Annotated in this window: 108 protein-coding genes, 7 tRNA genes and 1 pseudogene (1 of these 116 cut by a window edge); 71 read left to right on the top strand and 45 right to left on the bottom strand. The window is 33.7% G+C overall.

What is annotated here, in order from left to right; translation table 11 throughout:
- Positions 1-296 precede the first annotated feature (296 nt).
- From AMQ68_RS08785 to AMQ68_RS08670, 24 genes are all read left to right on the top strand, one after another.
- Positions 297-1,151 carry an energy transducer TonB gene (locus AMQ68_RS08785; protein ID WP_054510264.1) on the top strand — a complete coding sequence of 285 codons (855 nt, stop codon included), beginning with the start codon at positions 297-299 and terminating at the stop codon, positions 1,149-1,151.
- A gap of 163 nt (positions 1,152-1,314) precedes the next feature.
- Entirely contained in the window at positions 1,315-2,088 is a 774-nt protein-coding gene (locus tag AMQ68_RS08780) for a ParA family protein (protein ID WP_054510263.1), read from the top strand.
- A 99-nt stretch (positions 2,089-2,187) separates the two neighbouring features.
- On the top strand, positions 2,188-3,078 hold the full coding sequence (locus tag AMQ68_RS08775; RefSeq protein ID WP_054510262.1) for a ParB/RepB/Spo0J family partition protein: 891 nt from the start codon (positions 2,188-2,190) through the stop codon (positions 3,076-3,078).
- Positions 3,079-3,717 (top strand): DUF5683 domain-containing protein, encoded by a 639-nt coding sequence (locus AMQ68_RS08770; RefSeq protein ID WP_054510261.1) that lies wholly within the window; start codon positions 3,079-3,081, stop codon positions 3,715-3,717.
- Between the two features lie 47 nt (positions 3,718-3,764).
- Positions 3,765-4,466, top strand: a complete 702-nt coding sequence (dapB, locus tag AMQ68_RS08765) for a 4-hydroxy-tetrahydrodipicolinate reductase (RefSeq protein ID WP_054510260.1) — start codon at positions 3,765-3,767, stop codon at positions 4,464-4,466.
- Positions 4,467-4,579: 113 nt separating this feature from the next.
- Positions 4,580-6,235 carry a signal peptidase I gene (lepB, locus tag AMQ68_RS08760; RefSeq protein WP_054510259.1) on the top strand — a complete coding sequence of 552 codons (1,656 nt, stop codon included), beginning with the start codon at positions 4,580-4,582 and terminating at the stop codon, positions 6,233-6,235.
- Complete coding sequence (gene lepB, locus AMQ68_RS08755; RefSeq protein WP_054510258.1) at positions 6,181-6,909, top strand: signal peptidase I; 729 nt, start codon at positions 6,181-6,183, stop codon at positions 6,907-6,909. Before lepB (AMQ68_RS08760) ends, lepB (AMQ68_RS08755) begins: the two co-directional genes overlap by 55 nt.
- 7 nt (positions 6,910-6,916) lie before the next feature.
- On the top strand, positions 6,917-7,531 hold the full coding sequence (locus tag AMQ68_RS08750; RefSeq protein WP_054510577.1) for a WbqC family protein: 615 nt from the start codon (positions 6,917-6,919) through the stop codon (positions 7,529-7,531).
- Positions 7,532-7,619: 88 nt separating this feature from the next.
- Positions 7,620-9,302 (top strand): S8 family serine peptidase, encoded by a 1,683-nt coding sequence (locus AMQ68_RS08745; protein WP_054510257.1) that lies wholly within the window; start codon positions 7,620-7,622, stop codon positions 9,300-9,302.
- A gap of 126 nt (positions 9,303-9,428) precedes the next feature.
- Positions 9,429-9,923 carry a lipocalin family protein gene (locus AMQ68_RS08740; RefSeq protein ID WP_054510256.1) on the top strand — a complete coding sequence of 165 codons (495 nt, stop codon included), beginning with the start codon at positions 9,429-9,431 and terminating at the stop codon, positions 9,921-9,923.
- A gap of 25 nt (positions 9,924-9,948) precedes the next feature.
- Entirely contained in the window at positions 9,949-10,638 is a 690-nt protein-coding gene (locus AMQ68_RS08735; RefSeq protein WP_054510255.1) for an OmpA family protein, read from the top strand.
- A 116-nt stretch (positions 10,639-10,754) separates the two neighbouring features.
- Positions 10,755-11,642: a decaprenyl-phosphate phosphoribosyltransferase gene (locus AMQ68_RS08730; protein ID WP_054510254.1), complete on the top strand. Its 888-nt coding sequence runs from the start codon at positions 10,755-10,757 to the stop codon at positions 11,640-11,642.
- Complete coding sequence (locus tag AMQ68_RS08725) at positions 11,639-12,958, top strand: FAD-binding protein (protein ID WP_054510253.1); 1,320 nt, start codon at positions 11,639-11,641, stop codon at positions 12,956-12,958. Before AMQ68_RS08730 ends, AMQ68_RS08725 begins: the two co-directional genes overlap by 4 nt.
- Entirely contained in the window at positions 12,959-13,684 is a 726-nt protein-coding gene (locus tag AMQ68_RS08720) for an SDR family NAD(P)-dependent oxidoreductase (protein WP_054510252.1), read from the top strand.
- A gap of 156 nt (positions 13,685-13,840) precedes the next feature.
- Complete coding sequence (locus AMQ68_RS08715) at positions 13,841-14,428, top strand: HAD-IB family hydrolase (RefSeq protein WP_054510251.1); 588 nt, start codon at positions 13,841-13,843, stop codon at positions 14,426-14,428.
- Between the two features lie 24 nt (positions 14,429-14,452).
- A complete protein-coding gene (locus AMQ68_RS08710) occupies positions 14,453-14,941 on the top strand; it encodes a hypothetical protein (protein WP_054510250.1) in 489 nt (162 codons plus the stop codon).
- Positions 14,942-14,943: 2 nt separating this feature from the next.
- A complete protein-coding gene (locus tag AMQ68_RS08705) occupies positions 14,944-16,119 on the top strand; it encodes a cysteine desulfurase family protein (RefSeq protein ID WP_054510249.1) in 1,176 nt (391 codons plus the stop codon).
- Positions 16,120-16,203: 84 nt separating this feature from the next.
- Positions 16,204-16,524, top strand: coding sequence for a thioredoxin (trxA, locus tag AMQ68_RS08700; protein ID WP_054510248.1), 321 nt, complete (start codon positions 16,204-16,206; stop codon positions 16,522-16,524).
- A 136-nt stretch (positions 16,525-16,660) separates the two neighbouring features.
- Positions 16,661-16,734: transfer RNA gene (locus AMQ68_RS08695), tRNA-Asp, on the top strand.
- Between the two features lie 33 nt (positions 16,735-16,767).
- A tRNA-Asp gene (locus AMQ68_RS08690) sits at positions 16,768-16,841 on the top strand.
- Positions 16,842-16,873: 32 nt separating this feature from the next.
- Positions 16,874-16,947: transfer RNA gene (locus AMQ68_RS08685), tRNA-Asp, on the top strand.
- Between the two features lie 33 nt (positions 16,948-16,980).
- A tRNA-Asp gene (locus AMQ68_RS08680) sits at positions 16,981-17,054 on the top strand.
- Positions 17,055-17,087: 33 nt separating this feature from the next.
- A tRNA-Asp gene (locus AMQ68_RS08675) sits at positions 17,088-17,161 on the top strand.
- A 144-nt stretch (positions 17,162-17,305) separates the two neighbouring features.
- Positions 17,306-17,803 carry a DinB family protein gene (locus tag AMQ68_RS08670; protein ID WP_054510247.1) on the top strand — a complete coding sequence of 166 codons (498 nt, stop codon included), beginning with the start codon at positions 17,306-17,308 and terminating at the stop codon, positions 17,801-17,803.
- Positions 17,804-17,864: 61 nt separating this feature from the next.
- Here AMQ68_RS08670 and AMQ68_RS08665 read toward each other — a convergent pair whose 3' ends face one another.
- Complete coding sequence (locus AMQ68_RS08665) at positions 17,865-18,977, bottom strand: LytTR family transcriptional regulator DNA-binding domain-containing protein (protein WP_054510246.1); 1,113 nt, start codon at positions 18,975-18,977, stop codon at positions 17,865-17,867.
- A 168-nt stretch (positions 18,978-19,145) separates the two neighbouring features.
- Here AMQ68_RS08665 and AMQ68_RS08660 point away from each other — a divergent pair, with 168 nt between their 5' ends.
- The 3 genes from AMQ68_RS08660 (at position 19,146) to AMQ68_RS08650 (ending at position 21,731) form a co-directional block, all read left to right on the top strand.
- On the top strand, positions 19,146-20,117 hold the full coding sequence (locus AMQ68_RS08660; RefSeq protein ID WP_054510245.1) for a heme-binding domain-containing protein: 972 nt from the start codon (positions 19,146-19,148) through the stop codon (positions 20,115-20,117).
- Positions 20,114-20,590 (top strand): hypothetical protein, encoded by a 477-nt coding sequence (locus AMQ68_RS08655; protein ID WP_054510244.1) that lies wholly within the window; start codon positions 20,114-20,116, stop codon positions 20,588-20,590. Before AMQ68_RS08660 ends, AMQ68_RS08655 begins: the two co-directional genes overlap by 4 nt.
- Before the next feature lie 205 nt (positions 20,591-20,795).
- Complete coding sequence (locus AMQ68_RS08650) at positions 20,796-21,731, top strand: L,D-transpeptidase (RefSeq protein ID WP_241775091.1); 936 nt, start codon at positions 20,796-20,798, stop codon at positions 21,729-21,731.
- Here AMQ68_RS08650 and AMQ68_RS08645 read toward each other — a convergent pair.
- The 3 genes from AMQ68_RS08645 to AMQ68_RS08635 form a co-directional block, all read right to left on the bottom strand.
- On the bottom strand, positions 21,728-22,258 hold the full coding sequence (locus tag AMQ68_RS08645) for a hypothetical protein (protein WP_054510242.1): 531 nt from the start codon (positions 22,256-22,258) through the stop codon (positions 21,728-21,730). The genes AMQ68_RS08650 and AMQ68_RS08645 overlap by 4 nt on opposite strands.
- Before the next feature lie 5 nt (positions 22,259-22,263).
- Complete coding sequence (locus AMQ68_RS08640; protein ID WP_054510241.1) at positions 22,264-23,589, bottom strand: PDZ domain-containing protein; 1,326 nt, start codon at positions 23,587-23,589, stop codon at positions 22,264-22,266.
- Between the two features lie 114 nt (positions 23,590-23,703).
- A complete protein-coding gene (locus AMQ68_RS08635) occupies positions 23,704-24,342 on the bottom strand; it encodes an alpha/beta hydrolase (protein WP_054510240.1) in 639 nt (212 codons plus the stop codon).
- A 271-nt stretch (positions 24,343-24,613) separates the two neighbouring features.
- Between AMQ68_RS08635 and AMQ68_RS08630 the strand changes: the two genes are divergently transcribed.
- Positions 24,614-25,057 carry a hypothetical protein gene (locus AMQ68_RS08630; RefSeq protein WP_054510576.1) on the top strand — a complete coding sequence of 148 codons (444 nt, stop codon included), beginning with the start codon at positions 24,614-24,616 and terminating at the stop codon, positions 25,055-25,057.
- 395 nt (positions 25,058-25,452) lie between these two features.
- Positions 25,453-26,499: a fatty acid desaturase gene (locus tag AMQ68_RS08625; protein ID WP_054510239.1), complete on the top strand. Its 1,047-nt coding sequence runs from the start codon at positions 25,453-25,455 to the stop codon at positions 26,497-26,499.
- Between the two features lie 65 nt (positions 26,500-26,564).
- Here the strand turns inward: AMQ68_RS08625 and tyrS are convergent, their stop codons facing one another.
- A complete protein-coding gene (gene tyrS / locus AMQ68_RS08620) occupies positions 26,565-27,860 on the bottom strand; it encodes a tyrosine--tRNA ligase (protein WP_054510238.1) in 1,296 nt (431 codons plus the stop codon).
- A gap of 591 nt (positions 27,861-28,451) precedes the next feature.
- Between tyrS and AMQ68_RS08615 the strand changes: the two genes are divergently transcribed.
- Positions 28,452-29,012, top strand: coding sequence for an RNA polymerase sigma factor (locus AMQ68_RS08615; protein WP_054510237.1), 561 nt, complete (start codon positions 28,452-28,454; stop codon positions 29,010-29,012).
- A 127-nt stretch (positions 29,013-29,139) separates the two neighbouring features.
- Here the strand turns inward: AMQ68_RS08615 and AMQ68_RS08610 are convergent, their stop codons facing one another.
- Entirely contained in the window at positions 29,140-29,772 is a 633-nt protein-coding gene (locus tag AMQ68_RS08610) for a hypothetical protein (protein ID WP_054510236.1), read from the bottom strand.
- Between the two features lie 108 nt (positions 29,773-29,880).
- Between AMQ68_RS08610 and lipA the strand changes: the two genes are divergently transcribed.
- Entirely contained in the window at positions 29,881-30,747 is an 867-nt protein-coding gene (gene lipA, locus AMQ68_RS08605; RefSeq protein WP_054510235.1) for a lipoyl synthase, read from the top strand.
- Positions 30,748-30,945: 198 nt separating this feature from the next.
- Here lipA and AMQ68_RS08600 read toward each other — a convergent pair whose 3' ends face one another.
- Positions 30,946-31,806 carry an AraC family transcriptional regulator gene (locus tag AMQ68_RS08600; protein ID WP_054510234.1) on the bottom strand — a complete coding sequence of 287 codons (861 nt, stop codon included), beginning with the start codon at positions 31,804-31,806 and terminating at the stop codon, positions 30,946-30,948.
- Positions 31,807-31,944: 138 nt separating this feature from the next.
- Between AMQ68_RS08600 and AMQ68_RS08595 the strand changes: the two genes are divergently transcribed.
- Positions 31,945-33,138, top strand: coding sequence for an MFS transporter (locus AMQ68_RS08595; protein ID WP_198408880.1), 1,194 nt, complete (start codon positions 31,945-31,947; stop codon positions 33,136-33,138).
- A 40-nt stretch (positions 33,139-33,178) separates the two neighbouring features.
- On the opposite strand, the gene AMQ68_RS08590 is transcribed toward AMQ68_RS08595, so the two are convergent.
- A complete protein-coding gene (locus tag AMQ68_RS08590; protein WP_054510233.1) occupies positions 33,179-33,655 on the bottom strand; it encodes a Dps family protein in 477 nt (158 codons plus the stop codon).
- Positions 33,656-33,704: 49 nt separating this feature from the next.
- On the bottom strand, positions 33,705-34,085 hold the full coding sequence (locus AMQ68_RS08585) for an STAS/SEC14 domain-containing protein (protein WP_054510232.1): 381 nt from the start codon (positions 34,083-34,085) through the stop codon (positions 33,705-33,707).
- Between the two features lie 115 nt (positions 34,086-34,200).
- Here AMQ68_RS08585 and AMQ68_RS08580 point away from each other — a divergent pair, with 115 nt between their 5' ends.
- Positions 34,201-35,406 carry an FAD-binding oxidoreductase gene (locus AMQ68_RS08580; RefSeq protein WP_054510231.1) on the top strand — a complete coding sequence of 402 codons (1,206 nt, stop codon included), beginning with the start codon at positions 34,201-34,203 and terminating at the stop codon, positions 35,404-35,406.
- A 46-nt stretch (positions 35,407-35,452) separates the two neighbouring features.
- On the opposite strand, the gene AMQ68_RS08575 is transcribed toward AMQ68_RS08580, so the two are convergent.
- From AMQ68_RS08575 to AMQ68_RS08560, 4 genes are all read right to left on the bottom strand, one after another.
- On the bottom strand, positions 35,453-37,048 hold the full coding sequence (locus AMQ68_RS08575; RefSeq protein ID WP_054510230.1) for a DUF4139 domain-containing protein: 1,596 nt from the start codon (positions 37,046-37,048) through the stop codon (positions 35,453-35,455).
- 159 nt (positions 37,049-37,207) lie between these two features.
- A complete protein-coding gene (locus tag AMQ68_RS08570; RefSeq protein WP_054510229.1) occupies positions 37,208-37,882 on the bottom strand; it encodes an SIMPL domain-containing protein in 675 nt (224 codons plus the stop codon).
- 110 nt (positions 37,883-37,992) lie between these two features.
- Positions 37,993-38,922: an SIMPL domain-containing protein gene (locus tag AMQ68_RS08565; RefSeq protein WP_054510228.1), complete on the bottom strand. Its 930-nt coding sequence runs from the start codon at positions 38,920-38,922 to the stop codon at positions 37,993-37,995.
- 123 nt (positions 38,923-39,045) lie between these two features.
- Positions 39,046-39,399, bottom strand: a complete 354-nt coding sequence (locus AMQ68_RS08560; protein WP_054510227.1) for a hypothetical protein — start codon at positions 39,397-39,399, stop codon at positions 39,046-39,048.
- 178 nt (positions 39,400-39,577) lie between these two features.
- Here AMQ68_RS08560 and AMQ68_RS08555 point away from each other — a divergent pair, with 178 nt between their 5' ends.
- The 3 genes from AMQ68_RS08555 to AMQ68_RS08545 all read left to right on the top strand — a co-directional run bounded on the left by AMQ68_RS08555 (position 39,578) and on the right by AMQ68_RS08545 (position 42,875).
- Positions 39,578-41,356, top strand: coding sequence for a histidine kinase (locus AMQ68_RS08555; protein ID WP_054510226.1), 1,779 nt, complete (start codon positions 39,578-39,580; stop codon positions 41,354-41,356).
- 53 nt (positions 41,357-41,409) lie between these two features.
- Entirely contained in the window at positions 41,410-42,144 is a 735-nt protein-coding gene (locus AMQ68_RS08550; protein ID WP_054510225.1) for a LytTR family DNA-binding domain-containing protein, read from the top strand.
- Positions 42,145-42,335: 191 nt separating this feature from the next.
- Positions 42,336-42,875, top strand: coding sequence for a lipocalin family protein (locus AMQ68_RS08545; protein ID WP_054510224.1), 540 nt, complete (start codon positions 42,336-42,338; stop codon positions 42,873-42,875).
- A 236-nt stretch (positions 42,876-43,111) separates the two neighbouring features.
- On the opposite strand, the gene AMQ68_RS08540 is transcribed toward AMQ68_RS08545, so the two are convergent.
- Positions 43,112-43,582, bottom strand: coding sequence for a hypothetical protein (locus AMQ68_RS08540; RefSeq protein ID WP_054510223.1), 471 nt, complete (start codon positions 43,580-43,582; stop codon positions 43,112-43,114).
- Between the two features lie 116 nt (positions 43,583-43,698).
- On the opposite strand from AMQ68_RS08540, the gene AMQ68_RS08535 reads away from it, so the two are divergent.
- The 3 genes from AMQ68_RS08535 to AMQ68_RS08525 all read left to right on the top strand — a co-directional run bounded on the left by AMQ68_RS08535 (position 43,699) and on the right by AMQ68_RS08525 (position 50,578).
- Complete coding sequence (locus AMQ68_RS08535) at positions 43,699-44,949, top strand: CinA family nicotinamide mononucleotide deamidase-related protein (protein WP_054510222.1); 1,251 nt, start codon at positions 43,699-43,701, stop codon at positions 44,947-44,949.
- A 97-nt stretch (positions 44,950-45,046) separates the two neighbouring features.
- Positions 45,047-48,445: a polysaccharide deacetylase family protein gene (locus AMQ68_RS08530; RefSeq protein ID WP_054510221.1), complete on the top strand. Its 3,399-nt coding sequence runs from the start codon at positions 45,047-45,049 to the stop codon at positions 48,443-48,445.
- A gap of 75 nt (positions 48,446-48,520) precedes the next feature.
- Positions 48,521-50,578, top strand: coding sequence for a M13 family metallopeptidase (locus AMQ68_RS08525; RefSeq protein WP_054510220.1), 2,058 nt, complete (start codon positions 48,521-48,523; stop codon positions 50,576-50,578).
- Between the two features lie 3 nt (positions 50,579-50,581).
- Here AMQ68_RS08525 and AMQ68_RS08520 read toward each other — a convergent pair whose 3' ends face one another.
- Positions 50,582-50,842, bottom strand: coding sequence for a hypothetical protein (locus AMQ68_RS08520; RefSeq protein ID WP_054510219.1), 261 nt, complete (start codon positions 50,840-50,842; stop codon positions 50,582-50,584).
- Between the two features lie 142 nt (positions 50,843-50,984).
- On the opposite strand from AMQ68_RS08520, the gene AMQ68_RS08515 reads away from it, so the two are divergent.
- The 11 genes from AMQ68_RS08515 (at position 50,985) to AMQ68_RS08465 (ending at position 62,668) form a co-directional block, all read left to right on the top strand.
- Positions 50,985-53,081 carry a M13 family metallopeptidase gene (locus tag AMQ68_RS08515; RefSeq protein WP_054510218.1) on the top strand — a complete coding sequence of 699 codons (2,097 nt, stop codon included), beginning with the start codon at positions 50,985-50,987 and terminating at the stop codon, positions 53,079-53,081.
- A gap of 156 nt (positions 53,082-53,237) precedes the next feature.
- Positions 53,238-53,786 carry a type VI secretion system contractile sheath small subunit gene (locus AMQ68_RS08510; protein ID WP_054510217.1) on the top strand — a complete coding sequence of 183 codons (549 nt, stop codon included), beginning with the start codon at positions 53,238-53,240 and terminating at the stop codon, positions 53,784-53,786.
- A 24-nt stretch (positions 53,787-53,810) separates the two neighbouring features.
- Entirely contained in the window at positions 53,811-55,175 is a 1,365-nt protein-coding gene (locus AMQ68_RS08505; protein ID WP_054510216.1) for a DUF5458 family protein, read from the top strand.
- Between the two features lie 81 nt (positions 55,176-55,256).
- Positions 55,257-55,715, top strand: coding sequence for a hypothetical protein (locus tag AMQ68_RS08500; protein ID WP_241775090.1), 459 nt, complete (start codon positions 55,257-55,259; stop codon positions 55,713-55,715).
- A 160-nt stretch (positions 55,716-55,875) separates the two neighbouring features.
- Positions 55,876-56,919 (top strand): A/G-specific adenine glycosylase, encoded by a 1,044-nt coding sequence (mutY, locus tag AMQ68_RS08495; RefSeq protein WP_054510214.1) that lies wholly within the window; start codon positions 55,876-55,878, stop codon positions 56,917-56,919.
- 303 nt (positions 56,920-57,222) lie between these two features.
- A complete protein-coding gene (gene gldD, locus AMQ68_RS08490) occupies positions 57,223-57,780 on the top strand; it encodes a gliding motility lipoprotein GldD (protein WP_054510213.1) in 558 nt (185 codons plus the stop codon).
- Positions 57,781-57,808: 28 nt separating this feature from the next.
- The gene (locus AMQ68_RS08485; RefSeq protein WP_054510212.1) at positions 57,809-58,732 is read left to right on the top strand and encodes a PfkB family carbohydrate kinase; all 924 of its coding nucleotides are present in this window, start codon (positions 57,809-57,811) and stop codon (positions 58,730-58,732) included.
- A gap of 87 nt (positions 58,733-58,819) precedes the next feature.
- The gene (locus AMQ68_RS08480; RefSeq protein ID WP_054510211.1) at positions 58,820-60,190 is read left to right on the top strand and encodes a peptidylprolyl isomerase; all 1,371 of its coding nucleotides are present in this window, start codon (positions 58,820-58,822) and stop codon (positions 60,188-60,190) included.
- A gap of 83 nt (positions 60,191-60,273) precedes the next feature.
- Complete coding sequence (locus AMQ68_RS08475; protein ID WP_123905648.1) at positions 60,274-60,771, top strand: hypothetical protein; 498 nt, start codon at positions 60,274-60,276, stop codon at positions 60,769-60,771.
- 109 nt (positions 60,772-60,880) lie between these two features.
- On the top strand, positions 60,881-61,870 hold the full coding sequence (locus AMQ68_RS08470; RefSeq protein ID WP_241775089.1) for a nitronate monooxygenase family protein: 990 nt from the start codon (positions 60,881-60,883) through the stop codon (positions 61,868-61,870).
- Positions 61,871-61,885: 15 nt separating this feature from the next.
- The gene (locus AMQ68_RS08465; protein WP_054510209.1) at positions 61,886-62,668 is read left to right on the top strand and encodes an alpha/beta fold hydrolase; all 783 of its coding nucleotides are present in this window, start codon (positions 61,886-61,888) and stop codon (positions 62,666-62,668) included.
- Positions 62,669-62,747: 79 nt separating this feature from the next.
- Here the strand turns inward: AMQ68_RS08465 and AMQ68_RS08460 are convergent, their stop codons facing one another.
- From AMQ68_RS08460 to AMQ68_RS08450, 3 genes are all read right to left on the bottom strand, one after another.
- Entirely contained in the window at positions 62,748-63,365 is a 618-nt protein-coding gene (locus tag AMQ68_RS08460) for a hypothetical protein (RefSeq protein ID WP_054510208.1), read from the bottom strand.
- 29 nt (positions 63,366-63,394) lie between these two features.
- Entirely contained in the window at positions 63,395-63,694 is a 300-nt protein-coding gene (locus tag AMQ68_RS08455) for a rhodanese-like domain-containing protein (protein WP_054510573.1), read from the bottom strand.
- An 89-nt stretch (positions 63,695-63,783) separates the two neighbouring features.
- Complete coding sequence (locus AMQ68_RS08450) at positions 63,784-64,995, bottom strand: outer membrane beta-barrel protein (RefSeq protein WP_054510207.1); 1,212 nt, start codon at positions 64,993-64,995, stop codon at positions 63,784-63,786.
- Between the two features lie 97 nt (positions 64,996-65,092).
- Between AMQ68_RS08450 and queG the strand changes: the two genes are divergently transcribed.
- Both queG and AMQ68_RS08440 read left to right on the top strand, forming a co-directional pair.
- Complete coding sequence (queG, locus tag AMQ68_RS08445; protein ID WP_054510206.1) at positions 65,093-66,037, top strand: tRNA epoxyqueuosine(34) reductase QueG; 945 nt, start codon at positions 65,093-65,095, stop codon at positions 66,035-66,037.
- 354 nt (positions 66,038-66,391) lie between these two features.
- Positions 66,392-67,075, top strand: coding sequence for a TIGR02117 family protein (locus AMQ68_RS08440; protein WP_082384005.1), 684 nt, complete (start codon positions 66,392-66,394; stop codon positions 67,073-67,075).
- A 306-nt stretch (positions 67,076-67,381) separates the two neighbouring features.
- On the opposite strand, the gene AMQ68_RS08435 is transcribed toward AMQ68_RS08440, so the two are convergent.
- From AMQ68_RS08435 to AMQ68_RS08420, 4 genes are all read right to left on the bottom strand, one after another.
- Entirely contained in the window at positions 67,382-67,864 is a 483-nt protein-coding gene (locus tag AMQ68_RS08435) for a GNAT family N-acetyltransferase (RefSeq protein ID WP_054510205.1), read from the bottom strand.
- 193 nt (positions 67,865-68,057) lie between these two features.
- Positions 68,058-69,335 (bottom strand): PLP-dependent aminotransferase family protein, encoded by a 1,278-nt coding sequence (locus AMQ68_RS08430; RefSeq protein ID WP_241775088.1) that lies wholly within the window; start codon positions 69,333-69,335, stop codon positions 68,058-68,060.
- Positions 69,336-69,384: 49 nt separating this feature from the next.
- Positions 69,385-69,750, bottom strand: a complete 366-nt coding sequence (locus tag AMQ68_RS08425) for a hypothetical protein (RefSeq protein ID WP_054510204.1) — start codon at positions 69,748-69,750, stop codon at positions 69,385-69,387.
- Between the two features lie 864 nt (positions 69,751-70,614).
- Positions 70,615-71,130: a hypothetical protein gene (locus tag AMQ68_RS08420; protein WP_054510203.1), complete on the bottom strand. Its 516-nt coding sequence runs from the start codon at positions 71,128-71,130 to the stop codon at positions 70,615-70,617.
- Positions 71,131-71,253: 123 nt separating this feature from the next.
- Here AMQ68_RS08420 and AMQ68_RS08415 point away from each other — a divergent pair.
- The 4 genes and pseudogenes from AMQ68_RS08415 to AMQ68_RS08400 all read left to right on the top strand — a co-directional run bounded on the left by AMQ68_RS08415 (position 71,254) and on the right by AMQ68_RS08400 (position 76,939).
- A pseudogene (locus AMQ68_RS08415) lies at positions 71,254-72,677 on the top strand (PLP-dependent aminotransferase family protein).
- Between the two features lie 629 nt (positions 72,678-73,306).
- Positions 73,307-74,689, top strand: coding sequence for a hypothetical protein (locus AMQ68_RS08410; RefSeq protein WP_054510202.1), 1,383 nt, complete (start codon positions 73,307-73,309; stop codon positions 74,687-74,689).
- Between the two features lie 342 nt (positions 74,690-75,031).
- Positions 75,032-75,940, top strand: coding sequence for an AraC family transcriptional regulator (locus AMQ68_RS08405; RefSeq protein WP_054510201.1), 909 nt, complete (start codon positions 75,032-75,034; stop codon positions 75,938-75,940).
- Positions 75,941-76,021: 81 nt separating this feature from the next.
- Positions 76,022-76,939 carry an oxidoreductase gene (locus AMQ68_RS08400; RefSeq protein ID WP_054510200.1) on the top strand — a complete coding sequence of 306 codons (918 nt, stop codon included), beginning with the start codon at positions 76,022-76,024 and terminating at the stop codon, positions 76,937-76,939.
- Positions 76,940-77,311: 372 nt separating this feature from the next.
- Here AMQ68_RS08400 and AMQ68_RS08395 read toward each other — a convergent pair whose 3' ends face one another.
- The 3 genes from AMQ68_RS08395 to AMQ68_RS08385 form a co-directional block, all read right to left on the bottom strand.
- On the bottom strand, positions 77,312-77,881 hold the full coding sequence (locus tag AMQ68_RS08395) for a hypothetical protein (protein WP_054510199.1): 570 nt from the start codon (positions 77,879-77,881) through the stop codon (positions 77,312-77,314).
- Between the two features lie 381 nt (positions 77,882-78,262).
- Positions 78,263-78,344: transfer RNA gene (locus AMQ68_RS08390), tRNA-Leu, on the bottom strand.
- A gap of 74 nt (positions 78,345-78,418) precedes the next feature.
- Positions 78,419-79,186, bottom strand: a complete 768-nt coding sequence (locus tag AMQ68_RS08385; protein ID WP_054510198.1) for an MBL fold metallo-hydrolase — start codon at positions 79,184-79,186, stop codon at positions 78,419-78,421.
- A 54-nt stretch (positions 79,187-79,240) separates the two neighbouring features.
- On the opposite strand from AMQ68_RS08385, the gene AMQ68_RS08380 reads away from it, so the two are divergent.
- Both AMQ68_RS08380 and AMQ68_RS08375 read left to right on the top strand, forming a co-directional pair.
- Positions 79,241-80,668 (top strand): nicotinate-nucleotide adenylyltransferase, encoded by a 1,428-nt coding sequence (locus AMQ68_RS08380; RefSeq protein WP_054510197.1) that lies wholly within the window; start codon positions 79,241-79,243, stop codon positions 80,666-80,668.
- 12 nt (positions 80,669-80,680) lie between these two features.
- Positions 80,681-81,130: a GAF domain-containing protein gene (locus AMQ68_RS08375; protein WP_054510196.1), complete on the top strand. Its 450-nt coding sequence runs from the start codon at positions 80,681-80,683 to the stop codon at positions 81,128-81,130.
- A 253-nt stretch (positions 81,131-81,383) separates the two neighbouring features.
- Here AMQ68_RS08375 and AMQ68_RS08370 read toward each other — a convergent pair whose 3' ends face one another.
- From AMQ68_RS08370 to AMQ68_RS08360, 3 genes are all read right to left on the bottom strand, one after another.
- Positions 81,384-82,115, bottom strand: coding sequence for an ABC transporter substrate-binding protein (locus AMQ68_RS08370; RefSeq protein WP_054510195.1), 732 nt, complete (start codon positions 82,113-82,115; stop codon positions 81,384-81,386).
- Between the two features lie 26 nt (positions 82,116-82,141).
- Positions 82,142-83,464: a magnesium transporter gene (mgtE, locus tag AMQ68_RS08365; RefSeq protein ID WP_054510194.1), complete on the bottom strand. Its 1,323-nt coding sequence runs from the start codon at positions 83,462-83,464 to the stop codon at positions 82,142-82,144.
- Positions 83,465-83,917: 453 nt separating this feature from the next.
- A complete protein-coding gene (locus AMQ68_RS08360; RefSeq protein WP_054510193.1) occupies positions 83,918-84,475 on the bottom strand; it encodes a hypothetical protein in 558 nt (185 codons plus the stop codon).
- A 173-nt stretch (positions 84,476-84,648) separates the two neighbouring features.
- Between AMQ68_RS08360 and rpsO the strand changes: the two genes are divergently transcribed.
- On the top strand, positions 84,649-84,918 hold the full coding sequence (gene rpsO / locus AMQ68_RS08355) for a 30S ribosomal protein S15 (protein ID WP_054510192.1): 270 nt from the start codon (positions 84,649-84,651) through the stop codon (positions 84,916-84,918).
- A gap of 266 nt (positions 84,919-85,184) precedes the next feature.
- Here rpsO and AMQ68_RS08350 read toward each other — a convergent pair whose 3' ends face one another.
- On the bottom strand, positions 85,185-85,547 hold the full coding sequence (locus AMQ68_RS08350) for a DUF4260 domain-containing protein (RefSeq protein WP_054510191.1): 363 nt from the start codon (positions 85,545-85,547) through the stop codon (positions 85,185-85,187).
- A 108-nt stretch (positions 85,548-85,655) separates the two neighbouring features.
- Complete coding sequence (locus tag AMQ68_RS08345; protein ID WP_054510190.1) at positions 85,656-87,080, bottom strand: sugar MFS transporter; 1,425 nt, start codon at positions 87,078-87,080, stop codon at positions 85,656-85,658.
- A 449-nt stretch (positions 87,081-87,529) separates the two neighbouring features.
- Between AMQ68_RS08345 and AMQ68_RS08340 the strand changes: the two genes are divergently transcribed.
- Positions 87,530-89,806, top strand: a complete 2,277-nt coding sequence (locus tag AMQ68_RS08340; protein ID WP_054510189.1) for a polyribonucleotide nucleotidyltransferase — start codon at positions 87,530-87,532, stop codon at positions 89,804-89,806.
- A 217-nt stretch (positions 89,807-90,023) separates the two neighbouring features.
- Here AMQ68_RS08340 and AMQ68_RS08335 read toward each other — a convergent pair whose 3' ends face one another.
- From AMQ68_RS08335 to AMQ68_RS08295, 9 genes are all read right to left on the bottom strand, one after another.
- A complete protein-coding gene (locus tag AMQ68_RS08335; protein ID WP_054510188.1) occupies positions 90,024-91,220 on the bottom strand; it encodes a hypothetical protein in 1,197 nt (398 codons plus the stop codon).
- 52 nt (positions 91,221-91,272) lie between these two features.
- Positions 91,273-92,076, bottom strand: coding sequence for an AraC family transcriptional regulator (locus AMQ68_RS08330; protein ID WP_054510187.1), 804 nt, complete (start codon positions 92,074-92,076; stop codon positions 91,273-91,275).
- 101 nt (positions 92,077-92,177) lie between these two features.
- Positions 92,178-92,837, bottom strand: a complete 660-nt coding sequence (locus tag AMQ68_RS08325) for a hypothetical protein (protein ID WP_054510571.1) — start codon at positions 92,835-92,837, stop codon at positions 92,178-92,180.
- A 1,140-nt stretch (positions 92,838-93,977) separates the two neighbouring features.
- Entirely contained in the window at positions 93,978-95,036 is a 1,059-nt protein-coding gene (locus AMQ68_RS08320) for a nucleotidyltransferase domain-containing protein (protein WP_054510186.1), read from the bottom strand.
- Positions 95,033-95,779, bottom strand: a complete 747-nt coding sequence (locus AMQ68_RS08315; RefSeq protein ID WP_054510185.1) for a hypothetical protein — start codon at positions 95,777-95,779, stop codon at positions 95,033-95,035. The genes AMQ68_RS08320 and AMQ68_RS08315 overlap by 4 nt, the downstream gene beginning before the upstream one ends.
- Entirely contained in the window at positions 95,779-96,486 is a 708-nt protein-coding gene (locus tag AMQ68_RS08310; RefSeq protein ID WP_054510184.1) for a hypothetical protein, read from the bottom strand. The genes AMQ68_RS08315 and AMQ68_RS08310 overlap by 1 nt, the downstream gene beginning before the upstream one ends.
- Before the next feature lie 74 nt (positions 96,487-96,560).
- Positions 96,561-97,292 (bottom strand): ATP-grasp domain-containing protein, encoded by a 732-nt coding sequence (locus tag AMQ68_RS08305; protein WP_054510183.1) that lies wholly within the window; start codon positions 97,290-97,292, stop codon positions 96,561-96,563.
- Positions 97,289-97,936, bottom strand: coding sequence for a hypothetical protein (locus AMQ68_RS08300; RefSeq protein ID WP_054510182.1), 648 nt, complete (start codon positions 97,934-97,936; stop codon positions 97,289-97,291). The genes AMQ68_RS08305 and AMQ68_RS08300 overlap by 4 nt, the downstream gene beginning before the upstream one ends.
- 24 nt (positions 97,937-97,960) lie before the next feature.
- Positions 97,961-98,707 carry a nucleotidyltransferase domain-containing protein gene (locus AMQ68_RS08295; RefSeq protein ID WP_054510181.1) on the bottom strand — a complete coding sequence of 249 codons (747 nt, stop codon included), beginning with the start codon at positions 98,705-98,707 and terminating at the stop codon, positions 97,961-97,963.
- A 470-nt stretch (positions 98,708-99,177) separates the two neighbouring features.
- Between AMQ68_RS08295 and cobT the strand changes: the two genes are divergently transcribed.
- The 3 genes from cobT to cobC are packed head-to-tail and all read left to right on the top strand — an operon-like array spanning position 99,178 to position 101,504.
- Positions 99,178-100,182 (top strand): nicotinate-nucleotide--dimethylbenzimidazole phosphoribosyltransferase, encoded by a 1,005-nt coding sequence (cobT, locus tag AMQ68_RS08290; protein ID WP_054510180.1) that lies wholly within the window; start codon positions 99,178-99,180, stop codon positions 100,180-100,182.
- Positions 100,183-100,965: an adenosylcobinamide-GDP ribazoletransferase gene (locus tag AMQ68_RS08285; RefSeq protein WP_241775086.1), complete on the top strand. Its 783-nt coding sequence runs from the start codon at positions 100,183-100,185 to the stop codon at positions 100,963-100,965. It begins immediately after the preceding gene.
- The gene (gene cobC / locus AMQ68_RS08280) at positions 100,950-101,504 is read left to right on the top strand and encodes an alpha-ribazole phosphatase family protein (RefSeq protein ID WP_054510179.1); all 555 of its coding nucleotides are present in this window, start codon (positions 100,950-100,952) and stop codon (positions 101,502-101,504) included. The genes AMQ68_RS08285 and cobC overlap by 16 nt, the downstream gene beginning before the upstream one ends.
- Before the next feature lie 499 nt (positions 101,505-102,003).
- Here cobC and AMQ68_RS08275 read toward each other — a convergent pair whose 3' ends face one another.
- From AMQ68_RS08275 to AMQ68_RS08270, 3 genes are all read right to left on the bottom strand, one after another.
- Positions 102,004-103,755 carry a hypothetical protein gene (locus tag AMQ68_RS08275; RefSeq protein WP_054510178.1) on the bottom strand — a complete coding sequence of 584 codons (1,752 nt, stop codon included), beginning with the start codon at positions 103,753-103,755 and terminating at the stop codon, positions 102,004-102,006.
- A gap of 241 nt (positions 103,756-103,996) precedes the next feature.
- Positions 103,997-104,106 (bottom strand) — tRNA-OTHER (locus AMQ68_RS25190).
- A gap of 83 nt (positions 104,107-104,189) precedes the next feature.
- Positions 104,190-105,572, bottom strand: a complete 1,383-nt coding sequence (locus tag AMQ68_RS08270; RefSeq protein WP_054510177.1) for an RtcB family protein — start codon at positions 105,570-105,572, stop codon at positions 104,190-104,192.
- A gap of 98 nt (positions 105,573-105,670) precedes the next feature.
- Here AMQ68_RS08270 and AMQ68_RS08265 point away from each other — a divergent pair, with 98 nt between their 5' ends.
- Both AMQ68_RS08265 and AMQ68_RS08260 read left to right on the top strand, forming a co-directional pair.
- Positions 105,671-106,012 (top strand): HopJ type III effector protein, encoded by a 342-nt coding sequence (locus AMQ68_RS08265; RefSeq protein WP_054510176.1) that lies wholly within the window; start codon positions 105,671-105,673, stop codon positions 106,010-106,012.
- 187 nt (positions 106,013-106,199) lie between these two features.
- Positions 106,200-107,222 (top strand): YafY family protein, encoded by a 1,023-nt coding sequence (locus AMQ68_RS08260; protein WP_054510175.1) that lies wholly within the window; start codon positions 106,200-106,202, stop codon positions 107,220-107,222.
- A gap of 261 nt (positions 107,223-107,483) precedes the next feature.
- Here the strand turns inward: AMQ68_RS08260 and AMQ68_RS08255 are convergent, their stop codons facing one another.
- From AMQ68_RS08255 to AMQ68_RS08250, 3 genes are all read right to left on the bottom strand, one after another.
- A complete protein-coding gene (locus AMQ68_RS08255; protein WP_054510174.1) occupies positions 107,484-108,668 on the bottom strand; it encodes a DUF1501 domain-containing protein in 1,185 nt (394 codons plus the stop codon).
- Between the two features lie 85 nt (positions 108,669-108,753).
- Entirely contained in the window at positions 108,754-109,203 is a 450-nt protein-coding gene (locus tag AMQ68_RS25815; RefSeq protein ID WP_262483897.1) for a DUF1800 domain-containing protein, read from the bottom strand.
- A 26-nt stretch (positions 109,204-109,229) separates the two neighbouring features.
- Positions 109,230-110,132, bottom strand: a complete 903-nt coding sequence (locus AMQ68_RS08250; protein ID WP_262483896.1) for a DUF1800 family protein — start codon at positions 110,130-110,132, stop codon at positions 109,230-109,232.
- Positions 110,133-110,367: 235 nt separating this feature from the next.
- Between AMQ68_RS08250 and AMQ68_RS08245 the strand changes: the two genes are divergently transcribed.
- The 6 genes from AMQ68_RS08245 to AMQ68_RS08220 all read left to right on the top strand — a co-directional run.
- A complete protein-coding gene (locus AMQ68_RS08245) occupies positions 110,368-110,931 on the top strand; it encodes a hypothetical protein (protein ID WP_054510173.1) in 564 nt (187 codons plus the stop codon).
- 115 nt (positions 110,932-111,046) lie between these two features.
- A complete protein-coding gene (locus AMQ68_RS08240) occupies positions 111,047-112,096 on the top strand; it encodes a glucokinase (protein ID WP_054510172.1) in 1,050 nt (349 codons plus the stop codon).
- 149 nt (positions 112,097-112,245) lie between these two features.
- Positions 112,246-112,812, top strand: coding sequence for a YceI family protein (locus tag AMQ68_RS08235; RefSeq protein ID WP_054510171.1), 567 nt, complete (start codon positions 112,246-112,248; stop codon positions 112,810-112,812).
- Positions 112,813-112,890: 78 nt separating this feature from the next.
- Positions 112,891-113,517 (top strand): YceI family protein, encoded by a 627-nt coding sequence (locus tag AMQ68_RS08230; RefSeq protein WP_054510170.1) that lies wholly within the window; start codon positions 112,891-112,893, stop codon positions 113,515-113,517.
- A gap of 68 nt (positions 113,518-113,585) precedes the next feature.
- Complete coding sequence (locus AMQ68_RS08225) at positions 113,586-114,224, top strand: alpha/beta hydrolase (protein WP_054510169.1); 639 nt, start codon at positions 113,586-113,588, stop codon at positions 114,222-114,224.
- A 111-nt stretch (positions 114,225-114,335) separates the two neighbouring features.
- Positions 114,336-115,343, top strand: partial view of an ammonium transporter gene (locus AMQ68_RS08220; protein WP_054510168.1) — the 5' portion only. The gene runs 339 nt beyond the window's last position; 1,008 of the gene's 1,347 nt are visible here — the first part of the coding sequence; its start codon is at positions 114,336-114,338; its stop codon lies off the right edge, out of view.

Raw genomic sequence — 115,343 nt, 5'->3', positions numbered from 1 at the left:
GTAACGATCTCAATAATTATTTGTTTTTGTAGTGTAATTTTCATTGTTTAATGTTTTTAATTGAATATTTTATTTTTAAATTAAAATATCATTGAAAAATAAAAATTCTATGTCCCTTATTTTTAAGTTGTTATTATTTTTAGCATAGTTAAATTTTTAAATTATCATATAAGTTTTTGAAAATTTAACTATTTAATAATTTTTTGGCAAATTTTTTGATATTGAAACAATGCTTATCGATAAGAACTACTAAAACTAATAATCACCTTATATTAACAGTTTAAATATTTTAAGTGATGAAACACCTAAACACTAATCAGGAATTTCGTTTTAATGAAATCCTATTCGAGCACCGTAACAAAGAATATGGTGCTTATGCTTTAAGAAATGAGTCGGACAGAATACTAACAAAAGCACTTTTTATAGGAGTGAGCTTGTTGGCTGCTATTTCAATTACCCCACTAATAATTTCTGCGTTTAATAATGAACCTTCTACTGTGCATGTACCTACAGATGGTCCACCAGTAGTTATCAAATTAAAAAAAATTGATCCGGTAGATACTCCACCTGTGCAGATTATAAAGCCTGTTGAACATGTGGCACCTCCTAATCAAAAACAATTTGACAGTTCTGTTCCTACACCTAAAAGGGATGCAGTAGAACCGATTAAACAAGAGAAACCTAAAGATGCAACGGCAGGTTTGATAGACAATTTTAAAGGTGAACCAGTAAAACCTGATACATATGTCCCTCCTGTTCCAGTCATTGGAAATGGACCTGTTACTGCACCACCTATTCAAGTGAAAGTTGAACCAAAAGTTCCAGATAATCATATTGCAGGACAAGGTGAACTTGCTGTTGAAGCAAGTTATGACGGAGGAATTAATTCTTTCAGAAATAAAGTAATGAACAATTTCGATGGTTCAGGATTTGATACTGAAGGGATCATGAAAACTACTGTTACTTTCATCGTTGAAACTAACGGCACGATCTCAGGCTTGAAAGCAGATGGTAAGGATGCAGATTTCAACAGTGAAGCGATCAGAACGATTAAATCAATCAAAGGAAAATGGGTTCCTGGAAAAAATAAACAAGGCGAAGCCGTAAGAAGTTATTTCAAATTTCCAATCTCAATGAAGTTTGACAATTAATAGTTATAACATATCTTGACAGTTATCCACAAAAAGCTAATTTTTGTGGATAATTTTTTTTATACTTAAAAAGCTTATTAACAGTATTTTAACTCAATTTTCATTTTCATCATTCATTAATAGCAAAGAAAAATGTGTATTTTTGAAACTTAAAGTTCTAATAATGGCAAAAATCATAGGTATCGCTAATCAAAAAGGAGGAGTTGGAAAAACGACAACAGCTGTAAACTTAGCGGCAGCATTAGGGGTATTAGAAAAGAAAATATTAATCATTGATGCTGATCCTCAAGCGAATGCAACATCCGGTTTAGGAGTTGAAGGCGTTCAGTATTCTACATATAACCTGTTAGAGCACAGTGTTGATACAAGAAGTTGTATCAAGCAAACCTCTACACCCAACTTGGATATCGTTCCATCTCATATAGATTTGGTTGCGGCAGAAATTGAATTGGTAGATAAAGAAAATCGTGAGTACATGCTTAAAAAAGCATTGGCATCTGTAAGAGATGATTATGATTATATTATTATTGATTGTGCTCCGAGTTTAGGTTTGATTACCATCAATGCACTTACAGCGGCAGATTCTGTAATTATCCCGATTCAATGTGAGTATTTCGCATTGGAAGGATTGGGGAAATTATTGAACACAATTAAAAATGTTCAAAAAATTCACAATAAAGACCTGGATATTGAAGGGTTGCTGTTAACAATGTATGACAGCAGATTAAGATTGTCTAATCAGGTGGTGGAAGAGGTAAACTCACATTTCCCTGAAATGGTTTTCGAAACGATCATCAGTAGAAACGTAAGATTAAGTGAAGCACCAAGTTTTGGTGAAAGTATCTTAAATTATGATGCCGAAAGTAAAGGAGCAATCCAATACATTCAATTGGCGGAAGAGGTTTTATTGAAGAACGAGAATTTAGTTAAGAATTAAATATAGAAAATGATCAATAAATGAATGATGAACAGTCAATAAATGCATTGTTATTAACTCATTTATGACACATCAACTATCATTTATCAAGAATATTATATGAAGGACAAAAAAAGAGCTATGGGACGTGGTTTAGGAGCGATTTTAAGTGCTGAATCAAAAGCGACTGTTAATTCTGCCACTGATGAGGGAGCGGATAAGTTTGTAGGGAATATCGTAGAAGTGGCACTTGAAGATATTTATCCGAATCCGACGCAACCAAGAAGTTATTTTGATGAAAAGGCATTAAACGAACTTGCCCTGTCTATTAAAAACTTAGGCGTAATTCAACCAATTACGGTAAGAAAAGATGGTGAAAAGTTTGAAATTATATCTGGGGAAAGACGTTTCAGAGCGAGTAAACTTGCTGGGTTAACTTCTATTCCGTCTTATATCCGTTTGGTAAATGATCAGGAGCTTCTTGAGATGGCTCTTGTAGAAAATATCCAAAGAGAAGATCTTGATGCGATAGAAATTGCATTAACCTATCAAAGATTGATGGATGAGATCGGTTTAACTCAGGAAAACTTAAGCCAGAGAGTTGGGAAAGACAGAAGTACGATTACCAATACAATCAGATTACTAAGATTAAATCCGGATATTCAAAACGCAATTAGAAGCGGTGAGATTTCTGCGGGACATGGTAGAGCAATCATCAGTCTTGAAAATGAAGAAGATCAGCAGGTTTTATTTGATTTAATTATTAAAGAAAAACTAAATGTTCGTCAGACAGAACAAGCTGCTGCAGCATTAAAAACACCAAAGTCACCAGCGGCTAAAAAAGCAAAGATTGAACTTTCAAATAACTATAAGAGAGTACAAAAAACAATTGCTGATATTTTAGAAGTTAAAGTGGAGATTAAATCCTCCGGAAATGGTAAAAAAGGTAAAATTGTTCTGGATTTCAAAAATGAAGACGAGCTGGAATATATTTTATCTCATATTAAATAAATGAAGAAATTATTTTTCACTTTTTTCTTGTGTCTGTTTGCTGTTGCATATTCACAAGTAAACCGTAACGATACTATTCGGGTAGAACACCATCCGAAAGACAGTATTTCTGCGGCAAAACCAACAAAATCTGAAGCTAAAATAGTGGCAGATCTTGAAGGTGCGAATGGACTTACCAGAAAAACACTGAAACTTAATCCTACAAGAGCAGGATTATATTCTGCTGTTTTACCGGGATTGGGACAGTTTTACAATAAGAAATATTGGAAAGTTCCTATCGTTTGGGGAGCTGTTGGAGCGGGTGTAGGTATCGCAATGTGGAATGACAAGCAATACAAAAAGTACAGAGAATACTACATTGCCAAGCTGAATGGTACTCCTAATGAATTTGTTGATAGCCATCCTTGGCTGGATAAAGTAGCATTCGGAAATGCACAGGACAGATCAAAAAGACAGAGAGATTATGCCATCGCAATCACGGGATTAATTTATATTCTGAATATTGTAGATGCTGTGGTAGATGCGCATCTTTACGAAAGCCGTCATGACCCGGATCTATCTTTCAGTCCTGCGGTTATTCAGGATCAATACGGGATCAGTCCTCCCAAAACAGGGTTAAGTTTAAGTTATAGATTTTAATAATTAATATATTAGCTGTTTAAACAAGAACAGATAAATAATAAAATATGAAAATAGCATTAGTTGGATATGGTAAAATGGGTAAAATCATTGATGAGATTGCCACAAAAAGAGGTCATGAAGTAGTTGCCAGATTAAAAGAAACTCCGACTGCTGAAAATCTTAATAATCCAGATGTTGTTATTGAATTTTCTTTACCGGAAGTAGCATATAATAACATTAAAGCTTGTCTTGAAAACCAAATTCCTGTTATCAGCGGAACAACAGGTTGGTTAGATAAAAAAGAAGAAATTGAAAAAATAGCGGTTGAAAATAATACCGCATTTCTATATGGTTCAAATTTTAGTTTAGGAGTCAATTTATTTTTTGCTCTAAACGAAAAATTGGCTGATCTAATGAAAAATGTTGATGAATATTCTTGTCAGTTAGAAGAGATTCATCACGTTCATAAACTGGATGCACCAAGTGGAACTGCGATTTCCATTGCTGAAGGTATTTTTAAACATAATCCAAAGTTTAACGCATGGAAGTTGGAAGAAACTCAGGGAGATCAACTGGGGATTTTTGCAGTGCGTGAAGATGAAGTTCCGGGAACTCACAGTGTTTTTTACAGAAGTGAGGTAGATGAAATTGAAATCAAGCACACGGCGTTCAACAGAAACGGTTTTGCATTAGGCGCTGTAGTGGCTGCAGAATGGATAAAAGATAAAAAAGGAAATTTCACAATGAAAGATGTTTTAGGTCTTTAATTTTGTAACAAACTCCTTATATCATCAACTAATAATAAAGAATGATCAAAAAGGTTTTTATTACCTATGGTACATTACGCATTACTTATATTATAGATTAGGCACAAAAATTTATGAATTATTTTTTAACTTATACAGTATACGTCCTCATTTTATCTGTACTAATGGGACTTTCCACTTGGAAACTGTTCAAAAAATTAGGATATAGTCCGCTATTTGCGTTTATCCCTTTTTACAATTATTTCATTATTTTAAAAGAAACAAAGCACCCGAAATGGTGGGCTCTTTTATCGTATTTACCGATTATTGGGCCGATTATGATGTCTGTTTTCCATGTTTATTTAATGAAGAAATTTGGGAAAAGTCTTTTCCAACATCAGTTGCTTACGGTGATCCTTCCATTTATTTATATGGCAAGTGTGAACTACTCCAAAGAGGTAGAGTTAGAAGATGAAAACGAATTATTCTTAACTGATGAAGAGAAAAACGCTAAGAAGAAAGACTCTTTTATTGGTTCTATTACTTTCGCAGTTGTATTTGCAACAATTATTCACACTTTTATAACACAGCCTTTCGGGATTCCTACAGGATCTATGGAAAGAACATTGCTAGTAGGTGATTTCCTTTTTGTAAATAAATGGAGCTACGGGTACAGACTTCCGATGCGTCCTTTAGCAATACCTTTCTTACAGGGAACTATTTTTGATGCTGGAGAAAAAGGTAACCCTAAAGATGATCCTAAATCTTATGTAGATGGAGTAAAGCTTCCTTACGAGAGATTACTTCAGTTCAATAAACCTCAGAGAAATGATATCGTTGTTTTCAATTATCCTCAAGATTCTGTGCACACAGCAATCGATAGAAAAGATCCTTATGTAAAAAGATGTGTGGCTGCTGCTGGTGATGTTTTTGAAATGAGAGCGGGAAGGCTTTTTGTTAATAACAAGCCGGAAGTTGTTCTCGGAGATCAGGAAGTTCAGCATGCTTATACTGTAAATACAGGATCTCAGTTAGATATTCCATCATTATATAACAGGTTGGGTTTTTTACCTGTACACGAAGAGCAAACTGATAAAGGGTTTAAATATACTTTTCAGGGTTTGACAGATAAAACAGCTGCTGATATTAAGGTATTGCCAAACGTTATTGATATGACTGAAAGTGTTTTACCTAAAGGCGTTGCCTCTATTCAATATAAGGTAAATGCTGATAAAACAGCCTACACAAAGAGTATTGATACGACACAATCTATCTTTCCGGTTAATAAACCATGGAATCCAGATTGGTATGGTCCATTAAGAATACCTAAGAAAGGGGACGTTGTAGCCATCAACAAAGAAACGTTACCTATGTATCAGTGGATTATTTCTGAATATGAACATAACAGTTTAGAAAAGAAAAACGATAAAATTTTTATCAACGGAAAAGAAGCGAGTCAATATACGATCAAACAAGATTATTTTATGATGGTGGGAGACAATAGAGATGCTTCTTTGGATGCTAGATTCTTTGGTTTCGTTCCTGAAGAAAATATTGTTGGTAAACCGATGTTTACTTGGATGAGTGTTCAGGGAGCTTTTGCGGATGCTAGCTCTACGTACCAGGCTCCTAAAAAGATTCGTTGGGAAAGAATGTTTAAAGCGACAAACACTGGTGAAGCCAACAAAACTTCATATTGGTGGATTGCAGCGATGATTCTTATTTTATTCTTTGGATGGGAATACTTTATGAAGCTATTCGGGAAAAAGAAAAAAACAGAAGAAGATTAATGATTAAAAACAAAATATTTAATAGGCTTCTCCTTACGGGAAGCTTTATTGTAACTCTTTTTATTATTGCAAAACTCTCTGGGGTTTTGCAATATGCTTTTGTACCCACAGCTGGGAATGAACCAACTATTAAAAAGAATTCATTTGTTTTTATGAGCAATATTTTACCCTATAAAAAGTATACGATACTTACTTATAATCAAAATAATATAGCTTATGAAAAAGGTGTGTATATACAAAGATTAATAGGAATAGAGACTGATAAAATTTATATTAAAGAAGGAAATCTCTATGTTAACGACAGTTTAATTGATGGAATTAATGTAAAACGATCTTATAAAATAGATAGAGCATTTGTAAATGATTTAATGATGACAAAAGGCGTTAATGCAAATGATTTTTTTCAAATTGATGAAAATTATTTTGTAACTCAATTAACTCAGACAGATCTTAAAAAAGATTTTTTCCATGAAAGATTTATAAGTAATAATGATCCTGATATCTTTAAAATGTATAATAAAAATTGGAGTGGAGATAATTTTGGGCCAATTGTAGTTCCTAAGAATAAACTTTTTTTTCTTGGTGATAATCGGAATGCTAGCTTAGATTCACGATATTTAGGATTTGTGGATAAGAAAGATATAGTTGGGAGAATATTTTATCCTAAAAATTAATAGTACAATGCAAAATATTTTATTACCGGTATTTTATTTACCACCAATTTCCTGGTTTTCGGTTTTTTTAGATGCTGAGAATGAAGTTTTATTTGAACAGTTTGAAAGTTTTCCCAAACAAACTTACAGAAGCAGAACCAATATTTTTGGAGCAAACGGAAAATTGACATTAATAATCCCAATCAGTCACAATGGGAATAGAGAGTTTAAGGATACGGAAATCTCTTATAGGGAAGATTGGCGAAGCCTTCACTGGAAGTCTATTAAAACAGCTTACCAAGGATCTCCTTATTTTGAGTTTTACGAAGATAAATTGAAGAAGATATATGAATTAGAGGAAAAATATTTGCTTAATTTTAATTTAAAGGTGATTGAAATTCTTCAAAATATTTTAAAAACAGAAAAGGCACACTCTTTGAATGTAGAATACATCAAAAATCCTGAACAGATAAATTTCAGAGAAAAGTTTTCTGCAAAATCATCTTCTGAGTTTGAAATGGGAGAATATTATCAGACCTTCTCGGATAAATTTGGGTTTTTAAAAGACTTAACGATTTTAGACCTTATTTGTAACAAAGGACCTGAATCTTTGACTTATCTTAAAAATATTAAACAATCATAGGAGTATGAAATCGCCTTGTTCTGGAAGATTAATCATTCTTTGCCAAAGCGATTCCATATGACCTCTAAAAATAAATAAATAACGACATATGAAAAAGGTATTATTAGCAGCTGTTTTTTTAGCAGGTTTTAGTTTCACTTTTGCTCAGGAAACACAAGGAGTTAAAGCTGATCCTAGTCAGGATAAAGATCTAATGACTTGGTATCACAAAGACTTTGCTACCTCAAAAGTATATGGTGTAAATACAGAAAATGCGTATAAATATTTAGAATCTAAAGGTCTTAAACCTACAACTGTTGTTGTTGGAGTTTTAGATAGTGGTGTTCAGGTTGATCATCCAGGTTTGGTGAAAAATGTTTGGTCAAATCCTAATGAAATTCCAAATAACGGGAAAGATGATGATGGAAACGGATATATTGACGACGTTCACGGATGGAATTTCATTGGTGGAAAGAACGGCGATATTGATGTTGATAATATGGAAGTAACCAGAGTTGTTGCTAAATATAAGCCTGTTTTCGAAGGAGATGATTCTACAAAAAATAAAGCAAATCAAGCTAAAATGCCGGAAGACTTCGCAATGTATATGAAAGCTAAAGAGCTTTTTACTAAAAACAGTGTTGAAGGAAGACAAGGGGTACAAACATATACAATGATTAATGATCTTATTCCTAATATGGTAAGATTATTAGCTGGGAAATCAATAAGTGCTGAAAATATTGCAGCAATTAAAGCGCCTGGTGACCAAAAAGATGCAATTGCCCTTAATGTGTTAGGACAGGTTGCGCAAAATCCTGAATTTCAAGGGAAATCTCCTGCAGATTTTGAAAAAGCAATGAAAGAAGAAATGAAGGAAATGCTTGATCATTTTACTCCTCAAGCTCAGCAGTATGATTTAAGCTATGATCCAAGAAAAGCAATCGTAGGAGATAACTATGATGACTATTCTGAAAGAATCTACGGAAATAATCATTACGAAGGTCCTGATGCTACTCACGGAACACACGTTGCCGGTATTATCGCAGGGTTGCCTCAGGGAAAAGAAGTTCAGTATGGAGTAGCTTCTAAGGTTGCAAAAATCATGTCTGTAAGAACGGTTCCAAATGGAGATGAAAGAGATAAAGATGTTGCAAACGCTATCAGATATGCTGTAGATAATGGGGCTAAAGTGCTAAATATGAGCTTTGGTAAGCCGGTATCACCAGGTAAAAGTGTTGTTTGGGATGCTTTCAAGTATGCTGAGGATAAAGGTGTTCTTTTGGTAAAAGCTGCAGGGAATGAAAATGAAGATGTTACTGAGCACGTAGCTTATCCTACCAACTATAAAAACGTTACAGACGAAAAACCGCTTGTAAATAACGTTATTGTAGTAGGTGCAAGTACCAATAAAAATGATGCTTTGAGAGCTAGTTTCTCAAATTTCAATAAAAATAAAGTAAATGTATTTGCTCCGGGTGAGCAGATTTATTCTACCGTTACAAAAAGCGGATACAAATACCTTCAGGGAACTTCAATGGCTTCTCCTGTTGTAGCTGGAGCTGCTGCAGTTTTATTGGCATACATGCCAAATCTAAAGCCAGACCAGATAATTGAAGCGTTGGTGAAATCTAGTAATCCAAGTACTGTAAATGGTTTTAGTGATTTTTCACAGGCTGGAGGAGTTATAGACGTGAAAAGAGCTGCTGAATACGCTTACACGAATTTCTACAATGGAAAATCGTCTGAGGTGAAAAAAGCTACGAAATCCGTAAAAAAGACTGTTAAAAAATAACATATCTGCCTGTATTTAAGGTTGAAGTGAATAGAGTCCGAATTTTTCGGACTTTTTTTATTTTTATTTTGCAATTTTGGCACGGTTTTTTATAACTTTATAGTAACAAAAATAATAAACAACAAAATGAAAAAGTTACTACTTGCAGGGATGTTAGGAATATCACTTTTTGCAGTGTCTTGTTCCGCAGTAAAGAAAGCTGAAACATCACAGAGTCAAAGATCAGAATTTCTAAAATTAAAAGGAGATTGGCAAATTGTGAGTGTGAATTATGAGAAAGGATTTAAAATCAAACCTTTTGATGAGGGAATAGATGCACAATGCTTTGTAGGAAGCCATTGGAGATTTATTCCGAATAACTATACGGGAGCTATTACTGTAAACGGTGGTGGAAACTGTGGCTCTGGATTTACGCAGCCTATTAAATTTGAAGTAAAAGACGGAAGTACTTTTATGTTCAAAAAAATTGCTGATGGAACTAAAGCTAAGCAAAACACAGCAGGGTATACTTTGAGTGTGATTAATCAATCAACAGATCAATTTTCACTAGAACAAAATGTTTCGTTTGAAGGAAGTAATGTAAGAGTAGTTTACAACTTCGAGAGAGCGGGAATGAAATAATTAATAAACATAAAAGATTAAAAAGATGAAATTTAATAAATCATATATCGGAGGTCTATTCTTATCATCAGCATTGTTGTTGACAAGTTGTGAGGCTGTACAGAATTCTAATCACCAACAGAGAGGTACTGCAGTGGGAGTTGCTTCAGGAGCAGTATTGGGTGGTATTTTAGGGAATAATGTAGGAAGTGGTAAAAACTCAGCATTAGGAGCTGTATTAGGAGGTATTATTGGTGGTGTTGCCGGTAATGTTATCGGTAATAAAATGGATAAGCAGGCTAAAGATATTAAAGAAACTTTACCGGGAGCTGAAGTAGAAAGAGTAGGAGATGGTATTAAAATTACAATGAACGAAAGTATTGTAAATTTTGCCTTTGATTCTTCAAACCTTACCTCTGCAGCCCAAACTAACTTAGATAAATTAGCTCAGGTTCTTGTGAATAATCCGGATACTAATATTAATATCTACGGACACACAGATAGCAAAGGAGCAGATGATTACAACATGAAGCTTTCACAAAGAAGAGCAGATGCTGTAAAAGCGTATTTATCTGGAAAAGGTATTGCTTCAAGCAGAATGTTTGCGAAAGGAGAAGGTGAAACAATGCCTGTAGCTTCAAACGATACAGATGCAGGAAGAGCTAAAAACAGAAGAGTAGAATTTGCAATTACTGCAAATGAAAAAATGATTAATGATGCTAAGCAAGGGCAGTAATTAATTTAATATATAAATATTTTCGTAAAGACCGCTTCGGCGGTTTTTTTTTGTATTTTTAAGACGTTATTTTTTTTAATTAGAATTTCGTTATTTTTGCAATTGAATTAACATAAATGAAGAAATATTTAAAACTACTCCGTGTAGAACAATGGGTGAAAAACCTATTTGTATTTGTTCCCCTTTTTTTTTCAGGTAATATTAAGAATGTAGATTTACTTAGTAAAAGTATTTTTGCTTTCATTATTTTTTCATTGGCTGCAAGTGTGGTTTATATTCTGAATGATTATAATGATATTGAAGCAGACAGGCAACATCCTGAAAAACGAAGAAGACCTTTGGCAAGCGGTGCCATATCAAAATCACAGGCAATAATAATCCTTATTGGGATCATGATTTTAGATATCGTGCTTGTATTCCTGGCGCAAAGTTATTTTCATGAACATCTTTGGAAATTTGCGGTTATTATTGGGTTCTACTTTGTGATGAATCTGGCCTACACCTTCAAATTAAAACACGTACCGATTATTGATATTTTCATCATTGCTACAGGATTCGTTTTAAGAGTTCTGGCAGGAGGTTATATTACGGGAATTAACATTTCACAATGGGCCATCTTGTTAACATTTGTGTTGGCATTGGTATTGGCTATTGGAAAAAGAAGAGGAGAGCTTATCAATGCTCAGGTTTCAGGAAAAACAAGAAAGGCATTAGATGGATACAACGTACAGTTTGCAGATATTGCCCTTTCAATCTCAGTAACATTAGCGATTCTATGCTACTTAATGTTTACGTTGTCCCCTGAAGTGCAGGCGAGATTTCATGAAAGAGTTTTTTATACCGTGATTTTTGTTGTATTTGCATTTCTAAGATATTTACAGCAGACGTTGGTGTACAACAGAACAGAATCTCCTACCAAAATTGTTTACAGAGATAGATATATACAGGTTACCTTAATATTGTGGGTTGCTGCATTTTTAATCCAAATTTACTTTAAAAAATGAAGCCGAATTTTATACAAAAAGTTACAAACTGGGGTAATTTTCCCATAGTGGAAAAAGAAATGAAGTCTGAAGACAGCTTCAAAAAAATAAAAGAATTTGTACTCAATCATAATGAGGTTATCGCAAGAGGTAACGGCAGATGTTATGGAGATGCTTCATTAGGAGAACATATATTTTCTACAAAAAAATTAAATAAATTTATAAGTTTTGACCGCTTAAACGGTATATTAGAATGTGAATCAGGAGTTTTACTGTCTGATGTTCTTGAAATTTCTGTTCCTCAGGGTTATTTTCTATACGTAACACCGGGAACTAAATTTGTATCGATTGGTGGTGCGATTGCTTCTGATGTTCATGGTAAAAATCATCATGCAGAAGGCTGTTTTTCAGAATATGTAATTGAGTTTACATTAATGACAGAAAATGGCGATATCCTAACATGCTCAAGAGAACAGAATTCAGAGAAATTTTGGGCTACCATTGGAGGAATGGGGCTTACGGGAATTATTTTAACAGCAAAATTCAAGCTTAAAAATATAGAATCTGCATATATCCGTCAGGAAAGTATTAAAGCAGAGAACCTTGATGAAATTTTTAGATTGTTTGAAGAAAGCGAAAGCTGGACGTACACCGTTGCCTGGATCGACTGCCTTCAAAAAGGTAAAGATATAGGACGAAGTATTTTAATGAGAGGAGAACATGCTTTTCAACATGAGCTTCCACAAAATCTCACCAAAAATGCTTTAAGATTAAAAAAGAAATTTCAACCGACTGTTCCTTTTTACTTTCCAAATTTTGCATTGAATTCATTAACAGTAAAGATCTTCAATCTGTTGTATTACAAAAAGCAGTCTAAAAAAGAGGTGAAAAGTTTTATAGATTATGAAACATTTTTCTACCCTTTAGATGCTGTGAATGATTGGAACAAAATTTATGGTAAATCCGGTTTTATCCAATACCAAATGGTGATTCCAAAAGAGACCGGTAAAGAAGGAATGAAAAAGATTCTTGAAACCATTGCAAATAGTGGGAATGGCTCTTTTCTGGCGGTGTTAAAGCTTTTCGGGGAGAACAATCCTGAGGCTTATAATTCTTTTCCATTTGAAGGGTACACATTAGCGTTGGATTTTAAAGTTAATTCAAAACTTAAAAAATTGGTGGAACAACTGGATAATATTGTTCAGGAGTTTGGAGGAAGAATTTATCTTACGAAAGACAGTATGAGTAAATCTTCTCTCACCAATTATCTTAAAAATGTTAGAAGTCCTAAATTTGTGTCTCTACAGCACAAAAGAATCCTAAATAATAATTCATAAATGATAGTTCTAGGAAGTACGTCTGAGGTAGCTCAGGCTTTTGTTGAAAAAGCTTTACAGGAAGGAGAGAAGTATGAAAGAATATACCTTTTTACCTCAAGTAAAGAAACTACAGAAAGATTTGCAAGACATATTGATGTGATGTTTCTACAGCAATCTGAGATTATAGAGTTGGATCTGATGAAAGAAATTGATTATACTCAATTTGATCATGTGAACTCTCATGTTTTATTTTGTGCAACAGGATATTTAGGCGAAGGAACAGAAGAATCACTGTTTGATAATAAGAATACAGAGAGAATTATAGATATTAATTACTCAAAGTTAGTTCCTGTAATGAATTATTTTGCCCATAAATTTGAAAACAGAAGATCCGGAACCATTATCGGATTATCATCTGTAGCAGGAGACAGGGGAAGACAGAGTAATTTCATTTACGGAAGTGCAAAAGCAGCTTTTACAGCGTATTTAAGCGGTTTAAGAAATTATTTGTTTGATAAAAAGATTCATGTCATGACGGTGAAACCAGGTTTTATGGCAACCAAAATGACAGAAGGTTTACCACTGAATCCTAAATTAACAGCAACCCCAAAACAGGCGGCAGCTTGTATTTATAAAGCTTTTAAAAAGCAGAAAAATGTGGTGTACGTTTTACCGATTTGGGGTATTATCATGATGATCATTAGAAATATTCCTGAATTTATATTTAAAAAATTAAAGCTTTAAAAATAAATATTTTAAATTCGCAAAGACGTTTTACCAAGTAAGGGCTTTTGTTCATTACTAAGTAAAACGCCTTTGCTGGCTTAAGAGAGTGAGCTTTGAAAAAAAAGTTGTGCTCTTTACATTAAAATAAAATTAGATAAGAAAAACAAAGAACCAATGAAAAAATTGTATTGTTTTGATTTTGACGGAACGCTTACCTACAAGGATACCATGTTTATGTATCTGAAATTCTACGATTCTATAAAGTTTCGTATGCAATTTATCCGTCATATTCCTCTTTTTATTTTATTGAAATTAAAACTGGCCGACACTGAAAAAGTGAAGAAAAGTTTTATAGGATCTATTTTAAAAGGGCAGACTCAGGAAAAAATAGAAAAAAAATCAAAACAGTTTTTTGAACATCATTATCCAAAGATCGTTCGCGAAAATGCGATGGATTTCATTAATAATATCGATAGGAATAATACACAAAGTTTATTGGTAACTGCCTCGCTAGATATTTGGACAAAGCCATTTGCTGAAGCTTTACAAATGCAGCTTGTTTCCACACGGGCAGAGTTCAAAGGCGGTGTTTTTACAGGAAATTTTGTTGGCAAAAATTGTAATGGAATTGAGAAATTAATGAGAATAAAAGAAGAAATTAATAATTCTAAGTACGATAAAATCATTGCTTTCGGAGATACTTCGGGAGATAAGCAAATGCTTAAATGGGCAAATGAAGGACATTACCAATTTTTTCACTAATTTTGGGTAAGTAAAAATGTATAAATGAATAAACTACTTATTGGGCTTCTGGCCCTCTCTATGAGCTGCACAACTGCGGTTTCTCAGACAGGTCAATCGTCCAAAAAATCAGAACAAATGCAGAAAAAAGCAGAAATTCTTGTATCAGAATCTCAAGGCGGGACAGATCAGCCTGGGTTTACAATTATTAAAAACGAGCAAGAACTTCAAAAATCTGTAAAAGGTGGTAATTCAAATCTTATAGGAGAAGTTGGAAAAGAGCCAACAATCAATTATCCTAAATTTCCAAAAGATAAAAAGGTAGTTTTATATAATTTGGGAATGTTCAGATCAGGAGATCATAGAATTGCAGAAATAAAAAGTGTTTCTGTGAAAGATAATATTCTGTATGTTGAGGTTCCGTTTGTAGAATCAGGCGGAATGGAAATACAGGTAATCTCAAATCCTTGGGTAATCTTTACCGTTCCTTCAGACTATCAATTCAATTCTGTAGAATTAAAATATTCAAAATAATAATGAATAAAATATATTTAGATAATGCTGCAACAACGCCTCTTTCAGAAGAAGTTATTGATGCAATGGTAGGCACCATGAAGATGAATTTCGGAAATCCGTCTTCAACTCATAGCTTTGGACAGGAAGCCAAAATTCTTATTGAAAATGTAAGAAGACAGGTAGCAGATTATCTTCACGTTAGCCCGGCAGAGATTATTTTTACCTCTTGCGGAACAGAATCTAACAATATGATCATCAAATCAAGCGTTGAAAACCTTGGCGTTGAAAGAATCATAAGCTCTCCTTTGGAACACAAGTGTGTTTCTGAGAGTATTTTAGATATGAAAAGCAGAAAAGGAGTAGAGGTAGTGTATATTCGTCCAAATGAAAAAGGAGATATTGACCTTAATAAATTGGAAGAATTATTAAAATCTTCTGATAAAAAGACCTTAGTAAGCTTAATGCATGTTAACAATGAGGTTGGAAACATTACAGATATTAAGAAAATTGCAACATTATGCAAAGCGAATAATGTACTTTTCCATTCAGATACAGTGCAGACGATGGCTCATATGCCGTTAGATTTTTCTGATATTGCAGTAGATTTTGCATCTTGCAGTGCACATAAATTTCATGGGCCAAAAGGAGCTGGTTTTGCTTTCATCAGAAAAGCATCTGGATTGAAGGGAATTATCACAGGCGGACCTCAGGAAAGAAGCCTAAGAGCAGGAACTGAAAATGTTGCTGGGATTGTTGGTTTAGGGAAAGCATTAGAAATTTCTATTAATAATATGGATGCTTATGCAACCCATATGCAGGAAATTAAAGACTATGCGATTGAAAGACTATCTGCAGAGGTTTCTGGGATTAAATTCAATGGAAGAAGTGCAGAGAAGGAAAACAGTCTTTATACCGTATTAAGCGCGTTATTACCATATAAAAACCCTTTGATCGGACTTCAGTTAGATATGAAAGGTATTGCCATTTCTCAGGGAAGCGCATGTTCTTCAGGAGCCTCAAAACCTTCAATGGTGATGATGATGGTTTTATCTGAAGATGAAATGGATAATTGCACACCTTTACGTATTTCTTTTAGTCACTTAACAACTAAAACTGAGATTGATGCGTTGGTTGATGCCTTGAAAGAAATTTCAAGTGACTATGCTATAGAAAAAACAAATGTTGAGCATAGATAGTCTTATTGCTTAAAAGTAGTAATTTTGACTATCGAATTAAGGATAAAAAAAGAATTAATATTAATTAAATAAAAGAAATAAAAAATGGCTTTAGAAATTACAGATAGCTCATTCGCGGAAATACTTTCAAAATCAAACGAGCAACCGGTATTGGTTGACTTTTGGGCAGTATGGTGTGGACCATGTAGAACATTAGGACCAATCATCGAAGAAGTTGCATCAGATTTTGAAGGAAAAGCAATCGTAGGAAAAGTTGATGTAGACAACAATCAGGAGATTTCAATGAAGTATGGGATTAGAAATATCCCTACAGTTCTAATTTTTAAGGACGGTGAAGTAGTTGATAAAATCGTTGGAGTATCTCCAAAAGAGGTGATCGCTGAAAAATTAAGTGCTCATTTATAAAAAAATCACTTTGATATTGAATGCTTTCCGTATTGGGAAGCATTTTTTTTAGGTAAAACATTTGCGAGTTAACTTAAAAGTTGTATTTTTGCAACCACAATAAACGAGGTAGTTTCACTGAGTTGTTGTGAAAAAAGATCCGGTAGTTCAGCTGGTTAGAATGCCGCCCTGTCACGGCGGAGGTCGCGGGTTCGAGTCCCGTCCGGATCGCAAGAAGTTTTCTCAATTTACTTTAAAAAAATTGATCCGGTAGTTCAGCTGGTTAGAATGCCGCCCTGTCACGGCGGAGGTCGCGGGTTCGAGTCCCGTCCGGATCGCAGAAGTTTTCTCAATTTACTTTAAAAAAATTGATCCGGTAGTTCAGCTGGTTAGAATGCCGCCCTGTCACGGCGGAGGTCGCGGGTTCGAGTCCCGTCCGGATCGCAAGAAGTTTTCTCAATTTACTTTAAAAAAATTGATCCGGTAGTTCAGCTGGTTAGAATGCCGCCCTGTCACGGCGGAGGTCGCGGGTTCGAGTCCCGTCCGGATCGCAGAAAGTTTTCTCAATTTACTTTAAAAAAATTGATCCGGTAGTTCAGCTGGTTAGAATGCCGCCCTGTCACGGCGGAGGTCGCGGGTTCGAGTCCCGTCCGGATCGCAAGATCTATTTAAACTCTTCAATGTATTTTGAAGAGTTTTTTTGTTTATAACATTTCCAATAAACAAAACTATATTTACAAACAGATTCTGGATCAGTCTCAAAACTTGGGAGAAAATAAAAAATAATAGTTTTAGATAAAAAATGGAAAATTCAACATCAATAGGAGAGTCAATTTGGACCCAATTAGGTGCAAGCCTTGATATGCTTGAAAATGCAATAGTGATGTGTCCGGAAGAACATTGGGACACGGAAAGGGAATTTTGGTATACTTCCTACCATTGTATTTTTTGGACAGACTATTACTTAACAACCGATCCAAGCAAATTTGTGCCGCCAGCACCTTTTACATTTTCAAAATTTGACCCAATTGGTAAGCAGCCAGATAGGACATACACAAAAACTGAAGTAATTACCTATTTAGAATATTGCCGACAAAAGGCTTACTTACTAACATTAGCGTTGACAATAGAAAAATTAAACGAACGATGGATCAACGAATACAAAAACTATTCGTTACTTGAAATTTTGATTTATAACATAAGACATATTCAACATCATTCGGCGCAGCTCAACTTGTTTTTAAGACAGACAATTAATAATGCGCCAGGTTGGGTAGGCCAAGCTAAGAAACCTATTTAGGATTGATATAAAAACGATTAAACGAAATGCAGATTTTATATCTGTTCCGAGAAAAAGCACCTTACTGTTCCAGCCATTTCTTAAATTCTGCCACTTTATTTTTACTGATGAGTATTACTTCATCACTTTCAGGTTTTACCACCAATTTCAATTGATTTTTACCAAACACAAGAATGTTGTTAATGGCTTTTACATTAATAATACATTGACGATTGGCTCTGTAAAATAGTTGTGGGTCTAAAGTTTTGATCAATTCATCAAGACTCGAGTTGATTGAATATTGATTTCCTGAGCATGTTTTGATGTAGACAATATTGTTTTCAAGAAAGAAATAAGCAATTTCTGAAGTTTCTAAAGAGATTAATTCATCTTTATGATAAGTAATAATTCTTTTCTTTGAATTTTCTGTTGACTCATCACTTGTGAAATTATTACTACCTTCTTTATGCTTTTCATGAATTAAATGAAGCTGTGTGTTGATTGCTGTTAAAACATTAACCTCATCATTAAGGGTTTTAATTTCATCATTTTTCTGATTTTCATATTTCTTATAAATCATTCGAATGAGAAAGAAACTTATTCCTAAAATTGATAAAGTAGCAAGTAAGAATACAATTAAAAATGTTAAATATAAATCAGAAATTTGTTTTTCGATGACCTCAATATTAGCATGTGAAGCTACCATCCAGTTGCTGCCTTCTACGGGATAAAAGCTTACAATTTCAGAGGTGCGGTTTGAGTTTTTATTAAAATTATGTACTCCGGTACTCGCTTTTCCTGAATTAAGTATCTCTAGAAAATCAAATGGTTTATCGTTATCTACAATAAATTCCGAACTGTTTTTATCTACCTTACGTCCGATTAAAGCGGGATTGGGATGGCAAAGTTCAATACCACTTTGATTATACATACAAATGAATCCGCTTTGTGTATCTGTATTAACAATGCTACTCTGAAGATTCTGAATAACGGTTTCTTTTGGAATACCTTGTTTAAGTTGTAGCTCTAATAATTTTCCAATTTCGCGCGACTCTCTTTTTCCCGCTTCAAAAGTTGTATTGAAAACATCTTTTTTGGAAGATGAATATAAATATCTGAACGAAAAAAAGCTGATAAGTAAAATCACAATACTTACGGCGAAAAAAGTAATGGTATAAAGATTGATCTTTTTCATTAATGAGAGGGGAATTTCTAATTCGTTTCAAAATTACTCATTTATTCCCAAGAAAATATTCGCTTTTAAGGTTTGATTTCTCCCTTTCGGTCATGAATTTATAATGTAAGGTGTTGGTTTCGTATAACTTTGGTTTCAGAATTTAAATGAACTATAAATGATTATCTCATGAAAAATAAGAATAAACTGATCTTGATTTTGCTCGTCGGGTTTGTTGGTTTACAGTTTTTTCGACCTGAAAGAATTGACCATGGAACCAAAGCGCAAAACCTTACCAACGTTCCAAAAGAAGTTAATGCGATTTTGAGAAGCTCGTGTTTTGATTGCCATTCTTCAGAAGCTAATTTAAGATGGTATGATAAAATTACGCCTGCCAATTTTTTGGTGACCTCTCACATTAAGGAAGCTCGGGAAGCATTAAATTTTTCAAAATGGGATTCTTGGCCCAAAGCACAACAAAATTCAACGATTTATTATGCGATCAATAAAGTATTGTCTGGTGAGATGCCTCTTCCAAGCTATGCGGCAGTTCATTCGTCTGCAAAATTGAATAAGGCACAGATTCAAACGTTGAAAAATTATGCTTTATCACTCACTCCCCGTAAAGTTTCGGATGATTCTCAAATAAAAGAAGCGGAGAAACAATATAATTCTTGGGTAAATGGAGAATTGAAAAAATCTCATGTAAATGATGCTCCAAATGGAATACATTATTTTCCTGATTATCGAAATTGGAAAGCGATTAGTACAACAGATCGATTTGATAACGGAACAATGCGGATTATTTTTGGAAATGAGATAGCAGTAAAAGCCATTCAGGAACATAATGTGAATCCTTGGCCGGATGGAACGGTCTTCGCAAAAACAGCTTGGAAAGAGCAGATGCAGACTGATGGAACTGTGTCTTCAGGTGAGTTTTTAGCGGTAGAATTTATGGTGAAAGATGCTAAAAAGTATTCAAAAACGAAAGGCTGGGGATGGGCAAGATGGAAAGGAAGTGATTTAAAACCTTATGGAGGTGATATTCCCAACTTTGAACAAGAATGCATTGAATGTCATAAGCCTGTGGCAGATCGGGATTATGTTTTTACTCCACCGTTATATTTGATTTCTCAACTTAAAAAAATAAATACAAAATGAAAAACTATAGCATATATTTAATTTTGGCTTTGATGCTGATTGTTTCTTGTCAACAGAAATCTCAAAAGGTTCTTAACGTAGAAGCTTCTATTCAGCAAAGTGATGAATTGAAAGAAAATCCACTTTTGATGAGTCCCATCACCTCTTCTATTCAGCCAAAGGAAAAAACAATGTCGACATTGTATGGAAATGATGTTGCATTTAATTATGCAAAGACTAATTTTAACTCTAATTATCCCCAAAATTCAGCCCTTTATGAAGTGACTTGGGTACAGAAACCTGACGAATTATGGTTTGGTGCCAATATTCCCAAAGAGGTTCTCTCTGTGGAGAAAATTACTTTTCTAGACAAAGGTATTATTGCCTACGAAATGTTCCAAGGAAAGACTTTAAAGAAGATAAAAATGGATGAGCTAAAGGAGAATTTAAGACGAGATGCGATACTCTCTCAAAAAATGGCTGTATCACCCTAGTGCCTAACTCCCGTATTTTCACGGTATTTTCATTAACGATCATTATTATTCCATTTTTAGGTCTGATATTTGTATTGAGTAGAAAAACTGAAATACCAATTTATTTATAATGAACATATTTGTGAAAAAATCATTCCTATACAGCTGTATATTTGCTTTGTTTTTAGTTTCATGTAAAAAGGAAATTGAAAAAATTAGCGACACTTTGAAAGACAGCTCAAGCTCCACAACAGAAGCTCCTGCTGTAAAACAAGATTCCATAAAAAAAGACTCTGTAGTAATGAAAGAATCTGTGCCTCCTACTATGCAGGAAACAGGCTTTTATAATGCATTTATCCTTCCAAAGGATAAGAAAATGAGAGATTCTATTTACTCTCAATTCAGCAAAAAATATAGCGAGAAAGAACGTTATGCTATTTTAGCGTTAAACAGGTTAGATTCGAAAAATAAATGGAATGCCGATACGTTGGTAGTTCCCGCAAAAATTGATACAACATTGATGGCTTATTCACCTTTTCCAATGCAGATGGATGTTTTGAGTGGCGTGAAAAAGTTTGTTATTTTCTCTTACCCGATTCAGGCTTACGGAGTGTATTCTAACGGAAGTTTGGTAAAATGGGGCCCAACAAGTATGGGAAAAAAAGCAGCACAGACAACACGAGGTCTTACGTTTGCTAACTGGAAGAAAAAATTATCCATTTCTTCGGTAAGCACCGAATGGAAATTACCATATAACTTCAATATTTTTAATACAGGTGGTATCGGATGGCACCAATATGATCTTCCCGGATATCCGGCATCACATTCATGCTTAAGATTATTAATGAAAGATGCACAATGGCTATATTCTTATGCTGATACATGGGTTCTGAATCCTGGAGGGGCTACTACAAAAGCGAAAGGAACTGCCGTTATGGTATTTGGAGATTATAAATGGGGCGCAAGAAAACCATGGAAAAAGCTATTGGATGATCCTAATTCTAATAATATTTCGGTGGAAGAAATGAGCAAGCTTATTGAACCCAATATTGAGAAGATTCTAAAAGAGCAGGCTAACAGAGAGAAAGTAGTAGATTCTATGAAAGCGGCAAAAGCACAAATAGAGCAAATGCCGGAGAATCCTAAAACTTTAGCTCCTTAAATATTCTGAATTTTTTCAAACTGCAATGTAGATTCTTCAGCAAATCGTCTGAGTTTCTGCATTTCTTCTTTGCCTTTGATTTGTCCGAACCTTGCGGCAACATAGGTTAAAATAATAAAAAGAATCATTACAAATGAGGCATTCAATGCCCATGGATATTCAAAACTTTTGATTTGTTTTTCTACATAATACATCGTGAAGAAAACCATCCAAAAAATTGAAAAAGAGAAATATAAAAACATAAAAAATGTCCAAACTGCTGAACTGGGGCCAAAGACACCTCGGATAGCAGTTTGGTCATCTTCTATTTCTATTCTTAAAGATAATCTGGGTTTCCAATAGTTATCATATTTAGTTTCTACGCAGATGGTGGCGACTTCTTTATTGATATTCCCGGAAAATTCTTCTTTATGATCTGCCAAGTATTTTTTTAAACTTTCGGCATATTCTTCCTTAGTCAAATGGGTAAACATTTTGAATCTTGGACGGGTTCTTATTTTATCTAATGTAGTTTCTTCAGTTTGCATAATTCTTATTCTTGATAGGGGATAGGGTCTTCCAGTTCAAAGCTTAAGGTCAACTTTTCTGTTTTTCTCTGTATCCCAATATTAATAGTTCTGCCTTCGTATGATTTCATCAACTCATTGATCTTTTCTAAAGTCATTTCTGACGTTTTATTTCCGTTGATGGTCAATACTTGATCCTCTTTTTTTAATCCTGCTTTATCGGCTGGTGAATCTTTTCTTACCCCGGAAATTAAGAATATTGGTTTTAAGGCAAATTTATATTGAAATTTATCACTAGCAGCAGTAACTTCAGTGAATGAGGTGTTAAATTTAGTCGTTTCTATTTTTACCAGATCTTCCTGCCATTGAAGACCATCTTGCTTAAAATCAAGTCCACTCATATTAAAATGGAAAGGATCATTGAAGTTTTTATTTTTTCTTAGGTACAATTTCTGATTGGGATAGTCAAAAGCAACTGCGAAGCGGCGCATGATTTCACCTCCGACAGACCCTTTTCTATCTTCTACTAAATGCACATGCTGAATGGAAAATTCGTCAGGCATGGCCGTAAGTGGTTTTTCAAACCTAAAATCACCAAGATAGAAATTATGGATTCTGCTTCTTTTACCGTAAATATCTCCGTTAAACCCTCTTCCTAAGAAATCTTCAATATTCGGTCTGTTATAAACAAAGTCTTTAATAAGAGCAGGGAAAAGCCAAATAGGATCACTATTTCCAAGATCTATCAACAGTTTTGAACTTTTCTTTTCGCGGGTCATTTCTATATCAGCATAGATGTAAGGCTTGCTTTTTTCAATCGTTATAGGAAGTTCTTCAAATTTTCTACGCTTTTTTTGGAAAAGATTACGGTCGTTATAAATGGTTATTTTTTTGGTAATATAGTCTATTGAAATAGGATGGTCTTTAAATAAATGATATCCAATAACTCCATTGACAGGAATTCCTACATGTGAAGAAATATTAAATTCCTGATCTACAATAATGAAAATAGTCATTGATTTATTAATACAATCTTTACCAATTGTTCCTACATTGTTTTCAGACTTTAATCCATCAATACTTAGGTCTCCACCTAGCCCGGAAAATTTTATTTTTTCTACATTGCTCAGTTGTATATCTTTGTTTTCTAAGCTAAAAAGGATGGTTTCTGCAACGCCGGTATCGAGTAGAAAATTAAGTTCAACACCGTTTACAGTAACCGGAATAAATATTAGATTATTAATAAACTTAAAGGGAACCACCGTTTTTTTAGCATCTTTTATTTCAAAAGAATTTTGGGCATTTACAAAAATACTTAAGAATAAAATGATAATAAAATAGAGTGTTTTCATTTACTGAATTTAGTGAAATTATTCCTATTGGAATAAAAAAAACATTCTCATTTGAGAATGTTTGAATATTTTATAATGAATCTTGTTAAAATGTTTGTTTTCAATAAAAGTGATTTACTTTGAGAAAAATTCCATTAGATCCATATAATTTTTTTGATTGACACCATGTCCGCTCATATACTCTCTGAAAGTAAAGTAACAACTCAGATCGTATAATAGATCAGCGGCTTTTCTTCCCCATTCTAAAGGAATAACGGCATCATCGCTTCCGTGAGAAACAAAAAATCTAAGGTGTTCTAATTTCTTTTTGTCTTTTATAATATGATCAAGCAATTTTTCTTCAGGAAAACTGCTTAAACATGCTACATAGTTGAACATTTCAGGATATTTTAACGCTAAAGCATAACAAAGAATACCTCCTTGGCTAAAACCACAAAGGTGAGTCTTGCTTTCCGTTAAACCATAATTATTTACAATTTTAAGAATGTTTTCTAATACAGCATTTAGAGATTCCTTTGCCTGATCTGTATCTATGAAATTTTCAGGATTATTAAAATCTATATCAAACCAAGAATATCCCTCAAACTGAGTGTCTCTGGGCGCTCTGAAGCTTACAATGATCCAGTCATTCGGAAGAGTTTCTCTAAAACTGAAAAGGTCTTGTTCGTTGCTTCCATACCCGTGAAGCATAAAGAGAATAGGCGTATTTGATGAAATATTTTCAGGTTCTCTTACGATGTAATCTAAATTCATACAACAAAGATAAAGAATAAATTATATTACAAAATCGTATATTTTCACTAATTTAATTTAAAATAATAAGCCAATTAAAATAGTGTTTAACGATTGATATATAGTTGTTTGAGCCTTGTTTAAAAGGGAATAAGTATAATAATAGGATGCTGATAGCGTATTTTATTAATTTGATATTGATTAGAATTTTTTGTTAGAAAATTTTCATAAAAGTTATTTTTATATTGATAAAAAACCTATATTTGGAACATTAAAAAATCTATTCGGAGAAATGAAGCAATTTTACAACCTAAAGAGTTTACTTAGACTTTCCTTTTTATTTATCATATTATTTTCTACAATTTCTGTAGTGAATTCTTGTAAAGATAAAGATGAAGACGAATTCACAGATCATGTTGTTCAGTTTGAAGCAAAAATAGTTCATGGCGGTACTACTGCACCTCCTCCTATTAGTTATTTCAAGACCGTTGTTACTCAGGTAGGAACTAGTCAGCAGAACACTTTTAATCCTACAGGTTTAGTTTGGACAAGCGGTGAGTTTTTTGTAAACTCAAGCCAGGCGCAACTAAATTTAGGAGCTAATGCAGAACTTCTAAATACTGATTCTAAACTTATTATCAATATTTGGGTAGACGGAGAAATTGCAAAGACAGATACTATCGTAGGGAAGGGAACAAAAAGCCTTGCTCTTGCATATAGTTTCTTAGAATTATAAGAAGTAAATATATTGATTCGTCCTGAAAATCGGATACTGATTAAAGGACAAAATAAATAATTAAACCAAAGCAAAGTTATTTTGCTTTGGTTTTTTGTTTTCATACATTTTCAGTTTGATTTCCTTTTGTTTATACATTTGATTCTGAGCGAAGTTTCTATTTCATAGTAATTGATATCAAATTCTTGTTTTTAAAATATCATTCATTCTCTCTGGTATTGTATACGGATCAGAATTCTGTGTCATACAGCATTTTATTGATAAATTTTGGTTATTGTTTTTGAATAAATAGGATATGTAAATAGAACTATCATATTTTGCTATTTCGTATTATTGTATTGATTTATAATGTATTATTTGTGTAAGTGTTATATTTGTTAATAAATCAATACATCATGAAATATCAAGAGAAATCAAGAGAAATTAGAAAGGAGATCAATCAATCCTATCAACAGCTTAAAGAACAATATCCTCTATTAAAAAATCAAGACTTTATTGGGTTTTCAATATTTTTAGTTTCAGTTATAATAATTATTGCTACATCCGTTGGTTGGTATAAAGCTATTGTGCCAACTTGGTTAATGATTATTGTGAATGCTTTTTTTATGGGAATTCTCCATGAAATCGAGCATGATCTCATTCATTGGCTCTATTTTAAGAAAAAAAAGACAATGCATCACTTTATGCTTTTCGGTGTTTGGATACTACGTCCATTGACCATAAATCCTTGGATAAGACGAAAATTGCATTATCATCATCATAAATTTTCAGGAACATTACATGATGTGGAAGAAGGTGGTGTGGCTAATGGTGAAAAATGGTCTATAAAGCGTTTATTGATGACCGCTGATGTTGTTTTGGGTGGGATGCTTCGTATTCAACGTCTATTCAGCGATATGGATGGTGAAGTGAAGAACGGAAACCTTAAGAAGGAAACTTCTACAGAATTAAAACGGTTTGCACTTTTAAGTTTGTTACCCTTAACCATCTTAGCGCATGTAATATTGTATCTCTTTTTTGCAGATCAGTTATTGAAATGGTTAAATATACAGTTTATGACAGATTTAAGTTTACCATCTTATATTGAAAATATAGTAAAAAGCTTACATGTAGTTATTTATACGATTCTTCTTCCCAATCTGTTACGCCAATTCTGTTTACACTTTATAACCTCTAATATGCACTATTTTGGAGATGTAGAAGAAGGGAATGTTATTGAACAAACACAGGTGCTTAATGTTTGGTGGACTTTCCCCATGCAGTTATTTTGTTTCTTTTTTGGCTGGACGCACAGTATCCATCACTTTGTGGTAAATGAGACATTTTATGTTCGCCATATCGGAAGAAAGCAGGCATTGGAAGTGTTGAGAAAATATGGTGTTCGGTTTAATGATTTGGGGACTTTCAAAAGAGCAAATCGTTTTCGAGAATACTCTAAATAGTCTATAATAGGAGAAAAAAATAGCAGCATGAGAATTTATCCTGATGCTGCTATTTTGTATTATGATTAAATAACTTTTACAATAAAGTAACTTTTCTTTCCTTTCTGAAGCAGTAAAAATTTACCGTCAATAAGGTCAGCTTCGTTAGCGGTGTAAGTGTCACTTACTTTTTCTTTGTTAATAGAAATTGCATTTCCTTTCAATTCTCTTGTCGCTTCACTTTTAGATTTTAGGAAACCTGATTTTTCAGAAAGTAAATCAACGATATTGATTCCTATAACATCAGCTTTTGCCACTTCTTTTTGTGGAACTCCGTCAAAAACTTCCAAGAAAGTTTCTTCATCAAGACTTACCAAGTCTTCAGCCGTAGAACGTCCGAAAAGAATTTCAGAAGCTTTTAAAGCTTTTTCATATTCCTCTCTTCCATGAACCCAAACCGTAACTTCTTCCGCTAATCTCTTTTGAAGTTTTCTTTCATGTGGCGCCGTTTTGTGTTCTTCAATTAAAGCATCAATCTCTTCTTTGCTTAAGAACGTATAGAATTTAATGAATCTTTCAGCATCATCATCCGTAGCATTCAGCCAGAATTGGTAGAATTTATACGGAGAAGTTTTCTTTTTGTCTAACCAGTAATTTTCACCACTTTCAGATTTTCCAAATTTAGAACCATCGGCTTTTGTGATCAAAGGAACGGTTAATGCAAACGCTTCACCTTGTGCTTTTCTACGGATCAATTCTGTTCCTGTTGTGATATTTCCCCACTGGTCAGAACCTCCCATTTGAAGTTTCACATTATTGTTTTGGTATAAATGAAGGAAATCATATCCCTGAATCAATTGATATGTAAATTCTGTGAAACTCATTCCGTCAACACCAGCGTCTCCGGAAAGTCTTTTCTTTACAGAATCTTTCGCCATCATGTAATTTACCGTGATGTTTTTTCCAACATTTTTAGCGAAATCTAGGAACGAAATATTTTTCATCCAATCGTAGTTATTCACTAATTCAGCTTGGTTAGGCTCGTTTCCATCAAAGTTCAAAAATCTTGAAAGTTGGTTTTTCAAACAATCAACATAATGTAAAAGGGTTGCTTCGTCCAAAAGATTTCTCTCAGCAGATTTTCCTGAAGGATCTCCAATCATTCCTGTAGCGCCACCTACCAAAGCAATTGGTTTGTGGCCGTGCTGTTGAAAATGTGCTAAAATTTTTATCTGAATAAGACTTCCAATATGCAAAGAATCAGCAGTTGGATCAAAACCAATATATGCAGTAGTTACCTCTTTATTCAGTTGTTCATCGGTTCCGGGCATCATATCGGCAAAAAGACCACGCCATTTTAGTTCTTCTATAAAGGAATTCATTGATTTTTTTCTTTAAAATTTAATGTGCAAAGATAATAAATTCGATGGTAAATAGATAACCGTTCATTTTTCATAACTCATCATTTAAAATTTAAAATTTTTAGGAGCAATTTCCAGCTTTCCGTTACAATCTTTTTTTTCAAAAAAGGATTTTCTCTGCAATCTGGGCTAGGATTGTGGTCGTTCTTATGAAGTTATCATGTTCGATACAAAGTTTGTCGCGGACTATGTTGGCAAATCTAAACCTCACAGGTTTTGAAAACCTGTGAGGTTTGAATAAATAAAACTATTTTTTTATGAATAAATAGATTCTACAAAATGTAATGGGGGGATTCGACTCCGCTCCTTTAGATTTGCATATAGAAAAATAATATCTTTAGAAAAAGAGAAAGCATTTAATTAAACTAAGACTCGCTCTGAATAAAATTCATACGCTGATAAAGAATTAAATGCTCTTTCAGCTTGATATTTCTAATACTAAACATCCAATTTGTAGCGATGTCATGGAGCGGAGTCGAAGCCTTTTCTTCACAAATTAAATCAAATTCACACATTTGCCTTTTTACCTAAAATAAATTATATTTGTTAGTAATGAACGACGAACAATTATTCCTGCTCATCAACAAAGCCAAGGAAAAAGATCAGAAAGCTCAAACCAAACTCATTAATGTTTTTTGGGTGGATGTTTTCTCTTTTGTGATGAAGAAAGTAGGGGATGAAAATGATGCAGATGAAATTACGGTAAATGTTTTCTCCAAAGTACTATCGAAACTAGATCTGTTTGATCCACATTTTCAGTTTAAAACTTGGATTTTAACGATAGCGCAAAACACAATCATCGATTTCTGGAGGAAAAAAAGCAGAGAAAACCAAGATCCAACCGAAAATCTGGATGAGGTAAAAAATCAATATGCAAAATCTCCCGAAGAGCTGATGATCTCCAATGAAGAGCAAAAAAAGATCATCAAAACCATTGAATCTTTAGATGCCAATTATCAGGATATTATCAAGCTAAGATTCTTTGAAGAAAAAAGTATCAAAGAAATTGCAGAAGAATTGGGTATTTCTGTTGCCAATACGAAAGTTAGAGTAATGCGTGCTAAAAAAGTTCTTGCTGAATTATTGAAAAATAATGAGTTTGAAGATATTTAAGTACATTTTTAAGATCTAGTTTGTCATTCAGAGCGAAACGAAGTGAAGCGTGGAATCTAAGCAGCTTAACAATAAAAGATATGTCTAGATTCCTATGGAATGCTGAACTTAATGTGTATTTTCCAGATTAGAAATAAACAGTCTCCTTCGTTTTAGGAAGTATAATTTTTCTTTGTTTTTCCTGATTTCTATTTTGAAGAGTAATTTTCACTCCTTTTTTTATATACGTTTCCTTTTTAGATTTTCCGTATTCTGCGGTATTATGAACTTCTTGTTTGTAATCAAGTTGTCCGGTGGAAAGATTAAAATCAACATCCGTTAAATAATCTCCGGGTCTGCCACTTGATGAAGAATAGCCAATTAATTCAAAATGTCCGTTTTGAAATCTGTATTTATCTGTATTCCCCCATTTCCAACTGCTGCCTCCATAATGCTCAATAATTAAAATACCATTTTTAATGGTTGTACTTTGATAAGGATCACCCATCATTCCTCCTGCGCTACTTTCTAAAATGGCATTTTTAGACTTTTCTAAAACGGTCCATTTTCCATTCACTTTTTTCAGAATTTGAATTTCTCTTACATTTCCAAGTTCTCCACCATCCTTCAGGTTATAAACAATCACTTTTTCAGGAATTTTGTCGCCATCCAAATCGCCATCTACAGTTTCAATAGCTACAGAACCTTTAGGCTGAAATTCTTTTTGAGCAAAGCAAAGCGTACTGAAAATAAGAGATAGAACACAAAATGTAATCTTCATAAGAAATATTTGAAGTTTAAAATTACGAAATTATCTGTTCTATCAATGTCGGTCTTTGATTGTTTCGATAAAAAAATCCTTAACTTTGAACCTCAATTTGAGGAATAAATGGAAAATTTAGTTCAAGATACTACCGTTCAAAAACCAAAATGGATTCGTGTAAAACTTCCTACTGGAAAGAATTACAGAGAATTGAGAACTTTGGTTGATAAATATAAATTAAATACGATTTGCCAGAGTGGAAGTTGCCCAAATATGGGCGAATGTTGGGGAGAAGGAACAGCAACTTTCATGATCTTAGGAAACATCTGTACAAGAAGTTGTGGATTTTGTGGGGTAAAAACCGGAAAACCAATGGATGTAAACTGGGATGAACCTGAAAAAGTAGCTCGTTCAATCAAATTAATGAAGATCAAACATGCCGTTCTTACGTCTGTAGATCGTGATGATTTGAAAGATATGGGTTCTATTCTTTGGGGCGAAACCGTAAATGCTGTAAGAAGAATTTCTCCTGGAACTACCATGGAGACTCTGATTCCTGATTTTCAAGGGCTAACAAAACACATTGACAGATTAGTGTATGTAGCTCCGGAAGTGATCTCTCACAACATGGAAACCGTAAAACGTCTGACAAGAGAAGTGAGAATTCAGGCCAAATATGAAAGAAGCCTTGAGGTTTTAAGATACTTGAAAGAAGCAGGACAAAAAAGAACAAAAACTGGGATGATGCTTGGTCTAGGTGAAACGAAAGCCGAGGTGTTTCAAACAATTGAAGACATCAGAAATGCAAATGTAGATGTGATCACTTTAGGTCAATATTTACAGCCTACTAAAAAACATTTACCTGTTAAACAGTTTGTTACGCCTGAAGAGTTTGACGAATACGGAGATTTTGCAAGAAGTTTAGGTTTCAGACATGTTGAAAGTTCGCCTCTTGTAAGAAGTTCTTACCACGCAGAAAAACATATTCACTAAAAAATATAAATCGCTTCGTTTTCGGAGCGATTTTTTTATTGTCATTGCGAGGAGTGAAACGACGAAGCAATCTCAAACACAATTTTTATCACCCAGTTTGTCATTCCAGAGGAATCTCAACAAAGTAAAGTAAAAGTCTAGATTCTTCCGAAATGACAAACTTGATGTATAAAGACTCCATTAGTAATGAAGTCAAAATTAAATAATCCCTTCAATTTTATTCAAATGTTTCTTTTTAAATGCAGAAGGTGTTTCTCCCACATGTTGTTTAAATAGTTTATTGAAATAAGAAAGACTTTCAAAACCCACCTGAAAGCAAACCTCAGTAACAGAATAATCTTTCAGTAAAAACATTTTAGCCTGATTGATTCTGTAATTATTCACAAAATCGGTGAAAGTCATATTCGTTTGTTTCTTGAAATACCGACAGAAAGCTGGAGTGCTTAAACTTACAATCTTTGCAATTTCGTTCACGTTAGGCTTTTTATCATAATTTTCATCGATATAATCATAGATTGTTCCCATTCTGATCTTATCATTCAAAAACCATTTGATTCGGGTATCTTCACTGTTGAGTTCCTTCACTTCGGTTGAGTTGGCTAATATTTGTAAAATTTCAATGAAACCAATCAGAGATTCAAAAGAATTTTTATCCTTAATGAAGTGTAGTTTTTCAACCACAATTTTCTTCGTTTCTCCTGAGAAAGAAAGACCAAGATAAGATCTTTCAAGAAGACGTTTTATGTTTTCAAATTCGGGAATGGGAAGAATAAGATCTTTTAGAAAGGTCTCTTTCATTTGTAAAACCAACTGTTTGCATTCGGTTTGGATACCGTAATCAAAATTAAGATGCGGAACATTGGAACCAATTAATAACAAATCACTTTCTGTAAAACCTGAAATATCTTTCCCCACATGCCGAATTCCATTGGATGCTTCTACATAAACCAATTCTATTTCAGGATGATAATGCCAGAAAAAACAGTTTTTCAGGGAAGGGGAAAAGAGTTTGAAAGATCGCTCTTTTTCAAATTCAATAATTTCTTTCTGAATTTTCATTTGGTTCTGTTTTGATTATTTATAGATTTAAATTTAAACAAAAAGGTTAATACGGAGCAAATTTTAATCATTCACGTGGAAGTAAAAACGAATATTTCTTTCGAATTTTGCACTTTCAAAATATTAAATAATATCGGGATGATTGATAAAAGGATAATTCCACTTGCAATAGGTGGATTGGGGATCGGAACTACAGAGTTTACGGTGATGGGGTTGTTGCCTGATATTGCAAAAAGTTTACAAATTACAATTCCGGAAACAGGGCATTTAATTTCTGCTTATGCATTGGGAGTGGTGATCGGAGCACCTATATTAATTGGATATTCTGTGAAATTTCCGCCTAAAAAAGTATTGATTGCATTGATGGTTATTTTTACAATATTCAATGCGTTATCGGCTATAGCACCAGATTATACTTCGATGTTGATCATCAGATTCTTGTCTGGTTTACCGCACGGGGCATTTTTCGGAGTAGGAACTGTTGTTGCCTCAAGGCTGGCAGGAAAAGGGAAAGAAGCATTTTATATATCCCTGATGTTTACGGGGCTTACGGTTGCTAATCTTGCGATGGTTCCTTTGGTAACTTATATAGGGCATACCTTCAACTGGAGATGGTATTTTGCCATTGTGGCTGTGATTGGTTTAGTGGCTTTGTTGGCATTAAAACTATGGCTTCCGGCGATGGATAAAAATGAAGATACCCATTTCCTGGAAGAATTGAAATTTCTTAAAGGGAAACAAGCGTGGTTGGTATTAATGATTACGGCGATTGGTTTTGGTGGGCTATTTACTTGGTTTAGTTATATTACTCCTTTAATGACTGTGGTTGCGGGAATTCAAAGTAGCCAGATGGCATATGTAATGGTTCTTGCAGGAGCCGGAATGGTTGTTGGGAATTTAGCGGGAGGATTTTTATCCGATAAATTAGGCCCGGAAAAAACCTGTTCATTATTGCTTTTCTTAATGATGACTTCATTGGCTGGTGTATTTTTCCTTTCTGAATATCAAAGTGTAGCGTTAGGATTAACGTTCATCTGTGGTGCTTTATCAATGTCTGTGGCGGCGCCTATTAACATTATGATGATGAAAGCAGCGCCAAAAAGCGAAATGATGGCAGCAGCTTTTATGCAGGCAGCTTTTAATATTGCGAATGCAATGGGGGCTTTCTTTGGAGGAATTCCTTTGGAGCATGGTCTTTCATTCAATTACCCTTCATTGGTAGGAGTAGGAATGACGTTTATAGGATTAATAGTAAGTATCCGATATATGTATTTGTATCGATCATCAAAACCTGAACAACTCAATGTGGAATGCGTTCCATGTGATAAATAACGAAAAAGAGAAGCAATTGCTTCTCTTTTTTATTTTAGATTTAATCTTTGAAATATTTTCTGAGCTTCCAAGCCATTTTTTCATGCTCCTGCATCAGTTCTGTTAAGAAATCGGAGGTGCCGGCGTCTTTGTATTTTTCATCCGTGTCATCTACAAATTTTCTTAAAGCTCTTACAATTGTTTCATGATCGCTTACCAATTCTTTCAGCATTTCTTGGTTGGTAGGAACTTTTCCCGGAGTTTCTTTTAATTGAGATTGGCTTGCAAATTCAGAAGTTGTTCCTATGGCAATTCCTCCTAATGTACTGATTCTTTCGGCAACATCATCAATACTTTGGGCAACAGCAGTATATTGTTCTTCAAAGAGAAGATGAAGTTCCATAAAATTATCTCCGGATAAATTCCAGTGGAATTTTCTGAGTTTGATATAAAGGATGTTTCCGTCCGCAAGAACGTTGTTTAAAATACCATGAACAGCTTTCAGATTTTTGTCTGTAATACCTAAATTGGGTTTCATATTATTTAATTTTTTAGTGAGTGTTGATGATTAGGTGAAATATTTGAAATTAAACTTCGACTTCATTTCCGTTTTTACACCAATACAAAGCATTGTACAGATTTTCTTTTGGGAAAGATTTGAATTCACCAGGCATCAAAACGCTGAAAATATCGGTGAAGTTTTGTACACCTTCTTTATCCGTTACAATGGCGGCTCTGTTCCATTTCGTTAGATTTTTTAGCCCTAACAGCATATCTTGCAGCCATGCTCCGGGAGTGAAATTACCCAGATCTGTATCGAGATAGAGTAGATAATTAAGCTCTCCAAACTCTTCAACTTTCTTTTTTACATGAGGAATTACAAGATTTTCAAAATTTTCTCTTGTTACTTCGCCGGTGGCACTAAAAGCCGCAACATTTTCCGGAGCTTCTGGAATGATCGTTATCATAATATTAATTTTAGTGTGGTTTTGGATTATAGTAAGCAACAATAATTAAACCATAAATAATGGTAAATAGTTAAAAAAGTCATAATTATTGCTATAACTGATTTAAAATATTAATATGGATTTAAAATCTAACGAACCATTTTGGCTTTTGAAAAACGGATTGATGACCTCGTATCCTTCCTTGAAATCTGATGAAGAATGTGATGTTTTAATTATCGGAGGCGGTATTACGGGAAGCTTAATTGCCCATCAGATGATTGAAGATGGCTACAACACAATACTTATTGATAAACGGGAAATCTGTAACGGAAGTACTTCAGCCACAACATCCATGTTGCAATACGAAATAGATGTTCCTTTGTATGAATTGATAAAGAAAATAGGAGAGAAAGGAGCGGTAGAAAGCTATAAAGCCTGTTCAGATTCCATTGATAAGATGGAAAAATTGACTCAGAAAATTAAGTCAAAAGCAGGTTTTAAACGTAAAAAGTCTTTGTATTTTGCCTCAAAAAAGAAAGATGTAGTTGGCTTGAAAAAGGAATTTGAAGCCAGAAAAAAAGCAGGTTTTGAGGTGAAATGGTTGGAATCTAAAGAAGTGCTCGATACATTCGGTTTTGAAAATACTTTCGGAGGTATTGTTTCAAAGCAGGGAGCGAGTATTGATGCTTTTAAATTTGCCCATGAATTATTTGATTTAAATGTAAAAAAAGGATTGAAAATTTTTGATAAAACAGAAATGAAATCTGTTAAATATTTGAAGGGGTATAATTTGGTTTCGACAACAAACGGACCTCAGATAAAAGCAAAGAAAATCATCTATTGTATTGGATATGAAAGCAAAAATTTAATCAAAGAAAACTTTGTTGATTTAAAAAGCACTTTCGCAATGGTCTCTGAAATAGACCACGATAAATTCAAGAACATAACAAGCACATTGGTTTGGAATACCGATGATCCATATATTTATATGAGAACAACCGATGACGGCAGACTATTGATTGGTGGCGGAGATGAAGATTTCCAAGATCCCAAAAAGCGTGATGCTTTACTCGACAAAAAAGAAAAAGAAATTCTAAAAGTGCTAAATAAAATAAAACCCGATTATCATTTTTATACCGATTTTGTCTGGGCCGGAACTTTCGGAGAAACAAAAGATGGACTTCCGTATATTGGGGAACATCCTAAATTTAAAAATTCATATTTCGTTCTTGGTTTCGGAGGAAACGGAATCACTTTTTCTGTCACAGGAATGGAAATGGCTTCTCAATTTATGAAAAATAAAAAACACCTTTTGTCAAGGTATTTTAAGTTTGGAAGATAAAAAAACTTGGTAGCTGAGGTTCTTGAAGCTACCAAGTTTTATACAGTTATCTGCTGTAATATTGAATTTGCAAGTCTTTCGGATATTTCACTTCGTAGGAGAAATTAATTTTATCAGAACCTCCGCTGCCGATTTTTCTATTCCAAAGAATACTTCCGGTTTTCTCGTCAAGGTTTCCATCACCGATTTCTAAAGTTTTTACTGAAATTTTAGAATTTTCACTGATAGGAAGCTGATCAAGGATCTCCAGTTCTATATTGTCTTTGGTATTATTTCGGATGCTTATTTGGTGAGATTCTGTCTCCCATTTATTGGTATTGAAGTTCTTTTGAGAGGTTTTATCTTCCAGTTTTATTCTTTTTACATTAATTCTTTCATCTACACCAAGAGAAATTGGGAACTCGTCTTTCACGTAATAGGTTGTTATATTGGTTTTGCCAATATAGTTATCTTCAAAATAAATATTGGCTTCCCCGGAAATAAGATTGAGGTTTTGCCAGTTTTTAATAAAAGCCATCAGAAAAACCTGGTTATTCAGCTTAGGAACAGTGTGATATTTATAAGTTGCATCCACTTGTTTTTTATCAAGAATTACATATTGTTCTTTCTCCTGACTTACGATGGTTTGATTGTATTTCAATTCATAAATTACATTCATTTGGCTGTCAGAAACAGTCGCCACAGGAATTTGGCTCGGTTTTGCCGCATCTTCTCTCATTTGATAGGAATTAACTTCCGCCGAAACCTTTTTCATTTTGTAATCAGCAACTTCCGTTTGCGGATCATAAGCTTTGTATTCTGTAACATAAAGCGAAGATAAAATAGGTCTGTTTTGGTTATACGATGGTCTGTACGTAGAGACAAAAAGTTTTACATTGTTCCAGTCTTGTCCGGTTTTCTGATAAATTTTTCCTTTGTAAACCATTTCCAGCGGTTTCTTTGTAGATTCGGCTCTCAGATCATAAGAAGGAATCCAGCCTGCGTTGGAAACAATATAGCTTATTCCTAAATCCAGGTTTATATCGTTATCTGCTAAAATCTCAAGTAAAAGTTCTTTTTTATTGGTGTTTTTATGAGTCTGTTCTTCCGCAAATTGTTTGTTGATCTTAGCTATACTTTCGTCTAAAACACTTTTCTCTTCATTGAGAAGAAACACCTTATTATCAATCTCAAGCATTCTTTTTCTATAGAACTCGGTGAGCTTAATCAGTTGTTCCTGTGGAGTCACTTTATTACTGTCTGATATTTTTAAATGATCATTAATAATATTCTGTTCACCAGATAAGTTGTTGATCTGAATCATTAAAAGACTAACCTGTCTCTGCAGTTTTTTTCTTTCAACCTCCAGTTTTTTTTCACCTTCAGACAATTCATCATTTTTTAAGAAATTGCTTTGTGGCGTGATCGAAAGAAGCGTTGTGTTTTTTTCGAGATTTACTTTATACGTATTTTCATCAAGATCATTGGGAAGGTTGATGATCTTTACGATGTTTTGTCCTTTCTTTAAATTTACATTCGTACTTCCGAACACCTTTGCTCCTTGCAAAAATAGGGTAGCCTGTTTCACATCAATTTCCTTTTTAATTTCCTGAGCGTTGAAAAAGGAGATTGAAAAAATGAGTAGTATTAAATATTGTTTCATAGGGTATTGCTTTAAATTCTTATCGTAAAATTATTTACTTTAAAGCCCGAAAATGGGAAGACTTGGTGAAATGGGATGTTGGCTTGGTGAAATACGCAGCTAACTAAAAAAAGAAAGACAGCCCTTTCGAACTGTCTCTTAAACTCTTAAATCTGTTAATTAAAGAATCTCATATCTGGTTTTGATGCTGAATTTCAGCTTGATGTTTTCAATGTTATCGAAAGAATAATCTACCGCAGCATCGGCAGCTTCCATCTGCATATTGCTTCTCATACTTTTGTAAGCAGTAGGAGCAACAGAATCGCTCATGTAATCCTCAATTTCTACAATCTCAAGCGGTGTTCCTGTCTTTTTACCCATACTTTCCAATAGATAATCTGCTTTTTCTTTGGCAGCTTTCAATGCATTTATTTTAACGATCTTTCTAAAATCTGCAATTTTTGTATTCTTGATTTCTGCGATATTCAAATTGCTTACCCATTTTTGGTTCAGATCTTCAAAAAGCTTACTCACATTGGTTTTTGTATTTACTTTAAACTGAAAACTCTTTGTGAACTTCGTCGTTTTAGAGTAAAGATTCTGATACATTGATTTAAATTTAATGTCTTCATTTTTTACTCCATCTTTTTTTAATGTTTCAAATAATAACTTTTCATTGTCTGCGAGTTGATTTTTGTTATCAGCTTTAATGCCGATGTCAAAGATGATCTCATCCGGTTCTACTTCCATTTCAGCAACTCCTGTTACTTCAATTGCATTTTTCTTAATTTCTTGTGCATTGATCAGACTTCCAAATGTTAATAATCCGATCATTAAAAAATGTCCTAATTTCATAATTTCTTGTTTTAAATTGTAAACTTCTAGAGTAAAATTAGCCACATTTAAAGTTTGAAATCGGAAGACTTGGTGAAATTGGGTTTTCACTTGGTGAAGTTTTGACTCAGCTATTTCTTGTTTTTCTTTACATCATATTTTGCCGAAATATTCATAATGTATTGTATTCCTACTTCAGGATTCTCATCATTGATGATCTTATCAAAATCTGAATAATCTACTCCTTCATAGTAAAAGGTTTTCCCTTTTCTAAGCTCTTTTTTATAGAAAGATTCATTACTTGTTCTGATATAATCTACATCTGAAGACTCATAAGCGGTATAATTTTGATACTGACCTTTGGGAAAAACATAGGAAAAATTAGAGGAAACGGTTGGCAGACCAATGATTTCTTTTTTTACTAAGGCAAAGTAGTTGTCTTTCTTTTTGTCTAAAACAGAATAGGCTTCTCTTAAAAGATCCTTTTGGATTTTTTCAATATCGGTATTGATATAATCTACTTTTATAACATCATAAATTTGAAAATCGGAAGCTTCGTAAATGAGTTTTTCAATTTTTGAATATTGATCTACCGTGATGATGACGTTTTTTTTAATTTCAAAACCATTATTTTTCTGGGTAGCCATATTCTGATTTTTTGAGATCTCGTAGTCATAAATTTTTGTCTGTGAAATAAAATCAACAAATACCTCATTCTTTTTTACTCCGATTACGGCTATTTTATTGATGAAATCATTAATCCTTTTGTTAATATTTTCAATTGACTTTTTTGGAGTTGCGGCTTCTTCATTTACACCAAGCGTAATTTTATATTTATCCGCCACTTTATTCAATAACACTGTTGCCTGAATTACCACGGTAGAATCAGTCACAGAATAATCAAAAAGATCATTAAAGGTTTTATTGACTCGTTGTTCGTTGTAGCTTCTGCTTTTGTAAACCTGATTTCCACCTACCTGAGCTTTAGTATTCAGGAAAGCAAAAGCTGTAATAATTACTAAGAATAATCGTTTTTGGTTTAAAATAAAAATGTTTTTCATAATGATTAAGTTTAAATTATGGCACAAACTTAATGACGTAATCATTTGAAAAAGCTGAAAAAATGGTGAACAGAAGGTTTCACTTGGTGAGCATTTCTGTTCAATTACAAATGCGGATCTATTTTATCTATTCGTCAAAATAATAGACTTTCCGTTTCGGGTAATTAATTTTTTTTCTTTAGAAAATAATTGATTGGTTATAATGATCTCATCTTGACTTTGTGAAATGGTATAAGGGTTTGAACTGAATACGGCGTCTTTTATAAAATGCTCAAACAATTTTGTAGAATCGGATTGATGCACAGAATAAAAATCAACCTTATAATTGTTAATTCCCGTATGGTAAAATTTGTAGATGATTTGCTCGTTGAGGTCGCTTGAAATTACTTTTGTTTCAATGAATTTATTTTGTTCAAGAAATGAGCAACTTTGGAGCAATAAAACAGACAAAAAAGAGAACGTAAATATTTTTTTCATAATAATTGGGTGTGTTACAAATGTAAGGAAAGCTGGTTCTGTGAATGTTAACGCAGTTTCAATTTTGTTTTACTAAATGGCTTTATATCAGTTTTTTAATGTATGAAACTTGGTGAACAGCCAATTTCACTTGGTGAATAGTCTTTGAGTAAACTATATATATGTATATCTTTGTTTTATGAAAAGACTTCAGCTTTTTACCCTCCTTTTTTTGCTCTGTTTTGGGAATACAGTCTATTCTCAAACCACGAATGTGGCACAGGAAGTTGTGACTCAAACTAAAAAGCTTAAAAAAGCAGTGGATAGTAAAGACCTCCCTGCACAAGCAGATTCCTACTATAATATTGGGGACTCCTTTTTCAATAATGGTAATTTTCCAAAAAGTGAAGAGTATTTTATCAAGTCTAAAAATATCTATGAACAACTTAACGATAAACCCAATATCGAAAAAGTAACCCGAAAACTGGCGCAGTCGCAGGAAAAGCAAAATAAAATCACTCCGGCAATCAATAATTATAGCAGGGCTGCGGAACTTAATTATTCATCAAAAAGTAAAGCCGTTAATTCTAACGATGCGGCAAGACTATCTGCTCCTTCGCAGGACATGAAGGCAGAAGCCATTCAAAATAATATTGATATTAACCAAAAGGAGAGTGAAAAAGAAGATCTAGCAGCGAGCTACAGCCAAATGGCAGACGTAAATATTCAGCAAAAAGATATTCCAAGAGCTGAAGAAAATTTGAATAATGCCTATCAGGTTTCTAAAAAAGGAGCACCTCAACAAGCATTGGAAATCAATCAGAAATTGACCAACTTTTATGTCGAAAATAAAAACTTTGATAAAGCAATTGAGGCTAAAAAGAAAGTCTTGAAAGAAGATTTTGTTAAAGATAACTCTCAGGAAAAAGTCAACCAAATTCAGGAATTAGCAGATATTTATATTAAAAAAAATGATGCTGAAGGAGCGATTGGTCTTTTAAAGAACGCCTATGGAATTGCATTGGAAAAAGGCCATACGTTGGAAGCTCAAAAAAGTGTAAAGAGATTAGACAGTCTTTATAATATTTCAAATAATACAAATGCTTCCGTTCAATTGTACAGAGATTTTCTCGGGAAATTGCCTGATTTGGTTTCTAAAGACCGAAGTTTGGTTGATAACAAAATTCTGGAAGATACCGAGCAGAGAATTTCACAATTAGAAAAAGAGCGAGAATTAAAAGATGAGTTAATTCGAAAGAAAAATCTCTTTAATTATAGCTTAATTGGAGTTTTGATTGTGTTGACGGTTTTAATTGTTTTTATTTTCAGAACATTAAAAAAAGTTCAGATTAAAAATAAGAAAATTGCCTTACAGTCGCTTAGACGTGAGATGAATCCCCATTTTATTTTTAATAGTTTAAATAGTGTGAATCATTTTATTGCCACCAATAATGAATTGGAAGCCAATCAATATTTAACCAAATTTTCAAAACTAATGCGTGGGGTGATGGAAAACTCTACAGAAGATTTTATTCCGTTTCAGCAGGAATTAGATTTGCTCCAAAATTATCTCGCGCTAGAAAAAACTCGTTTTTCAGATAAGTTTGATTATGAAATTGAGTTTGATGAAAATCTGAATATGCACAGTCTGCAAGTTCCAGGAATGCTGGTTCAGCCATTTTTAGAAAATGCAATTTGGCACGGATTACGATATAGAACGACAAAAGGATTTTTGAAACTAAGTTTTGAAAAGGACGATCAAAATCTAAAAATTAGTATAGAAGACAACGGAATCGGAATTGAAGAAAGTAAAAAGCAAAAGACAGAACATCAAAAAAACAGAGAAGGCCGCGGAATGAAAAATACACTGGAAAGAATTACGTTGTTGAATGATTTATACAATCGTGATATTCAATGTAAAATCACCGATAAAAAAGCTGAGCCAGGAGTTTTGGTAGAAGTGAGTTATAAATTGTGAAAAAGTGAATAATCAATTCTGAATTTCAATATCTGTAATCTAACATCAAAAACATGAAAATAAAAGCCATCATCGTAGACGACGAGCTTATCGCAAGAGAAGTTTTGAGGAACTACATTACAAAATATTGTCCACAAGTTGAAATTTTAGGTGAAGCTGAAAACATAAAAGAAGCGGTTCCTTTGATTGCTGAAAAACAACCTCAGCTGGTTTTCTTAGATGTAGAAATGCCTTTCGGAAATGCTTTTGATGTGTTGGAAGCAACCAAAGAATTTTCCTACGAAACGATCTTTATTACAGCGTTTTCACAATATTCTTTGCAGGCATTGAACAAATCTGCGAGTTACTATATTTTAAAGCCAATAGACATTCAGGAGCTTATTGTGGCGGTAAATAAAGTCGCAGAAAATATTGAAAATAAAGATGAACTTAACCGTAATAAGATCCTTTTAGAGAATTTAAAGTTGAAACCTGAAAAACAGCAATTGATCCTTCCCACGTTACAAGGTTTTGATGTCGTGAAAACAGAGGATATTGTAAGGCTTCAGGCAGATGGAAATTTCACACAGGTTTATCTTACAGACGGTTCCAAAAAGATGGTCTGCAGATTTTTAAAGCATTTTGACGACTTGCTGGAAAATCCTTTTGTAAGAGTTCACCGTTCTCATATTATCAATACCAATTTTGTGAAATCTTACCATAAAAGTGGAACGGCAACGCTTTCTGATAGTACGGAAATTGAGGTTTCCGGAAGTTTTAAAGATAACTTTTTGAAGGTTTTTTCTTAACTAATAATTATTCAAAATTTTTATGATCTTCGCTTAGTGAAACGCCTTTGCGAACGAAAAACATTCTCAATCAATTAAAAAAAACTTTGCGCTCTTTGCGTTAAAATTAATCCCATTTTACAAATTAAGTCTTGAAATTTTTCAGGCATTATTTTTGAAGCTTTCATCATAACCACGAAATTTATATTATTATGAAAAATATTCAGAAAATTGCCATTCCCGTCTCGTTGGGAATTTTGGGTTTAATTATTCTTAATTCATGTTCAGCAGGAATTCCTAAAGGCGCAACAGCAGTTACTCATTTTAATGCAGATAAATATTTAGGAAAGTGGTACGAGATCGCCCGTTTCGATTATAGATTCGAGAAAAACATGGATAACGTGACGGCAACTTATTCTCAAAATCCAAACGGTACGATTCGAGTAGATAATAAAGGATACGATTACATCAAAAAAGAATGGAAAGAATCAATTGGTGAAGCCAAATTTGTAAAAGATAAAACCGAAGCCCGATTGAAAGTTTCATTTTTTAAACCCATTTGGGCTGGATATAATGTGATTGATATTGATGAAAATTACCAGTATGCACTGATTGCCGGAAGCAACTTAAAATATATCTGGATTCTATCCCGAACCAAAGAAATTCCCGAGAGCATCAAACAACGTTTTCTCGAAAAAGCTAAAAGAATAGGTTACAATACAGATGAATTAATCTGGGTAAAACATGATTAAGATTCATTGCGAGGAGCGTAGCGACGAAGCAATCTAAAATAAAATTATTAATAAAGTTTGTCATTCCGTAGGAATCTAAACCAAGTTTTATCTTGAGTCGTAGAGATTCTTTCAGAATGACAAACTTTGTGTTTACTTACACCCAATAAATTTTTATCGAAGATAAAAACCCTTGCGCCTTAAAACGTGTTTCTGATAACAATTTGCGCCTTTGCGTTTAAACCAACAAGTCAACACTAAGCCTTATATTCCTTCCATTCCTCAAAACGATGATCAATGGCAAGCTTCATAAGATCATAATTTTCATAGGTATCTTCAATGTGATAGAATGTTTCGTATTCGTAATCACTTTCTTCGGCTTTGCTGTCAAAAATATTGATATAATCTGTGGCGAAAGAGCTGAATTTATCAGAAAAATCTGTTTCATCCACGTAATAATCTTTTGCAAAGCTATTGCCAAGATCATTAAGCTCGTGCTCGGTGAATTTTCCATCACATACTTCAAGGAGAAATTCAGCTCCTGTAATCTCTCTTCTTTTTAAACTTTCAATTTCATCTTTGAAATCTTCTTTCATTTCTTCAGAATGCAAATCATTGTGAATGCACCAGTTCAGAAACATTCCTGTATGCGTGGCCCCGTTCTTTGAAGGAAGTCCTTCAGGGAAATCTCCTCCATAATGCCATGAAGCATCATCATATTTAGACATAGTTTTTAATTATAGTTTTAAACAGTTCAAACCAAAGATATAAAAAATCGTTTTCTTTTGTTCACTACACAGAATTTTCCGTCATTTGTAGCAGAATTTTTTTCAAGAATTATAATATGGAAAAAGCTGTTCTTATTACTATTGGAGACGAGATCCTTTCGGGAAATACCGTTGATACCAATTCTAATTTTATTGCTACTGAACTTAAAAATATAGGCGTACAAGTCTCACAAATTTTCACTATTTCGGATGAAATTGAAACCATTAAAAATACCTTAAAAGAGGCTTTTAAAATAGGCGATTTGATTATTACAACGGGTGGTTTGGGGCCAACCAGAGATGATAAAACCAAAAAGGCACTTGCCGAATTTTTCAATGATGAAATTGCGCTGGATGAGGTTACTTTTGACCATTTGAGAGCGTATATGGAAAAACGTGGTCGATTGGAAATTTTAGAAAGAAACCGCGAACAGGCCTTTGTTCCTACAAAATCTACCGTTTTTCAAAATAATTTCGGAACGGCACCTTGTATGATGATGGAGCAGGATGGGAAATTATGTTTCAGCCTTCCTGGCGTTCCTTATGAAGTAAAACCGTTGATTAAAGATCAGATTGTTCCTTACTTGAAGGAAAAATATAGCCTTAATTATATCACCACAAGAATTATTTCCGTAGTTGGAATTCCTGAAAGTATTCTGGCTGATATGATTGAAGATTGGGAACTTGCGTTGCCCGAAAATTTGGCATTGTCTTATCTTCCCATCGGAACTCGCGTAAAATTGAGACTCACTGCCACAGGAGAAAATGAAGGCTACTTACAGCAACAATTAGAAGAAGAAATTCAAAAACTGCTTCCTTTAATTAAAGATCATGTGATCGCAACCACTGAAGATAAGATTGAAAAAATTCTTGGTGAACTTTTAATGGAAAGAAAATTAACGATTTCAATGGCTGAAAGCTGCACTGGAGGAGAATTGGCAAAAATGATCACTTCAAACTCGGGAAGTTCAAAATACTTCCTGGGAGGGATTATTCCGTATGCTACCGAAAAGAAAATTGAAATTTTAAAAGTTTCAAAAGAAACGGTTGACGAATTCACGGTGGTGAGTGAGGAAGTGGCTCGGGAAATGACAAAAGGCTGTCAACAGTTATTTGGCACCCATATTTCTTTGTCTACAACGGGAGTTGCAGGCCCTGGAAAAGGGGAGGATGGAAAAGATATTGGAACCGTTTTTTATTCCATCAGGGTGAATGATACAGAGCAAAGTTCAAAATTATACATGCCACATTTAGAAAGGCAAGATTTTATGAATTTTGTATCACAGAAAATTCTTCAGGATCTGGTGAGTATCCTTATAAATGCTTAAATTAGAGAGGAATAATTTTAATGTAATTTTAATTTATTTAGAATAGTTTTTCATACTTTTTGAAAGGGTTGTGTATGACAATTAACAATTACATATAGTGGAAAAATCAAACCAAATTTTTCAAACCAACAACAAGAAACGCTGGAGAAATGTACAGTGGGGATCTCGTATTTTTATCTTCGTCGCCGTCCTGCTATTTTTAGCATTAGGAGTGATGATGACATTGGATCGAAGCCCGAAAATTCCTTTCAAAGAAGATTATAAATCTATTATTACGGCAGCTAAGCCTTATCTTCAGGAAAATAAGATATCGAAAGAATATAAAGGATTCAGAAGCTTTATTTCAGAAAAAACAATTCATACCAGTCTTTCTAAAATTGAAAAGGCAAGAGCCGAAAGACTTAAAAACCAAAACAGAAGCTGGTCACAATTTCCCGGAGGCATTCGTTCTGCGTTCTATGTAGCGTGGGATCCACAGTCTTTGATGTCTTTGAAACGGAATATTAAACACATCAATTTAGTTTTTCCGGAATGGTTTTTCTTAGATCCTAAAACAGGAGATCTGAAAACGAATGTAGACCCTGAAGGATATAAGATCATTAAAAGAACAGGTGTGGCTGCAATGCCAATCTTAAGTAATAACTCTGATCGGGAATTCCGTTCTGAAGGATTGGGAAAAGTACTGAAAAGTCCACAACTGAGAACAAAACTTATTCAGAAGCTGGCGCAGCAATGTGCTAAACTTCATTTCAAAGGAATCAATATTGACTTTGAAGATATGAATCTGGATTCTGATGAATACCTTATTGATTTTATGAAAGAACTTTCATTGACCTTCAAACAGAATAATCTGTTGGTGGCAATGGATGTAATGACGGATAATGATGATTATAATATCGAAAAACTAAATCCTTACGTAGATTATTTCGTATTGATGGCTTATGATGAATATTCAGCGGACAGCGATGCAGGGCCTATTTCTTCTCAAAAATGGATTGAAGCACAAACCGGCAAAATTTTAAAGAAAACAACACCTAACAAAATTATTTTAGGGTTAGGAGCATATGGATATGACTGGAGTACCAACAAAGAAGACAATGTTTCTGTTACGTATATGCAGGCCATTACTAAAGCGCATGCCAGCAAATCATATATCAATTTTAATGATAATACTTTTAACCTAAATTATTCTTATACCGATTCTAAGAAAAACGTACACACCGTATTTTTTAATGATGCGACTTCAATTTTCAATACCATGCGTTTTTCTTCTGAATATCCGTTGGCCGGAACCGCGATATGGAGACTGGGAAGTGAAGACAGCAGAATTTGGAATTTCTATGATAAAGATCTGACGTTAACAGGAATGCAGAAGTTTAACTTTAAAACTCTGGAAAATGTTAAAGGACAAACGATGGTCGATTATATTGGTGATGGTGAAGTTCTGGATGTTTTAAATACGCCGCATGACGGGAAAATTTCATTGGAGATTGATCCCAAAGAAAAGATTATTACTGATGAAAATTATGTGACCTACCCGAGTTCTTATGAGGTTAAGAAATATGGAAGTGCACCGCAGAAAGAATTGGTTCTAACATTTGATGATGGCCCCGACGAAACCTACACGCCCCAAGTTTTAGATATCTTATCAAAATACCACGTGCCTGCCGCTTTCTTTTTAATAGGATTGAATGCGGAAAGAAACCTTCCTCTGGTAAAAAGAATTTACAGAGAAGGTCACGAAATAGGAAATCACACCTTCACGCACGAAAATGTCGCAAAAGTAAGTCCTGAAAGAGCCTTGTTGGAATTAAAATTAACAAGACTGTTGATAGAATGTATTACGGGGCACAGTACTATTTTATTTAGAGCGCCTTATAATGCCGATTCAGAGCCTACAACTTCTGAAGAGATTATTCCTGTAGCGTTGGCAAGACAGCAGAATTATTTGGATATCGGGGAAAGTATAGACCCTGAAGACTGGCAGCCGGGCGTAAAAGCAGATCAGATTGTACAGCGTGTGTTGGCGGGAATTAAACAGGGAAGAGGAAATATTATCTTACTTCATGATGCAGGTGGAGATACAAGAGAAGAAACAATTAAAGCGCTAAAAATTCTGATCCCGATGCTTCAGAAACAAGGATATCATTTCACCAATCTTGCAAGCATTTTACATAAAAGTAAAAGTGAATTGATGCCTGAAATTCCTAAAACCAGATCATACTATGTCATGCAACTTAACTTAGTATTGGCAACCGTGATCTATGGAATAAGTCATTTTCTGGTAGCCCTTTTTACTATTTTTATAGGATTGGGATTGATCAGATTACTGTTAATGGCATATTGGGCGATTAAAGAAAGAAAAAAAGAGAAAAAATTAGGGAATTTCCCTGTGTTAGAATCTTATCCAAAGGTTTCAATTATAGTTCCTGCTTATAATGAAGAGGTGAATATAGTATCTTCATTAAAAAACTTACTACAGCAAACCTATCCCAATTTTGATATCATCATGGTGGATGATGGAAGTAAAGATCTGACGTATGAAAAAGCAAATACAGCCTTTTCTAATCATCCGAAACTGAAAATTTTCAGCAAGTCCAATGGTGGAAAAGCAACGGCTTTAAATTTCGGAATTTCTCATACCGATGCTGAATATGTTGTCTGTATTGATGCGGATACAAAACTGGAACAAGACGCTGTGAAACATTTGATCGCAAGATTTTTAAATGCATCCCCAGAAGAGAAAATTGCTGCGGTAGCCGGAAATGTGAAAGTGGGAAATCAGGTGAACTGGTTAACAAAATGGCAGGCTATAGAATACACAACCAGTCAGAATTTTGATAGACTGGCCTATGCTAATATTAATGCAATTACTGTAATTCCTGGAGCAATCGGAGCATTTAGAAAAGCGGTGATTCATGAAGTGGGAGGGTATTCATCAGATACTTTGGCAGAAGATTGCGATATAACGGTGAAGATTTTAAGAGAAGGATATACCGTGGCTAATGAAAACAGAGCCGTTGCCGTAACAGAAGCTCCGGAAACCGTAAAACAGTTTTTAAAACAACGTTTTCGCTGGACTTACGGAATTATGCAGATGTTCTGGAAACAAAAACAGACATTTTTAAATCCAAGATACAAAGGTTTAGGACTTTGGGCAATGCCGAATATTTTATTGTTTCAGTATATTATTCCGTTTTTCTCGCCACTTGCCGATGTTATTATGTTTTTTGGAATCTTATCTGGAAACGGAGAAAAAATATTCAGTTATTATTTACTGTTTCTTTTGGTAGATGCATCTTTGGCCATCATTGCTTTTATGATGCAGAGAGAGAAATTGGTGAATTTACTGTATGTTATTCCGCAAAGATTCGGGTACCGATGGCTGATGTATATTGTGTTATTCAGAAGCTTAAGAAGAGCATTGAAGGGCGAAATGCAGTCTTGGGGATTCCTTAAAAGAACAGGTAACGTAAAAGAAATTACAACTTCCTAATATTTGTTTAAATTTGTTCGCATAAAAGTAACAAATAATTAAAAGAACATACATATTGTATAAATTGTTATCATAATGAAAAAATTAACGCTTTCTTTGTTTTTACTAGCGGGAGTTTGCTCACTAAATACAGTGAGTGCTCAGAATAAAGCTACTAAAACAGCAGTAAATACAACAGATAAAGGTTTAGACCTTAGTTTGATGGATAAATCTGTACGTCCACAAGACGATTTCTATAACTACGTAAGTGGAACTTGGATGAAAACTGCCAAGATCCCTTCTGATAAACCTACTTGGGGTAGTTTCAATAAATTGGCTGATGATACTGATAATCATTCGATGACGATTTTGAACTCTCTTTTAAAAGACAAATTTGCTGACGGAAGCGAAGGTAAAAAAATCCAGGACTTGTATGCAACATACATGAACATGGAGAAGAGAAATGCAGACGGAATTAAGCCTATTCAGGAAAACATCAACAAAATTGATGCAATTAAAAATCTTGCAGACCTTCAAAACTACTTTATTTCTGTAACGAAAGACGGAGAAAACACATTGTACGGATGGGGAATTGATGCAGATTTGAAAGATTCTAAAATGAATGCTGTTTACTTAGGAGATGCTTCTTTAGGATTAGGAAGAGATTATTACCAAAAAGTAAACGAAAAAAATACAGAAGCTTTAGCTGAGTATACAAAGTATGTATCTTCAATGTTGAAAGAATTGGGATACAAAAATGCTGATGTTGCTGCAAAAGGAATCGTTGATTACGAAAAAAGCATTGCAAAAACATATTTAACGAACGAGCAAAGCCGTGATAACACGCTTCAGTACAACCCAAGAACAATGGCTGAGCTTTCAACATTGGTAAAAGGGGTTGATATTCCTGCTTACCTTAAAAAAGTTGGGGTAACTACAGATAAAGTAATTATCGGAGAAATCGGATATTACAAAAACTTCGATCAGTTAGTGAATGCTAAAAATCTTCCTGTAATTAAGGATTATTTGAAGTTCCACATGATCCATGGAAGTGCTTCTTACCTAAGTGAAAAATTAGGAGATACAAGATTTGCTTTCTATGGTAAATATTTAAGAGGTCAACAAGAGCAAAGAGCGCTTAACAAAAGAGGATATGAGCTAATCAACGGTTCTCTAGGTGAAGCTTTCGGTAAATTATATGTTGAGAAATATTTCCCTGCTGAAGCTAAAGCTCAGATGGTAGAATTGATCGATTACTTAAAGAAAAGTTTTGCGGTTCACATCAACAACCTAGCTTGGATGTCTGCTACAACGAAAGTTAAAGCAACAGAGAAATTAAATAAGTTTACCGTAAAAGTTGCTTATCCGGACAAATGGAAAGATTATTCTAAATTAGAAATCATTCCTGAATCTAAAGGAGGTTCATTATACAAGAATCTTCAGAATATTTCAGAATGGCAGTACAATAAAGATTTAGCTAAAATCGGAAAACCGGTAGACAAATCAGAATGGGGAATGACTCCACAAACGGTGAATGCTTACTACAACCCGGTAAACAACGAGATTGTATTCCCTGCAGCTATTCTTCAGCCTCCATTCTTCAACCCACAAGCTGATGCTGCTGTAAACTTCGGTGGAATTGGTGCAGTTATCGGTCACGAAATGAGCCATGGATTTGATGATTCAGGAGCGCAGTTCGATGCAGATGGTAACTTGGTAGACTGGTGGACTCCAGAAGACAAAGCAAACTTCGAAAAAGCGACTAAAGCGCTTGCTGCTCAATACGACAAGTATGAGCCGGTAAAAGGAACTTTCGTTAACGGTACTTTCACAAACGGTGAAAACATCGCAGATTTAGGTGGAGTGAACATCGCTTATGATGCATTACAAATGTATCTGAAAGATAAAGGAAACCCTGGATCAATCAGTGGATTTACACAAGATCAGAGATTCTTCTTAAGCTGGGCAACCGTTTGGAGAACATTATCAAGTGAGAAATACATGGTGAACCAAGTGAAAACAGATCCTCACTCTCCTGGATATTTCAGAAGTTTTGGTCCGCTTATCAACGTTGATGCATTCTACAAAGCATTCGATGTGAAAGCTGGAGATAAACTATACAAAAAACCAGAAGAAAGAATTAAAATCTGGTAATAATCAGATAAATAATATTACAAACCGTTCAGAAATGAGCGGTTTTTTGTTTTTAAGGAGCTTTATCCCGCTTTCTGCTATATCTTTTTGGTTACGGCTCCGCTTCGCTCCGCCGCAACCAAAAAGGATGCCGCGCCAATCGGGGCTAGGGTTTTGGTCTTTTATTTCAACTTCAGGAAAAATATAAAGCTGGTGACTTTCATCGATAGAAACGGGCTTTAGCCCGTTTAAATAAATCAAGACATTCAAATTGGCTTTAGCCAAAACTTAAATTTACACACACTTTTTTACTCATAATCATAACTTATGACTAATAACCCACCATCATTTATCAATTATGATTTATTATTTATAACATAATTTCGTATATTTGGTAAGTTTGTGTAAAATCAAAAAATTATCTTTAATGAAAAAGCTAAATATTGGAATACTTGCTCTTTCGGGTATTGTATTTTTAAATTCATGTGGTGCGACAAAAACTGCGGAAACAAGTAAGAAAACTGAACCGGCAGTCGTAGTGGTGGAACCTGTGAAAGTTCAGGTAAAAGAAGAGGGAATCAATTTATCTTATATGGATAAAAGCGTTCGTCCACAAGATGATTTTTTTAGCTACGTTAACGGAAATTGGGTGAAAACTACTCAGATTCCTTCTGATAAAGCGAGCTGGGGATCTTTCAATGCGTTGAGAGAAAATGTGGATGATGCTTCTTTGGATATTTTAAATAAAATTTTATCTGAAAAATATACTGAAGGTTCAGAAGGACAAAAAATTCAGAATCTATATGCATCTTTTATGGATGTCAGCAAAAGAGATGCTGAAGGTCTTGCGCCGATCAAAGGAGATCTGGCAAAGATTGATGCCATCAAAAATATTAATGATCTTCAGAAATATTTATTAGATGCTACAAAATTAAGCGACAATTCTTTCTACGGATGGAGAGTGGGCGCAGATATGAAGAATTCTACGATGAATGCTGTATATCTTGGCGGTCCGGATCTTGGGTTGGGAAGAGATTATTATCAAAAAGTAAATGAAGCAAACACTAAAACATTAGCTGAATACCAAACGTATGTTGGAAAGCTATTTGGTGTTTTAGGATATAAAAATTCTGACGCTGCGGCAAAAAATGTAGTTGATTTCGAAAAGCAATTGGCAAATTATCTATTAACTCTTGAGCAAAACAGAGACGCCAATTTAAGATATAATCCTAAAAATGTATCTGAATTATCAGGGTTGGTTAAGAATGTGAATCTGGCTAAATATTTAACGGATGCTGGAGTAAAGACAGATAAAGTGATCATTGGTGAGTTGAAATACTACCAAAATATGGATCAGTTTCTGACGCAAAAGAATCTTCCATTATTAAAGGATTATTTAAAATACCATATCATTAATGGAAATGCTTCTAATTTAGATTCCAGTTTAGAGCAGATTCGTTTTGATTTCTATTCAAAATATCTTCAGGGTCAGAAAGAGCAGCGTCCAATGAACAAAAGAGGTCTTTCTCTTGTAAATAGTGTTCTAGGTGAAGCTTTTGGTAAATTATATGTTGAAAAATACTTCACTCCGGAAGCAAAAGCACAGATGGAGACCTATATTCAATATATCTTAAGATCATTTAAAACGCATATTAATGATATGGATTGGATGTCTCCTGAAACAAAAGTAAAAGCTCAGGAAAAATTATCAAAATTCACAGTAAAAATTGCCTATCCTGATAAATGGAAAGATTATACTTTGCTAAAAGTAGGATCTCCGACGCAAGGTGCAAATTTATATTCTAACCTTCAAAATGTTGCTGAATGGCAATATCAGAAAAGTTTAGACAAAGTAGGAAAGCCTGTTGACAAGACAGAATGGGGAATGACACCGCAAACTGTAAATGCATATTATAGCGGTTCAAACAACGAGATTGTTTTCCCTGCGGCGATTCTTCAACCTCCTTTCTATAATCCTAATGCAGATGCAGCAGTAAACTTTGGGGGAATTGGTGCGGTAATTGGTCACGAGATTTCTCACGGTTTTGATGACAGTGGCTCTCGTTTCGATGGTGATGGAAACCTTAATAACTGGTGGACAGATGCTGACCGTAAAAACTTTGATGCTAAAGTAGGACAGCTGGCTGCTCAATACAGCGCTTACGAACCTGTAAAAGGAAGTTTTGTGAACGGAAAATTCACAAGTGGAGAGAATATTGGGGATTTAGGTGGGGTAGCAGTGGCTTACGATGCGCTTCAAATGTATCTTAAAGACAAAGGAAACCCAGGATCAATCAGCGGATTTACCCAAGATCAGAGATTCTTTATGAGCTGGGCAACCGTTTGGAGAACAAAATCTACAGATCAGTATATGACGAATCAAGTGAAGACCGATCCGCACTCGCCTGGAATTTTCAGAGCGTTTGGACCTTTGGTTAATCAAGATTCTTTCATGAAAGCATTCGATATAAAGCCTGGAGACAAGTTATATAAAGCTCCTCAGGACAGAATAAAAATTTGGTAACATTACCAAAAATTGTTAGAAAAGAAAAACGCATCAGAAATGATGCGTTTTTTTTATTTATTTTTCATAGTTTAGTGACGTTGTAAAATAATAATATTATGTCCTTAATGGTGCATAATGTTAAATGTTTCAAGAAAAATCTTAACAAATTTTTGTATGTTACAGTTTTTTTTTAAATTTAAGCATTGGATTGGTCAGCTATTTGATGCAGATAAAACCAATTCACACCAAAATCTAAAATCTCAAAATAAGAATAATATGGCAATGTTTAATTATGGTGTTGGCGGAAACGAGGTAAAGGTAGACGCTAATGAAGCTATTCAGCAAATACAGGAGAATAAATCTCTGATTGTAAGTCAGCTTACAACCGATGAATCATATGTACCTGAAATTGTAACAGGATTAAAAACGGTGGAGGATGTCTTCAAACATTTCCAGCCTTCTGTAGCTGTACAGCACGAAACAGAAGACGGAAGAGTGGTAGAAGAGGAGTTCCGTTTTCAAAATCTTGCGGACTTCACTCCCAAAAGTCTTACTCAGAAATCAAATTACTTACAAGAACTTAGCATGGAGCAAGAGCAGTATAACAAAATTGTTCGCCAACTAAAAACGAATAAGATTTTGCGTAATATGCTGGAAAACGATCAGACAAGAGCTGCGTTTGTAGAAGTATTGAAAGAAGTGGCACAAGAACTTGAAAAATAACCTAAAGACTTTACATTAAAACACATGGATAGTAAATTACAAGCGGCCGAAAACCAACAACAAGGTCAACAGCAACAACAAGGAGGTCAGCCGAAAGGCAATCCCATTGCGGAACTCAATAAAATTGGGGGCTTCGGATTTGTTGAATCTGTTGTAGATGGTATCGCCAACATGAACCCAACAAGAAAAGCTAGAAAAGAAATTTTCCTTACTGATAATAATAAGACCGATGAAAGAAAAGAGTTGCTTCAAAAAATTAATCTTTGGGTTAATCTTTTAGAAGGTAACGAATCTGCTGATAAAATGGCGGATACCTGTAAAGCGAAAGCCCAGCAGGCAGACCAAAGTTTAAAATCAAACTTAAAAAATACACTAGATACCGTTCGTCAGTTAGAAACAAACTACAGAACGGTAGCACAATTTTACAAAAATACAGAACTTGACAAAGTTGATAATGTAAGTATTGTCAATGCTACTTTAGAGCAGGTATCAGATCTTGATAACCCGCTTTTCATTGATGCAATTTCCGACGAATTTAAGAATTACTACGATCGTTTGGATCTTAGGGATAATTATTCTCTTTTGGCAATTCCAGGATATTTAGGATCAAATAAAGTAATTGAAAAATGGGCGAAGATCTGTAATGAAAACAAAGTAATGTTGGTTACGGATTTTGCTAACCTTGATAAACCGGATGACGTAGTAGATTTATTCCATTCTGCGAATCTTACAGGGGGAGAATTACACAGAAGTAATGTAATTATGACGTGTAACTGGCTTGTAGGTCGTGGAAGAGCTGAAGAGGTAGGAGAAGAGGAAAACGTAGAGCTTCCGCCTTCAACTTCATTAGCCGGAAAAATTCATAAAACATTGATGTCTCAGGTTGCTGCAGGTAAAAAACATGGTAACATTAACGAGGTTGATGCCGTAAAATTCGAATTGAAGAAAAGCGAAATTTCTCAGTTAGAAAAAATGGGATTGGTGCCTATGGTTAATGAGTATGGTAAAATCATGGCTTTCTCTGCAAAAACACTATTTACAGGAGATAACATCGGACTTCAGACGTATTCAGTTGTTCGTGTATTCGATTATGTAACTAAAGTTTTATTGGATTTCTTAAACAGAAGAGCTTTTGAAAACTGGAGTTCTAAAAATGAAGACGATTTAAGAAGACAGATCGTTACGTTCTTAGATGGTATCAAAGGAGCTGATAAATTGATCGAGAAGTTCAAGATCGTGCGTTTTGAGCAGGATAAAGTAAACAAAGACAGAGTATGGCTAGATATTCGTTTGACGCCTTATTTCCCTACAAAAAGTTTCGTTATTAAATTAGATGGACACAAAGGAGATGATGGTAACGAATGGGAATCACAATACACTCAAGACTAAACTAAATCAAATTTTTATACTAAAAAACCGATGCAATTTTTTTACATCGGTTTTTTTCTACCAAATCTCAAAATAAATAATATGAAAGGCAGGCCAATCTATCTTTTGCCGATTTTTCTTATGGTTTTTGCAGTAAGCTGTGAAGACAAAAAACTTCAGGGTCCTGAGCATACCATAGATCTCTTTAAAGATCAGCGCCAGGAAGGTAAGGCGTATGTAATGAGCGCAGAAGAATCGAGCCAGGCGAGTGCCATGGTAATTGCAAGTTCAAATGTGAAGCTTGTGGACAGCGATTCGGGACGTGGAAGACCTGTTTTTATATATAAAGTCAGTGCTGGGGAAGTCGTGAAAACAACAAGAGATTCTATCGTTACTTTTCCTTTTCAGTTTCTTTCTAATCACAAATTAGATTTGAAAAAAGACGCAATGTACCTCTATCTTCAAAAACTTGAAGGCTATCGTTTTATAGCAAAAGATAAAAATCTTAAATATCAATGGTTAAAAGATGCTCCGGTTTATTCAGTGAAAGCTGATAAATAAAATTTTATCTTTGCAGAGGAGAATTAAAAATCTGTAAATTCGGATGCTTCGACTCCGCTCAGCATGACATCACTACAAATATGCTGTGAAAAACAGTTAGTATTAGAATTGTCATGCTGAGCGGAGTCGAAGCATCTAAAATAATGAAGAAGACAACCCTTTGGAAAAAATAGAAAACTCAAACTTCAAACACATCGGAAACAAACTCCTGAATTGGTACAAAGTAAACGCAAGAGATTTACCTTTCAGACAAACCAAAGATCCTTATAAGATCTGGATCTGCGAGATTGTTTTTCAGCAGACAAGGATCAATCAGGGGCTTAATCATTACAATAATTTCATCAAACGATTTCCGGATGTGAAAACGTTGGCAGGTGCCGAAGAAGATGAGGTGTTGTTGTATTGGAAAGGCTTAGGTTATTATTCCAGAGCAATAAATATTCATAAAGCAGCCCAACAGATCATGAATGAGTATGAAGGATCTTTTCCTTCTGATTATGATGAGATTTTAAAACTGAAAGGTGTAGGTAAATACACAGCGGCGGCTGTTTCAAGCATTTGCTTTGAGGGAAAAATGCCTGCTGTTGATGGAAATTTTTATCGTGTTTTAAGCCGAGTTTTTGCGGATAATTTTGATGTCTCTAATTCCAGAGCTTTTAATTATTTCTCTGAATTGGCAACGTTGGTCTTACCTGAAAATGTAGGAGATTTCAACCAGGCGATGATGGATTTAGGTTCTGAAGTTTGCAAACCTAAAAATCCACTTTGTGGAGAATGTCCTTTAAATGGAGATTGTTTAGCCTTTTCACTACATCAAATTTCTGAATTTCCTGTGAAGACGAAAAAAGTAAAAGCCGCAGATTTAGGCTTAACATATTATTTCGTTCACAGAAACGGTCAGTTTTTAATTCAACAAAGAAAAGATGATTTCATTTGGAAAAAATTATTTGAATTTCCACCAGAAATTTCTGAAGAATTGATGCCTTTCATTAAAAGTGCAAAAATGGTTAGCCACAAACTGACCCATAAAAATTTAAGCATAGAAATTTTTAATGTAGAAGTAGATTCGGAAAAGGTTTGGGAAGATTTTATTATTAAAAATAATTATACCATTACCGATGTTGAAGGTTCTCATGAAAAGTCATTTCCAAAACCTTTGGAGAATTATATTGAAAACTATAATACGGCGTACAGAATTCTTTAGAAAGACGGGAGATGGAGGTTTGAAGTTTATATGATTGAGAATAGAGATTCTATCACTACACTTCGTTTCGTTCAGAATGGCAGCAAGGAATTTAAAGGCGTTCTTAGCTAAGTGAAACGCCTTTGCGACCTTAAAAACAATTAGTAGTCAAAAAAAATCTTAGTGCCCTTTGCGTTAAAAAACATCAATTAAAATAAAACTTTTACAGCAAAATTTATTTTTAAATAAAATTCAAATCCAAAACTCATTGAAATCCTGAAATTTGTCTTCCTATATCTAAAATCTAATTTGTACTTTTGCAAAATGATTAAAAAAGTCATTTTTATATTTGCTTCATTGCTTTTAATATCATGTGGAAAAGATCCTGTTCTTAAACCTTATGGAGAACTGAGATTAGAGTATCCCACACCAACCTATCAGAAATTTGAAAACAACTGTGCGTACACATTTGAGTATTCGGATTTTGCTAAAATTACGGATGCTAAAAAGCCATGTTGGTATTATCTGAATTATCCTAAAATGAAGGCAAAATTGTTCGTGACCTATTATCCGATTAATAATGACTTTGCTGAACATATTAAAGAAGCTGAAAAAATGGTGTACGAACATACCATTAAAGCAAGCTCAATAGACACGAAATCTTTCGAATATCCTGAAAAAAAGGTCTACGGAAATTTCTATGAGTTGAAAGGGCAGAGTGCTTCAAATATTCAATTTTACATTACAGACAGCACAAAACATTTTGTGACTGCTTATTTATACTTTAATACAAGACCTAAACCAGATTCATTGGCTCCCGCTGTTGATTATATCAAAAAAGATATGAAACACCTGTTGGATACTTTTGAATGGAAAAAATAATTTACTTTAACAATACATTGAAAAATATATGAAACTTTTAGTTGTTGGAAGCGTTGCGTTTGATGCAATCGAAACACCATTTGGTAAAACAGATAAAATTTTAGGAGGTGCTGCTACTTATATCAGTATTACTTCATCTATTTTGGGCGTAAAATCCGGAATTGTTTCCGTTGTAGGAGGAGATTTCCCACAAGAACACCTTGACATGTTTACAACAAGAGACATCAATATCGAGGGACTTGAGATTGTAAAAGAAGGAAAAACTTTCTTTTGGTCAGGAAAATACCACAACGATTTAAATACAAGAGATACTTTAGCGACTGAAGTAAACGTTTTGGAAAATTTTGATCCAAAGATTCCTGCGTCTATGCAAGATTCTGAGATTTTATTACTTGGAAACCTTCATCCGGGCGTACAGTTGTCTGTTCTTGAGAAAATGAACCAACGTCCTAAATTGGTTATTTTAGATACAATGAATTTCTGGATGGATTCCGCTTTGGATATCTTAATGGAAATGATTGCTAAAACTGATGTAATCACGATTAATGATGAAGAGGCAAGACAACTTTCTGGAGAATATTCTCTAGTGAAAGCTGCTAAAAAAATCCACACGATGGGTCCTAAATATGTTATCATCAAAAAAGGAGAGCATGGCGCTTTACTTTTCCACGATGGTAAAGTATTTGCAATCCCGGCTCTTCCATTAGAAGATGTGTTTGATCCAACTGGAGCAGGAGACACTTTTGCAGGAGGTTTCGCAGCATATTTAGCTAAAAAAGGAAAGATAGATTTCGAAACAATGAAGTCTGCTTTAATCGTTGGTTCTGCAATGGCTTCGTTCACGGTTGAAAAATTCGGAACAGAAAGAATTGAAGAAGTAAGCGAAGCTGATATGTTCAGTAGATTAAGACAATTCAAGGAATTGACAACATTTGATGTAGAACTAGAATAAATACATCTTTTTAAGAAATATTTATAATAAAAAATTTAGCATAATTCATTAAGAATTCTAAATTTGCAACTTGTTTAAAATAGTAAAATGACAAATAAACTAAAGATCACTTTTCTTTTTGGAATTTTCATGATTTTGTTCTCTACAAATATGATGAAAGCTCAACTAAAACCTGGAGAACTAGTGGATGGTATTGCTGCTGTAATTGGAGATGAAATTGTTCTGGAATCCGATGTGAGCGAACAAATGAATTATGCCAAACAGCAGGGAGCTTCTAATACAGATAAATGTGAGTTTTTGGAGAACTTGATCAACAATAAACTTCTTGTTTACGAAGCAAAAAAAGATACTTTAATTGAAAACCGTTCTGCTGCAATCAAAGAACAGGCAAATGGGAAATATGCTCAGCTACTTTCTCAGTTTCCAGACGAGAAGTCTATGTTAGCAGCGTATAAGTTCAGAACGGGATACGAAATGAAGAATGCTATCGAAAAGATCGATACAGACACCTATTACGGTCAGGCAAAATACCAAAGAATTACAGAGAAAGCAGACGTTACTCCTAACGAAGTTACCGATTTCTTTAATCTTTATAAAGCACAGTTGCCAGAGATCAAGGATGAAGTTTCCTTAGCTCAGATCGTTATGAATCCTAAGTTGACAGAAGCTCACAAACAAGAGATTATAGCGAGACTTAAGAAAATTAAACAAGATATTGCAGGAGGAGAAAGTTTTGAAAGCCAGGCAAGAATTTATTCTGAAGACCCGGGTTCTGCTTCTAATGGAGGTTTAATGAAGAATATTTCAAAAGGACAGATGGTGAAGCCCTTCGAGGCTGCTGCTTTAAATCTTCAGGAAGGAGAAATCTCAGATCCTGTAGAGTCTGAATTTGGATATCACATTATTCAGTTGGTTAAAAAATCAGGAAAGAACTATGATGCGAGACACATTCTTTTAATGGCAACGCCTACTGATGCTGAAATTAAAACGGCGAAAGTAAAATTAGACAGCATAAGAACATTGATCGTTGATGGGAAAATGACATTTAAAGATGCTTCTTTTAGATTTTCAGACGATAAGAGAACTAAATTCAATGCAGGGATCATTCCTGGAGCTGATGGTTCAAACAAAATTGAAAGAGAAAGTATTCCTGGATCAATCAGCTACGAATTAGCAGGTTTAAATAAAGGAGATATTACAACAGCTTTTGATGACGAAGATGAGAGAAAAAGAAAAGTGGTGAAGATTGTTAAATTGGAAGATGTAATTCCTGCTCACCAAATTACTTTAGAAACCGATTTCGACAGAATAAAGCAGATGGCGCTTAACAAAAAGAAAAATGAAATGATTGAGAAGTTTGTAAACTCAAAATTACCAACCACATTCATATCTATTAATGGCCGTTATGATTCTTGTAATTTCAAAGGAGCTTGGAAGAAACCAACAACCAAAAAATAAAATCAAAACCTTCAGAATTTCTGGAGGTTTTTTTTTGCCTTAATTCCCGAAAAGTTTTTAATTTTAATTCAGAAACACTACAAATGGATTATCATTTTTACCAACAAAAATTTCAAGAGGCATTGGATCAAATTTCTCAAAAAGAATTTAATGAGTTAGGGCTAAAACTATCAGTAGAAGTCATTCTGGAATCTGTTGTATTGAAAATATACAAACCCGAATGGTCTAGTGATGCTCAGTCACCATTGGATGCTTCAAGCAGAATATTTTTTTCAATCTGGATTCATGATAAAACAATAGAAGAGGGGAGATTATACTATAACATCCATGCATTAAAATTAAGAGAATTAAAAGGCTATACCATACAAAGTAGACGTTTTGCCGAAGATTTTAGAAGTAGATTTACAGAATATCAAAAAGATTGGGATAATCTAAGTCTAAAATTTGGACCTTTAACTTTAATGCAAGGTTGGCGCGAATTAAAAACTGAAAATTTACAACGAGATATTATTAAATTAAGCTACAGCTTTTTAGAAATCAGTCCAATTATTGATGAGACTTTAAGTCATTTTAAAATTTAGCAGATTCAAACAGCCATTGCTGAGTGAAACGCCCTTGCGAACGAAAAATATTCTCAATATTAGTAAAAACCTTCGCGTCCTTTGCGCTAAAAAATATTATTTTTACAGCATGAGCAATTTTATAGATTTTAATTCAGCTAAAAAACTTCACGAGATGCAGAAAAGTCAAAATAGAATTTCAGAACTTTTTAATATACAATATCCGATTATTCAGGCAGGAATGATATGGCATTCCGGATGGAAATTAGCTTCTGCTGTTTCTAATTGTGGCGGTTTAGGCTTAATTGGCGCAGGAAGTATGTATCCTGATGTTTTAAGAGAGAATATTCAAAAATGCAAACAGGCTACCAATAAACCTTTTGGGGTGAATGTTCCTATGCTATATCCTAATTTGGAAGAAATTATTCAAATCATTCTGGAAGAAGGGGTGAAAATCGTTTTTACTTCTGCAGGAAGTCCCAAGACTTATACAGAAACGCTTCAGAAAGAAGGATTGAAAGTAGCTCACGTTGTTTCTTCCACAAAATTTGCAGTGAAATGTGAAGATGCCGGAGTTGATGCCATTGTAGCAGAAGGTTTTGAAGCAGGCGGACACAACGGAAGAGATGAAACAACAACATTCTGTTTAATTCCGAATGTGAAACAACATATTTCTAAACCATTGATCGCAGCGGGTGGAATCGCATTAGGTTCTCAAATGAAAGCTGCTATGATCTTAGGTGCAGACGGAGTACAAATAGGATCTCGTTTTGCAGCAACGGTTGAAGCAAGTGCACACGAAAACTGGAAAAAGAAAATCACAGAGCTTAACGAAGGTGATACTCTTCTTACATTAAAGGAACTAGCACCCGTAAGAATGGTCAAAAATAAGTTCTTTAACGAATTGGAGGGAATCTACCAAACCGGAAGAAATACAGAGGCTTTGGTTGCTTCATTAGGTCGGGCAAGAGCCAAGCGTGGAATGTTTGAAGGAGATATGGAAGATGGCGAATTAGAAATCGGTCAGGTTTCAGCTTTAATTAATGATGTTTTACCGGTAGAAACCGTTTTCAGTAATTTATTGAGGGAATTTGAAGAAGCAAAAGCGCCAAGCTTTTAATTAAAGTTGATCAGAATGGAAGGAAGGATAATAAATGTACAGGATAAAAAACTTTATATAGAACATCATAATTCGTTTGAAAATAAACCTACAATTGTCTTTTTGCATGATTCTTTAGGTTGCACTCAACTTTGGCGGGATTTTCCTGGTAAAATTTCAGAAGATGCTCTGTGTAATGTTTTGGTCTATGATCGTTTAGGGTATGGTAAATCTTTTCCTATGATTTCTCATGAAAGGGAAAACAATTACATGGAGTTGGAAGCAGATTTGTTGAATGAATTATTAAACGAATTAAATATCAATAATGCAATTCTTTTTGGTCACAGTGACGGCGGAACAATTGCGTTGATCGCTGCTTCAAAATATCCTGAAAACATAGAAGCTGTAATTTGTGAAGCTGGACATATTTTCGTTGAAGATATTACGGTTAAAGGAGTTTCTGATGCTTTTGAAGCTTATCAAACAACCAATTTACCCGAACGTTTAGCAAAATATCACGGGGATAAAGTTCCGATGATGGTGAAAGCTTGGACGGAAATTTGGCTAAGCGAAAGATTCAAAAACTGGAATATTGAATATCTTTTAAAAAATATTACAAGTCCATTGCTCTTTATTCAGGGAGAAGCTGATGAATACGGAACGTTGGATCAGGTTGAAAAAACAATTAATCAGGTAAGTGGAAGTTCAGACAAATATATAATTCCGAATGTTGGGCATACACCACATAAAGAAGTTCCTGATTTGGTTTTGAATAAATCGGTTGAGTTTATTAATCATGTAGTGAAAAATAAGAACTAAGAAAGATCAATTTTATCAATAGGAGCGGACTTTAGTCCGCTTTTAAATTTTAATCTATTCAATAGGCTTTAGCCAAAACTTATAAAAGGCTAATTTCAAATTCAATATTTTCTTTAGCCTGAACTTCATATTTTTCTTGGAAATAATTGGTTTTAAAAATATTTTCCAATGCTAGAAAATGTTGCAACACTTTTTTTCTTCCCGGTTTGTAAAGAAGATCCGGATAAATAGAATATTCTCTTCTTATCTTTTTCGTGTATTCAAGATAGGTTTCAATATCTTTTCCAAGTATTGAAAGATCGGCATCCAAAAGATAATTGGTATCTTGATCATCAGATTTTTGATGTGCTTTTGTTGCTATAATTTGGTTGGAAATGGCAACAATTAATTCTTGATTCATATCCAACTTTTGAAGTCTTATTTTAGCATATTCTGCACTTTTTTCTTCATTCGATTTTGATGAGGCATCATAAATCACATCATGATAGAAAACCGAAAAAGAAATACGACTAAAGTTTGAAACTTTATCTTTCACAGATTCAAGTTCAGAAAACATATTTTGAAGGTGTTCCAAATTATGATAATGCCTGCTTTTTTCAGCATACTTTGTTTCAATTTCCTGCCATAAGCTGTCAATAAGATTTTGATCTTGAGTGAACGGGAAACAAAGTTGGTTGAATCTGTCTTTAAGTTCCATTATGAAATATTTTAAATAAAAAAAGGAACTTAAAAAGTTCCTTGATTTGCTTCTAGATTTGCTTTAAGCTCAGCCCAGCCTCCGCCGTTGTGACCGTCTTTTAATCCTTGAGAAGTAAGATATTCTAATGCTTTACCACTTCTATTACCGCTTCTGCAGAATAAGATTACGGGTTTTTCAATAGATAAGATTTCTTCTTTTCTATCTTCTACTTCTCCTAAAGGGATGTTTTTAGCACCTTCTATATTTCCGTCCATTTCCAATTCCATTGGTTCACGAACGTCGATTAATTCATAGTTTCCTGATTTTATAACTTCTGTTAAAGACATAACTGTTTTGATTTTAAACATTAAATAATAACGAAAATACGTAAAAATTTCGAGCCTATTTTTATATTGACTGATGTTTTTTGTTTTACTTAAAACATAGTATACCCAAAGATCAGAGACATTGTATTATAATCAGATTCCCAAGAAAGATAATTTCTCAATAAGGTTCTTGAAGTTCCTACTCGGAACTCTACTCCAAATTTGTCATTATATTTATATCCGGCTCCTAAAATCAGATTGTTTCCGGAGTTTACTTCCAGATTAAGGTAATCATATTTTATATTTGATTTAATACTTATATCAACCAGATAAGCGGCGTTAATGAAAATTTTTGATTTATCATTAAGAAAGAAATAATGCCTTACACCAAAAGGGATTTCAATAGATTTGTAATCTACACTTCTTTTAGATTTTTGCTCAAAATACGTTCCGGCTTGTATGGTTTTTTCTACATCAGCTTTGTAATAGTTGTAAGTAGGTTCTATAAAAAGGGCCCATTTGTTTTTGTTGAATGGAAGAATAAATTCAAATTCAGCACCCATTCTGAAAGTCATTTTATTTCCAAATTTTGTTTCGTCTGAGTAATTATAAGAGCTGTAAACCGTTTTTAAAGAAGAAGAACTAATTCCGGGTCTTATGGTAAGATTAAAAAGATCTTTTTTCTCTGAGTTTTTTGTGTAATTAATGGAAGCACTACTTGAACATTCATTATATTTCATGAAGATTTTGATGAGATCTTTTGAATTGTATTTTATTTTTTGAATGTTGCTATTCTCAACTCCACATTTCAATTGATGGGCAATCTGATTTTTATAATCTTCATTATAGGTGATTTGTGATTGATCAATATAATAAGGTTTGTAAATAAGTTGTTGGGTTTCAGAATTGTCTTTATCAAAGAAAAATTTTCTTATATCAGAATCTTCGTAATAAAATAAATCGGCTTTTCCTTCAACAATATATTTTAAGAATAGGGTTTCTTCGGTAAAAATAAGATCTTTTGTTTCAGACATTTTACTGAGTTCCTCTGAAGATCTTTCAATCATTACTGTTTTTCGGATATATCTTTCACCATTATCAATCCCAAATTCTTGAATATTTTTGATGTTTTCTTTTTTTATATCAGAGCTTCCTTCGGTTTTATAATCAAATTCTGTCGGATTGTTTTTCCAGTCAATATTTTTAATTAAAATTTCCGTTTTTTCACCAGAATTATTGATGAAATATCCTTTTTCGAATTTAATTTGAGCATTGAATAAGCATACGGAAATAAGTCCTGTAAACAGGCTGAATTTTTTCATGGTTTAATTTTTCAGTTTTATAAGATGAGAACTTTAAAAGACGTCTCTAAAAGTCGGCAAATTTATAAAATAATCTTAGTTTTGCAATGTAAAAATCATGAATTCAAATGCCGAAAAATATTCACAATTAATTAAATCCAAAGCAAAAAGTTTTGGATTTCAAAGCTGTGGTATTTCTAAGGCCGATTTTTTGGAAGAAGATGCTAGAAATCTAGAAAAATGGCTGAAGAATAATTTTCATGGAGAAATGAAATACATGGAAAATTATTTTGATAAAAGGCTTGATCCAAGATTATTGGTGGAAGGGTCAAAATCTGTGATTTCACTTTCCTATAACTATTTTCCTAAAGAGAAAATTTCAACATTAGAAAACTATAAAATCTCGAAATATGCATATGCAGAAGATTATCATGAAGTCGTAAAAGAAATTCTTCGTGAAATGGTGGATGAATTGAGAGAAGAGATTGGGGATTTTGATTGTCGGGTTTTTGTAGATTCTGCACCGGTGTTGGAAAGAAGCTGGGCCAGGAAATCAGGAATCGGATGGGTAGGGAAAAATGCAAATCTGATTACAAAACAAAATGGATCTTTTTATTTTTTAGCGGAGATCATTTGCGATTTGGAATTAGTTCAGGATCATGAAACAACAGATCATTGTGGAACTTGCAGAAAATGCATTGATGCTTGTCCTACCGATGCTATTGTTTCTGAAAAATTGATTGATGGAAGCAAATGCATTTCTTACGCTACGATAGAATTAAAAAATGAAATCCCTGATTCTTTTAAAGATAAAATGGAAGACTGGATGTTCGGTTGTGATATCTGCCAGGATGTTTGCCCGTGGAATAAGTTCTCAGCACCAAATCTTCAAACCAAGTTTGCACCAAATGAAGCCCTTAAAAATTTCAAAAAAGGAGAATGGAAAGAACTTACTCAAGAATTATTCTCGGAAATTTTTAGAAAATCTCCAGTGAAGAGAACGAAATTTGCAGGTTTGAAAAGAAATATTGAATTTTTAGATCAACCTTCAGAGAAATTTTAGGCCAGTTTTTGGGTGATAAATCCTCGTTTGGAATTTTCAGGTTCCAAAACAAAAGCGGTTAATCGTCCATTCCTTATACTTTTTGTGGTAAAGGAGGATAAGATATAGGGAAGTAAAACTCAATAAAAGCCTTTCCTAAAAAGAAAAAATGACTTTCAAAAAGATAAAATCTCTTAGAAAATCAACGTTTTTTTTGCACTCTTTTTGGGGCAGTTTTTACTCTTACTTTTAATCTTTTTTGGGATTTAATGTTTTTACGCATATTTGTGTGTATTTCGTAACTAAATGTAATGATTTTTCCGATTAAAACAAATACTTTTACGAAAAATTAATAATTAAATTTTATTCAAATACATGAGTGTGAAGATGGTATTATTGTATATCCTTAAAGTTTTGGGTGTCATTGTCGGAATTATTGTTCTGTATGGTTTAATGGCTTATTTGCTGCCATTTATCGAGATCTCAGCAAAGGATGACGGAGAAAAAAAAGAAATCCCTATTTATATTTACACCAACGGGGTGCATACTGATATTGTTATGCCTGTGAAAAATGATATGCAGGATTGGTGTACGAAAATTCCTTTTGCGAATACGAAATCAAAAAAAACAGACTATAATTATATTGGCGTAGGCTGGGGGGACAAAGGTTTTTATCTGGATACGCCGACTTGGGCTGACCTCAAATTTTCAACCGCATTTAAAGCCGCATTTTGGCTGGGTGAATCTGCTATGCATTGTACGTACTATAAAACAATGACGGAAGCTGATGATTGTAAGATAATCATGATCAGCAGATCGCAATATAAAAATCTGGTACAATTTGTAAATGATAAATTTGACAAAGACCAAAACGGAAACTTTATATTGATTCCTACCAACGCGGTGTACAGCGATAATGACGCATTTTATGATGCTCAAGGAAAATATAGTTTCCTGTATACCTGCAACACTTGGTCGAATGATGCCTTAAAAGCTGCCGGACAAAAAGCAGCATTCTGGACACCTACAGATGCTGGAATTTTTCAACATTATAAATAGTTTTTAGCTAATTTTTAAAGATAAGTCTGTTTAAAATAATTAAAAAATTAAACCGCAAAAGGTGCAAAAGCTGTTATTGAATCATTTAACGTTTAGCTTTTTTTGAAAACAAAGCTTGCAAAAGAATAACATTTCAACTCCGCTCAATATGCAAAGATTTTTTCACTTATGTGTTCTTGTTCGCACTTAATAACGCACTTAAATAATTCAAGTGTTAATCGTTTGCCTCTTTTGTGGTCAAAATAAAAAATTTAAACAAGTTCCTTATATAATAAATCCCTCTTGATGAGGGATTTTTATTGTTTACTAAATAAGTTTCAACTCCATCTTCACATCACATCTTTCGTAGGGTGAATCTGATAATGGGACATGTTGAAATCCTAATTTTTCATACAGGTTAATAGCTGGTGTTAACATAGAATTTGTTTCCAGAAAAATAGTATCTGCATTAGATTCTTTGGCAATGTCAACCAATGCTTTTCCTATTAAGAACCCTATCTTTTTCCCTTGTGCTTTCGGACTTACAGCCATTTTTGCCAATTCATATACCAGAGGAGATTTGGGTGATTGCATTAAAGCACAGGTTCCGACGGGTTCATCATTAAGCAAAGCAAAAACGATGTGTCCGCCTTTATTGATGATGTACTCTTCAGGATGATCCAGTACTTTATAGTCTTTTTCCTCCATTTTGAAAAATGTGGTAATCCATTCTTCATTTAATTCTTTGAATGCTTTTTGATATTGGGGTTGATAAGTAATAATTTTTACTTCATTGATTTCGTTGGTCATAGTATTGCAATTATTAATGATATATTTTACGATTCAGATTGTTGGTCTGGGTTTTATTTGATACTGTTCTTGATCATTTTTCCTAATTTCTCAAGATCATTTTCTACACGGTCGGTCCATTCTAACCCATAATTTAAACGCATACAATTGGTATATTGATTATGCTGAGAGAACATTCTTCCGGGAGCAAAACTTATTTTTTGCTGAAAGCTTCATCATACAAATCTTCTGTACAGATTCTTTTGTCGAGTTCCAGCCACAGCATAAAACCACCTTTAGGTTCAGAAACTTTGGTATTATCAGGGAAATAAGTAGCAACCGATTTTTGAATTTGAAGATAATTTGAATAAAGCTTATTCCTAAACATTCTCAAATGATGATCATAGCGTCCGTGTTCAAGAAAATCTGCAATGACATCAGAATAGAAGGATGGACCGCATACAGTCTGAATTAATTTTTGACGAATAATTTTATCTTTAAATTGTCCTGGTGCAACCCAGCCCACACGATATCCCGGAGCCAATGCTTTAGAAACGGAACTCACCCACATCACAAGGCCAGCTTCATCGTAGAACTTACAAGGTTTAGGTCTTTCTGAACCGAAATATAAATTTCCATAAATATCATCTTCTATCAAAGGAACATTGTATTCGGTGATGAGTTTTACCAATTCTTTTTTATTGTCATCAGACATTTGAAAGCCCAGTGGATTGTTAAAATTAGTCACAAAACAACACGCTGATATTTTGGGTAAAACCTTTTTTAAAGCATTCAGATCTAAACCGTCAATAGGATGGGTTGGAATTTCCACTGCTTTTAAACCTAATAAATGAATGGCCTGTAAAATCCCGAAATAGACAGGACTTTCAACAGCAACGGAATCTCCGGGTTTTGTAACGGCCATAAGGCAATGATAAATAGCATTCATTGCTCCCGATGTGATTACCAGATCATCTTCAGTTATTTTTCCTTCCAGAATCATGGACCATTTTGCGATTTCACGACGCAGGTGTTCGTTGCCTTGTACAGGTTCATAGTTTGTTCCGCTGTCATTTTTGTTCTTTACGACATTCAGCATAGATTTTTTTAACTTGGCTAAAGGAAGAAAGCTTTTCCCGGGAATTCCCAAAGCAAATTGAGTCAGATCAGGATGAGAAATAGTTCCAAAAACCTTATCAATTAAATCTTGAGGTGGTTTTTCTACTCCTGACTCATTAATTTTAATGATGGAAGGAAGCGCCAATTTTCGCTTTGATATTTGGCTTACATAATATCCGAATTTTGGTCTTGATTCAACAAGAGAGCGGCTTTCTAATTCCATGTAGGCCAATTTTATAGTATTCAGACTTACATTATATAATTTCTGAGCACTACGAAGAGAAGGCAATTTGTCGCCAAACTGCAGGGTTTCACTTTGTATCTGTTCTGTAATTATTTTTGCTATTTTAAGATATAAGACCTCTTTAGCCATAAACAAGTAGGGTTTTAAGTAAATGTAGGGAATTCTTCGCCTGATTTTATTAAATATTCAACCAATTGATCATTCTTTCTGTACTGCTTTTAAGTTGTAAAGGATCGCGGTAATTTCCCGAATTGTTTCTTTTAAAATAGGTTTGAACCTGGCTCATGAAGCTCTCTTTTTCTTCTGTGCTCAAATTCTCTTTTTCATAAATCACAAAATCCGTTTTTCCTATTGAATTAATAATAAGACTTGCAAAAGCGATAATATTATTTTTTTGCCTGATCATCAGAAAAGGAATACCAAAACTTTCAGGCAGTGTTTCCAGATTTGATATTTGAAGAAAAATGTTTTTTAATTCTATAATATCTGCAATATAAACTTCGGAAATTTGATATTGCTTTTGGGGTTGAAGACTTGTTTCCATGTTATTCTGCTTTTATTGATTACAAAATTATGGAGTCTTTAATTATGGTTACAGATACAGAAGTGTATATTATTGTGGGTACAGATTTCTATTTTTAAAATAGTAGTCGAATTTAAAATTTTATAGAACAGTGTAAACCAAATCATCTTGACTTTTATGAGTCGTGTAAAAGTCTTTTATTGATGATACAAGGTTCTTTTGTTTAAATTTTATTTTTTAACGCAAAGATTTATTACATACTTTTGATTTGTTAGGAGGCAAAGGCAAATAAAATGTGCTTTGCGAAGCTTGAAGATACAGCTTCATCAAATCAACTTGGTTGATTCTTCTTTGCTCACTTAAATACATCATTCTGCAACATAAAACTTTGCGTCAAAAACGGCTAAGTTATTTGATAAAGAAGAGGCATAATTCTTTGAATAATCTTTATAGAACCATGTCAAGGTTCAAAACCTTGACATGGTTTACAGAGTTTTAATCAATAGGAACGGGTTTTAACCCGTTCAAATAAAAACAGAAAACCAATCGGCTTTAGCCAAAACTTAAGAAATACTGAAAAGTCTATGATTTTTTACTGAATGAAATACCCTTGCGGGCTCTAAAATGATACGTAAGAAAGAACTTTGTGAATTTTGCGTTAAAATAAATTTTAGGCAATACTACGGACAATGATAAGTACTCATCATTTATTATACAACACTTTTTAATTTTATAAAACATGGATGTACTTATTCTATAATACATTTAATTGGGAATTGATTAATAATTAGGAAGAGGTACTTATCAAAAGTTGAGACAAATTAAACAAAAGAAAACCTTTGAAATTGATTAATCTCAAAGGTTTTATACTTAAAAATGATGTTGTTACTTTGAAATATTCAGTTCATAGATGGAAGAAGCCATTCCAAACGGTTCTGAAATGGATTCTTTAACGAAATCAAATCCATTATCCTTAAAAATATCAAGTTGAGGATGGTTTTGATGAATATTGATCCAAATGCTGTCTGTGAATTTAATGGCAGATTTCACCTTATTCCAAAGGGATGCTTTCACTTCTGATGAATTGTACTCGGAAACGATTCCGAAACCTATGATCTCTGTCATTTTTTTACCTTCAGGAGCATCAGAATAACCGGAACCACTTTTAAATAAACAATATCCGGCAGGCTCATCATCTACAAAAACCATAATAAGCTGATTCGACAAATCATTCAAAACATTGATCATTTTTCTATGATCCAAATGCTCTTTGATGTAATTTTCTATGGTTTCGGAAGGGAAATCTTCCTTATAAGTATCTCTAATAAATGCTTTTTTCACATCAAAAAGATCGTCAACTCCTTTATCTGATCCCACTGCGAATTTTGAAACTATCTCCATTGGATTCTTTTTTATTCGAAGGTAAGAGATTATTGACCTTCAATTTAGATACAGTTTTATAAAATTGAATCGGTACAGTTGTTAATTTTGTAATTTTGTTCAGAACAGTTAGATTAGAGATGTATGCAGACCTATAAATATGAGATCTTTACTTCTATTATTGAAGAGCAGATAAAAAGTGGAGTAGTGAAGAAGGGAAGCCGCTTGCCTTCTGCTAGAGAAATTAAAGAGAAATACCATCTCAGTATAAGTTCGGTTCAGAGTGGATATGATTATCTTGTGATGAAAGGTTGGGTAGAAAATATGCCTCGTTCCGGCTATTTTGTGGCTTTTAATCCAAAAGACAGTGTTCCTGAACATTCCCTAAAACAGTTGCCAGCTGCAAAAGATTCTTTATTTAATAAAAATATTGAACTCACTTCTACCAAAAGTAAATCTTTTGAATACAATTCTTTTAATGCTGCATCGCCCACAGATATTCTGATTCCTCAAAAATTGATTTTAAGAAAAATGCAGGAAGTGATCCGTGAAAAAGGAGCTTCACTTCTTCGTTATTACCCACCAAACGGGTCGTTCGTTTTGAGAGAAAAGATTACAGATCGTGCTGCTCAATATGGATGTATGATGAATGCAGAAGAGTTAATCATCACAGATGGTGCGTTGCAGGCTCTTTATATCGCTTTGGCATCGGTGACTAAAGCTGGGGATTTAATTGCAGTTGAAAGTCCATGTATATTTTCTGTGTTGGAAGTGATTTCTAATTTGAAATTAAAGGTAATAGAGATTCCGATACATTATAAAAATGGTTTTGATGTCAACTATCTCAGGAGTATCTGTGATGAAAATCCTATTCGGGCAGTTGTTGTTACTCCGAATTTTCATAATCCTACAGGGATTCTTATGACGGATGAAATAAAAAAGAGTTGGTTTCCATTGCTGAAGCTCATCAAATCCCAATCATTGAAAATGATATTTACGGAGATCTTTATTTTGATGGAACAAGACCTTCATGCATTCGAAATTTTGATCAGACAGGATTGGTCATTACTTTTTCTTCATTTTCTAAAACGTTAGCGCCAGGAATTCGTTTGGGATGGTTAAATCCCGGTAAGTTTTATGCCGAAGCCGAAAGATTGAAGTTTTCTCTTGGAAGATCTGTGGCTCCGATCTATCAGGAATTAATGATCAAACTGTTGGAAAGTAATAGTTATGACAGGCATTTGCGTTCGTTTCGTAAACAGTTGGAAAAACAGGCCATAGAATTGTTAGACGCGTTGCGAAAGTATTTTCCTGAAAATTGCTATTTCCACAGACCTCAGGGTGGATATAGTATTTGGGGAGAGTTGCCACAAAATCTCAATATGGAAGCTTTTTATGAGTATTGTGAAAGCCAAAGGATCTTGTTTACTCCGGGAAGTACCTTTTCATTTACCAATAGATATCAATATTGTTTTCGAGCTGTATTTACCGATAGTATAAACTTAGATCATATGTCGGCATTGAAAATGGCAGGTGAAAAAGCCAGAGATTTTTTAGCTTACAGGTAATAATAATTCAATTATGACATCATTTTAAAATCTAGATTATTTTTAATGATTATTTATTTTCTGGTGTTGTTTGTTTCTGCTCTTGTTTCTATTTTTTTTATTAAAATAATTCCATTATTTTTTATACTGCATTTATACTTATGTTGTGTTTTAACTATTTGATATTTAATTAATTATTTAAATGAAGTAGCTGTGTAGTATTGATTTTTATGTATTTTAATAGTAGATTTGCATAGTATTTTCATGGATATATATTATAAAATGAAATCAATATTTTTATTAGCTTTTATAAGAGAATATTGAAATTTATTTTTCTTTTTTAGATCAAATTAAATCTACCATAAGGTTCTAAATACACGCTAAGAAAAATGAAAAAAACATTTATTCGATTGCAGAACACAATGCAATCATTATTTCAGGCGATGAGTATCTATCATACGAAGTCTGAAAAAGATTTACAACGATTATTTATTTTGTAGACTGACGTTAATTAATGATTAACACACACTAAAATACTTTATGTATTTCAATATTTTACTCTTCTCAATACGGAAAGAGGTACCCATCTTGAGCCTTATTCAGTTCCCAAACTATGGCTCAGTTTATTAACACACAATTAAACCATACACATGAAAAACTTGTTCATTCCTTTAGTATTCATTGCAAATATTGTTTTTGCGCAAGTCGGCATTAATACTCCTGATCCGAAAGCAACATTGGATATTATGGCTAAAAATCCTACAGGAAGCACACAAACGCCAGAGGGAATCCTTATTCCAAGAGTAGATAGAGAAAGAGCTCAGTCTATGTCGAATATTGTAACTTCTACTTTAATTTATGTTGACAATATCACAACAGGAACTCCAACAGATAAAGCGATATATATTGATGAAATTGGATATTATCTGTTTAATGGTCAAAATTGGGTCAAATTAAATGCGAATATTTACAATTCAGATGGAGCGCTTTCCGGAAACAGAATAGTGAATCAAGGAGATAAAACGTTAGCATTTACATCTAATAATGTTATTAATGCATTTTCTGTGGCTGGAAAAACATTTTCTGTGGATGCAAAAAATAAATGGATCGGATTTGGAACAGCTGCTCCTTCCAGTAAATTTGAGATTATCTCAGACAATGAAGGTCCAAACTCTGGAAATAATTTCTATTTCAAAGGTTTTGGTACCTCAAAAGAGCCTTCTCTTATTCTATCTTCAGCGAATGGTACCGTAGCTTCTCCCAAAAATTTAACGGCAGGAGATTATGTTGGATCTTTGTATTTTGCGCCTAGAGCTAATAATGTATTCAATACGGCTACAGGATCTTCCATAAGCTCTTATTATAGAGGAGATGGAACAAGTATTCTTACCGACCTTGTATTAAGAACATCAAATAAATCTAGGATATATATCAACGAAAATGGTAATGTAGGAATAGGAACAGATACTCCTGCTAATAAATTAGATATCAATTCTTCTACGGCAGGAGCGGTTAAAATTGTTGATGGAACACAAGGAGCAGATAAAGTACTCACCTCAGATGCTGATGGTGTTGCGACATGGAAACAAACATCCGTAGCTTTTGGTACTGTAAATGTCACAAGTGCTGATTATACATTACCTGCCAATACCAATACCTGTAAATATGTGGGCGTTCCTATTACCTTACCTGCGGGAAAATGGTTGTTAAGCTTAAATGTAGGTATCGAGCATCCTACAAAAGATGCTACTTCTACCGATACGAACTTCATAAGATTCAGATTGGGTGATTCTACAGCAGATTTTAATGATTTTATAAGTGATTCAATGACTCCAAAGTTAGCCTCTCAAGGATTTAGCAGAGCTACAAAGAAAGGAATGGTGATTGGGAGTCTTGCGGTAAATAATACAAGCAGTGCTCCTAAAACGTATTATTTATTTGTAGATAATATTAACAGTGATGGTGAAAAGAATGAAACAATAATTCGTCTTCAGTGGAATGAAACCTCTATCAATTATCAGAAGATACAGTAAAATAAAGGCTAGGAGTTTGAATTTTGATTTCCTTAAAAATAAAACCCTCCAAAATCATTGATTTCGGAGGGTTTGTAATTAGTATTGAATAGGTGTATCTTTTGGTATAAAGTCTATTATATTGATTTGAGTTTATTGTATTGTTATTGGGCTTAACTTTTTTATTGGAATACAAGGGGAATTTCCTGAATAGGGAAGAGGCCGATAAAGTATTTAATATATTCACTACTATTTGCAGTTATATAGTACCGACTCAAATGTTGACGGTCTTGCTTAGCAAAATCGGTAGCTTAAATTATATCTAAAGAGAATAAAAGTTATTTGATTTTAGTATTTTTGTTTATGCCTAATATTTTTAATTTAAAGATGCTTTATGAACAGATAGATGCCACCATAGGTGGGTCTAATGATTATCATACTGGGCATATCAATATTTTTAATTTAGAGGATTTACATCTACCTAAAAACAGAAAACCAAACTACGCCCGCAGGAATTTTTATAAAATTACTCTTATTACAGGTCAAAATAGGATTCATTATGCCGACCAATATAAGGATATAAATGGTACGGCATTGGTTTTCACCAATCCTAATATCCATTATTTTTGGGAGATCATGAACGAAAAACAAAGCGGTTACATGTGTATTTTTACAGAACCGTTTTTTACTCGCTTCGGGAACATAAAAGATTATCCAGCATTTCAATCCGTAGATTTTGCTGTACTGTTACTGGATGAAACTGAAGCTGAAATTTATTATAATTTATTCTCCAAAATGTACGAGGATCTTCATAGTGATTATGCCTATAAATATGATTTGCTTAATCATCGATTGATGGAAATAATCCATGAAGCCCAAAAAAAACATTCTTCTTCAAAAGCGTTTATTACCAGTGCTAACGCAGCCCAAAGATTGACGGATAACTTTAAAAGCTTACTGGAAAGTCAATTCCCAATAGATTTCAACTACCAAATCATCAGTATTAACTCAGCTTCCGCCTTTGCAAAGCAACTAAATGTTCATACTAATCATTTAAATAAAGTATTAATATCAATTACTGGGCGTACTACAACACAATGGATACATGAACGTATTTTACAGGAAGCGAAAGTCCTATTAAAAACCACCAATTGGACAGTTGCTGAAATTGCTTATAGTTTGGGATATAATGAACCCAATCAGTTCTCTGCTTTTTTCAAAAGTAAGATGAATGTGAATGCTACTAAATTCCGAAAATCATTTAATGATTGATTTTAATAGATAATGGCTTCTTTTTAATACACTGCGTGGATTTATATTCCTGACCTTTGAGTATAAATAAAAAGAAAAATTATGTGGACAAAAGAAAATATCCCCGATCAAACGGGTAAAACAATTATTGTAACCGGCGCGAATACAGGTATTGGCTACGAAACGTCGCTTGCATTGTATCAGGCAGGAGGAAATGTTTTATTAGCTTGTAGAAATATGGACAAAGCCCATGATGCGAAAAAGAAAATAGAAGCGCAAGGTGGTAAAGGCACTGTAGAAATTGCCAGACTAAATCTTAGCGACCTCGCGGATGTTAAACGATTCTCCGATGATTTTCTCCGAAGCCATTCACAACTACATTTGTTAATTAACAATGCAGGGGTAGCAAATACAGGCGCAAATATTACTGATAATCCTAAAACGAGCGACGGTTATGAAGAGCAATTTGGGACGAACTTTTTAGGCCATTTTGCACTTACCGGATATTTATATTCAATATTAGAATCAACATTAGGGGCTCGTGTGGTTACAGTAAGCAGCAATGGCTATCAAAGTGCCCAAATTGATTTTGAAAACCTAAAATCTGAAAATAGCTACAATGCGATGAGGGAATATAGACAAAGTAAATTGGCCAACCTTATTTTTAGCATTGAGCTCAACCGCCGAATTAGAAAAACAAGGGGGCAAGTTTTGTCAATTTCAGCACAACCTGGCGCCAATAAAACAGAATTGGTACGACATATGACTGATGAAGAGATTGCTGCTGGAGTTGAGCGTATAGGAGAATTTATGGAGCCATGGCAAGGAGCATTGTGTATACTCTATGCTGCCATTTCGGAAGAGGTAAGTGGTGGAGATTTGATAGAGCCTGATCAAGGCGGATTTCGTGGTTATCCAATACGGGCAACCATTAAAGAAAACGCCCTTAACAAAACTGTTGCAACGCAACTTTTCAATTTAGCAGAAAAAGCTACAGGTATTGTTTACCCAATTATTTAAGATAAAGTATTCAATTATTTATCCCAATATTTCTCGAATTATTGAAAGTACATATAATCGGCTACTTTTAAGCTTGTCGTGGTTAGACAAAAGGCTGCTAAAAAAGAAATACCTTACGGTTTTAAAACCATTTTCACATTACAGTAGCATGCGATATTAAATAAAAAAACAAGCCGCTCTACACTGAAATTAAATTATAGCTACGAGAGTGACACAATTATAAAAATAAAACCCTCCAAAATCAATGATTTTGGAGGGTTTGTAATTAGTATTAGAATATCACTTTCATAATCTATAAAGTAATATTTCTATTATCCTACTATTTTTTCAAATTGTTTCAGTGGGATAAAATGTTTAGTAATCCAATATTTATTATTGACTTTTTACATCTTCTATCAATGCTGTAAAACGGGTAAATTTTAACTTAAACAATACATTATTCCTTACTTTCATTCCAAGAGAGTTTTCACTTCGTGCTTCTCTGAGTATATCAAAAGTACCTTTGTCATAATTTACATTTTGAGCTTTTTCTTTTGTAATTATTGTGTAGCTACTGTAGTCTTTGTGAAACTCACCATCAATTCCTTTGATTTCTAAAGTTTCTGGAAATTTTGATGATTTTGATATTATTTCATTTATTCTTTGGTTTAAATGGAATGCAGGAGCTTCGAATTGTCCTTCACCCTCCAAGAATGCATCAAGTACTATTTTTTTTTCTTCAGCTGTTAATTCTGAATAATTTTTTTTCTGTAATTTTTCAATTGCTGGATTGGTCTTGTTTTCTGATTTTTTTTTGTTAGAAATTCCATTTCCAGTCAAAACTCCTATTATTCCCAAAATTATTGTTATACCAAAACATACACCTATAAAAATAAGAAATATATTAAGACACCCATTCTTTTTCTTTTTAGGTTGGTTTAAATTGTTGTTTTCTGTTATCATGTTTTTTATATTTAATAGTTAAGCTTTTACTGATCAAGTTAATTATATTTTCAATAATGCGATGGTCTTTTATATTTATTGGAAAACTTAGGATATGAGCTTTTACATTTTGTATTAAATTTCCTTTTTTGTTATAAATAAATACACAATCAAATTATATAAGTATTAAGAATGTTTATTTTAATAAAACTAAAGTGGTGTTAAATTGATTTCAAAAAACTGATTACCAGTATTTAAAACTAATTTATACAGTTTAAAATAGTATCAATTAAATAGTTCTTGTTACTTATGTGGGATTTATTTTACATAAATCTCTAGGAATCTAACCAAAAAGATAGTTTAAATAAAAACCTCCAAAATCAATGATTTCGGAGGTTTTAGTACCCAGTACCAGAATCGAACTGGTACATCTTTCGATACTAGAGTTTGAGTCTAGCGCGTCTACCAATTCCGCCAACTGGGCTTGATGTTTGTTTTAAATTGGTGTGCAAATATATGAACTTTTTCTAATGTTCAAAACTTTTTTAGAATATTTTTTTAAAAAAATATCTCCAAACCATCGTAGGCAAGGTACATTCCGAGCGGAAGTTGTTTATCTTCAACATCATGTAAACCTAAATGATGGCTGATGTGAGTTAAAAATAATTTCTTAGGTTTTAGTTCTTCGAACAGTTTTATAACGTCGGGAAGAATAAAATGGGCCGGATGTGGGTCAAATTTCCGAATACAATTCAAAACTAAGACATCTAAATTTTTCAGTTTTTCCTTTTCTGTGTCAGAAATAAAGCCGGCATCTGTGATATAGGCAAGATTTTTAAACTTATATCCAAAAACGGAAATCTTAAAATGGATCACTTCAATCGGAGTGATTTCGGTATCCAAAACGGTGAAAGGTTCATTTTCTATTTCATGAAGATCAAAAGCGGGGGCTCCGGGATATCTTTCATCTGCAAAAGCATAAGGAAAACGATTTTTTATTTCGTGTCCGACTCTTGGATAGCAATAAATCGGCATGTTTTTTCCACTTTTAAAAATAAGAGGTCGCATATCATCAAGCCCAATCACATGATCATTGTGTTCGTGAGTAATAAGAGCGATATCAATCGTATTTTCATGATTTAGAAGCATTTGCTGCCTGAAATCCGGACCGCAATCGATCAGGATTTTTTTATTTTCTTCTGTAGAAATCATCACAGAAGAACGAAAACGATTGTCTTTGGGATTTTGTGATGTACACACCTCACAAGTGCAGCCAATAACGGGTACACCTTGGGAAGTTCCCGTTCCTAAAAATTTCAACTTCATTTTCTTTTGAGGTTGGTTTAATTTTGGTAAATTTACGAAAAATTTAATGTCCTAATGTATCAGAAACTAACTCCTAAACAAAAAGCATTAACAATTAATCTAGATCCTACTATTTATGGTACTTTCGCAGAAATTGGAGCAGGGCAGGAGACTGTTCGACACTTTTTTAGAGCAGGAGGGGCTTCCGGTACGATTGCTAAGGCGATGTCTGCTTATGACAAAGATTTTAGTGATGCTATCTACGGAAAAGAGGTCAAAAATAGATATGTTACTCAAAACAGACTTCGCAAAATGCTTCGTTATGAAGTAGCCTTGATTGAAGAAAGAATTTCCAGAGATAACAATCCGAACAGAAAATTTTTCTCTTACGCCAATACCGTTACCACCATTAATTTTGATAAAACTGTCAGAGGTCACGGTTGGGTAGGAATCCGTTTTCAGGTAAAAGAAAATGAAGATTATAACGAAATCGTTATCCATGTGAAATTCAAAGAGAATGATGCTACTTTACAGCAGGAAACTCTTGGAAACTTGGGGGTAAATCTTATTTTCGGAGCTTTTACGTATTATGATAACCCAAGAAGATTAATCGAATCTCTTTACGACGATGTGGCAACCGATAACCTTGAAATTGATATGATTGATTTCAGTGGACCGGCTTTCGCGTATGTTGACAACAGATTGATGTCTCTTCAGTTGGTTAAAAATAACATGACAGATGCGGTTATCTTCAATTCTCAAGGCAGCAATATGCTTCCGGCGGATAGCTTATACAAGAAAAATATTTTTGCGATAAGAGGAAGTTTCAGACCCGTAACCAAAGTAAACATTGATATGCTCCAAAACGGTATTGAAATGTTTTTGAAGGATGCAGCCTGTACCCACGAGGAAACGGAAATTTTAATTGAAATTACCATTTCCAACCTTAGAGCAGACGGAGATATTGACGAAAGAGATTTCTTAGACAGAGTGGACGTTCTTGGTAAATTGGGTTACACTGTTATCATCTCGAACTTCTCTGAATATTACCGATTGATTGATTATTTTGCATCATATACCACTGGAAATATTGGGGTAGCAATGGGTGTAAATAACCTATTGATGGTATTTGATGAGAAATATTATAAGAATTTATCAGGTGGAATTTTGGAAGCTTTTGGTAAATTTTTCAGAAACGGAATGAGAGTGTATCTGTATCCTTACAAAGATCCTGAAACTCATGAATTACTTGATTCTGAAAACCTTAAAGTGGAAGAAAATCTTAAGGAACTTTATAAATATTTTAAACTCAATAACCGTATTGTAGATATTAAAAACTATAATCCTGAGTTCTTGGAAATTTATTCAAGAGAAATATTAAGAAAAATTGCATGCAATATCAAAGGTTGGGAAAACCAACTTCCTGAAGGTGTTGCCGAAATGATAAAAGAGCGCGGAATGTTCGGCTATAAACAAGAACTTTCATTAAAACAATTCTCCTAAAAACAAAATATAATGTCAGAATTAAAGAAAAGACTTTCTTCCATACTTGAAAGTCCAAAACATAATACTGAAGAAAAGCTTCAGAAAGTTTGCCATCTTTTGGATCAGGAAATTTCTTATTTTAACTGGACAGGTTTCTATTTTAAAAATGGAGATAAGGATGAGTTGAAATTAGGTCCTTACGTTGGTGCAGAAACAGATCATATCATTATTCCTTATGGAAAGGGGATTTGTGGTCAGGTTGCCGTTTCTAATGAAACATTTGTGGTTCCTGACGTTCATCAACAGGATAACTATTTAAGTTGCTCAATTGATACGAAAGCAGAAATTGTAGTCCCTATCTTTAAAGACGGACAAAACATCGGTCAGATTGATATTGATTCTCACAAAGTAGATCCTTTTACAGACGAAGACAGAGAATTATTAGAATGGCTTTGTAAAGAAGTTTCTAAAATTCTATAATTGAAAAAATACAAACTCCGATCTTCTGGTCGGAGTTTTTTATGCTTATAATTTGTGGTTGAAATAGCGATTGGCTGAGATTTTCGAACTCACCATTTAACGAAATTTTCAATTTTCTGAAGAAATAGGATCAATAGAAATGGGCTTTAGCCCATTTTTAAAAAATAAATCAATCAAAATTGGCTTTAGCCAAAGCTTAAAAGTAAAGCTTACAATTAGTGTCATTAGTGGAAAGAATTAGTGAAATTTGTGTTTAAACAAAATTCACCTCAGAAATCAATTCTTTAAAATAATTTTCACACTTCGCAATATGTGTTCCATACCAAGAAAACGCTTCTCCATCAACAATCATGATCTTTTTATCAGGATAGAATTCCTTAAATTCTTCAATATGTTTTTCTTTAAATGGAAAAGGTTCGGAGGATAGCATGATGATCTCAGCTTCTGCCAGATCTTCGGTTTCAATGATCGGATAACGGGTTTTATTTTTAAATATATTTTCAAAACCAATTTCAGATAAAATACGATGAATAAAAGTATCAGAGCCAATCGTCATATAAGGATTTTTCCAGATCAGATAGGCTACTTTTATGGGAGAATCCACCTTGGCCTGATTCAGAACTTCGTAGGTTTTAAGATTGAATTGTTGTGCTCTTTCTTCTTTATTAAAAAGCAAACCCAAATTTTTTAAGAAATAATAATTGTCTTCAATGGTTTCAACGTTAGTCACGACCACTTTAAAATCACCCATTAAAGCTTCAACTTGTTCTTTGACGTTTTCTTCTTTATTGGCAAGGATTATATCGGGTTGTAACGCTTTAATTTTTTCAATATTAATGTTTTTTGTCCCGCCTATGACAGCTACATTTTTTACTTTTTCTTTGGGATGGATGCAGAATTTGGTTCTTCCGATAACTTCATTTTCAGTTAAACCCAAATCAAATAAAGCCTCAGTAATTGAGGGAACTAGAGAAACAATTTTCATTGTAATATTTTAGAGGTTGCCTAAAATTACAAAAGTTTACCCGTTAAGAAAAGTCCTGCGACAGAAAAGTAAATAATAAGTCCGGTAACGTCTACCAAAGTTGCTACAAATGGAGCAGAAGAGGTTGCCGGATCGAGTTTTAATTTTTTAAGGATAAAAGGAACCATAGAGCCTGAAAGGGTACCCCAAAGTACGATCAATACTAAAGAAACAGCTACACTTAAGCCTACAAAAGCCCAATGAACACCATAATTAAACAAGCCTATTTTATGCCAGATCATGATTCGTAAAAATCCGATGATCCCAAGAATTCCTCCAAGAAATAATCCGGTGAAGATTTCTTTTTTCATCACGTACCACCAATCTTTCAGTCCGATTTCCTGAAGCGCCATTGCTCTAATGATCAATGTGGCAGCCTGTGAACCGGAGTTTCCTCCACTGGAAATAATTAATGGAACAAATAGTGCTAAGACAACTGCTTTTTGAATTTCATCTTCGAAATAACCCATTGCTGATGCGGTTAACATTTCAGAGAAGAATAAGATAACAAGCCACATCCCTCTCTTTTTTACCATTTCGATAAGAGAAGTTTGGGTATAGGGTAAATCTAAGGCTTCAAGACCCCCGAATTTTTGGATGTCTTCTGTGTTTTGTTGCTCGATCTGGTCGAGGATATCATCAATTGTTACAATTCCTACCAAGACACCAGATTCTGTAATGATGGGAAGTGCAGTTCTGTCATACTTTTCAAAGTAAGTTACAGCGTCTTCTTTCGAAGTCATTGTAGTTATGGCGACGAAATGATTATCCGTTAATTCAGAAACCAATGTATCTTCTTCGGCTAATAGTAAACTTCCTACGGCTAAATCATCAATCAAACGATTTCTTTCATCCACCACATACAAGTGGTTCATTGTTTCCACCCTTTTTCCTACTTTTTTGATCTGTTGAAGACATTTTTTTACTGTCCATTCCTTACGGATCTGAATGTAATATGGTGTCATCAAACGGGCAATAGAATCAGAATGATAGCCCAATAGTTTTAAGGCAATCCTTCTTTCCTGCGGATTAAGATGATTGATTGAATATTTAATAAGCTCATCCGGAAAGTCCTCAAATAGGGCAGTCCTGTCATCCGGAGTCATCGAGTTTAAGATTTCGGAAACGTCATCACTTCCAATACTTCGGATCGTTTCTTCCTGAAAGTCTGGATCTAAATGGGAGAAAACTTCCGCTTTGTATTGTTTCGGAACCTTTAAAAATTCCAACAGCCTTTTATCAGCAGGAAGTCCACTGAGAGTTTCGGCAATATCGGCAGGATTAAAGATTAGTTCGTCATTATAATTCAAAACGTGAAATTTTTAGGATATGCAAAAATAATTCAATTTTTTAGAAATGAGCCATCATGTGGCAAATTTAAGGATTAATTAAAGCTTTATTCTTTTCAGGGCAAACAATTGAGTTGTTAAAATAAAAAAAACACCTGCGTAAAACAGGTGCAACAATATAGTTTATTTAAGTGATAGATAATGTCGGTGATTAGGTTAGAGGACAGTTATACATGACGCATGTATTTTCACAACATGAACCGCCTGGGCACTGATAATGTTCTGTGCATCTTTTAAATGGTCCACCTCCCTGAATTTTTTTTTGCTGAGCTCGGTTGAGCTTTGTTAAATTTTTCATAGTATTTAGGTTTTAATGCAACACTAAATTAATGAAAATATTTTAATTACTCACTTTTAAATGAATTATTTACAATTAAATTATAATGATAAAGAGGATGTTATGTGTTGAAAAGGCTAAAATCCGGCTTCGGGAGAGGGCTTTATTTTTCTTAATTCTTTTAGAATAGCTTTTATGGCTCCGTTTGTTCCGATCTTAATAGAATTGTCTGCAGACCCTAAAAGACGCATGTTTTTACGGTACGTATTGTAATCGGATTCTGTAATGAAGTTTCCGGCAGCATCAAAAAGTTTCATGCTTACCACTACCTGATTGGAGAAAACATATTTCCCAAGGCCTACTTTAAAGTATCTTACTTTGGGAACAATGGCGAAATCGGCATCATTATTAAGACAATAATCAACAATGGTTTGTTTATCTATGCTGTCAAACGAAACCTGGGTTTCCGTTCTTAGCATTTTATTTCTCTTGTATCCGCTTAAATGATCAGAAACTGCGCTGAAGAATGCGTGATTAGTAGGTTCTTTAATTTCCTCAAGGTCTGGTTCTACCTCAGGATTGAAGTATAAGACCTTTTTTATTTTATCTTCAGAAGCATTTCGTTGTGCTTTTACTGAAACCATACTGATCAATAAAAAAGTGGAAGCCGTACAAAAAATTAAAAGTTTTCTCATTTGTAATTCATTTGCAAAATTACTGTCTTTTAATGGTATGGCATAATTTATTTAAGAAATTTTTAACATTTTTTTCTATCAAATTTGATACATGAAATCAATAATGTTTTGCCTAATAAAAAAATAGTCGTACTTTTGCAGCCGTTACATAATAATCATTAAACAATATTGGAATGTACTTAACAACAGAAAAAAAGCAGGAAATTTTCTCTAAACATGGGAAATCTGCAACAGACACAGGAAGTGCTGAAGGACAAGTAGCTCTTTTCACTTTCAGAATCAACCATTTATCTCAACACTTAAAGGCTAACCGTCACGATTTCGCAACGGAAAGATCTTTGGTTAAATTGGTAGGTAAAAGAAAAAGTTTACTAGATTACCTTAAAAATAAAGATATCGCAAGATACAGAGCAATTATTGCTGAACTAGGTTTAAGAAAATAATCTACAAAGATTTTCAGATAAAAAGCAACTTCGAAAGAGGTTGCTTTTTTGTTTTTAATATATTGAAACCACAAAAGGCACAAAAGTTTTTAAACACTTTAGTTATTTAAGTTCATTATAACTATTCATAGAAGAGAATATTAGTTTTTTTTGAAAATCTTTGATTTTCTTCTTAAGTGAACTTTATTGTTTTCAAAGAATTTAACTTAAACAACTTAAGTGTTATTATTTTTTTGTTAAAAATATTTTAGCTTATCTTGTATTTTCTATGTTGCTTTATTCTTCCCGATTTTTCCTAAATGCGTATTCTGAAAACTGTCCGGATATTTCAATCCGTATCCCAATACTCTATCAAAAGCTGAATGGGCAAATAGAATAGCACCAATCATTTGTAAATAGGGAAGGGCTAAGAATGTTCCTGCGAGATATACTGTGATGGCAATTCCAAGATGATGGAAAAGGTTATAGCAAAATGCTCCTACTTTATTATTAACAGTATATCCTAACATAGATATATCGGGGGCAAAAAATAATCCTGCAAACCACCACCAAGAAAATTCAGTGTGGGCAAAAGCAAAAACTCCCAAGATCAGAAAGGCGATGTATTCAAGTTGTAATTGAGTTTTCATTGGTGTAAATATTTAGTTTTATTTTAGACGTAAAATACAGCCAAATACTTTAAACAAAAAAATGAGACCCTTAAAAAGAGCCTCATGTAATTTATATTTTAATTAAAATTAATGTCCTGATTTGGATTCTGTAGCTTCTACATGTCCAAGATATTTTGTGCAATAAGCTCCGAAGATCAAGATCATAATATAACAGAATACTGGAATAATAAATGAATGTTGAACGCCAAACTGATCTGCTAAATATCCTTGGAAAATAGGAACAATAGCCCCTCCAAGAATAGCCATTACTACCAAAGATGATCCCTGACTGGTATATTTTCCTAATCCTGAAATTGCCAGCGTATAAATATTAGAGAACATAATAGAATTGAAAATTCCGATTCCCAACACGCTGTACATCGCCATTTCGCCATGGTTCACCATCGCAGAAATTAATAAAACAACGTTCACTGCGGCAAATATTGAAAGGGTTCTTGCCGGAGCAGCTTTACCGATAAAGAATGCAACGAAGTTAAGAACAATAAATACCAAGAAGAAACTGATCTGGGCAAACGAAAGATTCACAATACTGAAAATCACTAAGAATACCAACGCAGCAGCTCCCAACATATAAATAGCTTTCTTTCCTTGGCTTATGGATTGGTTTAAAGAAATAGCTCCTAGAAAACGCCCGATCATAGCACCTCCCCAATAGATAGAAAGGTAGTTTTTACTGATGACTTCGTCAAAGCCCATAATTTGAGGCTGTTCCAGGAAACTGATGATGAAACTTCCAACAGCAACTTCACCTCCTACATAGCAAAACATCGCGAAAACTCCGAATTTCAAATGATTGAATTTCAACGCTCCCCAACCTTTTACCACTTCTTCACCATCATTGGTTTGGAATGAAGGTAGCTTTACTCTTGAGATCAATAAAGCAACTAATAAAAGAATACCCGCAAAAATTAAATAAGGAATTCTTGTTGCCACAGCACTGAAAGAACCGTCTGCAGCTGAGAATAATTCAAAAATCAAATGCCCTCCTAAAACCGGAGCAATGGTAGTTCCCAATGCGTTGAAAGCTTGCGTCATATTCAATCGGCTTGATGCAGATTCTTCTGACCCTAATAAAGAAACATACGCGTTGGCAGTAATCTGAAGTACGGTAAACCCTAATCCAAGAACAAACAAAGCGCCTAAAAATAAAGGATAAGAAGAGAAAGTAGCAGCCGGATAAAATAAGATGCATCCGAAAGTAGCCAGGAAAATTCCGAAGAGAATTCCTTTTTTGTAACCTACCTTATTGATAGGGTCTCCTTTTGTAATAGAGATAAAGAAATAAATTAATGAGCCAATAAAATAAGCTCCAAAGAAACAAAACTGAACCAACATAGATTCAAAGAAGGTCAGTTTGAAAAGTTGTTTTAGGTAAGGAATCAAAATGTCATTCATACAAGTGATGAATCCCCACATAAAAAATAGAAGAGTGATGGTAATAAGCGGAATAGTGTAATTCCTGCTTTGCGATTTTACTTCATTATTATTCATATACACACATATTTAAACAAAAGAGTTTTTATACAACTCATTTAGTTGGTTTCAAAGAGAAATTTATTTAAATTTTTCACCTATTTAAAAGTCAGGCAAATATAGGGGAACAACTTTTTTTTTCGGCAACTTTTTTGGTCTTTTTTACCTTTGGATGCAATATTTCTTATTTTGAGACAATAAGATAATGAGGGTAAGATTTTTACAGCTAAAATAATTTCAAACTAAGTTGCTTTTTGTTTTTTGAAGTTGGGGAATAAACGCTGTAATTCTTGCAGTAATTTTACGTTTGAAGCCAAATGTTTACTCATCACATCAAGAGCTGAGAGATTATTTATTCATTTGAAAATTTAATTATCTCATTATTATACGTTATCTTTGCAAACGAAAATTTAGACGAAATATCAATAATTAAAGCGCTCAATACGGAGTGCAACACAAAACTATTTATGAGTATACCTCAAGCAATTACAGAAACGATTACTCTTGCAGACGGCAGAGAAATTACAATTGAAACAGGAAAATTAGCAAAACAGGCTGATGGTTCTGTAGTCGTAAAAATGGGCGGAACAATGCTTTTAGCAACTGTTGTAGCCAGCAAAGAAGCAAAAGACGGAGTAGATTTTCTACCCTTAACTGTAGATTACAGAGAAAAATTTTATGCAGGAGGTAAGATTCCTGGAAACTTCTTTAGAAGAGAAGCTAGACCATCAGATCAGGAAATCCTGACCATGCGTTTGGTAGACAGAGTTCTTAGACCATTGTTCCCTGAAGATTTCCATGCTGAAGTTCAGGTAATGATTTCATTAATTTCTTACGACGGAGTTTCAATTCCTGATGATTTAGCAGGTCTTGCAGCTTCTGCAGCGATTGCTATTACAGATATCCCTTTCAACGGACCAATGTCTGAAGTAAGAGTAGTAAGAATCAATGGTGAACTTTCTGTGAACCCTAATTATGCAGATCTTAAAATTGCTGACCTTGACATCATGGTTGGAGCAACTAAAGATTCTATCGTAATGGTAGAAGGAGAGATGAAAGAAATTTCTGAGCAGGAAATGCTTGAAGCAATTCAGTTCGCTCATGTAGAAATCAAAAAACAAGTTGAAGCTCAGGAAAGATTAGCTGAAAAAGTAGGTAAATCATTCCCAAAAAGAGAATATAGCCACGAAAATCACGACGAAGCTATTCGTGAGAAAGTGTGGAAAGAAACATACGACAAAGTATACGAAGTTGCTAAGCAACCTTCAGCAAAAGAAGAAAGAGGTGAGAAATTCAAAGCAGTTTTAACTGAATTTTTAGCTCAATATGTTGAAAATGCTGAAGAATTAGAAAGAGTAACTCCTTTCGTTAAAGTATATTTCCATGATGTAGAGAAAGAAGCGATGCGTCAGATGATTTTGAATGATAAAATCCGTCTTGATGGTCGTGATCCTGAAACAATTCGTCCAATCTGGAGCGAAATTGATTATTTACCGGGAGCTCACGGTTCTGCAATCTTCACAAGAGGTGAAACTCAATCTTTAACGGCTGTAACATTAGGTTCAGTTAAAGATGCGAACATGGTAGACAGCGTTATGGTAAATTATGACGAAAGATTTTTCTTACATTATAACTTCCCACCATTCTCAACAGGTGAAGCAAGACCTTTAAGAGGAACTTCAAGAAGAGAAGTAGGACATGGAAACTTGGCTCAGAGAGCTTTGGCAAACATGATTCCTGAAGAAAACCCTTACACAATCCGTATCGTTTCTGATATTTTAGAATCAAATGGTTCATCTTCTATGGCAACTGTTTGTGCAGGAACTTTAGCATTGATGGATGCAGGTATTCAGATTACAAAACCAGTTTCTGGAATTGCAATGGGATTAGTAACAGACGTTAAAACTGGAAAATTCACTGTACTTTCTGATATCTTAGGGGATGAAGATCACTTGGGAGATATGGACTTTAAAGTAACAGGAACTGCAGACGGTATCACGGCTTGTCAAATGGATATCAAAATCCAGGGATTATCTATGGACATCATGGAGAAAGCTCTTTTACAAGCTAAAGACGGAAGATTACACATCCTTAACAAAATCACTGAAACAATTGCAGTACCAAGAGAAGACGTGAAACCTCACGCTCCGAAAATGGTAATGCTTGAGATCTCTAAAGATTTCATCGGTGCTGTTATCGGACCTGGTGGAAAAATCATTCAACAACTTCAAAAAGATACAGATACTGTTATTGCTATTGAAGAAGTAGGAGAAATCGGAAGAATCGAGATTTCTGGTGTAAGCAGAGAGAAGATCAATGCTGCAATCGCAAGAATCAACGAAATTACATTTGTACCTGTAGTAGGTGAAGTGTACCAAGGAAAAGTGGTAAAAGTAATGGATTTCGGAGCTTTTGTAGCAATTGCAAAAGGAACTGAAGGATTACTTCACATTTCTGAAATCGAGTGGGCTCGTCTTGACAAAGTACCTTACAACGAAGGTGACGAAGTAGAGGTGAAGTTCATGGGGTTTGATGATCGTAAGAAAATGAAACTTTCAAGAAAAGTTCTTTTACCAAGACCTGAAAGACCTGAGTCTAAGCCAAGATCAGAAGGAGACAGACCACAAGGTGATAGAAGACCTCAAGGTGACAGAAGACCAGAAAGACAGGACAGACCAGAAGGTGATAGAAGACCGGCTGATCAAGCTCCAAAGGAAAATCAAAATCCTTCATCTGAAGCTTAAGATTAAATCTTAGATATATTTAAATCCCTCAATTTGAGGGATTTTTTTGTGCCTTAAAGTGTGAATTTCTATAGGGTTTATAGTATCATGTAAGAGCTTACAGTGATCAAAATAAAGACCGCCAAAGTATTGACAGTCTTTATGTTTTTATCGTTACAAAGTTGATAGGACAGAACTTAATTATTTTTTCTATTTGAATTAAGGCCTTGTCATCTATTTAGTTAATCAGCTTTTGCGCCGTTACTTTTGGGATAATAATCAAGTAATCATATCCGCTTAATAAATTTTTAAGCCCGATAGATTTAATGACTGTTTTTTGCTTTTTGATATCTTCATTTATTTTGGTCAGATCAAATAATAACCACTCATTTTCTTTGCCTGTTAACTGATAAAAAGGTTTTAGGAAAGCAACATTTTCAGCATCAATACTCTCTGATGAGAAAGAGCCGGCTCTTCCGGATTTTTGAATAATAGCGATGTGTAAGGATTTTTCTTGTTCGGCATCGGCTAAATTATAAATGAGATTTCCAATATCGAAACTGTTCTGAAACAAGCTTTTATCTTTTCCTACATGGTTGGCTCCAAACTTTATTAAATTTCTTTTACCTTTCATTTTATCCAGGTTTTCCAGTAATTTTTCTTTCATGGACGAAATTCTCAGAGAATGAGATTCCAACCCTTTTCCTTCATTTCCAAGGCTGTATATGGTATTACTTTTTGATAAAGCATTTAAAACATCATATTCATAAGGCGAAAGTTTTAATTTTTGAATCTCTGCCAAGTTTTTGTTGAATGTGCTAGAAAATAAATAAGGCTCATTAGATCCGTCTGCTAGTGGTTTTTGATTTGTATCAGTTTTAAATTTATTCCATCTGCTATCCGATTCCTTTAGCATTATCTCATACTTTGCCTTAGCTTCTTTATTCGCTGTTTTTTTTATCAATTCCTGAAAAAGAGGACTGTCGGAATTAAAATAAACATTATCCAGACCGATAATATTCTTATTGTTTTCAAAAAATGTATAGAGAAGATCCCGGTCTCTGTTAAAAGAGATGAGAGAAAATTTATCATTCGATTGAGAAATGATTGACTGATATTCTTTGCTTTTTTGATATGCTTTTTTTAGCATATTAATCGTCAGTTGGTCAGTTTCAATAATGTAATTATCAAAGCTTATATTTTTTGTGATATATTCTGTGAAATCTAAGACTTCATTATTAAGATGATCTTCGCCAATTAAAACATATTTATGTTGTGCGATATTCTTCGTGAGATTCACAATGGCATCTCCGGAAAATTTTTTGTTTTCGAAGTTGATAACTTGATAATGTTCAGAGGCGATTTTTGTAACCAAAGAATCTTGGGCCTGAATAGAACTGAATAAAAGTACAGTTAAGAAATACACTATTTTCATGGGGCAAATGTAATCTGCTTCTGAATTTAAAAATTGTAAAAATGTAATCGGGTTATATAAAAAGCCAAAGATTTTCCTTTTCTATATCTACATTGTTAAAGAATACTTTGGGATTGATGGTGGTTAATTCTTTAAAATCTTTATTAAAATGGGATTGGTCATAAAATAGATTGTCATAAGACAGTTCCGTTAAGCTTTTGATCTTTTTTTTCCGTGTGATAGCATTTCGGAATCGGTATATTTTTCGGTATTCAGAAGGGGATTTTCCCAGTGTTTTTAGAAATATTTTGTGGATATGCTGCCTCGAAATGGTATGCTTTTTTGCAATGTCTTCAATTTTTAAATCAGCTTCTATATCGGATAAAATTAATTGCATAAGTTCCAGATCTTTGATAACAAGTTTGGAAACCCAATATTTTTCCAGTTCATCAATCTGTTGTTTTCTGGTGGTAAGATTAAAAATTGCTTCCATTTTCTGTTTAAAGTCAGGGAACGGATTATATTCTATCTCTTTCTGAAGAAAAACAGTTTCTAAATCATTCGTGAAATGGTGTAAAGCGAGAGGTTTAAAATAAATGGTAATCTCATTAACCATTTTTTCATAATACACTTCCAGAGGAGAAACATAACGAAACACGAGATTCGCTGTAATATTATTTTCAGAAGATGGAACTACGGTTATTTTATTTTTTTCAAAAGTCATCTTCGCATTTTGATTGATGCAAACAATACAGTAATTATTGGGGAAAGTCCAGTAATGAACGGGCTCATTAGTTTCTTCTTTCGCGAAAAAATAATATCCTTCAATGTACTTTTTTAAAACAGGATGGGTTGGAGTATAAAACTGTAGCTTCATTGACTGATCTTTGCTGATACCATGATAATCAAAAGGATAAAATGATGAATTATTTAGGGGTAATTTTTTTAGCTAATGTACTGCTTTTAAGGGATGAATTTTCACTCATTAATAAAGGGTTCCAAAAAACCGATTAATTGACTTCCTTCTGAATTCCATCGGATTCCGTGGCCACCTTTTTCTCGGATTTCATATACCAAACCGTGTTTATAGTGAAAGAAAATATTCCACCATGTTTTATGATCGATAATGTAGCGGATCTTCTCCATCATTTTTTCCTGTTTCAGCTGATTATTACCTTTTATTTTCCCCCAGAATTCATCCTCAAGACGGTCAATATGTTTTTCCCAAGCGCGTTGAGCAACGGTAATTTCGCTGTTGTATAAAACAAGACAACTTGCGATGAGGTTTTCCTGTAAAGGGGGAATTGCTTTTTCATCTCTTTCACTGGCAGAGGTGAGTCGCTGTCCTAAAACCATCAGCCATTGCTCAAAAGGAATTTGTTCCAGTTTTTGGGCAATATATTCAGGATCATGTTGACTATTAATTAAAGCATTGATTTCAAAAAAATAATTAAAACTAATGCTTAGATCTTCTTTGATTTCTTCGCTAAAATGAGGCAGATCAAATAGAGTAGGATCAGTTTTAAATAAAGCAATATTCCTTTCAATCGATTCTAAATGTTCCTTCTGAAGTATCTTTGAATACTTTTCTTTCCAAGCTTCGGATAAGTGAGGAATGTATTTTTTTAGTTTATTCATTTTATTTTTTTCATGCTGTGTCATTTCGACGACAGGAGAAATCTATTATACTTTTTATAGATTCTTCACTCCGCTTTCGCTTCGTTCAGAATGACAGTCGACTGTTGATTAGTGCGGTTTCATTTTCGCAGTTTGTCATTTCGACGGCAGGAGAAATCTATTATACTTTTTATAGATTCTTCACTCCGCTTTCGCTTCGTTCAGAATGACAGTCGACTGTTGATTAGTGCGGTTTCATTTTCGCAGTTTGTCATTTCGACGGCAGGAGAAATCTATTATACTTTTTATAGATTCTTCACTCCGCTTTCGCTTCGTTCAGAATGACAGTCGACTGTTGATTAGTGCGGTTTTATTTTCGCAGTTTGTCATTTCGACGGTAGGAGAAATCTAGTTTTTATAAATTAGATTCTTCATTCTGTTCTGCTATACTTTGAAAGACAATGATTATAAATATTATTTTTAAACGCAAAGTTTTACTCTAAAAACGAATTATTTTTAGGGAGCAAAGATTGGCGACAAAGTCGCTGATGAAGATGGCTTCTTAAGAATCAATATCATTGATTCAATTCTTTTCTTGCTTACCTATTGTAGCAGTAAAAATAAATCTTTGCGTTTAAAAAAACTCAACTTATTCATTTAAAGTAAATAAAACATAATCATCTGCGTAAATCCGTGAAATCTGTGGGAAATTCAAAATTTCTTTTTGTCATTTCGATGTAAGAAGAAATCTATAATAGCTGTTTAGATTCCACGCTGCACTTCGTTCTGCTCTGAATGACAGTCGACTGTTGATTATTGCGGTTTTATTTTCACAGTTTGTCATTTCGACGACAGGAGAAATCTAGTTTTTATTGATTAGATTCTTTATTCCACTTTGCCCTATTTTGAAAGACAGTGAGTATAAATACTAAAAATTATTTTAAACGCAAAGTTTTATTCTAAAAACAGATTATTTTTAGGGAGCAAAGAGTAGCGACAAAGTCGCTGATGAAAATGGCTTCTTAAGAATCAATATCATTGATTCAATTCTTTGCTTCCTTACCTATGCAGTAGCAAAAATAAATCTTTGCGTTTAAAAACTTTCAACTTATTTCTTTGAAATCGAAGATTCAACAGAATCAATACCAGTTAGAAAAAGATTTAACAATATAACTTCTCTCTGATTTCAATTAATATTTTTGTTGTTTTCTCCAAGTCAGGAACATTCGGAAGATCTGAAACAGAATGATAATGCTCAATAGATTGTATCAAACCTTCTGCTTTCTGCATAACAGCTTCATAAGACCAGTTTCCTGCTTTAATATCCAGTAATTCATCCCTATTTTCTACCCAAATATTCAATGAATTGGTTTTGAAAATTTGTTCACAAGACTGCAACAAACGAATGGTGTGCATCATATTTTTGCTGTCGTAGTTTTGTCCGTGATTTTGATTGACGTTGTAGCGGTCTTCATTTCGTTCAGAAACCCACTTCCAATATTCTCTGTAATCTTTGCAATAGGTGGAGTAGGCATCGAGGTTGCAAAATAAATAAGCAATAGATTTCTCCTCTTTCGGGACAGAAGATACCGAAACCTGATTGGCTTCTTCATTCTTGATAATTCCTTTATAGTGTAAATCGTTTGATTCATCATAGAAAAGGGCAAACATTCCTTTTGTATTATCGATGCTCACCAATCCACATTGTTCCTGAACTTTTCCATTTTCTGAAAGCCATTTTTTCAATTGAACTGAACCTTGATTTTGTAAAATATAGCAGAAATCTAGAATCGATTTTCTTTCTTTATCAATCGGATTGAGGATCTTCTTATTGAGCCATTTTGCTTTTTTGATCTGCGAAATCGCATAACCCGCAAAGGTATCTTTACATAATTTGGAAAGGAAATCTTCAGGTTTTAACAAATCCATCAACGGATTTTTATGTTGAATACAGTGTTCCGGACTTGCCAAAACTTCCAGAATATTCGGATTATTTTTCTGTAATAATTCTATAAATCTCCCGATCTCATAATAGGTAATATCATTCGTTTCATTGGAAATCTGAGGAATATAATTAAGTCCAAAAAAATCTTCTTTTGGTAAGTTATAAACTCCACGGATATCTGTATCCGAGTTTTCTGTTGCAAGCCCGAAAGAGCGGCTTCCGGATATGGATTCGAGGAGGATGAGGTTTTTATTTTTTAAATCTTGAATAGTCATAATGTTTCTTTTTCTTTGATGATGATTTCTCCTTCTGCAATGTACTCTTCTAAGCTGTTAGAAAGTCCTTTTTTCCAACTTTCATCGAGGAAAATTAAGGATACTAATGTGTTATAATTTCCTTCTTTATAGGAAATTACAAGCGTATCTTTTTCTTTAGGAATGTATGGGAAATCAAAAATATTTCCTTCATTTAACTTGTTAATAATTATAGAAGTAGTAATTCCGTTATTAAGATTATCGGCTATAATTTTTACTTCTCCAGCAAATTGAGAATGCTTTTCTTTTGATCGGATATGTTTGGAAAGTTTCCATATATATGAGGGTTTCAAAAAAGAAATATAGCCCTTCAAAAGACTTTTAAATACAAAATTATTATTCGATGTAGATATTATTTTTGTTTTCTCGATCTGATATCCCATAGCTTCAAAATCTTTTACGGCTTCTGTGATAGTGTGCTGTTTTTGGATAGAGAAATTGAATTCATTAATTTTAAAATGTTTTATAACATTTGCCACTAGCCCTGGCTGATGGATTATCAAATATTTTGCCTCACCATTTTCAAATATCTTGAAGCATCCTATATATATTAAAATATTTTTGAACTCTAAATCTTCTGTGAAAAAATCTACTTTTACAAAATAATCAGTGCTATTTTTTGGATATATTTTCACATACCAATCTTTTGCGATGTATTTGTAGAGAATACCATCAACATTTATAGTTCTAATTTTAGTTTTCATTATAAAAAATAAGGTGAAAAATCAATTCCCTGAATACATCCAACAATAGGTAAAACATTATCTCCATTCATTGTGACTTCATATTCATTACAGGTAAGTTGTGAAACTTTTTGATGCCAACTTTTTTGATGTGCTGTTTCAATATTTTGGACGTTAATCAAGCAGTGCAATCCACCATTTGTTTTGATAAAAGTAAGACAATCATAATTAATACAACTTGCGATGTCTGTCCTAAATTTTCCAATAGCTTTCTGATGATTTTCAATTCTGAAATCAATATCCAGATCAAAGAAAATTTTCCTTGAAGTAGTAGTTTGAATTGTGTTTAACGCTAATGTATTAGGATTAATGGCATTGTCATTTTTAATTAGTTTTTCCGAAATTTCTTTCATTAAAATTAAAGATGACTTATGAAGATCACGCGGATTCGGAGTGATGTAAATGGCCAGATTATCCTGAGAAATTTCAAGATTTCCCGATTCATATAATCCTAATGGAAGTTCAAGCTGTTTGATTTTCTGCAACAACCTTTCTTTTGTAGAAGTAAAACGTTTTAATTGAGCTTTGTCAGCTTTCAAACCTGTTTCTGGATTGTATTTTTTTCTTGCAAGAAGTGTTATATAATATTGCTCGTTGGGTAATAAATCAGGTAGCCAATCGATGAACTGTTGTAATTTTTCTTCGTTATATATGATTTTGTAGTTCATTTAATTTTTTCTCTCTATTTTTCAAAAATACTTTAATATATTAAACTGAAAAAGTTCCTAATGAAGAAACTTTTTCAGTTTTTAACACAACTCTCCACAATCACATCCAGCGCCTTCTCCGCATCACAAGCATACAAACCTGAACACCAAGCCGGATTCGCTTCAATCAAAGCCCAACCTTTTCCTTTTATAATTCCAAAATCAAGAACAATCGCTTTTGGCAACGTTTCAGAATATTGACGCATGAAATTATTGAAAAACTCAAGCAGATCTTTTTCCTCTGTTTCAGAAAGCAGATCAGTGTCAAAATCATTGTTTCGCCAATAAGAAGAATGAGTTTTTATTTCATTGTTTAAAACAAAACATCTTACTTCAAGTTCCCATTCTACAACTTCTGAGGTGAAAACGGTACTTTCCAAATCTAAAGAATCAAAACCTTTGATATTGGTGACTTTATCAAAAACTCCGGCTTTAAAATTTTTAAAATCAGAACATTTAATGAATATATTTTCTTCATCAACAAATTCTTTTAATCGGCCATAAGAGATTTTACGTTTCGTAAATTCTTCTGAAATTTTTGAAAGCCAGTTATCATCAGGTTTTGTTAATGTTAAATTACATTGCTCAGCTACAATTTCGGCATAAATATCCTCGCCATATACTGCAATCACATCGCTACGAAATTCTTCTGGAACATTCCATTTTGCATTAAAACGGTTCAGTTCGTAAGGCGAATTGATAGATGCTTTTTTCAAATTATTACTGTCTTCCGTGTAGATGGGAGAAAGTGCTATTATATTTTTCATGCTATTATATTTTTTGTTTTTAATTCTTCTATTAATTTATGACGTTCGTTTTCAGATAGACTATCAAAAAAAATAATCCATCCTTCAGGATAGAGTCTGGCATGGAGGAGATGCAAATTATTTTTCCACATAAGATGATATTTATCGGAACATTCATCAATAAAATCATAATCTGAAAAATATTCCGAGAGTAAATTAATATTACAAATTAAATCATTTCCAAGTCCCGGAAGACGGGTGTAATATCGATATTCTTCAAAAAATGCTTGTTGTTCTATGAAGGTTTCAAAACGTTCAAAATAAAAATAGAAGTCATAAGAATCACAACCACAATCTCTCAATGCAATTTCTCCGTTTTCAGCAATATAAAGACTCTCATTTATAGAAAATAAAGTTTGTCCTTCCCAATGGTAGATATTAACTCCTTTATGTTGTTTTATTTGTTTTGGAGTAAAAATATGGATAATTATATCTTGAATATGAAGACCCGAAAAATTCTTCTGAAACCTTAAAATTTCAAAAGGAGTCTGAAGATGATAGAAATTTAAATGCTTTTCTAAGATTTTTAAGTCTATTTCATACTCCTTATTTTTTCCTTGCTTCTCTAGAAAGTTTAAGGCTCTTTCAGATAGTTTTTTTATCATATTTATTAAAATATTTCTAATTAATTATTTTAATATCTCCCTAAAAATCCTCTCCATCTCACCTTTATCCACCTTTCCTCCAGCCAAACCCTTTGCTCTTTCTTCATTATCCTTCACCATCTCCTCCAAAAATCTGAAAAGTTCCCAATCATTCGGATGGTAATAGGATTCTCCTTTGGTGGCTTTTAAGGCAACAAGGTTTTCTATTTTATTTCTCGTAAGATCATCAACCAAAACCAACAATTCACTGAACAATACTGGAGGAACAGTTCCTTTTTCCAATATCCATTTTCCTGTTAAAGCAGTACGAAGACAGTAAAAATAAGATTTCAATTTTACTTCATCACTTCTGCAGGCTTCGAGATATTTTTTGCTCATTCTCAAATAATGATAGGAAACTGCTATTGGAGAAAAACATTCATCAGCCAAAGGTTTAAATAAATTATAAAACTTTTCGTTTTTCATATAAACGATAGGAGAGTAAAACCAACTCAACAAAGCAGCATTTGATTTATGCAAAAGATGGAAAGTCTTTCGCAAGTCCCATCCGGAACCATCCAGATCATCTTCAGTCATAAATTCTATCGTCTCATCTTTATCCCATGGTGAAAGATACCAGTCTTTTTCATGTCGGTATATGAAACGTATGTCGTAATCGCTGTCAGGAGATGCAAAACCCCAGGCTCGGCTACCTGATTCTACGGCAAGAAGTATTTCTATGTTTCTTTCTGCCTTTATTTCTTTTAATTTTTCTAATATTTTTGGTGTCATTGTTTTTAATTTATTTTACAAAGTAAATTGAGAGGTGCGCAATGTTTTTACGCAGTTTTTTGTTTGAGAGTGTTAGTGTAGGAGAGTTTGAGGATCTTAGAGTTTGAGTGTTTTAGAGTGTGAATGTTTTAAAAAAAATCAGTTGATTAAGAGGAGGGATATTCCGACATAGGAAAATGAAGCGTTAAGAAAATAATCTATGCGAACGTTAAGAAAATTCTACTGTTTGAAGCGCGAGACTAATTTTGAATCGAAGAACAACTATCCATTTCGCACAAGTTTTAGAATTTTTAGAGAGGATAGATTATTTTTAGCGGAAGTTTCCAAGTCTTGATCTTTTCTTTCTTTTGCATCAAGGCAAAAGAAAATAAAACTTTAAAAAAATTAAATATGTGTTTAATTGCAAGATTTTATTAATATTGCAAACACTCATTAAATGGGACTTTATTCTTAAAATAGATACTACATCAATGTTAATAGACGAATTACAGCACAAAATTGATTTCAAAACAAAACCATTAGGCGCATTAGGATTTCTTGAGCAATTGGCTCACAAAATTGGAATGGTTCAGCAAACCACTTCTCCGAAATTAATACAACCCCATATGGTTGTTTTTGCAGCTGATCATGGAATTGCAACCGCAGGAGTAAGTGCTTATCCGCAGGAAGTTACGTATCAGATGGTAATGAATTTCTTGGGGGGAGGAGCAGCAATCAATGTATTTTGTAAACAACATACTATTCAAATTAAAATTGTAGACGCGGGAGTGAATTTTGATTTTCCTGAAGAGTTGGATTTGATTGATAAGAAAGTCAGAAAATCGAGCCGAAATATGTTGGAAGAGCCTGCCATGACGATTGAAGAATATCAACAGGCTTTGGAAAACGGAAAATCTGTTGTTAAGGAAATTGCAGAAACGGGTTGTAACATTATCGGTTTTGGTGAAATGGGAATTGGAAATACGTCTTCTTCTTCATTACTAATGAGTCAATTATTTGATATTCAAATTGAGGATTGCGTAGGTAGAGGAACAGGATTGAATGATGCTCAACTACAGAATAAAATTAATATTCTTTCAAAAGTAATAGAAAAATATCCTGATCTTAAAAGTAGTGATGAAATTGTACAAACTTTTGGCGGACTTGAAATTACTCAAATGATTGGAGCGATGCAGGAAGCTTATGACCAAAATATGTTGATCTTAGTTGATGGATTTATCGCGACGGTTGCTATTTCTGTTGCCTGGAAAAAGAATCCTACAATCCTTAATAACTGTATTTTTTGCCATGTGAGTGATGAATATGCTCATATTAAATTGTTAGACTTATTATGCCAGAAAGCATTACTCAACCTTAATCTTCGAGTAGGTGAGGGAACGGGTTGTGCGCTGGCATATCCAATTATTCAAAGTGCGGTTAATTTCCTGAATGAAATGTCGAGTTTCGAAGATGCCAATATTTCAAATAAAGAATAGATGAAAATTATTAAAAATGAGTTGATCTATTTTGCGACGGCTTTGATGTTTTTCACAAGAATTCCGGTTCCGTTTAAAATTCCGTACTCCAATGAAATCATGAACCAGTCTCAAAAATATTTTTCTTGGGTCGGATTGTTGGTAGGGTTGATGAATGCTGTTGTTTTATATGGTTCTTTTCAGCTTTTCAATTTGGAGATTGCGATTGTTTTAATGATGATTTCTAACGTTTTATTGACGGGAGCATTTCACGAAGACGGATTTACAGACGTGTGCGACAGTTTCGGTGGTGGTTATGGAAAAGATAGAATTATGACCATTATGAAAGACAGTCGGGTAGGAGCTTATGGAGCGATTGGAATTATTTTATTATTTGCCTTAAAATTTCTCAGTATTCAGGAATTGGGAAACATTGATCTTATGGAAACGTTAGCAATCATTGTTTTAGCTCACACTTCAAGTCGATTTATTGCAGGAACAATGATTTATACACATCGATACGTGACTGATATTGATTCAAGCAAATCAAAACCGTTGGCAAATAAAGCATTGGATGGAAAATCTTTATTCATAAGTTTTACCGCTGTTTTATTGGCTTTTTCTTTAATTCCGGATAGACGATTAATCTTAGCTTTTATTCTCGCTTATCTCGGAAAAATATATTTAGGCTGGTATTTCAAAAAGCACATCGGAGGATATACAGGAGATTGTTTAGGAACGGTTCAGCAGGTTTGTGAAGTCTTATTTTATCTAGGAGCAATTATCGTATGGAAATTCATTTGATTCGTCATACTGCGGTAGAAAATCCAGACAATCTGTGTTATGGATTTGCAGAAATGTCTTTACGTAAAAATTATGTTGAAGATTTTAAAGCTATCGATCTTGTTGAAGATTTTGATCTTATTATTTCAAGCCCATCTCAGCGTTGTCAGTTATTAGCGAAATATTTTCAGCTAAATTATCAAACCGATGAAAGAATTAAAGAAATGAATTTCGGAGATTGGGAACTTCAAAAATGGACTGATATTCCTGAAAATGAAATCAATCTTTGGTATGAGGATTTTATCAATATAAAAGCAACAAACGGCGAAAATTTATTAGAAATGAAACACCGCGTTTCCGAATTTTGGAATGAATTGATTGCTAAAGAAAATAGCAATAAAGTTTTGATAGTTTCCCACGCCGGAGTAATCCGTTTAATCTTACAATCTATTTTAAAATTTCCTCTGGAAAATATGTTCAATATTCAAATTGATTACGGAAAGAAAACGATTATTTCTGTGAAGGATGGTTTGATTTCAATTAAAAAAATAAATATTTAGTTTAAGAGTTTACTTAAATTTTAAAATTGTCACCATTAAGGTTTTTTGAGATTTTCAGAATATTAAGTTTTAGCTTTGCTTTAAGTTATCCGCTTAAGAAAATCAATGGATTTTTTCTGAACTTTCCTTAACATCTAAACTCTTCTTAATGGTTTAAAAAATATTCTGTTCTTATTTGCTTCCTAATAATTTCCATAAGAAACTTGTTTAAACTTTCTATTTTAACCACAAAAGAGACAAAAGATTGATATATTATTTATTGAAGTTCATTATGAAATGCAAACAAGAACTCATAAGTTTAAAAAAATCTTTGATTTTTATTCTTTTGAAAGCTTTGTTTTCAAAAGAGCTAAACTTTAAATAACTCAATAATAGCTTTTGTACCTTTTGCGGTTTAATTTTTTTTATTAGTTTAAACAGGCTTAAGAAAAATAAACCTTTGCGTTAAAAACAAAACCGCCATTTCAAGATTTTTCACTCAAAATGGCAGCTTAAAATATTATTTAAAAATCTTGGTAAAGCTATCTTTTTCCAAGGCTTCCAATGAGAAATCAAAGTCTGCTTCTTCTTTTTCTGAAGTGATGGTTGCTCCCAGTTCTTCCATCAAGTGATTAAAAGAAATTGGTTCGTACCATTGTTGATACAGCGCATTCGTAGCCATTGTAGAAACTTCAGAAGTTCCCGAAACATGTGAATTTCCTGCTCCGAAATTCAACAAGACAAAACATTGTTTTCCGTCTTTTGGCAATAGCATTCCCAAAATCGTCTGCTTCTGAATCGAGTTACATTTAGCTTCAGCAAAGAGATTATTAGGATTCATCATATACTCGTAGGAAATATCATCTCCTTTTCCGATAACGATTTTATAACCACAGTCGGCATCTCCGGAGAAAACACTATTCATCACAAGCGTTGGGGTATTTAGATATTTGTTAGCGTAAAGATATTCTACTGCGCCGGTTGGAGCAGAGGTCATATCTCCGGAATACATCAATTGTCCGTTATCTTGATTATAAGCTGCATTCCACCCGATTTTTCCTGCAATATTTAATCCGGAAAGGTCGAGATCATTCGCTCCCCAAGCATCTTCCCAATAAATTCCGATTGCTAGTCTTTCTCCATAAAATCTCGTTCCGGTCGGAATATTTCCCACAAACATTTTCTCGGAAGTTGGTAAACCAAATTCTACATCTTTAGGGAAATACATTTTCTTTCCAGAAAGATTATATTTTGATTGTAAATAATTTAAGATAAAATGATAATTTAATTCATTTGCAGAAGTAGGCGTTCCTTTCTTCGTCCATGATTTTCCGTTTCTGATTTTATAGACAAAAGTATCCTGACCATGCATTCTTGAATAACAAGCCGATAAAGCTTTAAACAAAGCAAAAGGTGTTGCATTTTCCAACCAGTGCAAATCGCTGTTTTCCAACAAAATATTAGTGGCATTATTTAATGGATTCGAAATTAAGGGTTGATGATACACTTTCGATAGCTTCGAAATTTTATTAATTGTTTTCGGAGCTCTCTTTTTATAAGCTAAAAATAAAGGTTTAAATCTGTTAAAGATTTCCGACAATCTTTCCAATCCAAAACTTTCAAATAGGTAGGTTGGATTAAAATTGCTTAGCTTAATTAAATCAATCAAATCATTGTTTTTAATTAAAAGCGTTGTATTTGTTGTTTTATAAATCACGTAACGTAAAAACTCAACAGGATTTTCAGGGTAAATATCGTACAAATCGGCAATTTTTATAATCGCTTCTTTGTTTCGGATATTTTCTTTTCCTGTAAAATCATAGTCCAATTCTGTATGCAGAATATACAGCAGATCATCAATTGTTTCTTCTTTCAAAGCAATACCTGATTTCAAAAGAGAAAGACATTTTTCCTGCATTTCTTCTTGTGAATAGGCTTTAATTACTTTAAAAGTTAACTTCAAATCAGGAACATTCAATACTTCTTTTGGGATATAAATTTCATTCTGAAAATTACTTCCATACGTTGAAATATAGTGGTTGATTTGCTCAATTAACAATTCAATTCTAGTGCTTTCTTTGATTTTCTGCCACGATTTATGAAAGGTTTTGTTTAAATCATTTCCATTCAGTTTTTCTTTTGAATAATAAGAAATAATTTCTTTTTTAGCCCAAAGTGCATCAGATTCAATGATAAAACCTTCCTCTGAAATAAAAGGCCTTTCATGAGATTTTTTTGCTAATACAGCATTGAATAATTTTAATGTTTTCATTGTTTTTAATTTAAAAAAATAAGTGAGGAGTAGTTCTTTTAATGAAATATATAGGAACTCCTTTTACCTATAGTTTTATAAAAGGCGGGGAGTAATTATCCAAATATAGGAACTCCCTTTGCCTCGTAATTTTTAAAAAGGCGGAAAGTAAATATGGGAAATCAATTAGGAACTTTCTTTGCCTTAATTTTTTACTAATGAAAATGATTAATCATTAAATATAAACATTTTTATGAGTTTGAGGAGTAGGCAGGGCTCGAACCTGCGACCCACAACTCTGAAGTTTTACAGGAACTTTATTTGCCAAAAGCGAAAAGTAATCTGTTGCTCTACCATCTGAGCTACTACTCCTACCGTTATTATTAAAAGTTTTCATAAACCCTGCAGGCTTTCACACTTGCAAAGTTTGGTTATTAGTTTTAGTTATTTAAAAATTATGCTTTTCTAAATTTTTTCTTATTCTTCCAAGGCGCATTCTTCTGAACATCCCCAGCCATAATACATCCGTAAGGCATCACTTCATCCAAGACTTCGCAAAGTCCGTATTCTTCAATCTGGGCTCTTACGTTTTTAGCACTTTTATAAGCGGTTGGAAGCTCAGAAATATCAATTTCATTTGAGAAGAAACGGATATCTAACCCTTTGGTTTCTTCTTCAAAAATTTCTTCAATGGTTTTATGGGCCAGTGATCTTTTATGCTGAGTTCTACTAAAATTTCTTCCTGCTCCATGTGGCGCAAAACCTAGATTTCTCTCATTTGTTTTTCCCTGAACAATCAAAACGGGTTCTGACATATTCAACGGAATTAATCTTGGTCCCGTAATATCCGGCATAAATTTATCGTCCAACGGAGTTGCTCCTTTTGCATGGTAAAATAAATCTCCATCCTTGAAAACAAAATTATGTTCGTTCCAATATCTATCTTGTTTTTCGATTTCCATTTTGTTTAAAACAGCATCATGAATAGAGGTATGGTTTTCTTTTGTCCATGTTCTTATTAATTGTAAGGCTTCCCAATATGATTTTCCTTCTTCAGTTTCATAAGGGATCCATGCGTTTTCTCTTAATGTTTCTGGCGAAATTTCTTGTCTGAATCTATTCGCTACTTTCATTCCTTTATCGTACAAAGCTGCTCCTGGAGCTCTTGATCCGTGGTGAGTCACCAACATTGTATTTCCTGTATTTTTTGAAATTCCGACAAATAAGAAATGGTTTCCATCCCCTTGAGTTCCCATATGTGAACGGGAGATGCTGATTAATTTTTCATCATTCAAGAAGTCATTTTCTCTAAAAGCATCCATCAATGCCTGAGACATTTCCATTTGCTCTCCTCTTGGTCTTCCTCCAGGTCCGAAATGTGTAATTGAATGAGCTGCATCCAAAACTTCTTTAGGATCTACTTTTCCAAAATCTGTCAACATTACAGAACAACAGATATCTGCACTATGGAATCCGGGGTGAATAGCATTTTTCGCCACAACAACTCCACCAACTGGAATCTGACCTTCAGGACCTGTCGGACAAGCATCTGGCATGATGGCTCCGTTAATTAAAGTTGGCGTTTTCATCAAAAGTTTCATGGTGTTGATTACTTTTTCCACGTTATCGGTTTCACTTTCGTTTTCTGCTCTTATATTAATGATGAAATCTTTTGCTGTTTCATGAAGTGGAATCAAATCCGGTTGTTTGAATTGTTCCAAATATGTCTTGATTTGAGTCTCATCTAATTTATTTTCATTGATATGCGCAATCGCTTCTTTAAACCATTTCGCTGATCTATATCCTAATTCTATTAAATTGTTTCCGTTAAATTCCATGTGTTCTCTCATTTTGATGATGCAAAGTAATAACACAAGTGTGCAATCTTTTTGCGTAGATAAAAATATTTTAATTATTTTTGATAAAATTTAAAAAAATGATACTAGAACAAATAAAAAATTCTCCCGAGACCATTCAATTTAAAGAGGTGATTGCATATATTGATGAAAATTATAATTTCACGCCAACAAAATTCACCAACGGAAATACAATAAATGAAGCAGATCAGAATAATGGTTCTTGTAAAGTTTTCAGTTTTGCAAAGCTGAATAATTTATCAAAAGAAGAAGTTTTAAATCTTTTCGGAGAATTTTACAGAGAAGATGTCCTGAAAAATCCTGAGGGAACAGATCATCAAAACATCAGAAACTTCATCGAATTCGGCTGGGACGGAATTTCCTTTGAAGGTGAAGCTTTGACAAGGAAATTTATGTTATAAACGCAAAGGCGCAATTTTTTAAGTATAAACTGTTTTTAAGGCGCAAGAAAATCATAGATTTTCAACAAATTGTCCAGCTAAATTTTATCGAAGATAAAATCCTTGCGCCTTAAACACGCAACGTTTTTAATAAAATTGCGCCCTTGCGATTTTCCAAAAATTAACCAAAAACGCAAAATAAAATATCATGTCATCCAATAAAAATGCCCTCATCCGCTACAAAACGCTAGATAAATGCCTTAAAAACAAATACAAGCAATACACTTTAGAAGATTTAATTGATGAATGTTCTGAAGCTTTGTTTGAATTTGAAGGCAAAGAATCTTTTGTGAGCAAACGAACTGTACAGCTCGATCTGCAGAATATGCGCAGTGAAAAGTTCGGATACGAAGCTCCTATTGAAGTCTATGAAAGAAAGTATTATCGTTACAGCGATCCGGATTACAGCATTCATAATATTTCTGTGAATGAAAGTGATTTGAAGGCGATGAATAATGCCGTGCAGATTTTAAAGCAGTTCAAAGATTTCTCCATGTTCAAAGAAATGAATGGGGTGATTCAGAAACTGGAAGATTCTATTCATGCTACCAATCAGAAGTCAATTATCCATTTGGATAAAAATGAGCAATTGAAAGGGTTAGAACATATTGATGTTTTATATGAAGGTATTTTAAATAAGAAAGTATTGAATATTTTATACAAAAGTTTTACAGCAAAAGAATCCAGTAATTTTGTTGTTCATCCTCAATTATTGAAAGAATTTAATAACCGATGGTTTTTGATTTGTCTCCATAAAGGAAAGATGTACAATCTGGCATTGGACAGAATGGAGGACATTGGATTTGAAGAAAAGATTCAATTTGTTGACAAAGATTTAGATGGCGACGAGTATTTTAAAGATATTGTAGGAGTTACAGTTTCAGAAACAATGAATCCAAGAAATGTTGTTTTCTTTGTTGATATTTCCAACTCGCCATATGTGAAAACGAAGCCTTTGCACAGCAGTCAGGAGATTGTAAGTGAAACGAATGAAGGAACGATTTTTAAAATTTGTGTTCAATTAAATTTCGAGTTAGAAAGGCTTTTGCTGGGATTTGGTGAAAGCTTAATTGTACATAAACCACGAAAGTTAAGATTAAGAATGGAAGAGAAATTCAAAGGAGGAAGTTTGAATTATGAAAACCTAATTATTTCTGATGATGAGCAATAATTTGCAATAAATCTATATTATGGCGTAAAAATTGTAATTATTATACAAAAATAGCATTATGAGATCAAGAATTTTCAAAGCATTAATTGCAATTATCGCCCCTTTAGCAATCGATTTCCTTGTTAAAAAAATAACAGGAAAGAAAGATGAGAAAAAACCAATTCCAACCCAACCTTAAGGATTGTGAAGTTAAAAAATAAAGAGAGATTGTTTCAAAAGCAATCTCTTTTTTTTGTAATGATGGTATTTAAAGCCAAATGATTAAACAAAATCATACACCCCGTTTTTCCAGCCCAAAACTTTAGAAGAATCTGCTTTTAACCAATTTTTCAGAACTGTAGCATATACTTTCCTGAAATCTTCGGTGTACATTAAATCTCCTTCATTCAAATTCTGTAGATCGGGGAGTGCATTGAGAAGTCCTTTCTTTTTTAGCCCGCCACTGATAAAAAACATTTGATTGGCGGTTCCGTGATCGGTTCCGTTGCTGGCATTTTGAGCAACACGACGACCAAATTCTGAGAATGTCATTAATAAAATATCATTGAACAAGCCGTTAGCTTTCATATCGGCAACGAAAGATTTTACGGCTTCATTAATATCGCTAAACAACTTTTCCTGTCTTTCATTTTGGTTAACGTGCGTGTCAAAACTTCCCACAGAAAGATAATACACCTGAGTATTAATATCAGATTTTATCAATGAAGCAACGGTTTTAAAGTCTTTTCCTAACTGTGAATTAGGATACGTTTGATCCGTTTTTTTTGCTTTGCTTTGATCGAAAATATAGCCTGCATTGTTGATTGTTGAACCCAGCGTTTGATATAAATAAGATACCGTTTCGTCATCATGATGATGATCGTAAAGCGACTTGAAATATTTCTCCTGACTGGTTTGATACAATCTTTTAGGATCTTTGAAAGCGAAAGCTTTATTATTTTCTCCTTTTAAGGCTAAACTTAGCATATCATCAACTTCCAAAGCTTGTGTTGGATGCTCACATTTGTAACATTCTTCATCCAGAAAACGTCCTAACCATCCCGTTTCTAAAAACTCATTGCTTTTGCTTGCAGATTGCCAGATATCCATACTTCGAAAATGGGATTTATCAGGATTCGGATAACCCACATTGTTCATAACCGAAAGGTCTCCATTGTCAAACAGTTCTTTAAAATAAGACAAAGCCGGATTAATTCCTGCTTCATCATTAAGCGGTAAAGAATTCTGTATGGCAATTTTGCTTCTTTCTTTAAAATAAATGTCATTTTTTGTAGGAATGATCGTATTTAATCCATCATTTCCACCCGTGAACTGAAGAACGATCAAGATCTTTTGATTGCGTTCCAAAGCATGGTCCAATGTCATCGACTTTAGGAAATTAGGTACCATTAATGATGCGGTAGCTAATGAACTTATTTTGAGAAATTCTCTTCTTTTGATTAGCATAATATTAGGGTTTAGAATTTAGGGTTTAGGAATTAGTTCATGGCTTTTTCAAGATTAAGCCCTAAAACCTGATCCCTCAAAATATTTACATTAATTGATATTCTGGGGTTGACATTAAATTGATAACATCCATTTTCACGCTGTTGTCTGAGAAGTTTTTTACCGTATCCATATCCAGACTTTTTTGATTTTGAATCAAATAATCTTCACAGTTTTTTTTATTAAAAGCTTTTTCAACACGAGTCCAGTCAATGGTAATATTCGGGTTTTTAAAACTTTTGTTTAAGGCGGTTTCTCGCGATTTCATTCCCATATCAATATCATCATCTTCCCTCGGAGAATATTCTAAAGGCCGTAAACCCGACCAAATTTGAGGAATCTGAAGTCTGAGCATTAATGTTGAACTGTCGATCCAGGATTTTCCGTTGGGCCATCCCGAAACATTGGGAGGGTAAAGCAACATTTGGCCTAATAATTTTTGATACACGATGAGGTTTTCAGGATTTTGAATATTCATCGGCAACGTCCTCATCATTCCTACCATTAATTCTATGGGAGATTTTATTCTGTTTCCAATATTTTTTTGTCATAAAACCATGCGCTTGAAAATATATCAGTCATTAGTTTTTTGATGTCGTAATTGGAGGTGTAAAAACTGTCGCTTAACTTATCCACAATATTCTCATCAATCGTTTCATTGACAAAGAATTTATAAATTTTAGCGGTAATAAATTTAGCGGTTGTTTTCTGTTCAAGAATGATATTTAACGCATCAGTTCCTGTAAAATTGCCTGTTTTTCCAAGAAAGGTTTTTGTACCCTCATCATGAAGTTTTTTTCTTTCAGCAAAATTCCCTTCTTTATCATATCCCCAGCCTGTAAAAGCTCTTGCTCCTTCGCGGATGTCTTTTTCGGTGTAATTTCCTCTTCCCATGGTAAATAATTCCATCACTTCTCGGGCAAAGTTTTCATTGGGATGATCTTTTTTATTTTGTTGATTATTAAGAAAATTAAGCATGGCCGGTGCTTGACTCACTTCAAACAAAAGATCTTTGAAATTTCCTAAAGAATTTTTTCTGATGATATTTAATAATTGCCTGTTGAATTTTGGGTTTTGAACTCTTGAAGCAAAATGTCCGTGCCAGAAAAAAGCCATTTTTTCTCTCATTTGTTCATTGCTGTTGATCATTTTATTGAGGAAATTCAGATTCAGTTCGTTGTTTTGATCTCTGTTAATTCTCTGTATTTCCTTTTTCTTTTCAGCAGGGGATTTATCGCTCATGTAGTCAATTGTTTCTACATCAGGAGTATTATAATTAACCTCCGAGAAATTTTCTTCTTTAAACAGTTCTTTGATTAAAGTTTTACTGTCTTTGTTTTTCAAATCTTCAAACTGATTGATTCCCGCTCCAAAACCGGCACGCCAAAGAAGGTGTTTATTATGTAAAAGTGAAGGGTCGATCATAAGACAATTTATTTTTTGGATGTTTCTAAAGGTAAAAGGTTAAAAGGATAACGGTTAAGAATTCTTAATATTACTTTTTAAGGTTTCAAGTTAAACACTTATTTAATTTTTGATTAATTTAATTAATTGATATTCATTATTTTGTGATTTTTTTAAATGTTAAAATGAGCAGTGAAGCGTTCCTTGGCACGATTTTTACATCTAACTGATTAGTAAAATTTAAAACAATAGAGTTATGAAAATGTTTAAACAAGCTATCTTGCTAGCTGGAGTTTTAACGGTTGGTGTAGTAAGTGCTCAAAGCTCAAAAATGAATAATATGATTAAGGTGGGGGCCAATGTTGGTTTAGCAGTACCCTCAGATAACTTTTCTGCTTCTGCCGGAGTAGATGTAGCATATCAAAACTTAATCACTCCTGGATTTGGGTTAGGTATCGCAACAGGATATACCCATTATTTTTCTAAGGATAACAACGGAATCAACAACAATGACGTGGGGGTAATTCCTGTAGGAGCATTGATCAGAATTTATCCTAAACAAACAGGATTTTATTTCGGAACAGATTTAGGGTATGGTTTCTTGGTAGGTGATGATAAGGTAGCTTCTAACAGTACGGTTGACAGACCGAATGGAGGTTTTTACATCAAACCAGAGATAGGATATCATAACAAAGACTGGAATTTCTTCGTACAATATCAAAAAGTATTTACAGGAGATAAAGGCCAGATAGGAGATAGAGACTACAATGTGGGGAACATTGGCGTAGGATTTTCTTACAATATTGCATTAGGAAAGTAATTAGATTTAAATATAAACAATTATTAACCAAAACCTTTTCGTTTTTTTGAAAAGGTTTTTTCTTTCCCTGTAGTATTTACCAAAACAATTATTATATTTGATAAAATTTGTGATTATGATTTTGAATCCAAAATTTCCGCTTTATTTACCAGGAGTAAAAAACAGTAATAATGATAATGTTTCTATCATTGGGGCAAACCTACGTGAAGATACTACAACCTTGGGCTATTTTGTTTCCGGTAACGGAGGTCTTGAGATGAAAATCCAAAAAGATTACCCAACGAAAGAGTACGCTTCTTTTTCGGATATATTGAAAATATTTATTCAGGATAACGCGTTGGAAAATGTAAAACGTTTGGGAATGGCAATTCCCGGACCCGTTCTTTATGGAAAGAGTAGCCCTGCAAGATTAGGCTGGAACTTAGATCAGGAAGAAATCACAAGAGATTTCGGATTTGAGAGAGTAGACATGCTTAATGACCTTGAGGCTTCTGCTTATGGAATGGGCCTTCTTGAAGATTCTGATATGGATGATATCTATACCAGCGGTCATCTTGAAAACGGTAACGTAGCAATCCTTGCGCCCGGAAACGGACTGGGAGAAGCCGGATATTTCTTTGACGGGAAATACTTAAGACCATTTGCAACAGAAGGTGGTCACTCAGAATTTTCTCCAAGAACAAACGTTGAAGTTGAGTTCTATCAATTCTTAAATAATATTTATGGAATTGTAAGTTGGGAAAATGTACTTTCTAAAACCGGATTGTTTAATATCTATAGGTTTTTAAGAGACGTAAAAAGACATCCTGAGCCGGAATGGTTATCAGAACGTTTGGCTAAAGGAAACTTTGTTGAAGAAATCTATAAAGCAGCTGTGGAAGATGATGTATTGATCTGTAAAATAGCGTTAGATACTTTCCTTGAGTTTTTAGCAAGAGAAGCCAATAACATGACTTTAAAGTTGAAAGCGACAGGTGGATTATTGATCTCAGGAGATATTCCGCAGATGATCAGTAAGTATATAGATAAAGACAAGTTCTATGAAAAATTTAGGATAAGCGATAAAATGGAGGAGATGCTTAAAAATATTCCGATTTACCTGATTAAGCAAAATCAGACGGGATTAAATGGCGCAGCACTCTATACTGCTTATTACCAAGAATAAAGATCAACTCCGAAGAAATTCGGAGTTTTTTATTATGTGATATTATTCATGAAATTTATTATTTTTATTGATATACATCAATGAAATCTATTAGATAAGTTGGCTACATTTGCATCATTAAATAAACAAAGTAAATAACTTATTTCAAAATGAAAAAAATATTTTTATTAGCAGTTTTAGCTGGTGGTTTAGCTTTCGGACAGTCTAAAAAAGTAGTAGCATCTGATGTTCACTGGTGGGGGTATAAAGTTGCTAAATCTGAGGCAAGCTCTCATGATGGTACTGTAAAAGTAAAATCTGGAGATATGATCATGAAAGGAAACCAATTAGTAGGGGGGTCTTTCACTTTAGACATGACTTCTATCAACTCTACTGACCTTTCTGGAGAATACCAAGGAAAATTAAACGGACACCTTAAAAACGGAGATTTCTTTGAAGTGGAGAAATTCCCTACCGCTACTTTTAAAATTACTTCTGTAAAGAAAAATAATGATAAAATTTACGGTTTTTTAGTGACAGGAAATTTAACAGTTAAAGGAAAAACTAACGAAGTTGCTTTCCCTGCAAAAATTTCTTACAGCAAAGGAGTGGTAAGTTTAGTATCAGATAAATTTACGATCGACAGACAAAAATTTGATATCGCTTACAAGTCTACCATGCAAGATGTTTTTGTGAAAGATGAAATAGATATGGTTGTAAAAGTGACTGCTAAATAATTTAATCAAAAAAAGATTGTTAAAAGTGTAGAAGTTCTACACTTTTTTTTATTTTTGTTGAATTGTAAATAAAAAAGAATGAAAAGATTACTATTGTTTGCGATGATGTGTGCGAGCATATCATTTGTTTTTGCTCAAAGGAAGTTTGATAAAGTATCAAAAGTTACTTCATCTGAGATCAGATGGTGGGGATATAAAGTTGTAAAAACTGAAGCTTCATCACATTCCGGAACGGTAAAACTAAAAAGTGGAAAATTCAACTTTGATAAAACGGTCTTGGTAGACGGAGAATTTGTGATAGATATGAAGAGTTTAATGGCGGGTGATGTTTCAGATGAAGATATGATCAAGCTTACGAACGATCTTAAAAGCACGAATTTTTTCGAAGTTAAAAAATTCCCGATCGCAATATTTCATTTAACTAAAATTATTCCTTTAGCAAACAGCCAGTACAATTCAACCGTGTATGGTGATGTAACGATAAAAGGGGTGAGAAAGACTATCACTTTCCCTGCTAACGTATATGTTACTCAGTTTACAGTAGTTGTTGAGTCTGCTAAGTTCTCATTGAACAGAAAAGATTTCAAAGTATTCTATCAGTCTTCATTGAAAGATTATTTCATCAAAGACGAAATGGATATCCAGTTCAAAGTTTCTACAGAGAAATTGGATAATGACAACAGAGTTCCTGTAAAAAAGAAGTAGGATATTCTACTTTTATAAATAAACGAATGAGTGATTTTTTAATCACTCATTTTTTTTATTTTAGCATCATGAAAGTTTATGTTGTAAGTGGTCTTGGTGCAGATTTTAAAGTACTCGAAAGACTACAGTTTCCGGAGCATTGTGAGATTGTTTTTATCGACTGGTTGATTCCTGAGAAAAACGAACCTCTTTCTGCCTATGTAGAACGTATGGCTGAGAAAATAGATACTTCAGAGCCTTTTTGCCTTTTAGGATACTCATTTGGAGGAATTATCGTTCAGGAGATCAATACAATAAAGCCGGCTGAAAAAGTAGTTATTCTAGGCAGTATAAAATCTGACAAAGAAAAATCAAAGTTTATAAAGACAGGAGAAGTTACAAAAATTCCAAGAGTGCTTCCTTTAGGACTTTTTAATAATAGAGCTGCGAATGTATATTCTGTGGTTAGAAAATTATTTGATCCTAAAAATCCTAAAATCTTGCAATATTTCAAAGTAAGAGATCCTTATTATTTAAAATGGTCAGTAGAAAAAGTCTCCGAATGGAAATTTGAAGAAAATCCCAACGTGATTCAGATTTTGGGAGATCGAGATTTTGTTTTTCCGATTAAATATTCAAAACCTAATTACATTATTAAAGGCGGAACGCATCTGTTTCCTGCTACAAAATACAAAGAGGTTTCTAAGGTATTAAGTGAAGTTTTTTAAATTTAAAACAATTTTAATCTTAATTTATTGTAAAATTTAAGGGGTTTATTATTTTAAAATATGATTTTTGTAAAATTATGTTTACTTTTGATAGGGTTAAATTTAAATTTTATGAAAATAGGATTAAAGTGGATTGTTTCATTTGCTATCATAGCTCTTGTTGCAATAGGCGGATTATTTTGGAGTCTGATCGTTGATTTTCCAAATAACGGAGAGTTTTTAAGTGAAGATAAAATCGTTGGAGCAGATGTTGCCTGGGTCTTATCTGCGGCAGGTCTGGTGTTGTTAATGACGCCCGGATTGTCATTTTTCTACGGCGGAATGGTTGGTAAGAAAAATGTTATCTCCACCATGCTGCAAAGTTTTATTGCTCTCGGTGTGATATCTATTCTTTGGGTTGTGGTTGGGTTTTCTTTGTCTTTTGGAGATTCTTTAGGTTTTGAAATTAATGGAGTCCATTATGGCATCATTGGAAACCCGCTAAGCTATCCCTTTTTTACCCGTGTAGGTGTTTTGCCTCATAAAATGATGGCTTCTACCATCCCTTTTATACTTTTTGCCTTGTTTCAAATGAAATTCGCGGTGATTACTCCGGCTTTGATCACAGGATCTTTTGCCGAAAGAGTGCGGTTTATTTCGTATTTACTGTTCATGGTGCTTTTCAGTATTTGCATTTACGCACCGCTTTGCCATATGGTTTGGCATCCGGAAGGGCTTTTAAATAAATATTTTGGAGTTAAAGATTTCGCAGGCGGAACTGTTGTTCACATGAGCGCAGGATTTGCAGCATTAGCCGGAGCATTAGTGTTAGGAAATAGAAAGAAACCGCATCATGAGCCCTCCAATATTCCTTTCGTTCTTTTAGGAACCGGAATGCTTTGGTTTGGATGGTTTGGATTTAATGCGGGGTCTGCGTTGAGTGCCAATGCTACAGCAGCGACTGCTTTTGGGACCACAACAATTGCTTCTGCATCTGCTATGATGACGTGGATATTTTTCGATAGAATTAACGGACGAAGTGTTTCTGCTTTGGGAGCTTGTATTGGTGCTGTTGTAGGGCTTGTGGCAATTACTCCGGGGTGTGGCTTCGTTTCCATCTCTGAAAGTCTTTTTATAGGT

It is taken from the genome of Chryseobacterium sp. ERMR1:04 (genome assembly GCF_001297705.1).
GTDB lineage: Bacteria > Bacteroidota > Bacteroidia > Flavobacteriales > Weeksellaceae > Chryseobacterium.
This window is presented reverse-complemented; position numbering and strand designations above follow the sequence as displayed.

What these genes read in the sequence shown, in the direction of transcription:
- AMQ68_RS08785 (WP_054510264.1), top strand. Translation starts at nt 297, where the DNA reads ATGAAACACCTAAACACTAATCAGGAATTTCGTTTTAATGAAATCCTA.
- AMQ68_RS08780 (WP_054510263.1), top strand. Translation starts at nt 1,315, where the DNA reads ATGGCAAAAATCATAGGTATCGCTAATCAAAAAGGAGGAGTTGGAAAA.
- AMQ68_RS08775 (WP_054510262.1), top strand. Translation starts at nt 2,188, where the DNA reads ATGAAGGACAAAAAAAGAGCTATGGGACGTGGTTTAGGAGCGATTTTA.
- AMQ68_RS08770 (WP_054510261.1), top strand. Translation starts at nt 3,079, where the DNA reads ATGAAGAAATTATTTTTCACTTTTTTCTTGTGTCTGTTTGCTGTTGCA.
- dapB (WP_054510260.1), top strand. Translation starts at nt 3,765, where the DNA reads ATGAAAATAGCATTAGTTGGATATGGTAAAATGGGTAAAATCATTGAT.
- lepB (WP_054510259.1), top strand. Translation starts at nt 4,580, where the DNA reads ATGAATTATTTTTTAACTTATACAGTATACGTCCTCATTTTATCTGTA.
- lepB (WP_054510258.1), top strand. Translation starts at nt 6,181, where the DNA reads ATGGGAATACTTTATGAAGCTATTCGGGAAAAAGAAAAAAACAGAAGA.
- AMQ68_RS08750 (WP_054510577.1), top strand. Translation starts at nt 6,917, where the DNA reads ATGCAAAATATTTTATTACCGGTATTTTATTTACCACCAATTTCCTGG.
- AMQ68_RS08745 (WP_054510257.1), top strand. Translation starts at nt 7,620, where the DNA reads ATGAAAAAGGTATTATTAGCAGCTGTTTTTTTAGCAGGTTTTAGTTTC.
- AMQ68_RS08740 (WP_054510256.1), top strand. Translation starts at nt 9,429, where the DNA reads ATGAAAAAGTTACTACTTGCAGGGATGTTAGGAATATCACTTTTTGCA.
- AMQ68_RS08735 (WP_054510255.1), top strand. Translation starts at nt 9,949, where the DNA reads ATGAAATTTAATAAATCATATATCGGAGGTCTATTCTTATCATCAGCA.
- AMQ68_RS08730 (WP_054510254.1), top strand. Translation starts at nt 10,755, where the DNA reads ATGAAGAAATATTTAAAACTACTCCGTGTAGAACAATGGGTGAAAAAC.
- AMQ68_RS08725 (WP_054510253.1), top strand. Translation starts at nt 11,639, where the DNA reads ATGAAGCCGAATTTTATACAAAAAGTTACAAACTGGGGTAATTTTCCC.
- AMQ68_RS08720 (WP_054510252.1), top strand. Translation starts at nt 12,959, where the DNA reads ATGATAGTTCTAGGAAGTACGTCTGAGGTAGCTCAGGCTTTTGTTGAA.
- AMQ68_RS08715 (WP_054510251.1), top strand. Translation starts at nt 13,841, where the DNA reads ATGAAAAAATTGTATTGTTTTGATTTTGACGGAACGCTTACCTACAAG.
- AMQ68_RS08710 (WP_054510250.1), top strand. Translation starts at nt 14,453, where the DNA reads ATGAATAAACTACTTATTGGGCTTCTGGCCCTCTCTATGAGCTGCACA.
- AMQ68_RS08705 (WP_054510249.1), top strand. Translation starts at nt 14,944, where the DNA reads ATGAATAAAATATATTTAGATAATGCTGCAACAACGCCTCTTTCAGAA.
- trxA (WP_054510248.1), top strand. Translation starts at nt 16,204, where the DNA reads ATGGCTTTAGAAATTACAGATAGCTCATTCGCGGAAATACTTTCAAAA.
- AMQ68_RS08670 (WP_054510247.1), top strand. Translation starts at nt 17,306, where the DNA reads ATGGAAAATTCAACATCAATAGGAGAGTCAATTTGGACCCAATTAGGT.
- AMQ68_RS08665 (WP_054510246.1), bottom strand. Translation starts at nt 18,977, where the DNA reads ATGAAAAAGATCAATCTTTATACCATTACTTTTTTCGCCGTAAGTATT.
- AMQ68_RS08660 (WP_054510245.1), top strand. Translation starts at nt 19,146, where the DNA reads ATGAAAAATAAGAATAAACTGATCTTGATTTTGCTCGTCGGGTTTGTT.
- AMQ68_RS08655 (WP_054510244.1), top strand. Translation starts at nt 20,114, where the DNA reads ATGAAAAACTATAGCATATATTTAATTTTGGCTTTGATGCTGATTGTT.
- AMQ68_RS08645 (WP_054510242.1), bottom strand. Translation starts at nt 22,258, where the DNA reads ATGCAAACTGAAGAAACTACATTAGATAAAATAAGAACCCGTCCAAGA.
- AMQ68_RS08640 (WP_054510241.1), bottom strand. Translation starts at nt 23,589, where the DNA reads ATGAAAACACTCTATTTTATTATCATTTTATTCTTAAGTATTTTTGTA.
- AMQ68_RS08635 (WP_054510240.1), bottom strand. Translation starts at nt 24,342, where the DNA reads ATGAATTTAGATTACATCGTAAGAGAACCTGAAAATATTTCATCAAAT.
- AMQ68_RS08630 (WP_054510576.1), top strand. Translation starts at nt 24,614, where the DNA reads ATGAAGCAATTTTACAACCTAAAGAGTTTACTTAGACTTTCCTTTTTA.
- AMQ68_RS08625 (WP_054510239.1), top strand. Translation starts at nt 25,453, where the DNA reads ATGAAATATCAAGAGAAATCAAGAGAAATTAGAAAGGAGATCAATCAA.
- tyrS (WP_054510238.1), bottom strand. Translation starts at nt 27,860, where the DNA reads ATGAATTCCTTTATAGAAGAACTAAAATGGCGTGGTCTTTTTGCCGAT.
- AMQ68_RS08615 (WP_054510237.1), top strand. Translation starts at nt 28,452, where the DNA reads ATGAACGACGAACAATTATTCCTGCTCATCAACAAAGCCAAGGAAAAA.
- AMQ68_RS08610 (WP_054510236.1), bottom strand. Translation starts at nt 29,772, where the DNA reads ATGAAGATTACATTTTGTGTTCTATCTCTTATTTTCAGTACGCTTTGC.
- lipA (WP_054510235.1), top strand. Translation starts at nt 29,881, where the DNA reads ATGGAAAATTTAGTTCAAGATACTACCGTTCAAAAACCAAAATGGATT.
- AMQ68_RS08600 (WP_054510234.1), bottom strand. Translation starts at nt 31,806, where the DNA reads ATGAAAATTCAGAAAGAAATTATTGAATTTGAAAAAGAGCGATCTTTC.
- AMQ68_RS08595 (WP_198408880.1), top strand. Translation starts at nt 31,945, where the DNA reads ATGATTGATAAAAGGATAATTCCACTTGCAATAGGTGGATTGGGGATC.
- AMQ68_RS08590 (WP_054510233.1), bottom strand. Translation starts at nt 33,655, where the DNA reads ATGAAACCCAATTTAGGTATTACAGACAAAAATCTGAAAGCTGTTCAT.
- AMQ68_RS08585 (WP_054510232.1), bottom strand. Translation starts at nt 34,085, where the DNA reads ATGATAACGATCATTCCAGAAGCTCCGGAAAATGTTGCGGCTTTTAGT.
- AMQ68_RS08580 (WP_054510231.1), top strand. Translation starts at nt 34,201, where the DNA reads ATGGATTTAAAATCTAACGAACCATTTTGGCTTTTGAAAAACGGATTG.
- AMQ68_RS08575 (WP_054510230.1), bottom strand. Translation starts at nt 37,048, where the DNA reads ATGAAACAATATTTAATACTACTCATTTTTTCAATCTCCTTTTTCAAC.
- AMQ68_RS08570 (WP_054510229.1), bottom strand. Translation starts at nt 37,882, where the DNA reads ATGAAATTAGGACATTTTTTAATGATCGGATTATTAACATTTGGAAGT.
- AMQ68_RS08565 (WP_054510228.1), bottom strand. Translation starts at nt 38,922, where the DNA reads ATGAAAAACATTTTTATTTTAAACCAAAAACGATTATTCTTAGTAATT.
- AMQ68_RS08560 (WP_054510227.1), bottom strand. Translation starts at nt 39,399, where the DNA reads ATGAAAAAAATATTTACGTTCTCTTTTTTGTCTGTTTTATTGCTCCAA.
- AMQ68_RS08555 (WP_054510226.1), top strand. Translation starts at nt 39,578, where the DNA reads ATGAAAAGACTTCAGCTTTTTACCCTCCTTTTTTTGCTCTGTTTTGGG.
- AMQ68_RS08550 (WP_054510225.1), top strand. Translation starts at nt 41,410, where the DNA reads ATGAAAATAAAAGCCATCATCGTAGACGACGAGCTTATCGCAAGAGAA.
- AMQ68_RS08545 (WP_054510224.1), top strand. Translation starts at nt 42,336, where the DNA reads ATGAAAAATATTCAGAAAATTGCCATTCCCGTCTCGTTGGGAATTTTG.
- AMQ68_RS08540 (WP_054510223.1), bottom strand. Translation starts at nt 43,582, where the DNA reads ATGTCTAAATATGATGATGCTTCATGGCATTATGGAGGAGATTTCCCT.
- AMQ68_RS08535 (WP_054510222.1), top strand. Translation starts at nt 43,699, where the DNA reads ATGGAAAAAGCTGTTCTTATTACTATTGGAGACGAGATCCTTTCGGGA.
- AMQ68_RS08525 (WP_054510220.1), top strand. Translation starts at nt 48,521, where the DNA reads ATGAAAAAATTAACGCTTTCTTTGTTTTTACTAGCGGGAGTTTGCTCA.
- AMQ68_RS08515 (WP_054510218.1), top strand. Translation starts at nt 50,985, where the DNA reads ATGAAAAAGCTAAATATTGGAATACTTGCTCTTTCGGGTATTGTATTT.
- AMQ68_RS08510 (WP_054510217.1), top strand. Translation starts at nt 53,238, where the DNA reads ATGTTACAGTTTTTTTTTAAATTTAAGCATTGGATTGGTCAGCTATTT.
- AMQ68_RS08505 (WP_054510216.1), top strand. Translation starts at nt 53,811, where the DNA reads ATGGATAGTAAATTACAAGCGGCCGAAAACCAACAACAAGGTCAACAG.
- AMQ68_RS08500 (WP_241775090.1), top strand. Translation starts at nt 55,257, where the DNA reads ATGAAAGGCAGGCCAATCTATCTTTTGCCGATTTTTCTTATGGTTTTT.
- gldD (WP_054510213.1), top strand. Translation starts at nt 57,223, where the DNA reads ATGATTAAAAAAGTCATTTTTATATTTGCTTCATTGCTTTTAATATCA.
- AMQ68_RS08485 (WP_054510212.1), top strand. Translation starts at nt 57,809, where the DNA reads ATGAAACTTTTAGTTGTTGGAAGCGTTGCGTTTGATGCAATCGAAACA.
- AMQ68_RS08480 (WP_054510211.1), top strand. Translation starts at nt 58,820, where the DNA reads ATGACAAATAAACTAAAGATCACTTTTCTTTTTGGAATTTTCATGATT.
- AMQ68_RS08475 (WP_123905648.1), top strand. Translation starts at nt 60,274, where the DNA reads ATGGATTATCATTTTTACCAACAAAAATTTCAAGAGGCATTGGATCAA.
- AMQ68_RS08470 (WP_241775089.1), top strand. Translation starts at nt 60,881, where the DNA reads ATGAGCAATTTTATAGATTTTAATTCAGCTAAAAAACTTCACGAGATG.
- AMQ68_RS08465 (WP_054510209.1), top strand. Translation starts at nt 61,886, where the DNA reads ATGGAAGGAAGGATAATAAATGTACAGGATAAAAAACTTTATATAGAA.
- AMQ68_RS08460 (WP_054510208.1), bottom strand. Translation starts at nt 63,365, where the DNA reads ATGGAACTTAAAGACAGATTCAACCAACTTTGTTTCCCGTTCACTCAA.
- AMQ68_RS08455 (WP_054510573.1), bottom strand. Translation starts at nt 63,694, where the DNA reads ATGTCTTTAACAGAAGTTATAAAATCAGGAAACTATGAATTAATCGAC.
- AMQ68_RS08450 (WP_054510207.1), bottom strand. Translation starts at nt 64,995, where the DNA reads ATGAAAAAATTCAGCCTGTTTACAGGACTTATTTCCGTATGCTTATTC.
- queG (WP_054510206.1), top strand. Translation starts at nt 65,093, where the DNA reads ATGAATTCAAATGCCGAAAAATATTCACAATTAATTAAATCCAAAGCA.
- AMQ68_RS08440 (WP_082384005.1), top strand. Translation starts at nt 66,392, where the DNA reads ATGAGTGTGAAGATGGTATTATTGTATATCCTTAAAGTTTTGGGTGTC.
- AMQ68_RS08435 (WP_054510205.1), bottom strand. Translation starts at nt 67,864, where the DNA reads ATGACCAACGAAATCAATGAAGTAAAAATTATTACTTATCAACCCCAA.
- AMQ68_RS08430 (WP_241775088.1), bottom strand. Translation starts at nt 69,335, where the DNA reads ATGGCTAAAGAGGTCTTATATCTTAAAATAGCAAAAATAATTACAGAA.
- AMQ68_RS08425 (WP_054510204.1), bottom strand. Translation starts at nt 69,750, where the DNA reads ATGGAAACAAGTCTTCAACCCCAAAAGCAATATCAAATTTCCGAAGTT.
- AMQ68_RS08420 (WP_054510203.1), bottom strand. Translation starts at nt 71,130, where the DNA reads ATGGAGATAGTTTCAAAATTCGCAGTGGGATCAGATAAAGGAGTTGAC.
- AMQ68_RS08410 (WP_054510202.1), top strand. Translation starts at nt 73,307, where the DNA reads ATGAAAAACTTGTTCATTCCTTTAGTATTCATTGCAAATATTGTTTTT.
- AMQ68_RS08405 (WP_054510201.1), top strand. Translation starts at nt 75,032, where the DNA reads ATGCCTAATATTTTTAATTTAAAGATGCTTTATGAACAGATAGATGCC.
- AMQ68_RS08400 (WP_054510200.1), top strand. Translation starts at nt 76,022, where the DNA reads ATGTGGACAAAAGAAAATATCCCCGATCAAACGGGTAAAACAATTATT.
- AMQ68_RS08395 (WP_054510199.1), bottom strand. Translation starts at nt 77,881, where the DNA reads ATGATAACAGAAAACAACAATTTAAACCAACCTAAAAAGAAAAAGAAT.
- AMQ68_RS08385 (WP_054510198.1), bottom strand. Translation starts at nt 79,186, where the DNA reads ATGAAGTTGAAATTTTTAGGAACGGGAACTTCCCAAGGTGTACCCGTT.
- AMQ68_RS08380 (WP_054510197.1), top strand. Translation starts at nt 79,241, where the DNA reads ATGTATCAGAAACTAACTCCTAAACAAAAAGCATTAACAATTAATCTA.
- AMQ68_RS08375 (WP_054510196.1), top strand. Translation starts at nt 80,681, where the DNA reads ATGTCAGAATTAAAGAAAAGACTTTCTTCCATACTTGAAAGTCCAAAA.
- AMQ68_RS08370 (WP_054510195.1), bottom strand. Translation starts at nt 82,115, where the DNA reads ATGAAAATTGTTTCTCTAGTTCCCTCAATTACTGAGGCTTTATTTGAT.
- AMQ68_RS08360 (WP_054510193.1), bottom strand. Translation starts at nt 84,475, where the DNA reads ATGAGAAAACTTTTAATTTTTTGTACGGCTTCCACTTTTTTATTGATC.
- rpsO (WP_054510192.1), top strand. Translation starts at nt 84,649, where the DNA reads ATGTACTTAACAACAGAAAAAAAGCAGGAAATTTTCTCTAAACATGGG.
- AMQ68_RS08350 (WP_054510191.1), bottom strand. Translation starts at nt 85,547, where the DNA reads ATGAAAACTCAATTACAACTTGAATACATCGCCTTTCTGATCTTGGGA.
- AMQ68_RS08345 (WP_054510190.1), bottom strand. Translation starts at nt 87,080, where the DNA reads ATGAATAATAATGAAGTAAAATCGCAAAGCAGGAATTACACTATTCCG.
- AMQ68_RS08340 (WP_054510189.1), top strand. Translation starts at nt 87,530, where the DNA reads ATGAGTATACCTCAAGCAATTACAGAAACGATTACTCTTGCAGACGGC.
- AMQ68_RS08335 (WP_054510188.1), bottom strand. Translation starts at nt 91,220, where the DNA reads ATGAAAATAGTGTATTTCTTAACTGTACTTTTATTCAGTTCTATTCAG.
- AMQ68_RS08330 (WP_054510187.1), bottom strand. Translation starts at nt 92,076, where the DNA reads ATGAAGCTACAGTTTTATACTCCAACCCATCCTGTTTTAAAAAAGTAC.
- AMQ68_RS08325 (WP_054510571.1), bottom strand. Translation starts at nt 92,837, where the DNA reads ATGAATAAACTAAAAAAATACATTCCTCACTTATCCGAAGCTTGGAAA.
- AMQ68_RS08320 (WP_054510186.1), bottom strand. Translation starts at nt 95,036, where the DNA reads ATGACTATTCAAGATTTAAAAAATAAAAACCTCATCCTCCTCGAATCC.
- AMQ68_RS08315 (WP_054510185.1), bottom strand. Translation starts at nt 95,779, where the DNA reads ATGAAAACTAAAATTAGAACTATAAATGTTGATGGTATTCTCTACAAA.
- AMQ68_RS08310 (WP_054510184.1), bottom strand. Translation starts at nt 96,486, where the DNA reads ATGAACTACAAAATCATATATAACGAAGAAAAATTACAACAGTTCATC.
- AMQ68_RS08305 (WP_054510183.1), bottom strand. Translation starts at nt 97,292, where the DNA reads ATGAAAAATATAATAGCACTTTCTCCCATCTACACGGAAGACAGTAAT.
- AMQ68_RS08300 (WP_054510182.1), bottom strand. Translation starts at nt 97,936, where the DNA reads ATGATAAAAAAACTATCTGAAAGAGCCTTAAACTTTCTAGAGAAGCAA.
- AMQ68_RS08295 (WP_054510181.1), bottom strand. Translation starts at nt 98,707, where the DNA reads ATGACACCAAAAATATTAGAAAAATTAAAAGAAATAAAGGCAGAAAGA.
- cobT (WP_054510180.1), top strand. Translation starts at nt 99,178, where the DNA reads ATGTTAATAGACGAATTACAGCACAAAATTGATTTCAAAACAAAACCA.
- AMQ68_RS08285 (WP_241775086.1), top strand. Translation starts at nt 100,183, where the DNA reads ATGAAAATTATTAAAAATGAGTTGATCTATTTTGCGACGGCTTTGATG.
- cobC (WP_054510179.1), top strand. Translation starts at nt 100,950, where the DNA reads ATGGAAATTCATTTGATTCGTCATACTGCGGTAGAAAATCCAGACAAT.
- AMQ68_RS08275 (WP_054510178.1), bottom strand. Translation starts at nt 103,755, where the DNA reads ATGAAAACATTAAAATTATTCAATGCTGTATTAGCAAAAAAATCTCAT.
- AMQ68_RS08270 (WP_054510177.1), bottom strand. Translation starts at nt 105,572, where the DNA reads ATGGAATTTAACGGAAACAATTTAATAGAATTAGGATATAGATCAGCG.
- AMQ68_RS08265 (WP_054510176.1), top strand. Translation starts at nt 105,671, where the DNA reads ATGATACTAGAACAAATAAAAAATTCTCCCGAGACCATTCAATTTAAA.
- AMQ68_RS08260 (WP_054510175.1), top strand. Translation starts at nt 106,200, where the DNA reads ATGTCATCCAATAAAAATGCCCTCATCCGCTACAAAACGCTAGATAAA.
- AMQ68_RS08255 (WP_054510174.1), bottom strand. Translation starts at nt 108,668, where the DNA reads ATGCTAATCAAAAGAAGAGAATTTCTCAAAATAAGTTCATTAGCTACC.
- AMQ68_RS25815 (WP_262483897.1), bottom strand. Translation starts at nt 109,203, where the DNA reads ATGATGAGGACGTTGCCGATGAATATTCAAAATCCTGAAAACCTCATC.
- AMQ68_RS08250 (WP_262483896.1), bottom strand. Translation starts at nt 110,132, where the DNA reads ATGATCGACCCTTCACTTTTACATAATAAACACCTTCTTTGGCGTGCC.
- AMQ68_RS08245 (WP_054510173.1), top strand. Translation starts at nt 110,368, where the DNA reads ATGAAAATGTTTAAACAAGCTATCTTGCTAGCTGGAGTTTTAACGGTT.
- AMQ68_RS08240 (WP_054510172.1), top strand. Translation starts at nt 111,047, where the DNA reads ATGATTTTGAATCCAAAATTTCCGCTTTATTTACCAGGAGTAAAAAAC.
- AMQ68_RS08235 (WP_054510171.1), top strand. Translation starts at nt 112,246, where the DNA reads ATGAAAAAAATATTTTTATTAGCAGTTTTAGCTGGTGGTTTAGCTTTC.
- AMQ68_RS08230 (WP_054510170.1), top strand. Translation starts at nt 112,891, where the DNA reads ATGAAAAGATTACTATTGTTTGCGATGATGTGTGCGAGCATATCATTT.
- AMQ68_RS08225 (WP_054510169.1), top strand. Translation starts at nt 113,586, where the DNA reads ATGAAAGTTTATGTTGTAAGTGGTCTTGGTGCAGATTTTAAAGTACTC.